Source organism: Deinococcus apachensis DSM 19763 (genome assembly GCF_000381345.1).
Lineage (GTDB): Bacteria > Deinococcota > Deinococci > Deinococcales > Deinococcaceae > Deinococcus > Deinococcus apachensis.
Genome location: NZ_KB906398.1, coordinates 699,510 through 810,274, shown reverse-complemented (window position 1 = coordinate 810,274; position 110,765 = coordinate 699,510). Strand labels below are relative to the sequence as shown.

The 110,765-nt window shown below is 70.1% G+C and carries 108 protein-coding genes and 1 tRNA gene (1 of these 109 only partly in view); 58 read left to right on the top strand and 51 right to left on the bottom strand.

What is annotated here, in order from left to right:
• Positions 1-58: 58 nt before the first annotated feature.
• The 4 genes from hemB to F784_RS0104090 all read left to right on the top strand — a co-directional run bounded on the left by hemB (position 59) and on the right by F784_RS0104090 (position 2,515).
• Positions 59-1,042 carry a porphobilinogen synthase gene (gene hemB / locus F784_RS0104105; protein ID WP_019585435.1) on the top strand — a complete coding sequence of 328 codons (984 nt, stop codon included), beginning with the start codon at positions 59-61 and terminating at the stop codon, positions 1,040-1,042.
• Positions 1,043-1,046: 4 nt separating this feature from the next.
• A complete protein-coding gene (locus tag F784_RS0104100; protein WP_019585434.1) occupies positions 1,047-1,586 on the top strand; it encodes a cyclin-dependent kinase inhibitor 3 family protein in 540 nt (179 codons plus the stop codon).
• Between the two features lie 16 nt (positions 1,587-1,602).
• On the top strand, positions 1,603-1,941 hold the full coding sequence (locus F784_RS0104095; RefSeq protein ID WP_019585433.1) for an antibiotic biosynthesis monooxygenase family protein: 339 nt from the start codon (positions 1,603-1,605) through the stop codon (positions 1,939-1,941).
• A 70-nt stretch (positions 1,942-2,011) separates the two neighbouring features.
• Positions 2,012-2,515: a hypothetical protein gene (locus F784_RS0104090; protein WP_019585432.1), complete on the top strand. Its 504-nt coding sequence runs from the start codon at positions 2,012-2,014 to the stop codon at positions 2,513-2,515.
• Positions 2,516-2,565: 50 nt separating this feature from the next.
• Here F784_RS0104090 and F784_RS0104085 read toward each other — a convergent pair whose 3' ends face one another.
• The 5 genes from F784_RS0104085 to sdhC form a co-directional block, all read right to left on the bottom strand.
• Positions 2,566-3,066 carry a DUF2243 domain-containing protein gene (locus F784_RS0104085; protein ID WP_019585431.1) on the bottom strand — a complete coding sequence of 167 codons (501 nt, stop codon included), beginning with the start codon at positions 3,064-3,066 and terminating at the stop codon, positions 2,566-2,568.
• 127 nt (positions 3,067-3,193) lie between these two features.
• On the bottom strand, positions 3,194-3,946 hold the full coding sequence (locus F784_RS0104080; RefSeq protein WP_019585430.1) for a succinate dehydrogenase iron-sulfur subunit: 753 nt from the start codon (positions 3,944-3,946) through the stop codon (positions 3,194-3,196).
• A 19-nt stretch (positions 3,947-3,965) separates the two neighbouring features.
• Positions 3,966-5,717 carry a succinate dehydrogenase flavoprotein subunit gene (gene sdhA, locus F784_RS0104075; protein WP_019585429.1) on the bottom strand — a complete coding sequence of 584 codons (1,752 nt, stop codon included), beginning with the start codon at positions 5,715-5,717 and terminating at the stop codon, positions 3,966-3,968.
• A 10-nt stretch (positions 5,718-5,727) separates the two neighbouring features.
• On the bottom strand, positions 5,728-6,105 hold the full coding sequence (locus F784_RS0104070) for a succinate dehydrogenase hydrophobic membrane anchor subunit (RefSeq protein ID WP_019585428.1): 378 nt from the start codon (positions 6,103-6,105) through the stop codon (positions 5,728-5,730).
• Entirely contained in the window at positions 6,102-6,461 is a 360-nt protein-coding gene (sdhC, locus tag F784_RS0104065) for a succinate dehydrogenase, cytochrome b556 subunit (protein ID WP_026332257.1), read from the bottom strand. The genes F784_RS0104070 and sdhC overlap by 4 nt, the downstream gene beginning before the upstream one ends.
• Positions 6,462-6,712: 251 nt before the next feature.
• On the opposite strand from sdhC, the gene F784_RS0104060 reads away from it, so the two are divergent.
• Positions 6,713-7,036: a hypothetical protein gene (locus F784_RS0104060; RefSeq protein ID WP_019585426.1), complete on the top strand. Its 324-nt coding sequence runs from the start codon at positions 6,713-6,715 to the stop codon at positions 7,034-7,036.
• 13 nt (positions 7,037-7,049) lie between these two features.
• On the opposite strand, the gene F784_RS0104055 is transcribed toward F784_RS0104060, so the two are convergent.
• The 3 genes from F784_RS0104055 to F784_RS0104045 form a co-directional block, all read right to left on the bottom strand.
• The gene (locus F784_RS0104055; RefSeq protein WP_245557749.1) at positions 7,050-7,982 is read right to left on the bottom strand and encodes a DMT family transporter; all 933 of its coding nucleotides are present in this window, start codon (positions 7,980-7,982) and stop codon (positions 7,050-7,052) included.
• A 94-nt stretch (positions 7,983-8,076) separates the two neighbouring features.
• Entirely contained in the window at positions 8,077-8,586 is a 510-nt protein-coding gene (locus F784_RS0104050) for a pyridoxamine 5'-phosphate oxidase family protein (RefSeq protein ID WP_019585424.1), read from the bottom strand.
• A 66-nt stretch (positions 8,587-8,652) separates the two neighbouring features.
• The gene (locus F784_RS0104045; protein ID WP_019585423.1) at positions 8,653-9,912 is read right to left on the bottom strand and encodes an MFS transporter; all 1,260 of its coding nucleotides are present in this window, start codon (positions 9,910-9,912) and stop codon (positions 8,653-8,655) included.
• A gap of 72 nt (positions 9,913-9,984) precedes the next feature.
• Here F784_RS0104045 and F784_RS0104040 point away from each other — a divergent pair, with 72 nt between their 5' ends.
• The gene (locus F784_RS0104040) at positions 9,985-10,287 is read left to right on the top strand and encodes a hypothetical protein (protein ID WP_019585422.1); all 303 of its coding nucleotides are present in this window, start codon (positions 9,985-9,987) and stop codon (positions 10,285-10,287) included.
• Between the two features lie 54 nt (positions 10,288-10,341).
• On the opposite strand, the gene F784_RS0104035 is transcribed toward F784_RS0104040, so the two are convergent.
• The 4 genes from F784_RS0104035 to F784_RS0104020 all read right to left on the bottom strand — a co-directional run bounded on the left by F784_RS0104035 (position 10,342) and on the right by F784_RS0104020 (position 14,321).
• A complete protein-coding gene (locus tag F784_RS0104035; RefSeq protein WP_019585421.1) occupies positions 10,342-10,626 on the bottom strand; it encodes a MarR family transcriptional regulator in 285 nt (94 codons plus the stop codon).
• Positions 10,623-12,854, bottom strand: coding sequence for a ferrous iron transport protein B (gene feoB / locus F784_RS0104030; protein ID WP_019585420.1), 2,232 nt, complete (start codon positions 12,852-12,854; stop codon positions 10,623-10,625). Before feoB ends, F784_RS0104035 begins: the two co-directional genes overlap by 4 nt.
• Positions 12,851-13,066: a FeoA family protein gene (locus F784_RS0104025; protein ID WP_019585419.1), complete on the bottom strand. Its 216-nt coding sequence runs from the start codon at positions 13,064-13,066 to the stop codon at positions 12,851-12,853. Before F784_RS0104025 ends, feoB begins: the two co-directional genes overlap by 4 nt.
• A 307-nt stretch (positions 13,067-13,373) precedes the next feature.
• Positions 13,374-14,321: a DUF4384 domain-containing protein gene (locus F784_RS0104020; protein ID WP_019585418.1), complete on the bottom strand. Its 948-nt coding sequence runs from the start codon at positions 14,319-14,321 to the stop codon at positions 13,374-13,376.
• A 121-nt stretch (positions 14,322-14,442) separates the two neighbouring features.
• On the opposite strand from F784_RS0104020, the gene F784_RS0104015 reads away from it, so the two are divergent.
• The 3 genes from F784_RS0104015 (at position 14,443) to F784_RS0104005 (ending at position 16,542) form a co-directional block, all read left to right on the top strand.
• Positions 14,443-14,679 carry a hypothetical protein gene (locus tag F784_RS0104015; protein ID WP_019585417.1) on the top strand — a complete coding sequence of 79 codons (237 nt, stop codon included), beginning with the start codon at positions 14,443-14,445 and terminating at the stop codon, positions 14,677-14,679.
• Between the two features lie 67 nt (positions 14,680-14,746).
• Positions 14,747-15,298, top strand: coding sequence for a molybdopterin-dependent oxidoreductase (locus F784_RS0104010; RefSeq protein WP_019585416.1), 552 nt, complete (start codon positions 14,747-14,749; stop codon positions 15,296-15,298).
• Positions 15,295-16,542: a sensor histidine kinase gene (locus F784_RS0104005; RefSeq protein ID WP_019585415.1), complete on the top strand. Its 1,248-nt coding sequence runs from the start codon at positions 15,295-15,297 to the stop codon at positions 16,540-16,542. Before F784_RS0104010 ends, F784_RS0104005 begins: the two co-directional genes overlap by 4 nt.
• A 7-nt stretch (positions 16,543-16,549) precedes the next feature.
• Here F784_RS0104005 and F784_RS0104000 read toward each other — a convergent pair whose 3' ends face one another.
• Positions 16,550-17,557, bottom strand: coding sequence for a CAP domain-containing protein (locus F784_RS0104000; protein WP_245557748.1), 1,008 nt, complete (start codon positions 17,555-17,557; stop codon positions 16,550-16,552).
• Positions 17,558-17,616: 59 nt separating this feature from the next.
• Entirely contained in the window at positions 17,617-18,192 is a 576-nt protein-coding gene (locus tag F784_RS0103995; protein WP_019585413.1) for an RNA polymerase sigma factor, read from the bottom strand.
• A gap of 91 nt (positions 18,193-18,283) precedes the next feature.
• Here F784_RS0103995 and F784_RS0103990 point away from each other — a divergent pair, with 91 nt between their 5' ends.
• On the top strand, positions 18,284-18,640 hold the full coding sequence (locus tag F784_RS0103990) for an FUN14 domain-containing protein (protein ID WP_019585412.1): 357 nt from the start codon (positions 18,284-18,286) through the stop codon (positions 18,638-18,640).
• Positions 18,641-19,111: 471 nt separating this feature from the next.
• On the opposite strand, the gene F784_RS0103985 is transcribed toward F784_RS0103990, so the two are convergent.
• Entirely contained in the window at positions 19,112-20,398 is a 1,287-nt protein-coding gene (locus F784_RS0103985; protein WP_019585411.1) for a sensor histidine kinase, read from the bottom strand.
• Positions 20,395-21,078 carry a response regulator gene (locus F784_RS0103980; protein ID WP_019585410.1) on the bottom strand — a complete coding sequence of 228 codons (684 nt, stop codon included), beginning with the start codon at positions 21,076-21,078 and terminating at the stop codon, positions 20,395-20,397. Before F784_RS0103980 ends, F784_RS0103985 begins: the two co-directional genes overlap by 4 nt.
• Before the next feature lie 176 nt (positions 21,079-21,254).
• On the opposite strand from F784_RS0103980, the gene F784_RS0103975 reads away from it, so the two are divergent.
• From F784_RS0103975 to F784_RS0103950, 6 genes are read left to right on the top strand one after another with little or no spacing between them, the layout of a single operon-like run.
• Positions 21,255-22,667 carry a TolC family protein gene (locus F784_RS0103975; protein ID WP_019585409.1) on the top strand — a complete coding sequence of 471 codons (1,413 nt, stop codon included), beginning with the start codon at positions 21,255-21,257 and terminating at the stop codon, positions 22,665-22,667.
• Positions 22,667-23,719 (top strand): TolC family protein, encoded by a 1,053-nt coding sequence (locus F784_RS0103970; RefSeq protein WP_019585408.1) that lies wholly within the window; start codon positions 22,667-22,669, stop codon positions 23,717-23,719. Before F784_RS0103975 ends, F784_RS0103970 begins: the two co-directional genes overlap by 1 nt.
• Positions 23,716-25,146: an efflux RND transporter periplasmic adaptor subunit gene (locus F784_RS0103965; protein ID WP_019585407.1), complete on the top strand. Its 1,431-nt coding sequence runs from the start codon at positions 23,716-23,718 to the stop codon at positions 25,144-25,146. Before F784_RS0103970 ends, F784_RS0103965 begins: the two co-directional genes overlap by 4 nt.
• Positions 25,143-25,892, top strand: a complete 750-nt coding sequence (locus F784_RS0103960) for an ABC transporter ATP-binding protein (RefSeq protein WP_019585406.1) — start codon at positions 25,143-25,145, stop codon at positions 25,890-25,892. Before F784_RS0103965 ends, F784_RS0103960 begins: the two co-directional genes overlap by 4 nt.
• Positions 25,889-27,199: an ABC transporter permease gene (locus F784_RS0103955; RefSeq protein WP_019585405.1), complete on the top strand. Its 1,311-nt coding sequence runs from the start codon at positions 25,889-25,891 to the stop codon at positions 27,197-27,199. Before F784_RS0103960 ends, F784_RS0103955 begins: the two co-directional genes overlap by 4 nt.
• A gap of 42 nt (positions 27,200-27,241) precedes the next feature.
• Positions 27,242-27,862, top strand: a complete 621-nt coding sequence (locus tag F784_RS0103950; RefSeq protein ID WP_019585404.1) for a hypothetical protein — start codon at positions 27,242-27,244, stop codon at positions 27,860-27,862.
• A gap of 108 nt (positions 27,863-27,970) precedes the next feature.
• Here F784_RS0103950 and F784_RS0103945 read toward each other — a convergent pair whose 3' ends face one another.
• The 5 genes from F784_RS0103945 to tsaB form a co-directional block, all read right to left on the bottom strand.
• The gene (locus F784_RS0103945; protein WP_019585403.1) at positions 27,971-29,104 is read right to left on the bottom strand and encodes an LLM class flavin-dependent oxidoreductase; all 1,134 of its coding nucleotides are present in this window, start codon (positions 29,102-29,104) and stop codon (positions 27,971-27,973) included.
• Between the two features lie 239 nt (positions 29,105-29,343).
• A complete protein-coding gene (locus F784_RS0103940) occupies positions 29,344-30,186 on the bottom strand; it encodes a carbohydrate ABC transporter permease (RefSeq protein WP_040382248.1) in 843 nt (280 codons plus the stop codon).
• A 1-nt stretch (position 30,187) separates the two neighbouring features.
• Positions 30,188-31,123 carry a carbohydrate ABC transporter permease gene (locus F784_RS0103935; RefSeq protein WP_019585401.1) on the bottom strand — a complete coding sequence of 312 codons (936 nt, stop codon included), beginning with the start codon at positions 31,121-31,123 and terminating at the stop codon, positions 30,188-30,190.
• Positions 31,124-31,132: 9 nt separating this feature from the next.
• Positions 31,133-32,365, bottom strand: a complete 1,233-nt coding sequence (locus F784_RS0103930; RefSeq protein WP_019585400.1) for an ABC transporter substrate-binding protein — start codon at positions 32,363-32,365, stop codon at positions 31,133-31,135.
• A gap of 176 nt (positions 32,366-32,541) precedes the next feature.
• Positions 32,542-33,117, bottom strand: coding sequence for a tRNA (adenosine(37)-N6)-threonylcarbamoyltransferase complex dimerization subunit type 1 TsaB (tsaB, locus tag F784_RS0103925; RefSeq protein ID WP_019585399.1), 576 nt, complete (start codon positions 33,115-33,117; stop codon positions 32,542-32,544).
• Positions 33,118-33,223: 106 nt separating this feature from the next.
• Between tsaB and F784_RS0103920 the strand changes: the two genes are divergently transcribed.
• Complete coding sequence (locus tag F784_RS0103920; protein WP_019585398.1) at positions 33,224-34,366, top strand: citrate/2-methylcitrate synthase; 1,143 nt, start codon at positions 33,224-33,226, stop codon at positions 34,364-34,366.
• Between the two features lie 58 nt (positions 34,367-34,424).
• Here the strand turns inward: F784_RS0103920 and F784_RS0103915 are convergent, their stop codons facing one another.
• Positions 34,425-34,850 carry a hypothetical protein gene (locus tag F784_RS0103915; RefSeq protein WP_019585397.1) on the bottom strand — a complete coding sequence of 142 codons (426 nt, stop codon included), beginning with the start codon at positions 34,848-34,850 and terminating at the stop codon, positions 34,425-34,427.
• A 176-nt stretch (positions 34,851-35,026) separates the two neighbouring features.
• On the opposite strand from F784_RS0103915, the gene F784_RS0103910 reads away from it, so the two are divergent.
• Together F784_RS0103910 and F784_RS0103905 are read left to right on the top strand one after the other, a co-directional pair.
• Entirely contained in the window at positions 35,027-35,767 is a 741-nt protein-coding gene (locus F784_RS0103910) for an ATP-binding cassette domain-containing protein (RefSeq protein ID WP_051086927.1), read from the top strand.
• Entirely contained in the window at positions 35,764-37,224 is a 1,461-nt protein-coding gene (locus tag F784_RS0103905) for an ABC-2 family transporter permease (RefSeq protein WP_157464967.1), read from the top strand. The genes F784_RS0103910 and F784_RS0103905 overlap by 4 nt, the downstream gene beginning before the upstream one ends.
• A 44-nt stretch (positions 37,225-37,268) precedes the next feature.
• Here the strand turns inward: F784_RS0103905 and F784_RS0103900 are convergent, their stop codons facing one another.
• The 4 genes from F784_RS0103900 to F784_RS26755 all read right to left on the bottom strand — a co-directional run bounded on the left by F784_RS0103900 (position 37,269) and on the right by F784_RS26755 (position 39,966).
• Positions 37,269-37,727: a hypothetical protein gene (locus F784_RS0103900; RefSeq protein ID WP_026332252.1), complete on the bottom strand. Its 459-nt coding sequence runs from the start codon at positions 37,725-37,727 to the stop codon at positions 37,269-37,271.
• Positions 37,728-37,793: 66 nt separating this feature from the next.
• Positions 37,794-38,777, bottom strand: a complete 984-nt coding sequence (locus F784_RS0103895) for an MBL fold metallo-hydrolase (RefSeq protein ID WP_019585393.1) — start codon at positions 38,775-38,777, stop codon at positions 37,794-37,796.
• Between the two features lie 34 nt (positions 38,778-38,811).
• Complete coding sequence (locus tag F784_RS0103890) at positions 38,812-39,276, bottom strand: metallophosphoesterase family protein (RefSeq protein WP_019585392.1); 465 nt, start codon at positions 39,274-39,276, stop codon at positions 38,812-38,814.
• A 69-nt stretch (positions 39,277-39,345) separates the two neighbouring features.
• On the bottom strand, positions 39,346-39,966 hold the full coding sequence (locus F784_RS26755; protein ID WP_019585391.1) for a hypothetical protein: 621 nt from the start codon (positions 39,964-39,966) through the stop codon (positions 39,346-39,348).
• Between the two features lie 87 nt (positions 39,967-40,053).
• Between F784_RS26755 and F784_RS0103880 the strand changes: the two genes are divergently transcribed.
• The gene (locus tag F784_RS0103880; protein WP_026332250.1) at positions 40,054-41,751 is read left to right on the top strand and encodes an outer membrane protein assembly factor BamB family protein; all 1,698 of its coding nucleotides are present in this window, start codon (positions 40,054-40,056) and stop codon (positions 41,749-41,751) included.
• Positions 41,752-41,799: 48 nt separating this feature from the next.
• Positions 41,800-42,624, top strand: coding sequence for an SDR family NAD(P)-dependent oxidoreductase (locus F784_RS0103875; RefSeq protein WP_019585389.1), 825 nt, complete (start codon positions 41,800-41,802; stop codon positions 42,622-42,624).
• 383 nt (positions 42,625-43,007) lie between these two features.
• On the opposite strand, the gene F784_RS0103870 is transcribed toward F784_RS0103875, so the two are convergent.
• The gene (locus F784_RS0103870; RefSeq protein WP_019585388.1) at positions 43,008-45,287 is read right to left on the bottom strand and encodes a xanthine dehydrogenase family protein molybdopterin-binding subunit; all 2,280 of its coding nucleotides are present in this window, start codon (positions 45,285-45,287) and stop codon (positions 43,008-43,010) included.
• 387 nt (positions 45,288-45,674) lie between these two features.
• Entirely contained in the window at positions 45,675-48,902 is a 3,228-nt protein-coding gene (locus F784_RS0103865; RefSeq protein ID WP_019585387.1) for a S41 family peptidase, read from the bottom strand.
• Positions 48,903-49,959: 1,057 nt separating this feature from the next.
• Between F784_RS0103865 and F784_RS0103850 the strand changes: the two genes are divergently transcribed.
• The 6 genes from F784_RS0103850 to F784_RS0103820 all read left to right on the top strand — a co-directional run bounded on the left by F784_RS0103850 (position 49,960) and on the right by F784_RS0103820 (position 56,852).
• Positions 49,960-50,436, top strand: coding sequence for a hypothetical protein (locus F784_RS0103850; protein WP_019585384.1), 477 nt, complete (start codon positions 49,960-49,962; stop codon positions 50,434-50,436).
• Positions 50,433-53,927, top strand: coding sequence for an Ig-like domain-containing protein (locus F784_RS0103845; protein WP_019585383.1), 3,495 nt, complete (start codon positions 50,433-50,435; stop codon positions 53,925-53,927). The genes F784_RS0103850 and F784_RS0103845 overlap by 4 nt, the downstream gene beginning before the upstream one ends.
• A gap of 236 nt (positions 53,928-54,163) precedes the next feature.
• Positions 54,164-54,592 (top strand): recombinase family protein, encoded by a 429-nt coding sequence (locus tag F784_RS22270; protein WP_019585381.1) that lies wholly within the window; start codon positions 54,164-54,166, stop codon positions 54,590-54,592.
• A 313-nt stretch (positions 54,593-54,905) separates the two neighbouring features.
• Positions 54,906-55,586: a hypothetical protein gene (locus F784_RS0103835; protein WP_157464966.1), complete on the top strand. Its 681-nt coding sequence runs from the start codon at positions 54,906-54,908 to the stop codon at positions 55,584-55,586.
• Between the two features lie 276 nt (positions 55,587-55,862).
• Positions 55,863-56,234: a hypothetical protein gene (locus F784_RS0103825; protein WP_019585378.1), complete on the top strand. Its 372-nt coding sequence runs from the start codon at positions 55,863-55,865 to the stop codon at positions 56,232-56,234.
• 270 nt (positions 56,235-56,504) lie between these two features.
• The gene (locus tag F784_RS0103820; RefSeq protein WP_019585377.1) at positions 56,505-56,852 is read left to right on the top strand and encodes a hypothetical protein; all 348 of its coding nucleotides are present in this window, start codon (positions 56,505-56,507) and stop codon (positions 56,850-56,852) included.
• 47 nt (positions 56,853-56,899) lie between these two features.
• Here the strand turns inward: F784_RS0103820 and F784_RS0103815 are convergent, their stop codons facing one another.
• Genes F784_RS0103815 through F784_RS25950 form a run of 3 tightly spaced genes read right to left on the bottom strand, consistent with a single transcriptional unit; the run spans position 56,900 to position 58,007 of the window.
• Positions 56,900-57,088: a hypothetical protein gene (locus F784_RS0103815; RefSeq protein ID WP_019585376.1), complete on the bottom strand. Its 189-nt coding sequence runs from the start codon at positions 57,086-57,088 to the stop codon at positions 56,900-56,902.
• A 2-nt stretch (positions 57,089-57,090) separates the two neighbouring features.
• Positions 57,091-57,669 carry a ComEC/Rec2 family competence protein gene (locus F784_RS27755; RefSeq protein WP_425387098.1) on the bottom strand — a complete coding sequence of 193 codons (579 nt, stop codon included), beginning with the start codon at positions 57,667-57,669 and terminating at the stop codon, positions 57,091-57,093.
• Positions 57,591-58,007 carry a ComEC/Rec2 family competence protein gene (locus F784_RS25950; RefSeq protein WP_051086917.1) on the bottom strand — a complete coding sequence of 139 codons (417 nt, stop codon included), beginning with the start codon at positions 58,005-58,007 and terminating at the stop codon, positions 57,591-57,593. The genes F784_RS27755 and F784_RS25950 overlap by 79 nt, the downstream gene beginning before the upstream one ends.
• Before the next feature lie 328 nt (positions 58,008-58,335).
• On the opposite strand from F784_RS25950, the gene F784_RS0103805 reads away from it, so the two are divergent.
• Both F784_RS0103805 and F784_RS0103800 read left to right on the top strand, forming a co-directional pair.
• A complete protein-coding gene (locus F784_RS0103805; protein ID WP_019585375.1) occupies positions 58,336-60,069 on the top strand; it encodes a hypothetical protein in 1,734 nt (577 codons plus the stop codon).
• Between the two features lie 79 nt (positions 60,070-60,148).
• Positions 60,149-60,397 carry a hypothetical protein gene (locus tag F784_RS0103800; protein ID WP_157464965.1) on the top strand — a complete coding sequence of 83 codons (249 nt, stop codon included), beginning with the start codon at positions 60,149-60,151 and terminating at the stop codon, positions 60,395-60,397.
• Positions 60,398-60,445: 48 nt separating this feature from the next.
• On the opposite strand, the gene F784_RS25945 is transcribed toward F784_RS0103800, so the two are convergent.
• Positions 60,446-60,604, bottom strand: a complete 159-nt coding sequence (locus F784_RS25945; RefSeq protein ID WP_019585373.1) for a hypothetical protein — start codon at positions 60,602-60,604, stop codon at positions 60,446-60,448.
• 568 nt (positions 60,605-61,172) lie between these two features.
• Here F784_RS25945 and F784_RS22260 point away from each other — a divergent pair.
• Positions 61,173-61,961, top strand: coding sequence for a site-specific integrase (locus F784_RS22260; RefSeq protein WP_083939135.1), 789 nt, complete (start codon positions 61,173-61,175; stop codon positions 61,959-61,961).
• A 302-nt stretch (positions 61,962-62,263) separates the two neighbouring features.
• On the opposite strand, the gene F784_RS0103785 is transcribed toward F784_RS22260, so the two are convergent.
• Positions 62,264-62,339: transfer RNA gene (locus F784_RS0103785), tRNA-Ala, on the bottom strand.
• Between the two features lie 134 nt (positions 62,340-62,473).
• Here F784_RS0103785 and guaB point away from each other — a divergent pair.
• From guaB to trhA, 3 genes are all read left to right on the top strand, one after another.
• Positions 62,474-63,982, top strand: coding sequence for an IMP dehydrogenase (gene guaB, locus F784_RS0103780; RefSeq protein ID WP_019585371.1), 1,509 nt, complete (start codon positions 62,474-62,476; stop codon positions 63,980-63,982).
• 70 nt (positions 63,983-64,052) lie between these two features.
• Positions 64,053-64,622, top strand: coding sequence for a dienelactone hydrolase family protein (locus tag F784_RS0103775; protein ID WP_019585370.1), 570 nt, complete (start codon positions 64,053-64,055; stop codon positions 64,620-64,622).
• Between the two features lie 71 nt (positions 64,623-64,693).
• Positions 64,694-65,335 (top strand): PAQR family membrane homeostasis protein TrhA, encoded by a 642-nt coding sequence (gene trhA / locus F784_RS0103770; RefSeq protein WP_019585369.1) that lies wholly within the window; start codon positions 64,694-64,696, stop codon positions 65,333-65,335.
• 174 nt (positions 65,336-65,509) lie between these two features.
• Here the strand turns inward: trhA and F784_RS0103765 are convergent, their stop codons facing one another.
• The 3 genes from F784_RS0103765 to F784_RS0103755 are packed head-to-tail and all read right to left on the bottom strand — an operon-like array spanning position 65,510 to position 68,577.
• The gene (locus F784_RS0103765; protein WP_019585368.1) at positions 65,510-66,118 is read right to left on the bottom strand and encodes a site-2 protease family protein; all 609 of its coding nucleotides are present in this window, start codon (positions 66,116-66,118) and stop codon (positions 65,510-65,512) included.
• A gap of 47 nt (positions 66,119-66,165) precedes the next feature.
• Positions 66,166-67,299 (bottom strand): tRNA nucleotidyltransferase/poly(A) polymerase family protein, encoded by a 1,134-nt coding sequence (locus F784_RS0103760; protein WP_026332249.1) that lies wholly within the window; start codon positions 67,297-67,299, stop codon positions 66,166-66,168.
• A 3-nt stretch (positions 67,300-67,302) separates the two neighbouring features.
• On the bottom strand, positions 67,303-68,577 hold the full coding sequence (locus F784_RS0103755; protein ID WP_026332248.1) for a S1C family serine protease: 1,275 nt from the start codon (positions 68,575-68,577) through the stop codon (positions 67,303-67,305).
• A 142-nt stretch (positions 68,578-68,719) separates the two neighbouring features.
• Here F784_RS0103755 and F784_RS0103750 point away from each other — a divergent pair, with 142 nt between their 5' ends.
• Positions 68,720-69,742, top strand: a complete 1,023-nt coding sequence (locus tag F784_RS0103750) for a nucleotidyltransferase domain-containing protein (RefSeq protein ID WP_019585365.1) — start codon at positions 68,720-68,722, stop codon at positions 69,740-69,742.
• Positions 69,743-69,798: 56 nt separating this feature from the next.
• On the opposite strand, the gene F784_RS0103745 is transcribed toward F784_RS0103750, so the two are convergent.
• Positions 69,799-70,710, bottom strand: coding sequence for an Hsp33 family molecular chaperone HslO (locus tag F784_RS0103745; RefSeq protein WP_019585364.1), 912 nt, complete (start codon positions 70,708-70,710; stop codon positions 69,799-69,801).
• Between the two features lie 354 nt (positions 70,711-71,064).
• Between F784_RS0103745 and F784_RS0103740 the strand changes: the two genes are divergently transcribed.
• The 4 genes from F784_RS0103740 (at position 71,065) to F784_RS0103725 (ending at position 78,061) form a co-directional block, all read left to right on the top strand.
• Positions 71,065-72,891, top strand: a complete 1,827-nt coding sequence (locus F784_RS0103740) for an ABC transporter substrate-binding protein (protein ID WP_019585363.1) — start codon at positions 71,065-71,067, stop codon at positions 72,889-72,891.
• 72 nt (positions 72,892-72,963) lie between these two features.
• On the top strand, positions 72,964-73,650 hold the full coding sequence (locus tag F784_RS0103735; RefSeq protein ID WP_019585362.1) for a response regulator: 687 nt from the start codon (positions 72,964-72,966) through the stop codon (positions 73,648-73,650).
• A 381-nt stretch (positions 73,651-74,031) separates the two neighbouring features.
• Positions 74,032-76,938 carry a GAF domain-containing sensor histidine kinase gene (locus F784_RS0103730; protein ID WP_019585361.1) on the top strand — a complete coding sequence of 969 codons (2,907 nt, stop codon included), beginning with the start codon at positions 74,032-74,034 and terminating at the stop codon, positions 76,936-76,938.
• Between the two features lie 223 nt (positions 76,939-77,161).
• Entirely contained in the window at positions 77,162-78,061 is a 900-nt protein-coding gene (locus F784_RS0103725; RefSeq protein WP_019585360.1) for a hypothetical protein, read from the top strand.
• A gap of 521 nt (positions 78,062-78,582) precedes the next feature.
• Here F784_RS0103725 and F784_RS25940 read toward each other — a convergent pair.
• Together F784_RS25940 and F784_RS0103715 are read right to left on the bottom strand one after the other, a co-directional pair.
• Positions 78,583-78,720, bottom strand: coding sequence for a hypothetical protein (locus tag F784_RS25940; RefSeq protein WP_019585359.1), 138 nt, complete (start codon positions 78,718-78,720; stop codon positions 78,583-78,585).
• A gap of 241 nt (positions 78,721-78,961) precedes the next feature.
• Positions 78,962-79,993, bottom strand: coding sequence for a YkoP family protein (locus F784_RS0103715; protein ID WP_026332246.1), 1,032 nt, complete (start codon positions 79,991-79,993; stop codon positions 78,962-78,964).
• Between the two features lie 171 nt (positions 79,994-80,164).
• Between F784_RS0103715 and F784_RS0103710 the strand changes: the two genes are divergently transcribed.
• Positions 80,165-81,349: a glycosyltransferase family 4 protein gene (locus tag F784_RS0103710; RefSeq protein WP_019585357.1), complete on the top strand. Its 1,185-nt coding sequence runs from the start codon at positions 80,165-80,167 to the stop codon at positions 81,347-81,349.
• Here the strand turns inward: F784_RS0103710 and F784_RS0103705 are convergent.
• Positions 81,315-81,992: a glycosyltransferase family 2 protein gene (locus F784_RS0103705; protein WP_019585356.1), complete on the bottom strand. Its 678-nt coding sequence runs from the start codon at positions 81,990-81,992 to the stop codon at positions 81,315-81,317. The genes F784_RS0103710 and F784_RS0103705 overlap by 35 nt on opposite strands.
• 35 nt (positions 81,993-82,027) lie before the next feature.
• Here F784_RS0103705 and F784_RS0103700 point away from each other — a divergent pair, with 35 nt between their 5' ends.
• Together F784_RS0103700 and F784_RS0103695 are read left to right on the top strand one after the other, a co-directional pair.
• Positions 82,028-83,239, top strand: coding sequence for an MFS transporter (locus F784_RS0103700; protein WP_019585355.1), 1,212 nt, complete (start codon positions 82,028-82,030; stop codon positions 83,237-83,239).
• Between the two features lie 2 nt (positions 83,240-83,241).
• A complete protein-coding gene (locus F784_RS0103695) occupies positions 83,242-83,952 on the top strand; it encodes a polysaccharide deacetylase family protein (RefSeq protein ID WP_019585354.1) in 711 nt (236 codons plus the stop codon).
• Here F784_RS0103695 and F784_RS0103690 read toward each other — a convergent pair.
• Positions 83,940-85,148, bottom strand: coding sequence for a lipid-A-disaccharide synthase-related protein (locus tag F784_RS0103690; RefSeq protein WP_019585353.1), 1,209 nt, complete (start codon positions 85,146-85,148; stop codon positions 83,940-83,942). The two genes, F784_RS0103695 and F784_RS0103690, sit on opposite strands and share 13 nt — an antisense overlap.
• Positions 85,149-85,186: 38 nt before the next feature.
• Between F784_RS0103690 and F784_RS0103685 the strand changes: the two genes are divergently transcribed.
• The 6 genes from F784_RS0103685 to F784_RS27485 all read left to right on the top strand — a co-directional run bounded on the left by F784_RS0103685 (position 85,187) and on the right by F784_RS27485 (position 87,953).
• Positions 85,187-85,621, top strand: a complete 435-nt coding sequence (locus tag F784_RS0103685; protein ID WP_019585352.1) for a hypothetical protein — start codon at positions 85,187-85,189, stop codon at positions 85,619-85,621.
• A 66-nt stretch (positions 85,622-85,687) separates the two neighbouring features.
• Positions 85,688-86,653 (top strand): alpha/beta fold hydrolase, encoded by a 966-nt coding sequence (locus F784_RS0103680; RefSeq protein WP_026332245.1) that lies wholly within the window; start codon positions 85,688-85,690, stop codon positions 86,651-86,653.
• A gap of 55 nt (positions 86,654-86,708) precedes the next feature.
• Positions 86,709-86,876 (top strand): hypothetical protein, encoded by a 168-nt coding sequence (locus tag F784_RS25935; protein ID WP_157464963.1) that lies wholly within the window; start codon positions 86,709-86,711, stop codon positions 86,874-86,876.
• A 102-nt stretch (positions 86,877-86,978) separates the two neighbouring features.
• Positions 86,979-87,113, top strand: coding sequence for a hypothetical protein (locus tag F784_RS27495; RefSeq protein WP_019585350.1), 135 nt, complete (start codon positions 86,979-86,981; stop codon positions 87,111-87,113).
• Positions 87,114-87,423: 310 nt separating this feature from the next.
• Positions 87,424-87,552: a hypothetical protein gene (locus F784_RS27490; RefSeq protein ID WP_019585349.1), complete on the top strand. Its 129-nt coding sequence runs from the start codon at positions 87,424-87,426 to the stop codon at positions 87,550-87,552.
• A 275-nt stretch (positions 87,553-87,827) separates the two neighbouring features.
• Complete coding sequence (locus F784_RS27485; RefSeq protein WP_019585348.1) at positions 87,828-87,953, top strand: hypothetical protein; 126 nt, start codon at positions 87,828-87,830, stop codon at positions 87,951-87,953.
• 48 nt (positions 87,954-88,001) lie between these two features.
• Here F784_RS27485 and leuS read toward each other — a convergent pair whose 3' ends face one another.
• The gene (leuS, locus tag F784_RS0103660) at positions 88,002-90,464 is read right to left on the bottom strand and encodes a leucine--tRNA ligase (RefSeq protein WP_019585347.1); all 2,463 of its coding nucleotides are present in this window, start codon (positions 90,462-90,464) and stop codon (positions 88,002-88,004) included.
• A 185-nt stretch (positions 90,465-90,649) separates the two neighbouring features.
• Here leuS and F784_RS0103655 point away from each other — a divergent pair, with 185 nt between their 5' ends.
• Complete coding sequence (locus F784_RS0103655) at positions 90,650-91,093, top strand: EamA family transporter (RefSeq protein WP_019585346.1); 444 nt, start codon at positions 90,650-90,652, stop codon at positions 91,091-91,093.
• A 2-nt stretch (positions 91,094-91,095) separates the two neighbouring features.
• On the opposite strand, the gene F784_RS0103650 is transcribed toward F784_RS0103655, so the two are convergent.
• The 3 genes from F784_RS0103650 to proS all read right to left on the bottom strand — a co-directional run bounded on the left by F784_RS0103650 (position 91,096) and on the right by proS (position 94,400).
• Positions 91,096-91,749 (bottom strand): DUF1345 domain-containing protein, encoded by a 654-nt coding sequence (locus F784_RS0103650; RefSeq protein WP_026332244.1) that lies wholly within the window; start codon positions 91,747-91,749, stop codon positions 91,096-91,098.
• 47 nt (positions 91,750-91,796) lie between these two features.
• On the bottom strand, positions 91,797-92,603 hold the full coding sequence (locus tag F784_RS0103645; RefSeq protein ID WP_019585344.1) for a class I SAM-dependent methyltransferase: 807 nt from the start codon (positions 92,601-92,603) through the stop codon (positions 91,797-91,799).
• A gap of 309 nt (positions 92,604-92,912) precedes the next feature.
• Entirely contained in the window at positions 92,913-94,400 is a 1,488-nt protein-coding gene (gene proS, locus F784_RS0103640) for a proline--tRNA ligase (protein WP_019585343.1), read from the bottom strand.
• Between the two features lie 99 nt (positions 94,401-94,499).
• Between proS and F784_RS0103635 the strand changes: the two genes are divergently transcribed.
• Positions 94,500-95,294 carry a nucleotidyltransferase domain-containing protein gene (locus tag F784_RS0103635; protein WP_019585342.1) on the top strand — a complete coding sequence of 265 codons (795 nt, stop codon included), beginning with the start codon at positions 94,500-94,502 and terminating at the stop codon, positions 95,292-95,294.
• Between the two features lie 209 nt (positions 95,295-95,503).
• Here F784_RS0103635 and F784_RS0103630 read toward each other — a convergent pair whose 3' ends face one another.
• Positions 95,504-96,079 carry a YdcF family protein gene (locus F784_RS0103630; RefSeq protein ID WP_019585341.1) on the bottom strand — a complete coding sequence of 192 codons (576 nt, stop codon included), beginning with the start codon at positions 96,077-96,079 and terminating at the stop codon, positions 95,504-95,506.
• Between the two features lie 135 nt (positions 96,080-96,214).
• Between F784_RS0103630 and topA the strand changes: the two genes are divergently transcribed.
• From topA to mqnC, 3 genes are read left to right on the top strand one after another with little or no spacing between them, the layout of a single operon-like run.
• Positions 96,215-99,175, top strand: coding sequence for a type I DNA topoisomerase (gene topA / locus F784_RS0103625; protein ID WP_019585340.1), 2,961 nt, complete (start codon positions 96,215-96,217; stop codon positions 99,173-99,175).
• Positions 99,176-99,179: 4 nt separating this feature from the next.
• Positions 99,180-99,506 carry a hypothetical protein gene (locus F784_RS0103620; RefSeq protein ID WP_019585339.1) on the top strand — a complete coding sequence of 109 codons (327 nt, stop codon included), beginning with the start codon at positions 99,180-99,182 and terminating at the stop codon, positions 99,504-99,506.
• Positions 99,507-99,558: 52 nt separating this feature from the next.
• The gene (mqnC, locus tag F784_RS0103615) at positions 99,559-100,737 is read left to right on the top strand and encodes a cyclic dehypoxanthinyl futalosine synthase (RefSeq protein WP_019585338.1); all 1,179 of its coding nucleotides are present in this window, start codon (positions 99,559-99,561) and stop codon (positions 100,735-100,737) included.
• Between the two features lie 48 nt (positions 100,738-100,785).
• Here mqnC and F784_RS0103610 read toward each other — a convergent pair whose 3' ends face one another.
• Entirely contained in the window at positions 100,786-101,025 is a 240-nt protein-coding gene (locus F784_RS0103610) for a hypothetical protein (RefSeq protein ID WP_019585337.1), read from the bottom strand.
• A gap of 347 nt (positions 101,026-101,372) precedes the next feature.
• Between F784_RS0103610 and F784_RS0103605 the strand changes: the two genes are divergently transcribed.
• The 5 genes from F784_RS0103605 (at position 101,373) to F784_RS0103585 (ending at position 105,656) form a co-directional block, all read left to right on the top strand.
• On the top strand, positions 101,373-102,629 hold the full coding sequence (locus tag F784_RS0103605) for a glucose-1-phosphate adenylyltransferase family protein (RefSeq protein WP_019585336.1): 1,257 nt from the start codon (positions 101,373-101,375) through the stop codon (positions 102,627-102,629).
• A 538-nt stretch (positions 102,630-103,167) separates the two neighbouring features.
• Positions 103,168-103,311: a 50S ribosomal protein L34 gene (gene rpmH, locus F784_RS0103600; protein WP_019585335.1), complete on the top strand. Its 144-nt coding sequence runs from the start codon at positions 103,168-103,170 to the stop codon at positions 103,309-103,311.
• A gap of 88 nt (positions 103,312-103,399) precedes the next feature.
• A complete protein-coding gene (gene rnpA, locus F784_RS0103595) occupies positions 103,400-103,831 on the top strand; it encodes a ribonuclease P protein component (RefSeq protein WP_019585334.1) in 432 nt (143 codons plus the stop codon).
• Positions 103,828-104,079, top strand: coding sequence for a membrane protein insertion efficiency factor YidD (gene yidD / locus F784_RS0103590; RefSeq protein ID WP_019585333.1), 252 nt, complete (start codon positions 103,828-103,830; stop codon positions 104,077-104,079). The genes rnpA and yidD overlap by 4 nt, the downstream gene beginning before the upstream one ends.
• The gene (locus tag F784_RS0103585; protein ID WP_019585332.1) at positions 104,076-105,656 is read left to right on the top strand and encodes a membrane protein insertase YidC; all 1,581 of its coding nucleotides are present in this window, start codon (positions 104,076-104,078) and stop codon (positions 105,654-105,656) included. Before yidD ends, F784_RS0103585 begins: the two co-directional genes overlap by 4 nt.
• Before the next feature lie 71 nt (positions 105,657-105,727).
• On the opposite strand, the gene F784_RS0103580 is transcribed toward F784_RS0103585, so the two are convergent.
• From F784_RS0103580 to pdhA, 4 genes are all read right to left on the bottom strand, one after another.
• Positions 105,728-106,681: a prenyltransferase/squalene oxidase repeat-containing protein gene (locus F784_RS0103580; protein WP_019585331.1), complete on the bottom strand. Its 954-nt coding sequence runs from the start codon at positions 106,679-106,681 to the stop codon at positions 105,728-105,730.
• A 97-nt stretch (positions 106,682-106,778) separates the two neighbouring features.
• Positions 106,779-108,014 carry a C39 family peptidase gene (locus F784_RS0103575; RefSeq protein WP_019585330.1) on the bottom strand — a complete coding sequence of 412 codons (1,236 nt, stop codon included), beginning with the start codon at positions 108,012-108,014 and terminating at the stop codon, positions 106,779-106,781.
• Between the two features lie 104 nt (positions 108,015-108,118).
• The gene (locus tag F784_RS0103570; RefSeq protein ID WP_019585329.1) at positions 108,119-109,123 is read right to left on the bottom strand and encodes an alpha-ketoacid dehydrogenase subunit beta; all 1,005 of its coding nucleotides are present in this window, start codon (positions 109,121-109,123) and stop codon (positions 108,119-108,121) included.
• Positions 109,120-110,229 carry a pyruvate dehydrogenase (acetyl-transferring) E1 component subunit alpha gene (gene pdhA / locus F784_RS0103565; RefSeq protein ID WP_019585328.1) on the bottom strand — a complete coding sequence of 370 codons (1,110 nt, stop codon included), beginning with the start codon at positions 110,227-110,229 and terminating at the stop codon, positions 109,120-109,122. Before pdhA ends, F784_RS0103570 begins: the two co-directional genes overlap by 4 nt.
• A gap of 319 nt (positions 110,230-110,548) precedes the next feature.
• Here pdhA and F784_RS0103560 point away from each other — a divergent pair, with 319 nt between their 5' ends.
• On the top strand, positions 110,549-110,765 hold the beginning of the coding sequence (locus F784_RS0103560; RefSeq protein WP_157464961.1) for a hypothetical protein. Its footprint extends 281 nt past the window's final position; 217 of the gene's 498 nt are visible here — the first part of the coding sequence; it begins with the start codon at positions 110,549-110,551; its stop codon lies beyond the right edge, outside the window.

Sequence of the window (110,765 nt, the reverse complement as noted above, 5' to 3'; positions counted from 1 at the left end):
GCCTCCACACCGCGCCCCGCTCCCAATCCCCCTTCCCCGCCTGCGCTAGCCTGCCCCCATGCTCGACCGCCCCCGCCGCCTTCGCCGCACTGCTGGCCTGCGCGCCCTGATCCGCGAGGTGACCCTGTCGCCGTCGCACTTCATCCACCCCATCTTCGTCCACGAGCAGGAGACGGAAGAGCCCATTTCCACCATGCCGGGCGTGAGCCGCCACAGTGTCGGGGGGGCCGTGGAGCAGGCGCGGACCGCGCGCGAGCTGGGCATCACCAGCGTGATCCTCTTTGGCATCCCCGACCACAAGGACCCGCAGGGCAGCCAGGCCTACGCCGAGGGCGGCGTGATCCAGCGCGCCGCGGCGGCGATCAAGGCCGCGCTGCCGGAGGTCACCGTGATCACCGACACCTGCCTGTGCGAGTACACCGACCACGGGCACTGCGGGCCGCTGTGCCAGACGGCGGACGGCGACTGGACGGTGGACAACGACGCGGCGCTGGAATTGCTGGCGCAGACGGCGGTGTCGCAGGCGCGGGCCGGGGCGGATGTGGTGGCGCCCAGCGCGATGATGGACGGTCAGGTGGGCGCCATCCGTGCGGCCCTCGACGCGGCGGGGTACGAGCACGTGCCCGTCATGGCCTACGCGGTGAAGTACGCCAGCGCCTACTACGGTCCCTTCCGCGACGCGGCGGGCAGCGCGCCCAGCGTGGGCAACCGGGCGTCCTACCAGATGGACCCGGCGGGCGGCGAGCGGGAGGCCCTGCGCGAGGCCCGCCTGGACGCCGAGCAGGGCGCCGACTACCTGATGGTCAAGCCCGCGCTGGCGTACCTCGACATGATCCGGCTGCTGCGCGACTCCTTCGACCTGCCCCTCGTCGCCTACAATGTCAGCGGCGAGTACGCGCTCGTAAAGGCCGCCGTGCAGGCGGGCTACATGGACGAGCGCCGCACGGTGCTGGAGACGCTGACGGGGATGCGCCGCGCCGGGGCGGACGCGATCATCACCTACCATGCGCTGGACGCCGCGCGCTGGCTGCGGGAGGGCTGAGCCGGTGACGAGCGAGACCCACCCCATCCGCGTGGACTGGATCGACACGGCGTTGTGGCCGGGACGGCTGGGGCTGACCTTCGCCCCCGGCAAGAAGGGGGCCAGCGTCCTTCAGGCGGGCGTGACGCACGACCGGGACCTGGCGGCGGACCTCGACCGGCTGGCCCAGGAGGGCGTGAACGTCCTCGCGCCGCTCATCGAGGCCCATGAGTTCGACCTGCTGGGCATTCCCGACTACCACACCCTGACGGGGGAGCGGGGCCTGACGGTGGTGGGCTGCCCCATCCGCGACGGCGACATTCCGGCTGACCTGCCCGCCTTTTTCGCCCTTCTCGACGAGCTGATGGAGCACCTGCTCGATGGGCGTCTGGTCGTCGTCCACTGCCGGGGCGGGCTGGGCCGGGCGGGGCTGACCGCCGCCTGCCTGCTCACCCAGGCGGGAATGCCGCCGGGGCAGGCGATAGCGCGGGTGCGCGAGGCCCGGCCCGGCGCGATAGAGAACGCGGCCCAGGAGCAGTTCGTCCACGACTTCGCCACTCGCTAGCCGGGGAGGAAGCGCCATGATCACCGTCGCCAACCGCATCTACGTCAGCCCGGAGTACCACGACCAGTTCGAGCAGAGGTTCCGCGACCGTGCCAGGCTGGTGGACGGCATGCCCGGTTTCATCGCCAATCACGTCCTGCGGCCCACGAAGGAGGGCGAGCCCTTCGTCGTCCTGACCTTCTGGGAGTCGCGGGAAGCGTTCGAGGCGTGGACGACCTCCGACGCCTTCCGCCAGGGGCACGCGCGCAGCGGCAGCCTGCCGCGCGAGGCGTTCAGCGGCCCAAACGTGCTGGAGATCCACGACGTCGTGCAGAGCAGCGGCTTTCCGGCGGGAACGCCCGCCGCGCCGCACTGAGGGCGGCCAGATGATGCGGGCTTGAGCGGATTCCCGCCAAGCCGTCAGAAAGGCCGCCTACACTGGACCCATGCCCAAAATCCCGCTGATCGCCCTGGGGTGCGCGGCGTTACTTGCCTCCTGCGCGCCCACCTACACCGCCTCTACCATCGGCCGCATCGTGAACGCCAGCACCGGGGCGGAGGGGACGGTGACCTTCCTGCCCGGCGCCCTGCGGACGAGGGCAGGGGACCCCTTCGGCGGGAACAATACCACCATCGTGATCGGCGGGCAGACCTACGCGGGCCGCACCGCGCTACTGGAGGGCGTGGCGGTGGCTCCGGCGTCTTCCAGCCTGAATTTTGGCATCGCCTTCGGGTCCGGGCAGTCGAACGGGAACACCTCCACTGGATATGGCGTCTTCCTGGGGACCCCGCCCGAACCGCGCGCCACCCTGCGCGCCGGGAACCTGATCGCCAAGACCGCTGGGGCCAATCCCCGGACGCTGAGCTGCACCCTTCAGGTCGACGAACGCGAACACGGCATCGGCGACTGCACCGGGAACGACGGGACGCGGTACGTGATGCAGTTCTGAGGGCGAGCATCGGAGAGGGGCCAACTGCGGGAGGTGTGGCCCCCTTTGCCTTACCCGTTCGCCGCCCGCGCATTCCGCATCAACCCCCAGCCCACCAACAGCATCGCTGCGCCCCAGATCAGAAAGCCGATGTCGTAGGCGAGCTGGTATGGCCCCGGGCGGACGTGGTGGATGCCCAGAATCTGGTGGTCGATCAGGCCCTCGACCACGTTGAAGAGCCCGAAGCCGAAGAGCAGCGTGCCGACGAAGGCGGAGGTCGGCCAGGCGGGATGCCTGCCCCGCAGCCCGCTCCACAGCAGGGCGGTGCCCAGCAGGGTGAAGAGGTAGGCGACCAGGTGGAAGAGCCCGTCGGCGAGCGTGTTCGCCCGCAGGTTCCCCGGTGTGTCGTGTGGATAGACGGCGCTGAGCATGTGATGCCATTGCAGCAGTTGGTGAATGACGATCCCGTCAAAAAATCCCCCGAGGCCCAGTCCCAGCAGAACGCCGCCATGCATCCAGCGCCGGTCGGCGTCCGCATGCTCCACGTCCCGCCCCAGCTCGCCCGTCGTCATGGCCCTGACAGTAAGGGAAGCCCGGGGCGAAAAGGACGGGGCCGCCTCAGCCCGGCTTGAGCGTTCCCACACGCCAAAGAGAAGAGGCGGAAGTCTGCGCTTCCGCCCCTCGTCCTTGCTGATCGCCTTACGACTGCTGGTACATCACCGCGCGCTTGACTTCCTCAATCAGCGTGGTGATCGGGATGTCGCGCGGGCAGGCCTCCGTGCAGTTGTAGGCGGTGCGGCAGCGCCACACGCCGGTGTTCTGGTTCATGATGTTCAGGCGCTGGTTGGTCGCCTGATCGCGGCTGTCGAAGATGAAGCGGTGCGCCTGCACGATAGCCGCCGGGCCGAGGTAGCTGCCATTCACCCAGAAGATCGGGCAGGAGGTCGTGCAGCTTGCGCACAGGATGCAGTTGCTGGAGTGCGCCATGCGCTCGGCCTGCTCGGGCGACTGGAGCCGCTCGGCGGCAGGTGGCGGGCTCTCGTTGATGAAGTACGGCATGATCGCCCGGTACGAGTCGAAGAAGGGCTCCATGTCGACCAGCAGGTCCTTCTCGACCTTCAGGCCGCGGATGGGCTCGACGGTCAGGGTGCCGCCGTTTTTCACCACGTCGCGCAGCAGCGTCTTGCAGGCCAGCCGGTTGCGCCCGGCGATCAGCATCGCGTCGCTGCCGCAGATGCCGTGTCCGCACGAGCGGCGGAAGGTCAGGGTGGGGTCGACATACCACTTGATGTAATTCAGGAGGTCGAGCACCCGGTCGGAGGGCTGGGCGTCCACCGGGTAGGTCTCCCAGTGGGCCTTCTTGTCCTTCTCCGGGTTGAAGCGCAGAACCTTGACGTTCACGCGCATCGCGGGCGTGGTGTAGGTGTCGATGGGGACGTGTTGTTCTGCCATGTGGGTTCCTTACTCGGCCTCAGTACACGCGCGGCTTGGGCTCGAAGGCCCGGGTGTAGCCCTTGAGGGCGACTTCCTTGTAGCCGATGAGCACGTTGCCGGGGTTGTTCAGGTCCTGGTAGGCCATGGTGTGCTTGAGCCAATTGGTGTCGTCGCGCTCGGGGTAGTCCTCGCGGTCGTGGGCGCCGCGCGACTCCCGGCGGTTCAGGGCGCTGGCGGTCGCGGCCTCCGCGCAGTCAAGCATGAAGCCCAGTTCCAGCGCCTCCATCAGCTCACTGTTGTAGCGCTGGCTGGGGTCGGTCACGCTGACGTTGCGGTAGCGGGTTTTGAGTTCCTTGACGATCTCGACCTGCTTCTCCATATCCGGCCCGTTGCGGAAGATGCCGACGTTGTTCATCATCGACTCCTGCAACTCGCGGCGGATGGTGGCGGCGTTGTCCTTGCCGCTGGCGTTCCGCAGGCGCTCGAACAGCTCGATGGAGTCGCGCTCGGGGTTCTCCGGCATCTCGGGATATCCGGCCGCGCGGGCGTACTCGGCAGCGAAGATGCCCGCCCGGCGCCCGAAGACGATCAGGTCGCCGAGGCTGTTGGTGCCCAGGCGGTTCGCCCCGTGCAGCGACACGCAGGCCTGCTCGCCCGCCGCGTACAGCCCCTCGACGCTGGTGCCCGCCCCGTCCGCCAGGCACAGCCCGTTCACGTCGGTCGGGATGCCGCCCATCGCGTAGTGCGCGGTCGGCTGCACGGCGACAAGATCCTTCACCGGGTCCTGCCCCAGGTACGTGCGTGCGAGGTCGGTGATCTCCGCGAGCTTGCCCTCGATGACCTCGCGCGGCAGGTGCGTCAGGTCGATGTGGACGGCGTCCTTGTCGTGGCCGACGCCGCGCCCCTCGCGGATCTCGGTGATGATCGAGCGCGAGACGATGTCGCGCGGGGCGAGATCCTTGATGGTCGGCGCGTACCGCTCCATGAAGCGCTCGCCCTGCGCGTTGCGCAGGATGCCGCCCTCGCCGCGAATCCCCTCGGTCACCAGGATGCCGAGTTTCGCCAGGCCCGTCGGGTGGAACTGGTAGAACTCCATGTCCTCCAGCGGCAGGCCCTTGCGGTAGTAGATGCTCATCAGGTCGCCCGTCAGCGTCAGCGCGTTCGAGGTGATCTTGTAGATGCGCCCGTACCCGCCCGCTGCCAGGATCACGGCCTTGGCGTGGAAGGTGTGAATCTCGCCGGATGCGAGGTGGTAGGCCACCACGCCGCAGCAGCGCCCGTTCTCGATGATGAGGTCGGTGACGTGGAACTCGTTGTAGAAGGTGGTCCCGGCCTTCACGTTCTGCTGGTAGAGCGTCTGCAGAATCATGTGCCCGGTGCGGTCCTTGGCGTAGCAACTGCGCTCGACCGCCGCCTTGCCGAAGTCGCGGGTATGGCCACCGAACTTGCGCTGGGCGATCTTGCCCTCCGGGGTGCGCGAGAAGGGCAGGCCCATGTGCTCGAGCTCGTACACCGCCTCGATGATGTCCTTGGAAAAGATCTCGGCCGCGTCCTGGTCGGTGAGGTAGTCCCCGCCCTTGACGGTGTCGAACATGTGCCATTCCCAGTGGTCTTCCTGCACGTTGCCGAGCGCGGCGCCGATGCCGCCCTGGGCCGCGCCGGTGTGGGACCGGGTGGGGTAGAGCTTGGAGATGCAGGCAACCGACACGTTGCCCTTGGCGGCGTAGAGGGCGGCCATGAGTCCCGCGCCGCCCGCGCCGACCACCAGTACGTCGTAACGATGGTGCATGTACGGTCCTTTAGATCGAGAAGAGGCCGATGGTGCCCAGCGTGAAGATCAGGGCACTGATCGTGTAGAAGATGGTCTTCACCCACGCGCGGTTGGGCCGCGAGCGCACGTAGTCCTCGATGGAGTACCGCGCGCCGTTCACCCCGTGCAGCATGGAGAGCGATAGGATCAGCCAGTCGTAGAACTTCCAGGCGGGCTGTTGCAGCTTGTTGACGACCGCGATGTACGTGGCGTCGGACTCGCTGACCTGGATGAAGGTCATGTAGATGTGACCCAGGATCAGGAACACCAGGACCAAGCCGCTGATCCGCATGAAGATCCACCAGTTCAGCTCGGCGTTCGAGTGCGCCTGCTGCCGGGCGTCGGTGAGGGTGCGGGCGCGGATCATGCCTCGCCCCCGATCAGTCGGCCGATCACCACGAAGGCGGTGTAGGCCGTGGCAAGCACGGTCAGGCCCAGCACCGCGTAGAACATCTGGCGCTGGTAGGCCACGCCCCGCCCGGTGAAGTCCATCATGATGATCCGCAGGCCGTTCAGGGAGTGGTACACGACTCCGGCGGTGACCGCGATCAGGCCCAGGCTGAAGATCGGCAGCTCATAGGTGGTGTGAACCGCCATGTAGGCCCGCTCGCCGAACACGAACAGGCTGATGCTGATGACATGGATCAGCAGGTAGGCCAGAATCGCCAGCCCGGACAGGCGGTGAAGCATCCAGGCCCACTGCCCCTCTCTTCCTCGGTACATTCCCTCTTCCTCCTCTTGCGCCTCTCCGTCTTTGCCCGGAGAGGACGGCGGGTTGCCGTGTGGGTGAAGCTTCACGCCACCTTTTCAGACGGCTCACAGGATAACACCCGTGTCTGGGCGTTCCGTCTTTTGTGTTCCGGTTGGCCGAATGCCTGCCTCTGCTCCTGGGGGGGGTGAAGGTGCCCTCAGACTACCTCCGTCCTGTGGGGCAGTTTGCCCCTCCTGGCCCCCATTCGCGCTAGGGTGCGGGCATGACGCGGCCAGACGTGCCCACCCCTCCCCCTACTGACGCCGAGTACGTCCGCAAACTCGCCCTGGCGATCCTCAGCACCCTTCAGAACAAGGGCCTGCTCAGCCCCGCCGAGGTCGACTCCATCCTGATCGCCGCCCGCCGCGCCGCCCAGGAGTCGGCCGCGAGGGGCGGGCGCACGCCGACCCAGGAGCAGACACCGCCCGCCGAGCCCCTGCAGCAGGTCGCGGCCCAGCCGTCCCCGGAGCAACCAAAAGAGGACGCCAAGCCTGAAGGCGACGAGGGCGAGCGGCAGCCGCCGGTGATCGACTTCAAGCTCGACTGAAGAGCAGCACGGGTTACTCAGGCCGCGCTTTTCCCCCAACCCGAGGGGCCCCCGGCCAGTTGGCGAGGGCGGCCCCGGCCAGAATGACCCCGGCGCCCAGCCACACGGCGGGCGGCAGGCGCTCGTGCAGCACGGCGGCGCTTAGCCCCAGCGCGACGGCGGGGGCCAGCGTGTTCCAGACGCTCGTGCGCGCCGCACCCAGTACCCGGGCACCGTTCGCCCAGCCCAGGTAGGCGATGACGTTCGCCCCCAGGGCGCTGAGGGCGACCCCAACCCAGGCCCAGGGCGGCGCGTCCCCCGGAAACGTCAGGTGCGGGACGGCCCACAGCACGTAGGGCACACACCCCAGCACCAGGCTGAAGGCCACGAAGGGAATGCCGCCCACCCGTTCCCCCAGCGGGCGGTTCCAGAGCGTGTACAACGCCCAGACGGTCGCCGCCGCGATGATCCACCCGAAGCCTCCCAGGGTGACCGACATGCCGGGTTGCAACGTGACGGCAAGCAGCCCCATCAGCCCCGCGAAGGCGAGCAGCACTCCGCCGACCTGTCGCCCCGAGGCCCGTTGCCCCAGCAGCAACCCGAGCGGTACGACGAGCACGGGCACCAGGCCATTCACCAGCCCGGCCACGCCTGCGGGGTTGGCACGGATGCCTGTCAGAAAGAACGCCTGAAACAGCGTATTTCCCAGCAGGCCGACCAGGGCCACCTGGGCCCAGGTCCGCCCGTTCCAGCGGGGCCAGCCGTGCGCCCGCACGCTGAGGGCCACGAGGACCAGCCCGGCGATCAGGAAGCGCCCCACGTTGATCGTCTCGGCGTTCAGGTGGCCGCGGACCAGCAGCGCCTTGAGCAGCACGACGTTCCCGCCCCACAGGGCCACCGTGAGCATGACCCCGGCCAGCGCACGTCTTGTCTGGGCCGGGGTGGAATGGGGAAGGGCGGCGGTCACAGGCCCGAGGATACGGCCTGGGGTCCGGGGAGAGGACGGAGGGAACAGGGCGGAGGCGCGGGCTGGTGCTCCCGCGCCTCCGCTCCGTTGCCCTTTAGAACTCGACCGTCTCGTTCGTCCCCAGGTCGGTGGCGGGCTTGCCCGTGATCGCCGCCCGGGCCTGCTGGAACATGTTCTTGAGCTTGCCGTCGCTGCCCCAGTACTCGCCACCCTGCGCCTCAATCTTCACAAGCTGGACCGAGGGATCGTCGATGCCGCCTGGGAAGTACGCCTTGTAAGCGTCCGTCCACAGCTCCTCCAATTTGGCGCGGTCCTCGACGAGCTGCGCGGCGCCGCTGATGCTGACGTAAGCGCCCTTGCCGTGGTCGGCGTAGCTCACATTGACCTGCGGGCGGGCGGCCATGGCCTGCACCTGCTGGGTGTCCCTGCCGCCGATGAACCACACGTCGCCGTCGAACTCGGTCTGCTGGGTGGTCATCGGGTGGGCTTGCAGGTGGCCGTCCTCGGTCATGACCGTCAACATGGCAAACTTGACGTTCTTCATGACGGCAGCCATCTCCTTGATCGTTTCCTCGCGGCTGGGGTGTTCGTGTTGTTGCTCCATAGCACGAAGCATGTCATGGCCGAGCTCACCCCCTTTGGTGAGATGGGCACCGTCTAAAGGTTGCCGTCAGGTTGCGTGAGCCCGCCCCCGCATGACTTCCGGCACGTTCCGCACAAGGACCACGCCGAGCAGGAAGAACAGCGCCGCGATGCCGAAGACGAGCGTATAGCCGAGGTTTCCCCCCTGTGCGTTGCCCCAGTCCAGAAGGGCTCCCTGCGGCGCGCTGGAAAGCTGCGGCGCCACGAAGGCCACGTGCCAGATGCCCATGTCCCGCGCGTAGCTGCTCGCGCTGGGCATGGCGTCGCTGCCCAGCGCCCAGTCCACACTCGTAAACGCCCCGAAGCCCAGCCCGAAGAACACGGCGAGGGCCAGTGCCGTCGGGTAGGACGGCGCGACGAGCAGCAGCAGCGCCGCCGCCGCCATCGCGCTCCCCGCTACGTAGATCACCGGCTTGCGGCCCACCCGGTCGCTGATCCGCCCACCGATGAGCGCAGAGGCGATGCTCCCAACAATGATGCATACGAGCATGATCGAGGTGCTGGTCGCCGGGTCGCGCTGGCGCAGCACGTCCACGTTGTAGTACTGGAGGAAGGGTTGCACGCTGTACTGCCCGAGGGCGAACAGCACCCGCGTGACGAACACCCACAGGAAAGGCTGGTACGCGAAGAGCTGCCGCCACGAGAGAGCGGGCTGGGCCGGGGTGTGGGCGGGTGGCCCTTCCCTCTCCGGCACCCCGCGCAGCGTGATCAGGGCGGGCACGAACAGCACTAGGGCGATCAGTGCGAAGGAGACGAGCACGGGGAGCTTCAGCAGGCCGACCACAAACGCCGTCACCGCCCCCAGCAGTTGCCCGACCGCCTGAAGCAGCCCCATGACGCCGCTGTAGCGCCCACGCTGCTCGGGTGGCACAAGTTGCGGGATCAGGGCGCTGTAGGGCGCCGTCGCGTAGTTATTCCCGAATTGCACGAGCAGGAAGCCAAGGACGTATACCCAGAAGCCCCCCAGACCCACCAGCGCCGTAGCGGCGAAGGCCATCACCGCCAGGCCCGCCAGGTTCACGCCCAGTCCCAGCCGGATGTACGGCAGCCGCCTCCCCGTGCGGTCACTGCGCGCCCCAATGATCGGCGGCAGCACGAGCGCCATCACGGCCCCTACGGCAGTCAGGGTGCCCAGATAAGTGCCCTTCTGCCCCTCGCCCACGAAGCGCACGACGTTGGCGGGCATCAGGATCAGGAGCAGCAGGAGCCAGTGAAACGCGGTGCCGAACCAGAACGCGGACAGCACCCACGGGCTGACGCGCGCGGCGGCGGGGGGGGGAGTCGTCATGTGCGGCCAGTATAGGCCTGGTCTTTACCGGCCCTTCACCCCGTCCCAGTGAAGGAAAGGCACACTGCCCCCATGACCGCGCGAATGAACCTGCAAGATACCCTGACCGCCTTCCAGGCCGCCTTCACCTACGACCACCCTGAGGGGCTGACGATCACCCCGCATGTGGACGACGGCACCTTCCGCGTCGAGGTGCGCCACCAGGACGTGAACGCCCTGCGCGGTTTCGACGTGATCGCCGAGCCGCTGGAGAGCGAGAAGCGCGACGCGGTGCAACTCGGCGAGGACGTGGCCCGGGTGGTCGAGCAGGAACTGATGTACGGCCAGCTCCCCGTCGTGGGCGAGGACGGCGCGTTCCGGCGCATCGTGGTGTGAATTCAGCAGTGAGGGGGCGGATTACGCATTGAGTCCGCCCCTCTGGCATTTCCCTCAGCGCACCCGCTTCAGGTAAGCCTCGCCCCGTGGGGTGAGCCTCAGCAGGTGCAAAGGGGCGGCCTCCCCACCCACGTTGCGGCACAGGCTCTTCAGGGCGCAGGGGCCACAGGCGCAGCCCTCCTGCTCCGGTACAGCCTCCTGCACGTAGCCCCCCGCTTGCAGGGTCCGCAGCATCCCTGTCAGGGCCGCCTCACTGCTCCCCAGGGTGCGGGCGAGTTCGGCGGGGGTGCGCGGCTCCCCCGACACCGCGCCGAGGATGGCGGCCAGCGGCGTGGTCACAGCAGCCTCGACGCGATCTGGTAGACGAGGAAACCCATGACCCAGGCGGTGGCGAGCTGGTAGGCGACCGTGGTCCACGCCACTCGCCGCCCGTGCTCCTGCGCCAGCGCGCCGACGGTGGCAATACAGGGCGTGTACAGCAGCACGAACACAAGGTACGCCAGCGCGCCCGCCGGGCTGAAGGCCCGCGCCAGGGCCGCCGCAAGGGGCGTCTGCGCGTCGGCAGAGGTGTCGGCGCCGAGACTGGGCAGGGCGAGAACGGTGGGCAGGGCCAAGACGCTCGCCTTGATCGCGTCCCAGGTGGCAGTCGCGGCCTGCCCCACTCCGGCGAACAGACCCAGCGGGGCCGGAGCCTCGGCCTGCTCGCCCAGGTAAATCTGCCCCAGGGTGCCCACCACGACCTCCTTGGCGACGAAGCCGGGCACGAGCGCCCCCGTCGCCTGCCAGTTCCCGAAGCCCAGCGGTGCGAAGACGGGCGAGACCGCCTGGCTGACCCGCCCGAAGAGGCTGTCCTGCGGGGGGACGGTGGCGAACTGGCCCCCCGCCACGACCGGGATGGCGAGCAGCAGCCACACGCCCGCCACGGTCGCCAGCACGGTGGTGCGCGCTCTCTTCGCAAAGCTCGCCGTGCGGCGCCAGGCGTGCTTCCACAGCACCTTCCAGGCGGGGAAGCGGTAGGGCGGCAGTTCCAGCAGCACCCCGCCCCCCTCGGCGGGCAGGGCGGTGCGGCGCAGCAGCAGGGCGAAGAGGAAGGCGACCGCCATGCCCAGCACGTACAGCGCCCAGACGAGGAGGCTTCCGTGACGCGGAAACAGCGCGGCGGCGAACACCACGTACACCGGCAGCCGCGCCGAGCAGCTCATGAACGGGAGGATCATGCTGACGAGCAGCCGGTCGCTGCGCCGCTCCAGCGTGCGGGTCGCGTACACGGCAGGCACGTTGCACCCGAACCCCAGGATCAGCGGGATGAAGGCCCGCCCATCCAGCCCCACGCCGCGCATCGCCCGGTCCATCAGGAAGGCGGCGCGGGCCATGTAGCCGCTGTCCTCCAGGAAACTCATGGCGAGGTACAGCACGAGCAGGGTGGGCAGGAAGCTCAGCACCGTGCCCACGCCGGGGATGATCGCCCCCACCACGAGGTCGCGTGCCAGGGGGAACCAGCCCAGGGCCGCTGCCGCCCAGCCGCTCACCGTCCCCTGCAGCGGTCCCCCGATCAGGTCCACGAAGGGAGAGGCCACGCTGAAGGTCAGCCGGAACACCAGCAGGACCAGCGCCAGGAAGAGGGGAATGCCCAGCCACGGGTGCAGCGCTAGGCGGTCCAGCCGCTCGCTGAGGGTGCGCCGCGCCTCCGCCTGGGGCACGGCCACCCGCGCCAGGTCCCCCGCCCGCGCATACCGCGCCTCCGCGATCTCGATGAGGGCGTCCACCCCCTCCGTCTCCAGCGCGGCGAGGTGCGCGTCCGCCGCGTCGAGCAGCGGTGCGTGGCCGGTCGCCGCCAGCCGCCCGCGCACGCTGGGGTCCCCCTCCAGCAGCGCCAGCGCCAGGTAGCGGTGCGCGTGCGGGGGCAGGGTTGGGAGTTCGGCCATGCGTCCGGTGAGGTCGGCCACGGCACTCTCAACCGCCTCTGGGTAGCGCACGCCGATGCCCAGCGTCGCCCCCGAGAGCGCCTGGTCCAGCAGCTTCCCGGTGCCCTCGCCCCGGCTCGCCACCGTCTCGACCACGGGCACGCCCAGCGCCCGCGACAGCGCCGCCGGGTCCACCGTGAGGCCCTTGTCGCGCGCCTCGTCCACCAGATTCAGCGCGACCGCCAGCGGCACCCGGAAGTCGAGGAGTTGCAGCGTGAGGTAGAGATTGCGCTCCAGGTTCCCGGCGTCCAGCACGTTGATCACCGCGTCCGGCGCCTCGTCGAGCAGGGCCGTGCGGGTGATGAGTTCCTCGGGGGTGTGGGGGCTCAGCGAGTACGCGCCCGGCAGGTCGAGCAGGTAGACGGGGCGGCCCGCGTGGTTCAAACGGGCCTCGCGCTTCTCGACCGTCACGCCCGACCAGTTGCCGACCTTGAGCCGGGTGCCCGCCACCGCGTTGATGAGTGTCGTCTTGCCGACGTTTGGGTTCCCGACCACCACGACGCGCGGCTCCCGGGCGGCGCGCAGCCGTTCCAACGTGGTCGCACAGGCGGCCTCGTCCGGCACGAGCAGATCCGGCGGGGGCGCGGGCGGCAGCGTGGTCATGCCCGCACCCGGATGCCGCGCAGGTCCTGCGCCCGCAGCGCCAGATCGGTTCCGTTCACCCGCACCTCGACCGGATCACCCATCGGTGCCCGGCGCACCACGGCCACCCGCGCCCCCCGCACGAAACCCAGTTCCAGCAGCCGCCGCCGCAGGGGGTGCCGGGGGTCCAGCGTGACCACGTGGGCCGCCTCGCCGGGGTTCAGTTCGTTCAAGCCTCGTTCTTCCATCGTACCCCCGATACCTGACTAGCCTACTCGGAATTAGGAGAAAGGCAAGGGGTCGAACGTCTGGGGAGAGGGGCGTTCCACCGAAGTCTGAACCCTTGGCCCGACGGCTTACGGCGAAGCGGCCCTGGCACAATCCCCGCTCAGGGCGCGTCACACACCAGTGGTTGAAGGCGCCGGGACAGACGCAGACCTCCGTCCTGTTTCTGCGAGCCCAGCCTCTGCCAGGCTGTGAGGGCCAGAAGCCGAAACAAAACCGCCGCCCCAACTCTGGAGCGGCGGATATGGAAAGGACTCAGCGGCGGGTGACCTTGATCTCGAAGCGGCTGCCCTTCTGCTTGACTTCCAGGGTGGCGCGACCGTCGCCCTTGCGGAACTCGCCCCGGATGTGGTTGCCGGTCTGGCGGGAACTCGTCTGGGTGTACCCCTCGGCGCGCAGGCGGGCGGCGTACTCGGTATAGACGGCGCTCAGGCTGCCCTGGCGCTCAACAGTGGTCTGCCAGTCGCGCACGTTGGGCAACGGCGCGGGCTGCGGGGTGGTCGGCTGGACCTGCACCGACAGGGCCTTGGCGGTGGGCGCGGGCTGAATGGGGTTGGGGCGTGCCGGTGCCGACGTGGCGGGGGCCGGAACCAGCAGCGGCGTGGCCGAGCCGCCCCCCGTGTTCCCAGCAGGGGAGACGACGGTGTAGTACGCGGTGTCGCTGATCCAGCTCGTCTGCTCGACGGGCTTGACGACAATGCTCAGCGCCTGGGCGAGCTGCTGCTGGCCCTTGACATTCACGGTGGCAAACGAATTCTGCTGCGACTTGAAGGAGGCGATCTGGTCGAGGTTGAGCTGCGTGCGGCTCGCCAGCGCCAGCACCTTGTTCAGGCCGTAGGGGGTGGAGACGTCGAAGGTGAAGGGGTCGCCGGGCGAGGGAAAGGCGCGGGTGGTGTTCGCCTTCAGGAAGTTGCCGCCGCCCTGGTACTTGTTGGGCAGGATCAGGTCGACGTTGCCCTGGGGGTCCACGTTGAACAGGTACACGTAGGCGTCCTGGTTCACGCTGGTGTACAGCCGGATGCGCTCGCCCGGCGTGTAGCCCGGCGCCTGGGCGCCGCTACTGTCGCGGTCGGTCCAGACCTTCACGCTGAGGTTGGTGGGCACCGGGTTCACGATGATGCTCTGCGCGCTGATGACGGGCGCGGCGCTCGCCGTGCCGACCAGCAGGGCGCAGAGGGCCTTCAGGGGAGTGAGAACCTTCATGCGCCCACTCTGCCCTCCCCGCTTGACCGCCGCCTGACGGGGCCCTCAGCTGGGGTGAGAGACCTCTCACTTGAACTTCATGCCTGATCGGCCCTCGGGCGCTGCCCGCTAAGCTGGGGACATGGAGCAGCTCAGCACCCGCATCGTCGTGGGGACCCAGACGCCCGTTCGAAACGAACTCGTCCTGATTCACGGCAGCGTGACGGACCAGGACTGGGAGGCCCTGCGCCGCGCCGCCGCCGGGGACGGCGAGGTCCTGCTGGACACCGAGTATGGCCCCTGGAGATTCCGCATCACTCCGGGGGCCAGCCCGGACGCCTTCCACCTCGTGAGCGTCGGCCAGCCCGGGGAGCACTGAGGGGTCCCCGGGGAACTTCCCGGGGTGTCATCTTGAGGGCCCGCACCTTCCCGCACTAAAGTGGGGCGTGTTCCCCAAAATCTTGGCCCTGCTGCCCGCCCTGGCTCTGGCGTCCGGCCTGGCGCTGGGGACAGGTTCCGGCGAGCGGCAGAGCGCGAAATGGCCTCCCTTTTCCTACGTCCACCCGGCCCGGCCGCTTCCCGCCGTCCGGCCCGGCGAGCGAATCATGCTGACCGTCGAGAGTCCCGGCCACTCGCTGGCCCTGACGCGGGCGCAACTGCTCGCGTTGCCCACCGTGCGGTACGCGACCGAGCATGCGCAACTCCACCGCACCTTCACCTACGAGGGCGTGCCCCTGCGTGACTTGGCGGTCATGGCGGGCTTCGCCGGGCGGGACATGCGCCTGTATGCCAGCAACGGCTTCGTGACCACCATCCGTGCCCGGGACTACATCAGGGCGCCCATCATGCTCGCGCATACGGCGAACGGGAAGCCCATCCCGGTGCTGGAGAAGGGACCGCTGACAGTCGTGCTGCCCCACGACCCCGGGCGGTTCCCGCCGAGGCTGTACGGGGCCGCCTGGGTGTGGTTCGTGGAACGCATCACCCCCGCCCCGTGACGCCCGTCCCCGGCCACTTCTTCCCGCGCCTTCCGCGTGGCCTGCGCGTGCGCGAGGTGCTGCTGGCCGCACTGCCCGCCGTGCTGACGGTCGCCCTGCTGCTTCTGGCGACCCAGCCCGCCTATCGCACCCTGATCGACAAGGGGAGCGGCTGGACCCCCTACGCCTACCAGGGCCTCGTGCAGGACGTGCAGGCCTATCAGGTCGCGCGGCTCGACCCCTCCCAGGGTCCGGAGGAGCGGCAGATGCGTTACGAGGTGGCCCTCTCCAGCGCCGTCAACCCCGCCCAGTTCACCATGCTGGACGCGGTGGAGGCCCACGGCGAGGCCCGGCTCGCGCGGGTGGCGGCCCTGCTGCGCCGGAACACCCCGGCGAGCATCGCCGCCGCCGCCCGCGAGGCGACCTCTCTAAACGCCCAGGCGGGTGACTTCGCCAACGACACCCGGGTGCAGTACGTGCGGGCGCTGGACTTCATGCGCCGGGCGCTGCTCGGCACCGCTGGCCTGACCGGGCTCCTGAGCATGCTGCTCACCGGGCGGGCGCTGCTGCTGTGGCGCTCGGAGCGCGAACGCCGCGCCCGCCGCGAGGCCCGCCAGCGCGAGGCCCTGAGCCTTGCCAGTCACGAGCTGCGCCGCCCCCTCCAGTCGCTGCTCCTCGCCAGCGACCTGCTGCGCCAGGCCGAGACGCCCGAGCAGCGTCAGCACCTGCTCGCCCTGATCGAGGACAGTGCCGCCCAGATCGCCCACCGGGCCGACCTCACCCGCCTGGACGACCTGTACCTCGACGTGACCCTGCGGGTGACGCGGCCGGACCTGCGGGTCCTGGTGGGGCGGGTCGCCGGGGGCCGGGTCCGCGCCCATCTGCCGGTGCAACCCGTCCTCTGGCCGGTGGACGTGAACCGGGTGCGGCAGATCGTCGAGAATCTGGTCGAGAACGCCCTGAAGTACACCTCCGGCCCGGTCGAGGTGACCCTCGGCACCCCGAACGGGCGGCCCGAGATCACCGTGCGCGATCACGGCCCCGGCATTCCCGCCGGGGAGCGCGAGCGGATGTTCCTCCCCCACGAGCGCGGCCCGCGCGGCCTGACGCCGGGGCAGGGCCTGGGCCTCTCGCTCGTGCGCCGCTACGCCCGCGCCCACGGCGGCGACGTGACGCTGGAGGACGCCCCGGGGGGCGGCACCCTCGCCCGGGTGGTCCTGGGCGAACCCCTGACCCTGGAGGGGGGGCTGGGGCGCCCGGCCTGAGGGCGGGTTACTCGGCGGGTGTGGCGAACACCTGCGTCCAGTAGTTGAGGTAGGGGCTGCCCACGCGGTTCACGTACGACACGCCGATGCGGGAGAAGTCGCCCATGATGTTGTGGCAGTGGCCGGGGCTGCGGAGCCAGCTCTGCACGACCTCCTCCGGCGTCCGCTGCCCTGCGGCTATGTTCTCGGCGACCGCCTGGGGCCGCAGCCCGGTCGCCTGCACCCGCCCCATGGGCGTGCTGTCGTCCACCCCACTCTTGTGGTCGAAGTACCCGTTCAGCGCCATGCCCGCCGACTGGGCGAGGGCGGCGACCTCAAGCTGGGGATCGCGCGTCAGGGGCGGCAGCGCCCGGCCACCTTCCCGCAAGGTGGTGCAGTTCCAGCCCCGGGCGCGGGCCTGGTTCGTCAGGCGCAGCACCTCGGTCTCGAAGGGGACGCTGGCGGCGAGCGGCGCGATGCGGAAGGCCACGCTGCGCTCCAGCATCCCACTCTCGCCGGGCACGCGCACGGTGGCGCGGTACTCGCCCGCCGTGATCTGGAGGGGCCCGCTTCCCACCGGGCGACCGTTCAGGGTGAAGCTCGGCGTGCCCGGGCGGTAGGCGACGCTTCCCTCGGCACTCAGGCGCACCTCGCCGCGCCCGAGCAGCACGACGGCTTCCGCGTGTTCTGGGCCGCCACTGAGAACCTGTACCGGTCCTGTCGCGGTGGCCTGGACCTGGCCGCGCGTGTCGAGCAGACGGGCGCGCAGGGTGTACGTGCCCGCGCGGTAGTAGGTGTGTGTCACTCGGGTGCCCTGGGCCACGCTCCCGTCCCCGAAGTCCCACTCCACCCGGTTCTCGGTGGGCGCCTGCGCCGTGAAGGTGACGGTCAGCGGCGCCCGCCTTTCCTCGTCCATCGAGAGGCCCACCCGGAACCCCGTGGGCTGGGCCGCCGCCGCCTCCACCAGTACCGCCCACGGCACCCCCGCCAGCCCCAGTGCCAGCAGGCCCCCCCGCATCCATATTCCCAGACTCACCCCTTCAGCCTAGCGAGTGAGCGGGTCGGGGAGCCGTGAGGGAAACCACGTGGGGTGGGTCAATGCACGTCCGCCACATCCGCCAGCAGCTCCGCCAGTTGCTCCTTGGCGCGGAAGACCCGGCTCTTGGCCGTCCCGACCGCCACACCCTGAATGCGCGCAATCTCATCGTAGGGGAAGTCTTCCACAAAGCGCAGCACGACCGCCTCGCGGTATTCCTCGGGCAGGCGCATCAGGGCGCGCTGCACCCGGTCCTGGGCGTCGGCGCTCTCGGCCGCCTGCGAGGGGGAGCGGGCCGCGCTCGTCACCTCGAAGCCCACGTCCTCGCGGGCCTCCTCCAGGCTGAAACGCTGGAGTTGCTTGCGGCGGTGCGACTCGATCTGGGTGTTGCGGGCGACCTGATACAGCCAGGGCAGCACGCGCTCGCCCTCTCGGAAGGTTTTGATAGAGCGCCAGGCGCGGTAGAAGACCTCCTGGGTGAGGTCCAGCGCGTCCTCGGCGTTGCCTTCCAGCCGGTACAGGTAGGCGTACATCCGGCCCTCGTAGGCGCTCACGAAGTCGTACCAGGCCGCCTCCTCCCCGTTTGTCAGGCGGGCGAGCAATTCGGGCGTGAGGATGTCCGGCTCGGGGGTCACGTCCCGCCCACCATACCTCCTGCCGGGGCCGGGTGCCTCCGCCTTTTGGCCGCCCGCCCTGCAAGACGCGCGCAAGACGGGCGGCGGTAGCATGATCGCGCCCTTGCCCGACGCGCTCTCCACCTCGCCCATCGCCGATGCCTTGCGGCCCTTGCTTCCCGACCTGAGCGTGGGGGCGGTGCTGGGCTTTGCCACCGGGTTCGCGCTGAAAAAGATCGGTCGGGTGGCGCTGCTGGGGCTGGGGTTGCTCTTTATCACCGTGCAGGTGCTGGCCTATTTCGACCTGGTCACGGTGAACTGGCCGCGGGTGCAGGCGCTCGCCGACCCGCTCTTGCGGCAGGGGGGAGAGGTGGGGGGAGTCTGGGTGGGGCGGGTGTTGACGGCGAATCTGCCCTTTGCTGGGGCGTTTACGGCGGGGCTGCTGGTGGGGTTGCGGGCGCGGGGGTGAGGGGGCGTTGGGGTGGGCTCGTCAAAGGGCTCGGCCATTTTGCTTGTGGTCGTCTTCCTCAACGCGCAATGTTTGATCTTGCTGTGTTCCCAATCGCTAGTCCACCGTCTCGTTGCGCGAGCAAGGCGTGTGAAGGCGGTGCGAGTGCACGCCGAGGGCAGGTAGGGGCCGTCCACAAGAGACGGTTTTTAAGAAGCAGGAGCTTTGGCGGTGTTGTTCCTTTCTCCTGGTGGGCCGAGGCTGCATGGTGGCTATCCATGTAAGAGAAAGTGGCGTGTAAGACGACTAAAAACCCCTCCCCCTTGAGGGCGGAGGTTGGGACTGGTACACCTCCGCAGGAGAGGGGTGAGCGGGCCTGGCATTTCCGGGCCAGTCGGGGTGTCCAAACCCTTCTCTTCCTGTCATGCACGCAGGACAAGCGTCAGCCCGCCCTCCAAACCCCTGCATAGCCACACCCCCAACTCCTGCTCCTCACCCCGTCTGGTGCGGCAGCGTCACCGTGAAGCGGGCGCCGCCGAGGGGGGAGGCGTCGGCGCAGGCCTGGCCGCCATGGGCTCCGGCAAGGGCACGCACAATTGCCAGTCCCAGGCCGCTGCCGCCCGTGTCGCGGGTGCGGCTTTCGTCCAGGCGGGTGAAGCGGGTGAATACTGTCTCGCGCAGGTCCTCGGGGATGCCGGGGCCGTCGTCGTCCACGTGGAGCCTCACCGCGTCGGGGGCCGTCTCCACGCGCACGGTGACCTGGCTGTGGGCGTGCCGTAGGGCGTTCTCGATCAGGTTGGCGGTGACCTGCCGCACCCGGTCACCGTCGGCGGTGAGGGGCGTGGGGTCCGCCGTCAGGGTGAGGCGCACGCCGCGCCGCCCGGCCCGGTCCCCCAGGTCCCGCACGACCTGCCCCGCCACCTCGGCGAGGTCCACCTCCTCCAGATGGAGGCCGAGCCGCCCCGCGTCGGCGAGCGTGAGGGTCCGCAGGTCGCCCACCAGGCGGGTCAGGAGCTGCGTCTGACCGCTCAACAACCCGATCTGCTCCCGGTCGAGGGGATAGACGCCGTCCTCCAGCGCGTCCAGCCGGGCCTGCATGATGGCGATGGGCGTGCGAAGCTCGTGTGCGATGTCGGCGACGGCCTGCTGGCGCTCGTGCTCCAGGGCCTGGAGACTGGCGGCCATCTCGTTGAAGGTGCGGGCGAGGTCGGCGACTTCCCGGTCCCCCCGCAGCACGGGCGCGCGGGAAGTCAGGTCGCCGTCGGCCAGCCGCGCCGCCGCCTGCGACACCGCCGAGATGGGCCGGGCCACCCGCCGCGCGAGCAGCAGGCTGAGGGAGGCCGCGACCGCCGCCGCGACCAGGCCGCCCTGGATCAGGCTGGTCTGCACGTCGCGGACGAAGGAGCGGTTGCGGGGATTGAGGACGGCGGGAAGGCCGCCGCCGCCGCGTCCCCCCTGGGAACGGTTCGAGGGGTTGGTGTCCCCGGGGTCGAGCCTGGCCGCACCCGTGCCCGGCGCGGTACTCGTCGAGGGCCGGGCCGGGGGACGAGGGGGTGGGGGAGGCTCCTCGCCCCGCCGCTCGGCCTCCTGACGCTCGCGCAGGTAGGTCTGGACTTCCGGGGGCAGTCGGGCGATCTCCCGCTTCACGGCGAGGTTAGAGAACAGGAACATGCCGCCCACCGCCAGCCCCACGACGAGCAGCATGGCGAGCAGCAGCGTCACCGCCAGGCTCGGCGTCCCCCAGCGGACGGGGCGGAACCGGGGCCAGGGCAGTCTCAAGCGCCCGCCTCCAGGCGGTAGCCCACGCCCCGCACGGTGTGCAGCAGCTCCCCGGCCCGCACCCCGTCGAGCTTGCGCCGCACGGAGGCGAGGTGCGCGTCCACCACCCGTTCCAGGGCGTCACTGTCGGGCAGTGCGGCGGCCAGCAGTTCCTCGCGGCTGAAGGCGCGGCCCGGCACCTGCGCCATGTGCGCGAGCAGGCGGAACTCGGTGGGCGTCAGCGTCAGCGGCTGCCCGTTCACCCGCGCCACGACCGCCCGGCGGTCCACCTCCAGCGGCCCCACCCGCAGCGGGCGCTCGGTGTCGTCCAGGGCGGCGCTCACCCGTCTCAGGACGGCCTTGACGCGGGCCATCACCTCGCGTGGGCGGAAGGGCTTGACCACGTAGTCGTCGGCGCCGAGTTCCAGGCCCACGATCTGGTCGGTCTCCTCGGCGCGGGCGGTGACCAGGATGACGGGGGTGGCGCCGTCGGCGCGCACGGTTTTGAGAACGTCGAGGCCGCTCCGGCCGGGCAGCATCACGTCGAGCAGGATCAGGTCGGGGTGGGCGGCGCGGTAGGCGGTCAGGGCCGCGAGGCCGTCGCCCGCCCGCTCGGTACGGTAGCCCTCCTGCCGCGCGTAGGCCTCCAGCACCTCCGCCAGTTGCGGTTCGTCCTCGACAATCAGGATCAGGGCGCTCATGCCCCCATGGTAGGCGCCCGGGGCTAAGGTTCTGCGAAGGCGTTGAGCGAGGCAAAAGGGGTGCTGCGGGCCGTGCCCACGCGTTTCGGCACGTCCTGGCGCCCTTGCGGCCATCTTCGACAAATCTTCAAAAAAGGTTCGCAGGGCATTCGCGCGGGCACGGCAACCTGGGGGCCATGACGAGCCCTCCCCCCCGCTTCCCCTTTCTCCGAACGCTGACGCTCGCGCTGCTGCTGGGGGCGGGTGACGGGCAGGCGCAGACCACACCGGCCCAGACCCAGACCACCCAGACGCAGACGGCCGCGTCCTCCACCCTGACGCTCGACTCGGCCCTGGCCCGGCTGGCGCAGGCGCCCAGCGTCACCCAGGCGCAGCTCAGCGTGCAGGTTGCGCAGGAGAACCTGAACGCGGCCCGCAGCGCCCTGGGCCTGAGCGTCAGCGTGACGGGGAGTGCCAGCTACACGGGGGGCTCCACGACTACGGCCGAGGACGGCACGGCCACTTCTACCGTGGGCAGTCTGGGGGGCAGCGCGGGCGTCCAGGCCAGCCTCGGGCTGCTCCCTTGGTCGAGCGGGCAGTCGAGCCTCCGCACCGCGCAGCGCAGCCTGACGCTGGCGCAGGCGAACCTGACGGCGGCCCAGGCCAGCGCCAGGCTGAATGTCTACCAGCAGTACCTCGCGGCGGTCGTCGCCCAGCAGGACGTGACGCTCGCCACGCAGACCCTCGCCCTACGCCAGCGGCAACTGGAGATCGCGCGGACGCAGCAGGCGCAGAACAACGCGACCCAGGAGGGCGTGCTGAGCGCCCAGGCGAACGTCCAGCTCGCCCAGGGCTCCCTGACGGAGGCGCAGAGCAGCCTGGAGAGTGCCCGCCTCAACCTCGCCGCCGTCCTGAACCAGAGCCTGACGAGCGTGACGTTCTCCACCCAGCCCGCAGGCACCTTCACCCTGCCCGACCTCAATCCCCTCGTCGCTCACGCCCGCGCGAACACGGTGGACGTGGTCCAGGCGCAGAACAACCTCGCCACCGCGCAGGACACGCTGGAGACGCAGCAGCGCGACCAGCGGTTGCCCGACCTGACGGCGAGCGTGCGCTACGGCCCGGCGGGGAGCGGCGGCCTGAGCGCCAGCCTGGATGTGAAGGAGGGGAACGCGGCCATCGGCTACAGCGTGCCCTTCGGCGCGAGCGGGGGCAACGCCAGCAACCGCGTGGTCGCCAGCATCACCGGCAGCTACGTGGTGTACTCGCCCGCCGCGCGGGCCCAGGTGTCGGCGGCGCAGGCCAACGTCACGCAGGCGCAGCTCACCGTGCAAGTCGCGCAGCAGAACGCCGAACTGGGCGTCCGCACGCTGTACGGCACAGCCCAGACCGACCTGATCGCCCTCCAGGCCAGGCAGACGCAGGTAGAGGTTGCGCAGGCGGCCCTGAACGCCGCGCAGGCCCGCCTGTCGGCCGGGACCGGCACCGCCGACGACGTGACGGCGGCCCAGATTTCGCTCGCCCAGGCGGGGCGGGATCTCGTGCAGGCCCGCGCCACCGTTCAACTCGCCCTGATTCGACTCGTGAATGCCGCCGGAGGCTCCCAGTAATGCACACCTTGACCCGCACCCCAACCCTGACCCTGGCCCTCGGACTCGCCCTGCTCGTGCCCACCGCCGCTGCCCAATCCACGGTCACCGTTACCCAGGCGGTGCAGGCCGCGCTCACGAATGGCACCGACGTGCGGACCGCACAGGCCAACCTCGAAAAGGCGACGGCCGCGAACCGGGCCGCGCAGGCCGACCCCAGCACCCTCGCGGCGGCCAAGCTCTCCGCGCAGCAGGGGCAGGCGCTCGCCACCGTGCAGCTCCGCGCGGCGCGGCTCTCCACCCTCCAGAACGCCGTGAACGCCTACACCGCCCTCTACGAGGCGCAGGAGAACGTGGAACTCCAGACCCTCCAGAACGCGGTCAACCAGAAGGCCCTCCAGGTCGCGCAGGTCAAGCAGAGCGTGGGCAACGCGACCGCCCTCGACGTGCAGAAGGCGCAGAACACCCTGGCGGGCAGCGCCCAGGACCTCGCCGACGCGCGGGCGCAGGTCAACCTCGCCTCGGCCAAGATGGCGAGCCTGACCGGGTTGGCGAGCGGGGTGCGGGCGGCGGGGCTGACCACGATTCCGACCCTGAAAACCAGCCTGGCGGGGCTCCGCTCGGGGCTGGATGAGAACCTCACCTCGGTGGTCTCGGCGCAGCAGGATGTGGCCGCCGCGCAGCTCACCGTCAAGCTCTCGGACAACGACTTCACGCCCGCCCGCACCCTGCAAGATGCCCGCACGGCGCTCGCCAACGCGCAGCGCACGCTGGACGCCGCGCAGAAGAACGCAAGTACGGCGCTGGCCTCGGCGTACCAGACCGCGCAGAACGCCGCCGAGCAGCTCAAGGTCGCCGCGAGCCGCGAGGCCGCCGCCGGGAAGAGCTACACGCAGGACGCGGCCCGTCTGAAAAGCGGCACAATCAGCGCCGTTGACCTCCAGCAGACCCAGCTCGCGTTGAAGCAGGCGCAGTACGCCCGGCTCCAGGCGCAGGACAACGTGCTTGAATCGCTCGCCGCGCTGTCGGCGGCGGCGGGGCAGAACCTCACCGGGATTGGAGGCACCCTATGACGACCCCACCCACCACGACCACGGCGGTGACCCCCCGCCCGGTGCGGCGCCGGGGGCGCTGGCCGTGGGTCCTCGCGGGCCTGCTCCTGGTCGGCGGGGTGGGGGGCGGCGTGTGGTACACCCGCACCCACTCCGCGCAGACGCAGACCGCAGCCGCCGAGACGCAGCTTCAGACCGTCCAGCCCGGCACCGTGCGCGTCAGCGTGAGCGGCCCCGGCACCCTGGAGGCTGCCGCGACCCGCACCATCGGCGTGGACCGCAACGTGACGGTGGGAACCCTGCCCGCCGTCGGGGAGCGGGTCACCAAGGGCCAGCTCCTGACCACCCTCACGAGTGACGACGTGACGGCGAACGTCACCACCGCCGAGCTGAACCTGCAAAAGGCCCGCGCAACCCTCGACGCCCTGCGCGCCACCCAGGCGTCGAGCCGGGTGCAGCAGCAGAGCAGCATCACTCAGGCGGACGCGAACGTCACCTCGGCCCAGCAGACGCTGAGTGACGCCGAGCGGGCACTGACCACCGCCCAGACGACCCTGAACGCGCAGGAACGCCTCGCCGCCATCGGGGCCGTGAGCGCCCAGGACCTCGCCAGCGCGCGGACGGCCGTGGCGGACGCGCAGGCCAAGGTCCAGAGTGCGCGTAGCAGCCTGGAGAGCGCCCGCGCGAGCGCCGCCAGCGCCCGCACCCAGCAGCAGGCGGGAACCGAGAGCGACGCCCAGGACCTCCGCAACTCCCAGATCGCCGTGCAGCAGGCGGAGGAGAATCTGGCGACCGCCCGCAAGGCCCGGGCCGACCTCAAGGTCTACGCCCCCATCAGCGGCGTGGTGAGCGCCGTCAACGCCACCGAGGGCGCAGTGATCGGCACGAGCAGCGACACGACCCTCCTCACCCTCCTTGACGACACCACCCTCAACCTCCCCGTGCAGGTGGACGAGACCGAGATCTCGGGCGTGAAGGTCGGGCAGACGGCGGAAGTGACCCTGGATGCCTACGAGAACGACACCTTTACCGGCAAGGTAGTGCGGGTGTCACCGGGGGCCACCCAGTCCAACGGTATCAGCGTCTTCACGGCGACCGTCAGCCTGCCGAACACGGACGGCAAACTGCGCCCGGGCATGACCGCCGAGGCGGAGATTATCCAGAGCGAGGCGTCCGGGCTCGTCGTGCCCACGAAGGCCATCCAGTCCGTCCGGGATCGCAGCTACGTCCTGGTGCAGGGGGTGGAGGGCACCGAACCCGAGCGCACCCGTGTCACCGTGGGCGCGACCGACGGCACGAACACGATTGTCGAGGACGGCCTGACGGCGGGGCAGCAAATCGTCGTGCCGGGCAGCACCCGGAGCAGCACCTCCACTTCCAGCTCGAACCGGCAGGGGCAGGGCGGCTTTGGCGGACCTCCCGGCGGGGGCTTCGGGGGGGCGCCATGACCGCGCCCGCCTCTCTCGTCCGTCCCCCCGCCCTCGCCGTCCCGGTGGTGAACCTGCAAGGCATCCACAAGACCTACGCGCAGGGCGACGTGGTGTTCGAGGCATTGAAGGGCGTCAGTCTCCAGATCGCGCAGGGCGAGATGGTCGCGCTGATGGGGCCTTCCGGCTCCGGCAAGACGACGTTGATGCAGATCATCGGCCTGCTCGACCGGCCCGGCGCGGGCAGCTACCATCTCGGGGGCCGCGACGTGACCACCCTCTCGGAGAACGAGCGGGCGGAGGCGCGCAACCGCGAGATCGGCTTCGTCTTCCAGGCCTTCCACCTGCTGCCCCGGCAGACGCTGCTGGAGAACGTGGAGGTGCCCCTCACCTACGCGGGCGTTCCCGCACGGGAGCGGCGTGAGCGGGCGATGGGGATGCTGACGCGGGTGGGGCTGGCGGACAAGGCCGGGAACCTCCCCAGCCAGATCAGCGGCGGGCAGAAGCAGCGCGTCGCCATTGCCCGCGCCCTCGCCGGTCGCCCCCGCCTGCTGCTGGCCGACGAGCCGACCGGGAACCTCGACACCCGGACGAGTGAGGAGGTCATGGCCCTCTTCGCCGAGCTGCACGCCGAAGGCACCACCGTCCTGATCGTCACACACGAGGCGGACATCGGCGCCTATGCCGAGCGGGTGGTCCGGGTGCGCGACGGCCTGATCGAGCGCGACGAGCGGCAGAAGCCTTACCGGCCGGGAGGAACCGCATGACCGTCAACCCTGATACCGCGGCCCTCAGCACTCCGGGACAGGAGGCTGCGGCCCCCAGGCGACAGGGCGGGCTGGGTCTGGGCGGTGCTTTCAGCATCGCCTGGCGCGCGATCATCGGCACCCCAATGCGCTCGATCCTGACCGCGCTGGGCGTGATCATCGGCGTGGCGGCAGTCGTGGCCTTGACCGCCATCGGGCAGGGGAGCACGGCGGGCGTGACGCGCAACCTCGAATCGCTGGGGACCAACCTGCTCACCGTGCAGAGCGCGCGGGGTCGGCCCGGCGGGAGCCTGGTGCGCGGCGGCCCCAACCAGACCGTGACCGTGGAGGACGCCGAGGCCCTGGCAACCGCTTTCGGAAGCCGGGTGGCGGGCGTGGCCCCGACGGCGCAGAGCAGCGTGCAGGCCAAGGTGGGGAGCAGCAACACGCAGGTCACCGTGCTGGGCACCTGGCCCGCCTACGAGACGGTGCGGAATAGCCCGGTGGAGAGCGGCAGTTACTTCACCCAGGCCGACGTGGACAGCCGCAAACGCACGGCGGTGATCGGCTCGCAGGTCGTGGCCGACCTCTTCGCGGACGGCAGCGACCCGGTGGGGCAGAGGATTCGCCTCGGCGCCGTCACCTTCACGGTCGTCGGCGTGCTGCCCGACAAGGGGAACAGCGGCTTCGGCAACGCGAACAGCCAGGTCCTGATTCCCCTCAGCACCTACATCCAGCGTTTCTCGCGCACGAACAGCGCGAGCGGCCAGCCGACCGTCAACAACGTCTACATTCAGGCCGCCGACAAGAACGACCTCGACCAGCTCCAGGCGGACATCACCGCCCTGATGAGCGAGCGGCACAAGCAGACCGACCCCAGCAACCTCGACTTCCAGGTGCAGAACCAGGCCGACGCCCTCGCCAGCCTGAACAGCGTGACAACCACCCTGACGCTGTTGGTGGGCGCCATCGCCGGGATCAGCCTGATCGTGGGCGGCATCGGGATCATGAACATCATGCTCGTCAGCGTGACCGAGCGCACCCGCGAGATCGGCGTGCGGAAGGCGCTGGGTGCCAAGCCACGCGACATCCTCACGCAATTTCTGGTGGAGGCCGCGCTGCTCTCCATCGGCGGCGGCGTGATTGGCCTCGCTCTCGGAATCGGCGCTGCCTACGCCGGAAACACCTTCGGGATCAGCCCGGTCTTCTCGGCCACGCCCATCCTCGTCGCCTTCGCCTTCAGCGCCCTCGTCGGCGTGTTCTTCGGGTACTACCCGGCGGCGCGGGCCGCGAGGCTCGACCCGGTGGACAGCCTGCGGTACGAGTAGGCCCCTCAGCGGTCAGCGATCAGCAGTCAGAAAGGACACACCATGAACAAGTACGTCAAAGTCATCCTGCCCCTCGGTTTCGTTCTCCTCCCCGTCGCGGCGGCGCAGCAATCCTCTCGGTCGGGCCAGAACGCGCCCCAACTCACCCCGGAGATGCGTGCCCGCATGGCGCAGATGCAGCCCATCATGGACCTGTCCCAGACCGTGCGCCTGCTGCCCGACCTGGAAAAGAACAAGGCGACGGCGGTGACGAAGGCGCAGGCCAGGCAACTCCTTCCCATCCTGACGGCGCTCCAGAAGGCGAAAGCCGTGCAGCCGAACGACGCCAAGAAGTACCTGACGCAGATCGAGGACAAGATTCTGACGGGCAAGCAGCTCACGGCGCTCGACGACCTGACGCTCAAGGCCGAGCAGGAGCGCGAGGCGCGGCGGGCGCAGGCGCAGCAGAGCGGGCAGGGGGGACAGGGCGGCTTCCGCATCCCCGGTGTTCCCGGCGGGCTCGGCGCACAGCGCGCCGCGGGCACGGGTCAGAACAGGGCGGGGCAGAACGGCCAGGGTCAGGGCGGCCCCGGCAACTTCCAGCCCGGCCAGTTCAACCCCTTCGCCCAGGGCCGGGGCGCCGACGCCCTGAAGCAGTACATCGCGGTGTTGCAGAAGAAGTGAGGGCTGGAGCGGTTCTGGACCGGGACCCGTCGCCCAACTGACCACAGCATCCAACCAAAAGACGGCCTGGGCACTGTTCCTCCGCCCAGGCCGTCTTTTTTCCTCCCGTCAGGCGACTGGCGCCACCGTGTCCGTGTGAATCTGGCGCGAGCCCTCGCCGCCCTGTCCCTTGAGGAGCGGCATGACGAGTTCGCCGAAGCGGCGGGCCTCCTCCAGATGCGGGTAGCCGCTGAAAATAAACGACGAAAAGCTCATCGCCTCGTACCGCCGGATCTTGGCCGCCACCTGCTCGGGGTTCCCGATCAGCGCGACGCCCACCCCGCTGCGGGCCATGCCGACGCCCGCCCAGAGGTTCGGCTCGACCAGAAGGTTGCCCTCCTCCAGACCGCGCAGCATCTCGATCTGGCGCAGTTGGCCCACGCCGTCCACGTGCTTGTAGCTCTCCACAAAGGCGCGGCGCACCTCGGGGTCCACCCGCGAGATCAGGCGCTCGGCGGCCTGCCACGCCTCCTCCTCGGTCTCGCGCACGACGACGTGAGTCCGTAGGCCATAACGCAGGGACCGGCCCGTCTCCGCCTCCAGAGCCCGCATCTGGGCCATGCGCTCTTGCAGCATGTCCTCGCGCTCGCCCCACATCAGGTACACGTCGGCGAGGTCGGCGGCGATACGCTGAGCGACGGGTGAGGCGCCCCCGAAGTAGATCGGGATGGGCTGCACGGGCGGCGGGTCCAGCACCGCGTTCTCGAAGGCGAAGAGGTCCGAGCGGTAACTGACGGGCGGCGGCTGGGTCCAGAGCTGGCGCAGGATGGTCATGAACTCGCGCGTCCGCTCGTACCGCTGGGCGTGCGGCTCGAAGTCGCCGTACATGGCGTTCTCGGCGGGGCTGCTCCCCGTCACGATGTTCACCCGCACCCGCCCGGGGAAGAGGTTTTGCAGCGTGGCGAGCATCTTCGCGTACATCGCCGGGTGGAACATGCCGGGCCGCACGGCGATCAGCAGGCCGGGGTCCGTCTGCGCAGTCCGCGCGAGGGCCGCCACCGCCGCCGTGTAGTTCTCGTGCTCGCTGTGGTAATTCGTGGCCGTCAGCAACGCCTCAAAGCCCGCCTCGCCCGCCGTCGTGATCAGGCTGGAGATGTAGGGCAGCGTGGGCTTGCGCGGCGGCTTCTCCTTGGTGCCGATGAACTCGCCGTCACGGGAGAGCTGGAGGAACCAGAGGAATTCGGATTGGGAAGGTTGGGTCATGGGAGCCTCATCAGGGAGCGGGTTTTGATTCTTTTCTCCCTACTCCCCTCGTGGGAGAGGGCCGGGGTGAGGGGGTGACGGAGCAACGCCGACGCTGGCAGGATGCCCTGCCCTTCTTTCCAGCCGCGCCGCAGGTCGTTTGCGGTCACCCCCTCTCCTGCGGAACTGTGCCAGTCCCAGCCTCCCCTCTCAAGGGGGAGGGGCAGAAATGCAAAAGCTTAAGCCGTTTTGCTTCCTCCTCACGCCTTCACCCCTCCCGCCGTCAGCCCCGCCACGAAGCGCTTCTGGAATACGGCGATCAGCACGACGATGGGCACGACCGCAATCACCACCGCCGCGCTGATGAGCGGCCACGGGAACGCGAATTCCCCCTGGTACAGAGTGACGCCGACCGAGACCGTGCGCATGTTCAGGCGCGTGTTGAAGCTCAGCGCCAGCAGGAATTCGTTCCACGAATTGACGAAGACGAGGAGCGCCGCCGTCACCACGCCCGGCAGGCTCAGCGGCAGCACGATCCGGGTCATCGCGCCGACGCGGGAGGTGCCGTCCACCATCGCCGCCGCCTCCAGATCGCGCGGGATGGCGCTGAAGAAGGCGACGAGCGTGAGGACCGCGACGGGCAGGCTCAGCGCCGCGTAGGGGAGGATCAGGGCGGGGTAGGAGTTGAGCAGGTTCGCGCTCCGCATCAGCCGGAAGAGGGGCACGAGCAGGCTCACGACGGGCAACATGGAGAAGGCGACGACGAGGGTGAGGAGCAGCCCCCGTGCCCGAATCTCCAGCCGCGCCAGCGCGTAGGCAGCAGGCACGGCGACCGCCACGCACAGCGCCGTGCTGAGCACGCTGACGATCAGCGAGTTCATGAAGAAGGTGCCGAACGGCTGCTCGGAAAACACCCGCGCGTAGTTGGCGATGTCCGGGTGCGAGGGGAGGTACTGGACCGGGAATTTCTGGAGTTCCCCCTCGTTCTTCAGGCTGGTGAGCAACATCCACACGAGCGGGAAGAAGCCACCGAAGACGAGGAGGGCGAGGCCGAGGGCGCGGATGACCCGCTCGCTCAGGTTCAATCGAGGAGCCTGTTCCATCTCAGCCCTCCCCGCCGCGCACGAAGCGCACGTAGACGAGCGTGACGGCGAGGCTCACCCCGAAGAGCGCCACGGAGAGCGCCGCCGCGTACCCGAAGTCCAGAAACTCGATGCTCGTGCGGTAGATGTAGACGCCGAGCGTCTCGAGGAGCCCCTGCGCGGGGGCCTGTTGAATGAACGTGTACGGGATATCGAACACCTGCACGGCGCTGATCGCCCGGAAGATGAAGGCCACGGCGAGACTCGGCCCCAGCAAGGGCAGGATCACCCGCCAGAAGGTCTGCACGCGCGTCGCGCCGTCCACGTCCGCCGCCTCGGTCAGCTCGCGCGGGATGCCCTGGAGGCCGCCCAGCACGATCAACGCCACGAAGGAACTCGTCTTCCAGACGATGGTGATGACCATCGCTACGACCGCGAGGCCTGGTGTGGAGAGCCAACGCAGCGGTTCCCCGACAAGCCCCCCGCGCACCAGCACGTCGTTCACCACCCCGTACTGCCCGTTGAACAGCCAGGCGAAGATCAACCCGGTAATCACGGGCGGCATCGCCCACGGCAGCAGCAGGGCCACCCTCGCCAGTCCCCGCACCCGGCTCGGCGTGTGGGCCAGCAGCGCCATCGGGATGCCGACAAGGAACGAGCCCCCCACCGTCAGCACCCCGAAGAAGAGGGTGTTTCGCAACGCGTTCAGAAAACGGGGGTCCTGCACCATCTGGGCGTACTGCTTCAGGCCCACGAACGGCGTCCCCAGCCACGGTTCGGTCAGCTTGTTCACGAACAGGCTGTCGCGGAAGGTCGTCAGCATGGGAAAGAGCAGCACGCCGCACAGCAGCAGGGCGGCGGGGGCGAGGAGCAGGGCCGCGAGGGGGCCGTCCCCCCCGATCCGGCGCCGCGTCCGGGCCCTGGGGGAGGTGCTGACTTTTCCGGCCTCACTCCGCAAGGGGAAACCTCACTTCAGCACGCCGTCCAGGTCGCGCTGCATGTCCTTCAGCGCCGCGTCCACACTCTTGCTGCCCGCGACCGCCGCCGACACGTTGTTGCGAACGATCTCCGAGACGCGCGGGTAGGCAGGGGTCACGGGCCGGGGCCGCGCGCCGGTCACGATGCGGTACAGATCCTTGAAGTGCGGGTTGGCGGCCAGCACGGCCTTGTCGTTGTACAGGCTGGCGCGCACGGGGAGGTAGGCGCCCTTGACTGCCAGCTCGCGCTGCACGTCGGTGCTCGCCATGAACTGCAAGAGCTTCGCGGCGGTGGCCTTGTTCTTGCTGTAGGCGCTGATCGCCCACTCCCAGCCGCCCGTGCAGGTCGCGCTGGCGTTCTTGCCGAAGGCGGGGAGGGGGGCCACGCCCACATCACCCTTCACCTTGGTGGGCTGCGGGCTGTTCCCCTGGAAGTGCGCCCAGGCGTAGCTCCAGTTCAGGCCGAACAGCACGTTGCCCGCCTGGAACTGCTGGCGCGAGTCGTCGGTCTTCATCTCGTAGCTGGCGGCGGGGGCGAGCTTGGTCTTCACCGCGTTCACCAGGAAGCCCAGGCCCTGGCGCCCGGCCGCGCTGTCCACCGCCTGCACGTTGCCGCCCGCGCCCCACAGCGTCTCCAGGAAGTTGCAGACCGTGCCCTCGATGGGCGCCCCCTGGAAGTTCAGGCCCTGGAGGTTGCCCCCCTCGGCCTTCTGGATGCGGGCGGCGGTGGCGGCGAGTTCGTCCCAGGTTTTCGGCACCTTGGCGCCGTACTTGGCGAGCAGATCCTTGCGGTAGTACAGGAACTGCGCGTCCGTGAAGGCGGGCATGGCGTACAGCTTGCCGTCCACCGTCGCGGCGTTGATCGGCCCCTTCAGGAAGGCCTTCAGGTACACGCTCTTGTTGGGCAGGTAGCTGTCCAGCGGCTCGGCCCACCCGGCGGCGGCGAAGGTCGCGGTTCGCACCACGTCGATCAGGAACACGTCGAGGCTGGGGTCCCGCGCGGCGAGCACGGTCGTCAGGTACTGGTTCTGCGCCTCGCTGGTGGCGCCGCCCGTCTCGATCTTGACCTGAATGTTGGGGTTCTGCTTCTCGAACCGGTCGAAGATGGGCTGGAAGATCTCGGGGCGCTGCTGGCTGCCCATAAAGACAGTCAGCGTGGTGGGCGCGGCGCTCGCGGCCCCGATCAGGGCGAGGAGGGCGGTCAGGGTCAGGCAAGTACGCATGGGGAAACCTCCGGTGGGCAGGCAGGGGCCCGGTAAAAGACGACCAACTCTATCAACTATTAGCGGGGTGGAGCGGTGGCTGTGAGCCAGGGTTGTTTGTGCCCCTCCAGAGTAGGGCTTTGTGGCCCCGCCTCCAACTCCCGCCCAGACCCGCCGGATGGGTGGGCCGTCTACAGTTAGAGGTACGCCAGCGCCCACTCCGTTTCCCCATGCGCCAGCCCTGCCCGCAGCAGCGCGAGGCCGTTCGGGGCGATGTCGCGGTGGTGGGGAAGGCCAGCGGCCAGGGCCTCGAACTCCTCCAGCGGGCGCCGGGCGGGGGGGTGGACGACCCGCGTGACCACGCCCTCCCGCACCTCGTACACCGCGCCGTAGACGTTGCCACGCCGGGCGTCGAGGGAGACGGCGACCTCGCCTTCCGGGACGGTTCCATCCGGGCCATGCACCAGGGCCTCCAGGGTCGAGACGCCGAGGACTGGGGCTCCCCACACTCGCGCCAGTCCCAGGGCGTAGCTCGCCCCGACGCGAACGCCCGTGTACGACCCCGGCCCAGTTCCAATCACGATTTGGCCCGCTCGGAAAGGAAGCCCCGCCCGCTCGAACAGCCCCTGCGCCGCGTCTGCCAGCCGCTCGGCGTGGGCGCGGCCCACCTCCTCGGAAAACGTCGCCTCTCCGCCTTCCCACGCCAAGGCCAGGGTCAGGAAGGGGGTGGCGGTGTCGAGGGCGAGGGTGACGGCAGCGGCGGGAACGGTCATCGCCGGGTCATTGTAGGGTGATCGCCGCGCGGCGCTGTCACCGCAGCGGGAACGTGACTGTGGGGAGATTCGGCATGTCACGGCCCGGTGGTATGGTGAGCCCATCATGACGAACACGGCCAACATCGCCAAGGGGCTGGAAGGCGTTCTCTTCACCGAGACGAGGCTGACCTTCATTAACGGGTCGGAAGGCATCCTGACGCACCTGGGCATCCCGATTCAGGAGTGGGCCGAGAAGAGCACCTTCGAGGAGCTGTCCCTCGCCCTGCTGGACGGCGAACTACCCACGGCGGCCGAACTCGCCCGCTTCGACGCCGACCTCAAGGCGAACCGGGCCGTGCCGCAGGGGCTTCTGGACGTGATCTCGGCGATGCCCCGGGGCGTTCACCCCATGCAGGCGCTCCGCACCGCCGTCTCCTACCTGGGCCTGCTCGACCCCCAGGCCGAGGAGACGACCGAGGAGGCCCGCCGTGCCATCGCCATCCGCATGATCGCGCAGTTTGCCACGGTCATCGCGGCGATCAACCGCGCCCAGGAGGGGCAGGAGATCGTGGCGCCGCGTATGGACCTGACCCACGCGGGCAACTTCCTGTATATGCTGACGGGTAAGGAGCCCACCGGGGAACAGGCCCGGCTCTTCGACATCGCGCTCGTGCTGCACGCCGACCATGGCATGAATGCGAGCACCTTCACCGCGATTGCCACGGCGAGCACCCTCAGCGACATGTACTCCTGCATCACCTCGGCGGTCGGGGCACTCAAGGGGCCGCTCCACGGTGGGGCGAACGAGGCCGTGATGGACATGCTCGACGAGGTGGGCGCGCCCGAGAATGCCGAGAGTTACATCACCGCCAAGCTCGACCGCAAGGAAAAGATCATGGGCGTGGGGCACCGGGTCTACAAGTACTTCGACCCGCGCTCGCGCGTGCTGCGCGACTACGCCGCCCACGTCGCCAGCAAGGAAGGCAAGAGCAACTACTACCAGATCCTCGAAACCATCGAGCGGGTCGTGGTGGAGCGGATGGGCTCGCGCGGCATCTACCCCAACGTGGATTTCTACAGCGGCACCGTCTACAGCGACCTGGGCATCCGCAAGGAGTACTTCACGCCGATCTTCGCGCTGGCCCGCATCAGTGGCTGGTGCGCCTCGGTGATCGAGTACACGCGGGACAACCGTCTGCTGCGGCCGGATGCCCTGTACACCGGGGCCCGCGACCAGCAGTACGTGCCGCTGCAAGAGCGCCAGTAGGCGCGGCGCACAAAGGGAAGGGCCGGGGCGCTGAGGCTCCGGCCCTTCGCCATAGGGCTCAGGCGTTCAGCGACTCGACCACCCAGGGGCCGTAATGGTTCACGAAGTGGGCGCGGCTCTCGCGGAAGACCTGGGCCACCTGGGCCACGCTCCCCGGGGCGCCCGAGAGGTCCACGCTCAGCACGATCTCGCCGCGGCCGAGGGCATGGGCGTACTGCTCGATGTGGGGCCGCTCGTCGGTCATGCCCTGCATCAGCCGCAGGAAACGCCCCCACAGCCCGTGGCCCTCGACGTCCAGGGCCTGCTGACCCTCGTCGCCCATGATGAGCTGCACGGCCTGGTCCCTCAGCCCGAGGTCGAGCAGCCGGGACGTACACTCCTGCACGTCCTCCAGCGAGACGAACACGCCGTACACCCGGCCCCGGCTGTTCAGGGTGAAGTGGGCGGGATTGGGGCGGCGGGCCGGACGGGAACGGGTCGGCATGGGGTCCTCCTGTTCGGGTGGATGGGGGCGGGCAAACGCGGCACCGACACGAGGAAGGGTGGCCGGAGGGTACTCCCGCCCCGGCGCGGAGTGTTAGGAACCCGCACACAACTTTTCTTTTCCGCCGACAACTTTGGTGGGATGAGGCCACAATGTGCAGCTTCTACAGTCTCGGCATGACGCTGACCCTGCCCGAGTCTCCCGATGTTCACGAGGCGGCCTTGATCCGCACCGAGGGCCTGAGCCGCCTCTACCGGGGGATCCCTGCCGTTCAGAACCTGAACCTGCGGGTGCGGGCGGGCCGGGTGTACGTCCTGCTGGGTCCGAACGGGGCGGGCAAGAGCACCACCCTGCGGATGCTGCTCGGCCTGATCCGCCCCAGCGCCGGGCGGATCTTCCTGTTCCGGGAGTCGTGGCGGCCCGCCCACCTCGCCCGCGTCGGGGCGAGCATTGACGGGCCCGCGCTCTACGATCACCTGGATGCGGCCGGGAACCTGGAGGTCCATACCCGGCTGCTGGGCCTGCCCGCCGCCCGCATCCCCGGGGTGCTGGCGCGCGTCGGCCTCGCGGACACGGGGCGCAGGCGGGCCGGGCAGTTCAGCATGGGGATGCGGGCGCGGCTGGCGCTGGGAATCGCCCTGCTCACCGAGCCCGACGTGCTGCTCCTCGACGAGCCGCAAAACGGCCTGGACCCCGAGGGTATCCGGGAGCTGCGGGCGCTGCTGCGCGCCTACGCGGCGTCCGGCCGCACCGTCCTGGTGTCCAGCCACCTCCTCGGCGAGGTCCTGCACCTGGCGGACGATGTGGGGGTGATGGCGCGCGGCACCCTGTGCTACCAGGGGCCGCTGTCCGGCCTCGCCCCGGACGGTGACCTGGAGGGGGCCTACCTGCGCCTCACCTCGGGGATGCGGGCATGAGGGCACCCGTGGCGGCCCTGCTCGGTGCCGAGGTGAGGCGGTCGCGGGGAAGCGCGGCGGCCCAGGTGCCCGTCTTCGCCCTGCTGGCGGGCGGCCTCCAGGGTGTGCTGTTCCTGCTCAGCCCGGATGCCCTGCGGACCTGGGCAGGCGTGACGGCCTGGCACAACCTCTGGGTGGTCTTCCTGGGTCCGCTGGCCCTGGCGCTCCTGGCCGCCCTGACCGCCCGCCGTGAGGCCCGGGCGCGGGGCGGGGGAACGTGGTGGCGCGCCATCCCGCCGCAGCGCCAGCACCTCGCCACCTTCGCAGTCATGGCGGGGCTGGCGCTGGCGATGCACCTCACCGCGCTGCTGGTCTGCCTGCCGTTCGGGCTGGCGGCCCACCTGCCCGGCCCGCCTCCCCTCGGGCGATTGCTGACGGCGGCGCTCGCCTTGTGGGCGTGCAGCCTGCCGCTGCTGGCCCTTCTCGACGGCCTCGCACGGCGGGCGGGTCTGCCCCTGACCCTGGCGGCGGCCTTCGTCCTGGCGATCAGCGGCACCGTCATGGCCGAGGGTCCCCGCTGGCTCTTCAACCCGGCAGCGTGGGGGGTGCGGGCCACCCTGCCGCTGATCGGAACGCACGCCAACGGTATTCCCCTGGAGGCGGGCAGCGCGTGGTGGGCGCTGCCCCTGTGGCCGCTCGTGACCCTGGCGCTGGTGGCAACCCCGCTGCTGGTGACGTGGGCGGGGCGGACCCTGCCGGGCCAGCGGCCAGCAAGGCGTTCCCGCGAGGCTGGGCGGGGGCGTGTGGACGCTGGTCGGGCCGCCCGCCCCTCGGCCCTCGGCGCCGAATTCGTGAAGTGGCGCGGCTCGCCCCTGCCCCTGCTGGCGCTCGGCGGTCCTCTCCTGGCCGCCCTGCTCGCCGCGTGGCGTCACGCCGCACTCGGCGCCCTGGAAGGCTGGACGCTCCTCGTGGTGCCCTTCGGGGCAGCCCTGGTCGCCGTCCAGACCTGGGCGTGGGAGGAAGGGGCGTGGCGGGCTCTGCGGGGGCGGGGGATTCCACCACTGCGGCTCCAGGCGGCCAAGGGGACGCTGGGCTGGCTGCTGGCGTTCGCAAGCACGCTGCTGCTCGCCCTCGCGTGCCGGGCGCTGGGGGTTCCCGCCGCGCCCATTGCCCGCCTGCTCGTCCTGAATGGGGCTCTCCTGGCCTGCCTGCTCGCCCTGCACCTGTGGCTGGCCGTGCGTTTCGGCGGGGGTCCGAGCATGGGAGTCGGGGTCATCGGCACCCTGCTTGCCGCCCTGCTGGGCGGCACGGGGCTGGGCGAGCGGCTCTGGCCCCTGGTGCCCTGGACCTGGGGCTGGGTGGCGGCCGGTCGGGGGGAGTGGCTGGGGTATGCCCTGCTCGCCGCGGTGCTGGCCGCTGTCTTCATGGCCCTCGGCGTTCGGGCCTCCGCGCGTTCGTCGGGAGGGTCAGCAGGCTGAAGGCCGGGGTGCATAGGCCCCGGCCCTCTCCCCGGCGAGTTTCCCTACGCGCTCATGCCCTTGCTGCCATGCAGGGTGCGCTCCACTGCCTCGGTCACCTCGCCCTCGAAGCGGCGCAGGTGTTCGCGCAGCCGCTCCAACTCGCCCGCCCCCAGGTCGCGCAGCCACAGCACGGCGCGGCCCAGCACCGCGAAGGTCAGGGGGGCGTCCTCCTCGGCGTCCTCGTCCTCCACGGGGTCGAGGTTCAGGGCGCCGTAGTCCAGGCCCTGGTTGAGCAGGTTCATGCCCATCAGGATGTCGGGCAGGGCGTCCTCCTCGACGTACAGGTCGAGGTCGAGGTGAAGGCGCACGATCACGCCGCCCTGGGGATCGGGGTCGGCGAAGAGCGCCACCCGGCTCTCGCCGTTCCGCACCAGGGCGCCGTCCTCCACCGCTTCGACGGTCATTCCGCTTTCCTCCAGGGCGCGCATGATGCGCTGAAGTTCCATCCGCGAGGCCGTCATGGGGGCGAGTATAGAGCGGGGACCGCGCCCAAACGGCGGCTGGGCGTCATTTGACGGGGGGAAGACTCACCCGTGATACACCCACGCCTCCCCCTGCCAGGTTCGCGCGAGCTGCCCCAGCAGGCGCAGGTGTTCGGCGTGCGCCAGCGTCTCGGCCAGGGCGAAGCGGCGCCCGGCGGTGTTGAGGTCGCGCGGGAACATGGCGAGCGACAGGGCGTAGGCGCTGCGCGGCTCGCGGCCCGCCTCCGCCCGGATGAAATCCAGCCGCTCGTGGTGGTGGCCCCGTAGTTGCCGGGCACGGGCCTGCACGCCGTCCATCACGGGACCGTGGTGCCCCACGACGGCGCGGGCGGGGTTCAGTGCCTCCAGCTTCCCGAGCGTCTGGAGATAGTCGCCCAGGGGATCGGGCCGGGTGTAGGCATACAGGCCGATGTTCGGGCTGATGCGCGGCAGGATGGCGTCCCCGGCGATCAGCAGGCTTTCCGCTTCATTCCAGAGGCCCAGGTGCCCGTCGGCGTGGCCGGGGAGCCACAGCACCTCCCACTCGCCGCCCGCCAGTGGGACGGTCTGTCCCTCGCGCAGGGGCTGGACCCGGGTGGCGGGCTGGACCCGGGCGCGGGTGCGGCGGCTCTCGCCCTCCAGCGTCTCCAGCAGCTCCAGGGGCAGGCCGTGGTCGCGCATGTGCTTGACATGGCCGGGCAGCCACTCCTCCCACATGTGCCAGTAGCGCTCGCCGCGCCCGATCTCCACGTCGAGCATCTGCACCGCCGCGCCGCTACGCTCCTCCACCACGCCCGCCAGCCCGTAGTGGTCGGGATGGTGGTGCGTGATGATGACCCGCTCCACGTCCGGCCAATGAAGGCCCAGCGCCGCGAGCCCGTCCTCGATGGCCTGCCGCGCCTCAGGGGTATCGAGCGCCGCGTCGATCAGGGTGACGGGACCGCCCATGTCGATCAGCACCGTCACGGTCTTCATGGGGTAGGGGATGGGCACCTGAAGGGCGTGCAATGTGCCGTGAACGCGGGACAGGGCGGGGGCGGGGGCGGTCATTGGGGCAGGCTAGCACTGCTCCGGGAGCCCGCCCTCAGGAGAGCAGCGTCACCGGTTCGACGCGCACCCCGCCGCCCTCCAGATACAGCCAAGCACAGGCCACCGGCAGCCGAAAGCGGCGCGGCCCCACCGAGCCGGGGTTCAGGAAAGTCACGCCTCCGCGCTGCTCCAGCCTCGGGGCGTGGGTATGTCCGCTGATGACCACCTGTATGCCTGCCTCCTCCGGTTGCAGGTCGAGGTCGTGGAGGTCATGCAGGAGGTAGACCCACACCCCCTCCAACTCGACCAGCAGGGTTTCCGGGAGTGCGGAGAGGGGCGGCGTTCGGTCCACGTTGCCCCGCACCGCGTAGGCCGGGCCGGACGTGGCCGCGCGCAGGGCACCCAGCACCTCGGGCTTGCCCACGTCGCCCGCGTGCAGCAGGGCGTCCGCCTCCGCGGCCAGCGTCAGGACCTCGGGGCGCAGCAGGCCGTGGGTGTCGGAGAGGACGAGAACGCGCATGGCCCGAGTCTAAAGGCCCACATGAGAAACGCGCCCCCGCTGAGGAGGGCGCGCCGCGGGCCGCTTTCCTTACTGAAGGCGCTTCTGGATGGCCTGCAGGCTGGCGCTGTCGGCCCAGCTCTGGCCCTTCTGCACGTAGGCGAGGGCAGCCGTACGGTCGCCGCGCTGGAGGGCGATGTAGGCGAGCTTGGCGGCGCTGAGGGAGGCGTACTGCTTCTCCTGGTCACTCAGGTCGCCTAGGCGGTTCCAGGCGTTGTAGGCGTTGATCCACCACTGGGTCTTGGTGTAGAGCTGCGCCAGGTAGGACTGGTAGTTGCGGTTGCCCGCCTCCTGCTGCGCGGCGAAGTAGGCCGAGTCCACGGCGGCCTTCCACAGCGTGCGGTCGTAGAAGGGCACGGGGTAGGCGACGTCGGCCTGCACGGCGAACTCCTGGGCGCGCGTGAAGTTGTCGGCGGCGCTCAGGGTCGAGGGGTCGGTGGTGCCCTGGGTGGCCGTGCCCGCGGTGCTGGTGTCGGTGGTCGTGGTGCTCGTGTCGGTCGTCTGCGTCGTGGTGTCGGTGCTCTGCTGGGTGGTGTCCGTGGTCTGGGTCTGCGTGGTGTCGGTCGTTTGTGTCGTGCTGGTGTCGGTGGAGGTCTGCGCGGCGGCGAGGCCAGCGAGCGCGAACGCGGTCAGCATGAGAATCTTTTTCATAACGAAATGCATCTTAGGACGCTACCCTGGCACCCGTCCATGTGCCCCCACACCCACTAAAGGGACTGTAAAGGAGCTTACCTTCACATGAGGAAAATCCTCGCTCTCTCACTTGCTCTTGTGCCCACCGCCCTTTCTGCCGCGCAGGCCCAGCCCTCCCCACAGGTCGCCTGGTTCAAGGACCTGAAGGTTCTCTCAACCGTAGCGGTCGCCGACAACGGTGATCTGTTCTTCGTGGGATCCGACACCCGGGTCCACCGGACCGACGCCCGCGGCGTCGAGAAATGGAACTACGCGACCGGCGACATCGGCCGCGCCCACCCCATCGTGACCCCACAGGGCACGGTGATCGCCGCCTCCTACGACGACAACGTGTATGCCCTGGACGCCTCGGGCAAGCTGCTCTGGAAGACCAAGCTCGATGGTGACCTGTTCGCCAGCCCCGCCCTGCGTACCGATGGCAGCGTGATCGTCGCCACGGCCGGGGGGAGCGTGTACGCGCTGGGTCCGGGGGGGCAGGTGCTGTGGACCTACAAGGTCGGCGCCCCCGTGTTCAGCAGCCCCGCCGTCGCCGCCGACGGCACGATTTATTTCGGTGCCCAGGACAACCAGTTGCACGCGCTCACACCGGACGGCAGGCAGAAGTGGGCCTTTCGCGCGGGGTCGCTGGTGTTCAGCAGCCCGGCGCTCGACCGCCAGGGCAACATCTACTTCGGCTCCAGCGACCGCCGCATCTACTCGGTCTCTCCCGACGGCAAGGGACGCTGGGTCCGCGGCACGGGCCTCTTCGTGAACGCCAGCCCCATTGTCACGAGCGGGGACCTCGTCGTGGTGGGCAGCTACGACGGCAAGGTCTACGCGATCAACACCACCGGTGAGGACGAGTGGACGTACGACGCGGGCGCCCCCGTCGCGGCGGCGGCGGCCGAACTTGCGGACGGCAGCGTGGTCGTGCCCGACCTGAGTGGCACCGTTCACGCCATCGGCCGGGCGGGGCAAAGCCTGTGGAAGATCGCCGCGGGCAAGAAGATCGACACGAACGTGACCGTGAGTGACCAGGGCGTCCTGTATTTCACCACCGAGGGGGGCGGTCTGAGCGCCGTTCAGAAGCAGCCGCCCCTGGCCGACGGCCCCTGGACCACCTTCCGGGGCGTGCCCAGCGGCTGGGGTCACACGCTGACGGCGCAGGAGGCCCAGGCCCGGGCAGCGGCGAGGAAGGCCGCGGCGACCGCCGTCCTCGCGGGGCGTCCGGCCACGCCTCCCTCCAGGCCCGCGCCGACCACGCCCGCCCCGGCCCCTTCCCGACCCCCGGTGGCTCAGACTCCAGCAACGCAGACTCCGGCGCCACAGCCACCTACAACGACCACCCCGGTCACCCCGACCGCTCCCACCCGCACGCCCGAGCAATACGCGCAGGCGGCCGGGCAGGGGGCGCGGACCCTCGACGGCCGGGTCTACCTGCCGCTCCGGGAGGCCGCCGGGGCGCTGGGCACGCCCATCCGGCTCCTCACGCCCCGCACGGCGACCCTGGCGCTTCCGGGGCAGGCTGCCGCGGCCCCTGTTCGCCCGGTCCCGGTGCGCTATGTGGGCCGCATCCCGTTCGTGCCGCTGGCCGCGCTCACCGGCCTGCCCGGCGTGAAGGCGGCGGCCCACCGCGCCCCTACCGGAGTCATCCTGACCCTCGCGGGGCGGACCCTCACCTTCCCGCTGAATTTCCCCGCCCTCACCCCGCTGCGGTCCCAGCCCGAGTACCCGGCAGTGTTGAGGAGGCCGGGAGGTGTGTAACCCCGCGAACCACACGCCTCCGGTGAAGTGGCCCGCAGGGAGGGCGATATGAGCGAACCTGACACGGGCTCCGGCCATTCAAACCTGCGCGGCCGGGTGACGATCGTCACGGGGGCGGCCACCGGCATCGGGCGCTCCATCGCGCGGCTCGCGGGGGCGGAGGGCGCCCGCCTCGTCCTGGCGGATGTCAACACCGGGGAGGGCGAGGGAACGGCGCGGGATGTGATCGCCCGGGGCGGGGAGGCGCTGTTCGTGCCCTGCGACGTCTCGGATCCCGAACAGGTCCGTCACCTGATGGACGAGGCCGTGCGGCACTTCGGCCGCCTCGACGTGCTGGTGAACAATGCGGGGATCGCGGGGAGTGCCGTCCCCGCCCACGACCTCGATGTCGAGGACTGGGACCGGGTGATCGCGGTGAATCTGCGCGGCCCCTTCCTCTGCGCGAAATACGCGCTGCCGCACCTGCTGGCGAATGGGGCGGGCGTGATCGTGAACGTCGCCTCGACGTACGGCCTGATCGGCGCGCCCCTCGCCCCCGCGTACTGCGCCTCCAAGGGAGGGGTGGTGAACCTCACCCGCCAGCTCGCCGTCGATTACGGCGGGCGGGGCGTGCGGGTGAACGCCGTCTGCCCCGGGTACGTGGACACCGACATGGGGGGCCGCCGCGCCAGCCTTCCCCCGGCCCAGCGGGAGGCGGCCCAGGCGCGGCGCGAGGCGAACGCCGCGTTGCAGCCCCTCGGGCGCCAGGCCCACGCGGACGAGATCGCCCGCGCCGTCCTGTTCCTTGCGTCAGACGCCAGCTCCTTCATGACGGGCTCCATTGTCACGGTCGACGGGGGCTGCACGGCCACGTTCAACCACGGCGCAGGGTGAGGCCCGGGTCCGCCACACCCAAACGCAAAAAACCCGCACCGAAGTGCGGGCTTTTTTTGGTGGAGTCGAGGGGGATCGAACCCCTGACCTCGTCATTGCGAATAAAGCCGTCTGCTGTGACTGCCCTTTTCTGTGCCCCGGCAGAATCGGCCTCCAATACGTCTCAGCGCGGTTCGCCGGTCCATCGGCAAGATAAGAAGTGGAATCGTGCGGCAGCGTCTCGAACCGTTTTGCACCCGCTACTGCACCAAGGGGTATAAGGGCAGCAGCGGTTCACCTTATGCTCGGTCGTTGATGACGGCCTATGCCCGGTGGCCTGTGCTCCGTCAGTAGCCGAGGTGCGGATGGTGACAGGGCGACTTTGTCTCGGCCCTGGCAGCTGATCAGAGGTGCCCTTCACTCAGGCCCGTCTTCTGGACCTGCATGAGCCGCCACAGGGCTTCGGACGTAATCGGCGACGCGGTCACCCGCACGCCGACCGCGTCGCGAATCGCGTTCGCAACGGCGGCCGCTCCCGCCGTGATCGGGGGCTCCCCGACGATGCGTGCCCCAAACGGGCCGTGCTTGGAGGCGCGCTCGACGAGGACTGCCTCGATGGGTGGCAGATCGGTGGCGCGGGGAAAGGCGTATTCGAGGAAGTTCGCGCTGACGAGGGTGCCGCTCGAGTAATGCAGGCCCTCGTACAGGCCCATGCTCAGGCCCTGCGCAGTGCCACCCTGCACTTGGCCCTCGACGAGCAGGGGGTTGAGCGCGAAGCCGACGTCCTGAATCGTGACGACCTCGAGCGGCGTGACGAGGCCGGTGTCCGGGTCGACCTGTACGCGCACGAGCTGCGCCGTGAAGCCCGGCGCGCCCCCCTTGATGGCGGCGCGGCCCTCGGCCACGACCGGGCCGGGACCTCCGGGAAGGCGTTGACCCAGCTGCGCGAGCTGCCCGAGCGTGATTGACTGTCCCGGCACGCCCCTGACGCGGGCCTGACCTTCGGCAAGTTCGACATCCTCTCGGTGTGACTCGAAGTGCGCGGCGGCCAGATCGAGCAGCTGGTCGCGCACCTGCGTGCTCGCCTCCAGCACCGCCCCCGAGAGGCTGATCGTGACCTGCGATCCGCCCGAGGCAGGTGCGTACGGCCCGCTGTCGGTCGTGCCCTGCACGATTTCGACCGTGTCCGGGTCCACGCCGAGCGTCTCGGCGGCGATCAGGACCATCGAGCTGTGCACGCCGCTGATATCCACGCTGCCGACATGCAGGCGCACCGTGCCGTCCGGGTCCACCCGGCAGATCGCGCCCGCTGGCGAGAAGCCGCCCGGCCACCCGCCCACCGCCAGACCCACGCCCTCGTGGGGGCGCTGACCGCGGGACTGCCAGATCGGGTGCTCGCGTGCCCGCTCCAGGCAGGCCTTGAGGCCGATGTCCGGCCAGGGGCGGCCGGTGCCGGTCGGGTCACCGTCCTCGGCGGCGTTGAGGAGGCGCAGTTCGAGTGGGTCCTGCCCGAGGGCGCACGCCAGTTCGTCGATGTTCGATTCGAGCGCGAAGAGCGCCTGCGGCACGCCGGGCGCGCGGTACGCCCCGACCGGGGCGCGGTTCAGCAGCACCTCCAGCGTCTCGATGCGGACGTTCTCGCAGCGGTACATGCCGCCGATGACGGTGGCGATGATCCCGGCGTGTCCGTAGGGGAAGACGCCGTTCTCGATCACGGCATGTACGTCGAGTCCGACGATCCGGCCGCTGGCATCGGCGCCTAGGCGTACACGGATAGTCATGGCGGGCGCAGGTGTGGTAGTGAGCATGTCCTCGGAGCGCGAGAGCACCATGCGGACGGGGCGCCGCACATGCAGCGCGACGGCCGCCACGAGCGCGTCGAGGATGCCGTACTTCGCGCCGAAGCCGCCGCCGACCGTCATGGGCTCGACATGGACGTCGCGCTCACGCAGCCCGAGGGCGCCCGCCACCTCGCTGCGGACGACGTACTGACCCTGGGTGCTTGTGTAGACCGTGACCTCGCCCGGCCGCGCGCCGGGTCGCGCCACCACCGCGTGCGGTTCGAGGTACGCCTGATGCACCCCGGCGTTCGTGTAGCTGTGGTCGATCACGACGTGGGCGCCTTCCAGGGCGGCGCGGGCGTCGCCCCGCTCGAAGACCCGGCGCTCGTTGACGTTGGAGGGGTCCTCGCTCCCCTGTTCCCCGGCCTCCCCGCCGTGGAGGCTCACCTGGCTCGTCTCAGCGCCGGGGACCCCCTGCGGCCACACCAGCAGTTCGTCCTGCAGGGCCTGCGCCGCGTCCTCGACGCTCTCCAGCTCCTCGTAGTCGATCTCGAGGAGCCCAGCGCCGTCCTGCGCCCTGGCCTCACTCATGGCGACCACGACCGCGACAGGCTGTCCGGCAAAGACGGCCTCGTCCAGCGCGAGGACCAGGCTCGGGCGCGAGTGGGCGACGCGCCCCCCGTTGAGGTCATGCCCGGTCAGCACGGCGATCACGCCGGGCAGGGCGAGGGCGGCACTCGCGTCGATTGCGCGTACACGCGCGTGCGGGTAGGGCGAGAGGACCGGACGGGCGTGTACCATGCCCGGAAGGGCGAGGTCGGCCGTGTAGCGGGCATTTCCCGTAACCTTCTCAAGGCCGTCGATGATCTTGCGCCGTTTGCCGAGGTGGGTCGTCTGCTGCACGTGAGCCTCCGGGAATGTCTGGTTGGGGTCTATGAGCACGTACGCTCTGGGATCTCGGCCGCGGCCACCACACCTGCTCGCGTTGGGGAAAACAACGGCCTGCACTCTGGGAAGCTTGCTGCGGCCACACGCCAAGCGTCACCTTGCGAAGCCCTTTTGCAGCGTTCTTTCTGTCCGGCTCAGGCAGACTTCGGCCGGGCTCCCGTATAAGGCACGTTTTGCGTCCAGCCGGTTCGGTTGGGCTTCTTCCTGTCACCCGCTCGGTGAGGTCCAGGCCCTCCCCTTGTGAGCCGGGCCCCGCAAGTATCGGGCCCACAGGGCCATGGAACATGTAAACGTGCCCGCCTATGCGCGGGAGCAGGTCTTCTCCAGCTCGCCGGACGAAGGTCACACGCTCTGCGTCCGCTCCTTCCGGGCCGCGCTCTCCTGGACAGCCCGCGGGTCGGGCGCGGGGCGCGGCACCACCCGCGGCGGGTTCACCTCCAGTTCCGCCAGGACCAGTTCCACCGCGCGCTCCAGCTGGGGGTCGCGTCCCTCCACCGCGAGCTTCGTCGTGAGGTCGACCTCGACATCGGGCGCGACCCCCACGTTCTCGACCTCCCACTCACCTTCCGAGCTGAAGATGGCGAGACGCGGCGAGGTGAACGTCCCGCCGTCGATCAGGGGTGGGTAGTCGTAGATGCCGATCAGTCCGCCCCAGGTACGCTTCCCGACGATGGTGCCCAGCCCACGCCGACGGAAGAAGTGCGGCAGGGCGTCCCCGCCGGAGCCCGCGAGTTCATTGATGACCATGGCCTTTGGTCCGAAGATCGAGGCATTGGGCGAGGCAAAGGTGCCCCCCTCGCGCGTCGCCCAGTAGCTCAGCAGGGGACGGTCGAGCAGGTCCACCACGTAGTCCGCGACCGAGCCTCCGCCGTTGAAGCGTTCGTCAAGCACCACCCCTTGCCGGTCAAGCTGCGAGAAGTAGTAGCGGTTGAACGCCTCGTACCCGGCGCGGGCGGTGTCGGCCAGGTAGACGTACGCGACGCGCCCGCCGGAGAGCTCGTCCACGCGGCGGCGGTTCGCCTCGATCCAGGCGCGCAGCCGCAGCCGGCGCTCGTCGTCGATGGGCCGCACGGTGACGGTACGGGCGTCGGCGTCGTCCGGGGTCGGGCTCACCCGCAGCTCGGTCACGCGGTCGGCGGTCTGCTCGAAGAGGGCGTAGATGTTGTCGGGCGCGCGCAGCGGCCGCCCGTTCACGGCGAGGAGGTACTCGCCCTCACGAACGTTGACGCCGGGCTCCGTAAGGGGCGCGCGCAGGTCCGGGTTCCAGTTCAGGCCGCTGAGGATGCGCCGGAAGCGGTAGCGGCCGCCTTCGACCTCGTAGTCGGCGCCGAGCAGGCCGACCCGCCGGTTCTCCCCGCGCGGCACGTCGCCACCCGCGACGTAGGCGTGGCCCACGACGAGTTCGCCCGACAGCTCCGCGAGCAGGAAGTTGAGGTCCTCGCGGTGCGCGACGTGTGGCAGGAACGCGCGGTAACGTTCGGCCACCGCCGCCCAGTCGAGGCCGTGCATCTCCGGGTCGTAGAAGAAGTCGCGGTGGATGCGCACGGCCTCTGCGAAGATCTGCGCCCACTCCGCGCGCGGCTCGACGCGCACTTCGGCACGGTCGAGGTCAAGGCGGCCGTCCTCGGGCTTCGGCGGTTCGGCCACGTCCACGACGGCGTAGGTGGCGGGCGGCCCGCTGGCATACAGCAGCTTTTTCCCGTCGGCGCTGACGCGGTAGTCGCTCACCTTCGGCATGAACTCGCGCACCTCGCGCTTCGTGGTGTCCCAGGCGCGCAGGACGTGCAGCTCGGTTTCCTGCTCCGGGTTCACCAGGGCCGTGGGGTCGCGCTCCAGGTAGAACAGGCGGTCCTCGGCCGTCTCCAGGCGCGAGTACTCGCCGGGCGGGACGGGCAGGGCGACGATGCGCTGTCCGAGCCCGTCGAGGTCGATGCGGACGGACTCGAGCGGACGGGTCTCGTTGGAGGTGGCTTCCGGCTGCCGGGTCTCGGGTTCCTCGTCACTCCGCGGCGCGAGGGGCGAGGGGTCATCGCGCCGCAGCACGGCGACGTACAGGCTACGCGTGACGGGCCGCTCGTAGGAGGACATGTCGAGCCAGCCGGTGTTGAGCCCGTAGTTGACGCTCGCCGCGAAATACAGCAGGCGCCCGTCACGGCTGAAACGGGCACTGATGGCGTCACTCATGCCGTCGGTGACCTGCCACGACTCGCCACGCGAGACTTCGTGGACAAACACGGCCCTCAGGTGGTTCGGCAGCCGCTTGGTGTACGTGAGCCACTGCCCGTCCGGCGACCAGGCCGGGTCTAGGCTGCGCAGCGGGTGGTCGTAGGTGTCGGTGTCCACCCGCACGACCTCGCCCGTCTCCAGGACGAGATACGAGAGGTTCAGGGCCTTGTCCGTGTAGGCGACACGCGTCCCGTCCGGTGACCAGAGCGGGCTGTAGTAGAACGACGGCGAGTCGCCGAGCGTGTAGGTGCGGCGCACGTCGCCCTTCTGGTCGGCGACGACGAGCCGGTACTCGCCGCTCGCGTCGGAGAGGTAGGCGACCGATTGCCCGTCCGGCGACCACGCGGGATCACGCTCGCAGGCGCCGGGCGTGTTCGTGAGGTTGCGCGGGTCGCCCTTCCCGCTGGGCACGGTCACGATCTCGCCGCGGGCGGCGAACACGGCCCGGGCGCCGGTGGGCGACAGGTTGAACGCGGTGACGTGCGGCGCAACCTTCACATAGCGCGGGCGGGTGTTCGGGAGGTCAGCGGAGACCGTGATCCTCAGCGCCTCGGGGGCCTCGCCGGGGGTGAGGAGATGCACGCGCCCGCCCTGCTCGTAGGCGAGGCGACCCGCGCCGGAGGTGAGCGAGCGCACGTCGAAGTCGTCGTGGAAGGTGACCTGCTGGGCATCGCCAGTCCCAGGCACGTGCCGCCAGACGTTCACGGTGCCGCGGCGGTCCGAGAGGAAGTACAGGGCGTCCCCCAACCAGCAAGGGAAAGTGTCGGTGGCATTCTCGTGCGGCACCTCGACCTCGTCGAGGGTGGCCAGGTCGAGCAGGCGGACCGGCACGGTCATGCCGCCCCGGTACCTTTTCCAGGACCAGAAGGGTTCGCCGAACGGCGTGTAGGCGAGGCGGCGCCCGTCAGGCGAGAAGGCACCTCGCTCCGCCATCGGCATGGGCAGGGCCGTGGGATGCCCGCCCTCCAGGGGGAGGGTGTAGAGGCGGCGCACGCGGGCGGCGATGGTCTCACGGGCGGAGGCGAACAGGACCTGGCCGTCCGGCGTCCACCCGCGTATGAGGTCGTCACCCGGGTGGAACGTGAGGCGCCGGGGCGTGCCGCCCTCGACCGGCACGATGTAGACGCTGGCCGAACCATCGTCGTGGCCACTGAAGGCCAGGAAGCGCCCATCCGGCGAGAAGTGCGGGGTCTGCTTGTGGCCGGGTGTGGCGGTGAGGCGGCGGATGTTTCCACCATCATGGTCCGTGATCCAGAGATCCCCGGCATACACGAACGCGAGGTGGTCGGCACTCAGGGCAGGCTGGCGGAGCAGGAGGGTCTCGGCGAGGGGCAGGGACGTCATAGGTCACTCCTCATGGATTGGATTCGTGGGGCGTGAGGTGAGCTTAGCCCGCTGTGCGCTTGGAGGGTGCATATGGCAGGCAAGACCAGCAGACCCCTCATGAACAGGCATGGCGGGACGGTCCATCCACTGTTCAAGCCGCGGGTTGACCCTGGCGAACCCACCCGCGTGGCTCGCCCTGTACAGGCCACGCATCATGTTCACCGCGCCTGCTGGTGCCCCCCGGCCCACGAGCCCGGCGCTGAAGTCGTCGGAGATCACCCGCTGCTCTATAGGACAGCCCAAGACTTCTGAGGCAACGCCCGTGAAGTCCGCAAAGGTAAGGCTCAACTGAAACAGGGGCAGGAGCAGAGGGCTAGGAATGCCAGTCCCGGCCTGCTGCTCCTGCTTCACGTGTCTCATCTCTGATGTCCACTTCGGGTACACCCCAGCCGGACGCCCGCGCCCGGCCCATTTCATGTCCATCTGGGGTCGTTCTCGCCTTTCCTGGACACCTGTCCGGCCAGGTCCAGGTCTTACCCTGACACCCTGGCGGGCAAGACGGGCGGCGCGGGGGCAGCGGGTGGGGTACGTGCGGGTGAGCAGCGCCGGGCAGAACCCCGCACGGCAGCTCGAGGGTGTGCCGGTGGACCGGGTGTTCGAGGACCACGCCAGCGGAAAGGGCGCGCAGTCCCGGCATCATCCTGTGCGGAAAGTCTTTCCGCTTTAGTGAGGCGGAGTGGAGCTGCGTGAGGCCTGCGGGTGCTGGAGGAGACCAGAACGGTCATCGGCGACCCAGCGCCCTGAGAAGCGCCATCAGGCGAAGAAAGAGCAAGGGTGCCCGCGGGACTCGCCTATGCCAGAGAAAGTGACCTGGAAGGGGGAGGGGCCGCTCGCAGGGCAAGGCGAGGAGTCGCAGTGGGAAAAAGACCGTTCTCACGGGCCATCTGCTCATGACGCAGAGCTAACGACCATCGGTGAAAGAAAACAGTCAAGGGGGGAATCCTACGCTGCCCTTGAGCAAACCTTTGGCAAAGGCGCGCCGTCACTTTCCTGCCACTGGGCACAAGAGAAATCCATGCGCTATTCCCTTCCCCTCGCTCTGCTTACTGCTCTCACCGCCAGCGCTCACGCTGCCCCCGTGACCCTGGGCGTGCAGGCCCACCCGGCCGCGGCCGGTGTGCGGCCCGTCCCCCTCACTGTCACGGTGCCGTTCGAGGAACTCACCCCAGCGCTGAACCTCAGCGCCCGCTTCGACGTCACGTTGCCTGTGGGCGGTGGTGGTCTGGTGCCGGTGCCGTCCACCACCCTGCTGCTGAGCCCCAGCCAACCCCTGAACCTGGCTGGGGTGGGGCTGACCCCCTACGCCGGGGCGGGCCTCGGCGGCCTCGCCTACCAGAACGGCGGCCTGGACCTCACCTGGCTCGCCCGCGCGGGCGTGACCCTCAACCTGCCCGGCCAGCCGATCGGCGTCACCTTTGAGGGCCAGGCCACTCGCGCTGGCCTCGGCTGGAGCACCGGTCTCACCTTCACCCTTCCGGAGGCCACCCGATGAAGCGCGCGCCCCTCCTGCTCACCCTCACCGCGGGCCTGCTGCTCTCCGCCTGCGGCCAGGTCGCTCCCGGCAGCGGTGCCCTCGGCCCCGGCGGCGCCACCCCGCCCACTGCCGCCGTCACCCACATCGACGTCAGCGCGCCCGCGGGCGGCACCCCTACCGTCACCCTCACCGCTGAGGACGGGAAGACCTACACCGTCCCCAGCACAGGCGCGGACCTCACCCTGCCCCCCGGCACCTACACCGTCACCGCCCCGCCGTACGAGAGCGGCCCCTACACCTACGCCGCGCCGGACAGCACCCTCACCGTGAAAGCGGGCGAAACCCCGAAGCTGAACGTCACGTACGTGCCCATCACCGGCGCGCTCACCATCACGGTGACGAATGACGACCTCGCCTCGCCCGAGGGGGCTCTCCAGGCGCAGGCGCTCACTGCGACCGTCGTCACCGGCCCCGGCGGGTACACGAAAACGATTACCGAGAGCGGCACCTACACCCTCACGAACCTCCAGCCGGGCGAGTACACCGTCACCGGGCCCAGCGGGCAGACCAGCACCTTCACCGTCGTCGCCGGGCAGACCGCGCTGGGCGGCACCGTCACCCTCAGCGGCGTCGCGCAACTGGCCTTCGCGGGGCTCCCCGACGGAGTGCGCCCTACCCTGCGCCTCGTCAACGCCCGCGGTGGCGGCTACCGCATTCCCAGTGATCTCATCGTGCGTGACCTGGTGCCCGGCACGTACACCCTCAAGGCGGCAGATGTCTCGGCCGGGGGGTTCACGTACCACGCCGCGGACGTCCCCTTCACGGTGGAAGTGGGCATCACCAGCACGCCCAAACTCACCTTCGCCGCGATCGACGCGCGCGCCACCGTCAGTGTCCTCAGCGAACCCGGCGTGACGCCCGACGTGACCCTCAGCGGCCCCGGCGGCTTCACCCGCGCCTTCACCGCCACCGGCGACGTCACCCTCGACCACCTCGCGCCCGGCGAGTACACCCTCACCGCGAACACCGTCACGGTGGACGGCTTCGACTACGCACCGAGCACCACGCCCGTCACCCTCACGGTCGCCGCCGGACAGACGGTTCCCTTTACCGCCGCCTACGGGGTGCGCACCGCGCAGCTCGACGTGGGAACGACCGGCCTGCCCAGCGGGAGCAGCGCGGCCCTCACCCTGCGTGACGCCGCGGGCGCGACCCTCCCCGTGCCCGAAGGCGGGCACCTGAGCGGCCTGAAGCCCGGCGAGTACACCCTGCTCGGCGCGGATGTGGACGCGGGCGGCTTCACCTACCAGGCGCTGAACGTGCCCGTCACCCTCACCGCCGGGCAGACCGCTCACGCGACCAGAGCCTACGCCGCCGTGGACGGGCAACTGAACGCCACCGTCACCACCCCCCAGGGCGTGACGCCAGCCGTGACGCTCAGCGCCCCGGATGGCTCAGGCCTGCCCTTCACGAGTGGCGTCCCCCTGCCACACCTGAAGCCCGGCAACTACACCCTTGCCGCCGCGCCCGTCACCGCCGGGGACTACGACTACGCGGCCACAGTGCCCGCCCCGCTGAGGGTCACTGCCGGTCAGGTGGCCCGCGCGGACGTCAGCTATCAGGCGACCACCGGCGCGCTCGACCTCGATCTGCAGGGGCTGCCGCAGGGGGCCACGCTGAACCTGGAGGCTCCGGACGGCACCCTCATCCCGGTGAGCAGCGGCACGCACCTCGGGCACCTGAAGCCCGGGCGCTACACCCTGGCGGGCACCCTGACCCAGGGCGGCTTTGCCTACACGGCGAGCACGCCGCTGAGCAGCACGGTGGGTGCCGGGCAGGCGGTCACCCTGAGCGTCACCTACACCGCACAGGACGTCGCGGCGCCCACCGGCGTGACGCTCACCCAGCTGGACTCGGCGCTGGTCGCGCCGGGGCGCATGACCTTCACCGCGAACGCCCGCGACAACGGCGTCGTGCGCTCCTTCCAGCTGCTGCGCGGCGAGGACGTGGTCGACACCCGCGCGGGCACCTTCGACTCGGACGGCAGTTTCGGCGCGACGTTCACCCTCACGGACCTGCCCGCCGGGGCGTACACCTACCGCGTGCGGGCGGTGGACGCCGCGGGGAACACCGCGACCAGCGCCGAGTCCACCTTCACCGTCGCCGTGCCCAACCATGCGCCGGTTGTCACGAATCACCCCGGGGACCCCGCGCCCGAGGCGGGCTCGGCCGCCCTGACCTACGACGCGGCCGACTTCCTTCAGGACCCCGACGGGGACGCCCTGACCTTCACGGTGACCAGCAGCGACCCCAGCGTCGCGAGCGTGACGATGGTCCCCTCGGCGGGCGCGGGCGTCTTCGAGCTGCGTCCCCTGAAGGCGGGCACGGCGACCATCACCGCCACGGCCAATGACGGCCAGGCGACGAGCGAGCCCATGACCTTCCCGGTCACCGTCGCTACCGCCAATCACGCGCCGGTGGTGGCGAACACTCCGGCGGACCTGACCCTCACCACCGGGCAGTCCAGGGACGTCGACCTCGCGGCGATCTTCACGGACGCCGACGGGGACGCCCTCACCCTCACCGCCGTGAGCAGCGACCCCGGCGCCGTCTCCATCCGCCAGAACGGTTCCGTGCTCACCGTCGACGCGCCCCTTGCCGGAAGCGCCACCGTGACGCTCACCGCCGCCGACGGGCAGGGCGGCACCGCCACGGCGAAGTTCAAGGTGACGGTCAGCGCGCCCAACACCCCGCCCACCATCGCCCCCCTGACGGACGTGAAGTTCGAGCTCGGGCGCGGCGGGGCGGTCGTTCTCGCCTCCGCATTCGCCGACGCGGACGGTGACGCGCTGACGATCACGGCGACGAGCGACAACCCGGGCGCGGTGAGCACCAGCGTGTCCGGCGGCGTCGTGAGCGCCCAGGCGGTGGGCCGCGGCGCGGCGACCGTCACCGTCAAGGCCGACGATGGCCGCGGCGGCGTGGTGAGCCGCACCCTGCGCGTGGCCTCAGACCTGCGCCAGGCGTTTATCAGCGACTACGTCGACGGCTCGGACGGCCGCGCGGCGATTCAGGTGTACTACCCGGATGACGGGATGAGCGGCATGCAGACCGGGTACGAGCTGTTTTTCCACCAGTACGTCAAGGCCACCGGCCAGGTGCGGGTGTTCAGCCTGCCGTTCCTGCCCTTCTACCCGGGCCAGCCGTACATCATCCTGAACTCGAACTTCTACGACTTCTTCGACATCACCAACGCGTATTACTACAACGAGGAGGCGTACTTCAGCCTCGACGGGTACGTGCTGAACGCGCTGGTGCTCAAGAAGGACGGCGTGGTCGTCGACGTGCTGGGGGACCCGAACGCGACGGTGGCCAAGCCGATCCTGCCAGCGGGCGGCACCCTGGTGCGCAAGAGCGGCACGCCCTTCGGGTCGCCGAGCTTCAGCGTCACCGAGTGGAACAGCTATCCCAAGGACACCTTCATGTTCCTGGGCCGCCACCAACCCTGAGGCCCCTCCCCCCACAGCACCGGCCCCCTCATGGTGGGGCCGGTATTGGCTTTCTCCGAGCCCTATCCGGCCAGATCCAGGCCTTACCCTGCCACCCTGGCGGGCAAGACGGGCGGCGAAGGGGCAGCGGGTGGGGTACGTGCGGGTGAGCAGCGCCGGGCAGAACACCGCGCGGCAGCTCGAAGGTGTGCCGGTGGACCGGGTGTTCGAGGACCACGCCAGCGGAAAAGGCGCGGTTGGCGCTCGGTGAACTGCGCCGCTACGTGCGTGAGGGCGACGTGGTGGTCGTGCACGCCATGGACCGCCTGGCCCGCGACCTTGACGACCTGCGTGCCCTGGTCGACGAGTTCACCGGCCGCGGCGTGCAGGTCGAGTTCGTCCGGGAGGGGTTGCTCTTTTCTGGCGACGCTACGCCCATGGCGCGGCGGCTGCTGAGTGTCATGGGCGCGGTGGTGGAGTTCGAGCGGACGCTGATCCGCGAGCGGCAGCGCGAGGGCATCGAGGTGGCCCGGGCGCGCGGCGCGTACCGGGGCCGCAGGCGGGCGGTGTCGCCCGCCCAGGTGGAGCAGGTGCGCGCGCGGGTGGCGGCAGGGGAGAGCAAAGCGGCGCTCGCCCGCGAGCTCGGCGTCGCGCGGGAAACGCTCTACCAGGCGCTGCGCGGCTGAGCTCAGGGCTTTCCGCAGGTCGGCGCTGGCGGGGCAGAGTTGCGCTGCTCGATTTGGACAAGCTGTTTCGCGCCGCGAGGTCCCCTTCTGCCTCACTGCGTGCTGCACAGCATTGCTGCCCCGCGTGGGTTGAGAGCGGCGCGATGCCCTCGCGGGCGGAGCAAAACGTCTTGTCCCCGGCAGGAGAATGAAGAAAGCTCACTAGGACGCGGTTTTCTTAGAGGAGGCCTGTCGTCCTGCCTCCCGCTTGACATTTGCCGCGGCATGTGGATCAGGCCAAAGGCGAAAAAGAGTGCCGTGCCAGGCTCCAGGCATGAAGTTCTCCATGCCCGCCCACAACCCCCGCCTCGCGCACCTGACGCACGCCCTGGCCGCCGCGCACCGGGCGACCAACACCACCGCTCGGCGCCGGGCCTTCGCACTGGCCAGCCGCCACGCGCGCGGTCAGGACGTTTACCTCGCCCCCGGTGAGGAGCGTTGCCCCTACACCGGCCAGCCTCGCACCCCCACCGCTGAGGGTGAAACCATCCGCGCGCTGATTGACGCCCTGCGCGCCAGCGGCACCCGGATCACCATTCCGCTGCTCGAGGAGTGTCACCAGGCGCGGGTGGACCTCCGGGTGCGGCGCGCGGCTGGCCGGCCCAGCTGGGTCCCTCCCCTGGACATGCGGCTGCACGATCACCTGGTGCGGCGAACGCGGGAGGCCGTCGAGGAACGCGGCCTGCCCACGCCGACCGAGTGGGAGTGGCCCCTGGCGCAGGTGGTGGACTACGACCCTGCTCGCCGCCTGTGGCTGGTGCGCGCGGAGTACCGCTACGAGGACAGCCAGCGCGCTGGCCCCGGGTGGCACGGCAAGGCGTACGTCTCGGGCGTGAAGGACGACCGGGTGTGGGTCGAGCGGGTGGACCGGCCCACCAACAGCGTGGAGGTGGCGCTGGCGGCCCTCACGCCCGCGGCGGAGCACCGCGCCCGCGAGGAGGGCCGCCGGGTGTAGTGCCCAGGTGACGTGGAACTGGTTGAGCGGCGGCGGGGAGGCGACAACCTCGGCCTCCTGCCCCCTCGCACCGGTTCGACCCGGAACGCCGAGTGCTGCGGCACCGCCCGCACGGCGAACCCCACGTGCCGTTCCTGGCGCGGGTCTACCTCACCCTCAGCGTGGTGGGCCTCACCTGCGACTGACCGCTGAGTCTTCCGCCCTCTTTCACCCGCGCTGGCGGGCATTCCCCGCCGCGCTCAGGAGACACCATGACGAACATCGTGACCGGAACCGATGGCGGCGGCCGCCGCTACTACCTGGACGGCAAGCCCCTCTGCTGCGGCGCCCGGGTCGAACTTCCTGCTGGAGGACGGCTGGCTGCCCGCGGCCTTTGGCATGGGCCTGCATCAGGAGGCGAAGTTGCACGTCGCCCTGGGCGGCAGCTGGCGCAGCGCCGACCTGATCCTGTGCGAGGGCGCCTACCTGCGCTGGCCGCAGGAGAGCCAGGACGAACGGAGTCAGGTGGATGACCTGCGGGCCGCGCTCGCCAGCCTGCTCGAACTCGTGAATGCCGATCCCTTCCGCTTCAGCGAGGCGGAACGGAGCCGCGTGCTGCGTGAGGCCCGGTGGGTGCTGGAGGACACCGCGCCGATCACCGGCGGCTGAGCCTCTTGGAGAGTGGTCACTTTTCAAGAAGGTAGCCATGCCGGCTGGGTAGAAGTGGGGATCGGGTGGCGACCAGATCCCCACTTTTGCAGATGTCCCGGCGGGGAAAGCGGGCCAACCGCGGGTGGGGCGCTGAAGGCCCAGGGCTCACCTGCCAGGCCACCAGGCGGCGCAGACTGAACCGGCGTCCGGGCGCAGAGGTGCCGTGCGCGCCGGCACCTTCCGCCCCGCGGGGTGCCGGGTTCCCCCGCGCGGCGTTCGGAGGACGGCATGCCCCCACGCGCCCGTCAGGCCCTGCTCCTCGCCGCCCTGCTCGCCATTCCCGCCAGCCTCACCACCCCGGCGGCGCGCGCGCAACCGAGCTTCTCCAACTCGCCGAATTGCCAGACCCTCCTCACGCAGATTGGCAGCGTCCGCAACTTCGCCCTGCAAAGCCGCTCCAGGATCATCGACAGTCTGAGCGTCCTGGACCAACGCCCGCTCAACAACGATCGGCAGGCCCAGGCGCAGGCGAAGTCCACCCTCCTGGCCGCCCTGTACACCGGCGACGCCGCCCACTTCGACGCCCTCGTTCGGCTGTATCTGGGGGTGTGCGTCATCCCGGCCGCGCCGCGGTAAAGCCTGTGCGGCAGGGCCGGAGGCCGACTCCAGGGGCGCCCATCTGGTCAGTGGAGCGGGCGCAGCGGTTCCAGCGTCAGCGGCCGCAGCACCCCCAGCCGCTGGCGCTGCCGCTTAAAGGTCCGGCCATCCAGGGGACCCAGGACCTGCTCCTGGCGCACCCTGACGATAAAATAACCCTCCCGCGCCCGCGCCAGAATGAAGTTCTGGTCGTGGGCAAGGTGGGTCACGTTCATGACTAGGAGCCGCCATCCTCCCCGGCTCCGGGTGCCCACGGCATAGGCGTTGAGATCCTCGTCGTCCGTGACCAGCGCGTACCGGCCCGCCAGTGGCTCGTCCCAGGACCCACCGACGTGCAGCCCACGAGCAGCAACGTCAAGGCCAGGAACGGCTTCAGCGCTCGCAGGCGACGCCGTCCCCGTCCCGGTCGAGCTTCGGCGCGTAGCCCGGCTCGCCGCGGCCGATATTGGTGTACCCCGCCGCGCGCCTGGGTGCAGGTGGCGAAGGACACGTCCGCGCGCGGCGCGGGAGTCGGAGCCGGGGCGGGCGCCACCGGCCGGGTCGACCGCCCCGTGCCCAGGCCCTTCTCCGCCGTGATGGTGTAGCGGCCGTCAGACTTCACAGTGACGGTGACCGTGCCGTTCAGGTCGGTGCGGAACACGTTCGCGTTCGCCTTCGCGTACAGCGCCAGCGCCTCGCTCGTCGGGTGCCCGTAGTTGTTGGGGCCCACCCCAACGATCACATTCTTCGGCCGCACCGCCGCGAGCCAGGCGGCGTGGTCGCCGTTGCGCGCCCCGTGGTGAATGCTCTTGTACACGTCGATCGGCCCCAGCGTGGTCGCGGGGTACTTTTCAGCCAGCCCTGCGTCTCCGCGGTCTCGCTGTCCCCGGTCAGGGGCGAGCGAAACCCCCCGTATTCGATGAGCAGGCCCACCGAGTTGAGGTTCTGGTCGGTCTTCGGCATGCTGGGCGGCGGGGGAATCACCCGCAGCCGCACGCTCCCCAGGTTGATCGTCCGCTCCGAGGCCACGAGGCCCTGGGTGCCCGCGGCTTTCAGGGCCGTGATCAGCTTCGAGAAGGTCGCCGTGATGCCCGCGATGCCGTTGTTCAGGTAAAACCGCGGCTTCAGCGGCGCGGCGGCGAGCAGGCCGGTCATGTGGTCGGCGTCAGCATGGGTGGCGTAAACTTTTCACATCGAGATACGATGTTCGAAAGAACTTCGATCTACACGTGATTTCCTTAGTTCACCTGCGCTTGCGCTCCTGCCCTCAAAGTCCTTGAACGCAGGAGCGCGAGCACTTCAGGTGCAAAGAGTCGGTTCGCTGTGCAACCGCCGCACCGATCCCGCACGCGAGCAGGACCCCGGCGCCAAGACCACCGCGTCCCGGCCCGTTTCTGAGCTCGCCCTGAAGCTAAAGGCCAGCTGAGTATGCTGGCCGCCTGCGGGTGGGGAGCGTCAGGTCCAAGCGGCCATACTGCCGGGCGTGACGTTCGCCCGCAGACTGAGACTGCCCCTGTCGCTCGCCTTGATCAGCCTGCTGACCGCCCTCCCCGCCGCCGCCAGCCCGCTGGTGATCTCCCCCAGCGGGCAAAGTCCCCTGCAACGCCCCGCCGTGCGCGCCGGGGACTCCTGGATGCTGCCGCTGCGCGAGGTCGCCGCGCGTCTCGGGGTGGCGGTGTACAGCGGCGACAACCAGCTGGTGGCCGGGAGGCTCGCGGTGTTCCTGGAGGCGCGCAGCTTGCTGGTCGACGGGGTGCCGTATGCCGGTGGGGTGAGCTTCGACGCCAACGGTGAGCCGCTGATCGAGGCCCGGTTGCTGGCCTACGCCCTGGGGGCGCAGGCCAGCACGGGACCCAGCGGCGAGCTGATCCTCACCCCAGGCCAGGCCCCGGCACCGACCAGCCCAATTCCCGCCAGTCCACTGCCCGCCAGCCCACTGCCCACCACTGCGGCACCGGCGGCCGAGAGCACCAGCGCGAATGCCCCGCAAGCTCGATTCCTGACCAACAAGAGCACCTACGCGCCGGGGGAGGCCGTGCAGTACACCGACTACTCCTTCGACCCCGAGGGGCTGAACCTCACCCGGCAGTGGTCCGGCGCGCAGCCGGTGTTCTTCCAGCCAGGCGAGTACCCGGTGACCTTGACGGTCACCAACAGCCAAGGCGCGCGCAGCACGCCGCTGACCCGGGTCATCCGGGTCCAGGGGCCGACGGTGGACACGCCGCTGAGCTACGCGCTGCGCTCCACGCCGGTGGGTCAGACGTTTAACGACCCCGGCGTGATGGGCTACCCCGCGCTCACTCCCACCCGGGTCCCGGTGGAGCCCGCCACGCTGGTGTTCAGCGACTCCCCGGAGTCGCCCATCCAGCCGGGCGTGCTGTACCGCGACCAGGTGTCCGGCCGCGTGCGGGTGATGGCCTACCACCTCAACCGCACGCCCCGGCCCGCGCGGCTGTACGTGCTTGCCCGCGCACGTACAGCCGCGGTGGGCAGCGTCACGGTGCGTCGGGACGGCAGCGCCGCGCCGACGCGGCTCGAGAGCGTGCTGGGGCAGGTGTCGGTGCTGGAGTTCCTGGCCAGCAGCACGAGCACGCGCCACAACCTGGGGGCGGACGAACCGACGGTCCTCTACGCCAGCCCCACCCTGCAGCCGGGCCAGGGCGCCAAGGTGCTGCAGGACCTGGAGTTCAGCGGCTCCGCCGAGCTCACCACCGTGCTGCTCGAGGAGGGTACCCCGGCGAGCGCCGCCACCCTCGCGGGATTGCCCGTCCTGCCCCCCGACCCGAATCACCAGCGGGGCACCTTTCCCGAGGCGGTGCGGAGCCTGCAGGTCACCCTGGGGGCCTTACCCGTACGGCTGATGTTGGGCGACGGGGTGCAGGACCCCCCGCTCTCCGGTGTGGACGCGACGACAGGTGCTCCGCAGCGTCTGCTGGGCAACTACGGCCTGCAGTACGACCTGACGGTGCAGGCCACCTCTCCAGCCATGGCGGCCTTCGTGCCGCGGGGTGGACCTTACCGGGGTGCGGCCGTGACTGAGCAGGCCGGGGATCGGCAGTTCCTAAAGATCCCCTCCTCGGGCATGCTGCTGGACCCCAATACGCCGCTGCTGCTGCAGCGCCTCTCCCCCGGGCGCAGCACGTTCTCCTTCATTCCTGCGGGCGGCTCGGCGCTGCCGGTCGTCATCGTGTTCTACCCACAACCCCCGCCGCGCTGAAGGCTGGTCAAGTCAGACGCAGCGACACCTGGGTGCCTCTCCACATCCCAGGTCCAGCCTCCCGCGTCACACTGCGCACATGTGGCGTGTGATGAAGGATCTCGCTGTCGTGGGGCGCGAACTGTTCTACGGCCTCATCGGCCAGCCCAGCCGCTCTGGCCCCACCCACGAGGAGGCTGAGGGGAATCGGGCCCAGGGCGAGCAGCTTCAGGAGAACCTGCGCCGACCTGCCTCCCCCCGCGAGGCTGCGGGGCGGGTCGCCCGGGAAGTCGGCAAGGCCGCGATCCTGCAGCCGACGGACCGGGCGAGGCGGCGACCGCGCCGGTGACCATCACCACCCACCTTGTCAGGAGCACGGCGGCGGCTTGGGAGGGTGTCACTGCTCTGTGGCAGGAGGGATGCCCAGCCAGTCCCGCCACGTGTCCATCTGCCCCCGCAATTCCACGTTCTCGCGCCAGGCTTCCAGAACCCGGGCGTGCCAGGCCTGACGCACCTCATCGGGCAGAAGCCAGATGGTGCCCTCACCGCTGGGCATGGCCTCCAGGTAGTCGTTGACTCCCTGCAGGAACCCGGCGGTGCTGTCGCTGAGCCGCCTGGGAACCCAGGCAGGGTGGTGCGCTTCCCCTGCCCAGAGGCCTGAAGCGCCACGAGCTGGACCCCATCGTCCCTAGGAGCGCAGGTGTCGACCACCAGCGGGAACTCGCCCTCCCCACCGATGACCAGCCAGTGCGGGGACCAGCCCGGGCCGCCGTAGCCTTCCTGCGCGCCAGCGAGTTCCGCGGCCCCATACAGCGCCTGGTCGTTGCCGGCGGCGAGGAGGGCGAGCCCTTGCGGGGAGAACACACAGTAGACCTCGGCCCACACCCGCGGCAGGGCCAGGTCGCGCTCAGCCCGCAGAAGGTCCTCCGGGGAGGCCGGGCCGCCGGTGGGGGCGAGGCCGTGACCCAGGACGAGCTCACCCAGTCGGCGGGCCACGGCGGGAAGGGCGGACAGGTCCATGGCCCGAGGGGAAGAAGAAACAGGATGGGACGTGGCAGTACTCGTCCGAGACCATCCGCACCGTTCGCGCGACGTTGAGCTCGGCCCTGAGCCACGCGCACAGAATGGGCCGTATCCCCCGGATGCTGGTGGTGGAGTTCGTACCCCGGCGCGACGCACAGGCCGAGCGGGAGAGGGTGAAGCTGGGGCTGCCCAAACCGATGAAGGGGCGGGGGCCTGCCTTCGATTCGAGGAAGGCGTGGACACCGGAGGAGTTGCGCGCCTTTCACGCGGTGGCGCAGCACGACCGCTGGGGCATCATGCTGCTGTTCCTGGTCTACACCGGGATGCGGCGCAGTGAGGCGTGCGGTCTGCACTGGGACGAGGTGGACCTGCACGAGGGCACCGTCGACATCGTCGAGGGGCTGGTGAAGGTGTCAGGGGGCAAGACGACCTTTGAAACCCCTAAATCTGAGGCCAGCGCCCGCGCGTTGCCCTTGTCGCAGGAGGCGTTGGAGTGCCTGCGGGAGCGTCGCCGCCAGCAGGCTCTGGACCGGGCGCGGCGCGGGGACGCCTGGGTCGACAGCGGGCTGGTGTTCACCTACAGCAAGGGCACCAAGGTGCACCCCGACAACCTGAAGCGGGAGATGGCGCGGCTGTGCGAGAAGGCTGGGGTCCGGCGCATCGCGATTCACACCCTGCGCGACACGTTTGCCACGCTGCTTGCTCAGCAGAAAGATGTGTCGCTGGAGGTCATCAGCGGCTACCTGGGGCACGTGGACCCCGCGGTGACGCTCCACCGATACCGGCAGGTGCAGCAGGAGGAGATGCGCAAGATCGCGCTCCGCAAGCTGCGCCAGGGGACCGCGAGCCTGACCGGGACGCCGGAGGATGAGGGCCGGGCAACCGACTGACTTCGGCGGGAAGAAAGGGGGGAGGATCCGCGGATCCTCCCCCCTTTCCTTTGCTGCGCGCTGCGCCCTTCCTGTCGGCCGTTTGCCTGACCTCACTGTCGTCTTCCCCTTGGGGAGAAAGGCGGCGGAATCACAGCCGGTGCTGGCCCTGAGGAAAGCGTCTGCCCGGCCAGCGCGCAGCCGTTCTCCAGCGGCGGAAAGGCACTCGTGGGAGCCCCCTGGCTACTGCACCGCTGCTGCACCGAAGCCGCCCCTAAAAAACACCCAGAAAAAGAGAAAGCCCGCCATAGACGGGCTTTTCCTGGTGGAGTCGAGGGGGATCGAACCCCTGACCTCGTCATTGCGAACGACGCGCTCTCCCAGCTGAGCTACGACCCCACGGCATGTTCAGGCCCTTCCCAGGGCGAGGGAGAATCTAGCACGCGTTTTCGGGGGCGCGCAAGGGGGCGCGCCGACCGGGTCCGGGAGACAGGCCCCAGTATCCGGGGGCGGGCGCGGGTAGACTCCGGTGCATGAGTGCTCCCGTCACGCCTGCCCGCCCGTCCCCGACGGAGCAAGAGGACCGCTTCACCTACAAGTTCGGCCAGGAGGGCATCACCTTCGACGACGTGCTGTTGCTGCCCCGCCACTCCACGGTGCTGCCCCATGAGGTCAGTGTCGAGACGCAGCTCACACGACGGGTGCGGCTGAACATTCCCTTCGTGTCGGCGGCGATGGATACGGTCACGGAGACGGGGATGGCCGTGGCGATGGCGCGGGAGGGCGGCATCGGCGTCATCCACAAGAACATGGCCGTGGACGCGCAGGCCGAGATGGTCCGCAAGGTCAAGCGAAGTGAGAGCGGCATGATCGTGGACCCCATCACCCTGCCGCCGACCGCCACGGTGGGCGACGCGGACCGCCTGATGGCCGAGTACAAGATCAGTGGTGTGCCGGTCACCGACCCCTCGGGCAGGCTGCTGGGAATCATTACCAACCGCGACATGCGCTTTATCGACGACCTCGCCACGCCGGTCGCGGACGTGATGACCCGCGAGGACCTGGTGACCGTCCCGGTGGGCACCACGCTGGGGGAGGCGCAGGCGATCTTCAAGCGCACCCGCATCGAGAAGCTCCTCGTGACCGACGAGGCGGGCTTCCTGAAGGGCCTCATTACCATCAAGGACCTTGCGAAGCGGGTGAAGTATCCCCGCGCTGCGAAGGACGATCTGGGGCGCCTGCGGGTCGCCGCCGCCATCGGCGTGGGAGCCGACCTGATGGACCGGGCCGGGGCGCTCGTCGCGGCGGGGGCGGACGTGCTCGTGCTCGACAGCGCGCACGGCCACAGCCAGGGCATCCTGAACGCGCTGACGCGGGTAAAGGAGAATTTCGATGTGGACGTGATTGCGGGGAACGTCGCCACGAGGGGTGGAGCGCGGGACCTGATCGCGGCGGGGGCGGACGCGGTAAAGGTTGGCATAGGCCCCGGGAGCATCTGCACCACCCGCGTCGTCACCGGCGTGGGCGTCCCGCAGATCACGGCCATCTTCGAGGCCTCGGAGGTCGCGCTGGAGGCCGGAGTCCCCGTCATTGCCGACGGCGGCATCAAGCAGACGGGGGACGTGCCCAAGGCCATCGCGGCCGGGGCGAGCGCGGTCATGATGGGCTCCATGCTCGCGGGCACCGACGAGGCCCCTGGCGAGGTCGTGCTGCGTGATGGGCGCCGCTACAAGAGCTACCGGGGCATGGGCAGCCTGGGCGCAATGGACCAAGGCTCCAGCGACCGCTACTTTCAAACCGGCAGCCGCAAGTTCGTCCCTGAGGGCATCGAGGGCATCATCGCCTACCGGGGGACGGCGGGCGAGGTGTTGTACCAGTTCGCTGGCGGCCTGCGGAGCGCCATGGGCTACTGCGGCGCCCCCGACCTGGCGACCCTGCGTGACACCGCCCAGTTCGTCCGCATCACGGGCGCGAGCCTGATCGAGAGTCACCCGCACGGGGTCACGATCACGAAGGAGGCGCCGAACTACGGGGGGAAGTAGGCGTCCTGCGGCTATGAGATACCCATTTCATACGTCAAGGGCTGACGCCAATCCCTTCTAGACTCCGCATATGGCCGAAATCTTGTTCTTCCACCACGCGCAGGGTCAAACCCCAGGATTCCTCGCCCTCGCCGAGGAGTGGCGGCGGGCCGGACACGTGGTTCACACGCCCGACCTCTACGACGGCCGGAGCTTTGACACCCTGGAAGCAGGAGTCGCACATGCCCGGGAACTCGGGTTCGGCAACCTCCTCGAATCTGGCGTGCGCGCGGCGGACAACCTGTCTCCCGAGCTGATCTACGCTGGGGTTTCGCTGGGGGTGATGCCCGCGCAAAAGCTGGCCCAGACCCGCCCTGGGGCGCGGGGGGCTCTGCTGCTCCACGCCTGTCTCCCCGTTTCGGAGTTCGGCGACCGGTGGCCCGCGGACGTTCCCGTCCAGATCCACGCGATGGAAGCCGACCCCTTCTTCGAGGAAGACGGGGAGGCTGCCCGGGCGCTCGCAGGCTCAACGAGTCGGGCGGAATTGTTCCTGTACCCTGGGAATCAACACCTGTTCACAGATCGTAGCCTGCCTGACTACGACGCGGGGGCTACGGGACTCCTCCTGCAACGTGTGGGAGACTTTCTCAGAGAGGGCTGAGGGCCCACGGCCCTCCGCGTACTGCGTCCCAACTCCCACACCTCACCCTCCACATCCCCTACCCTGGGGATGTGAAGCGTCTGCTGACCGCCCCGCGTGAACCGGTGAACGCCCTGACCCACTGGGGTGGGGCGCTCGCGGCGCTGATCGTACTGGGGCCGCTGCTGTACTGGGCGCACACGCGGGGGCTGCACCTGTGGCCCTTCCTGGTGTTCGGCCTGAGCATGGTGGGGCTCTACGCCGCCTCGGCGAGTTACCACTCGTTCCGGCCCGGTGAGCGCGGGCTCCTGTGGCTGCGAAAGCTCGACCACGCGGGCATCTTCCTGCTGATCGCGGGGAGCTACACGCCGATCGCGTACTACGGGTTGACAGGGGTGTGGCGCGACGCCGTGCTGTGGGTGATCTGGGGCATCGCGCTGACGGGTATCGTCCTCAAGCTGGTGACGATGCGGCTGCCGCGTTGGATCAGCACGCTGCTGTACCTGGGGATGGGCTGGGTGGCCGTGGTCCTCTTGCCGCAACTCGCGCGCAACCTGCCCCCCGCCGCGCTCTTCTGGATGGCGGCGGGCGGTGTGCTGTATTCCATCGGGGCCGTCATCTACGGGACGCGGCGGTGGAATCCCCGCCCGGGCTTCGGCTTCCACGAGATCTGGCACCTGTTCGTGTTGGGCGGCACGGGCGCCCATGTGGCGATGATGTTCTGCCTGCGCTGAGGAACAGCGGGCAAAGACCCCCGGATCAGTCCCGGGGGTTCTTGTTCTTGGCCGACTCGCGTAGGGCCACTCTCCGAAAGATTGTCACCCCGAGTGAAACGAAGGGGCCCGACATCCAGCTTGGTCCGCAAAGGCCTCGTTGCCGCTCAGCGTGACGACCCCCCACGCCCCGCCCTAGATTCCCACGACGCCCAGCACCCAGCGCTGCACGCTGCCGATGATGTTGCCGATGGGCCGCTGCGCGATGAAGATGAACAGCATCACGATCACGAAGCTGAAGGGCTGGGCCTCGAACTGCGCGAGGCTGCGACCCAGCGAGGGTACGAGCGCGCCCAGGATGCGGCTGCCGTCAAGCAGTGGGATGGGAATTAGGTTGAAGACGGCGAGCACGATGTTGACGCTGAGGATGGTGAGCAGCACTGCGGCCGTGAAGTCGCTGTAGGGCAGGAAGCGCAGCAGCAGCCCCGCCAGAAGGGCGATGAGCAGGTTGCTGATCGGCCCCGCCGCCGAGACCCATAGCGTGCCCCAGCGCCCCAGGTTGTTCGGGTTGATGGGCACCGGGCGCGCGAAGCCGAAGCCCGCAATAAGGAGCAGCAGGGTGCCGAAGGGGTCGAGGTGCCGGACCGGGTTGAGGGTCACGCGTCCGAAGCGCCGGGGTGTGGGGTCCCCCAGCCGGTCGGCCGTCCAGGCATGGGCGAACTCGTGGACGGTGAGGGACAGCACGAGCGCCGCCGCGACGACCACGAACGCGAGAGGACTCGTACTCAGGAGGCTAAGCAGCATATGGGGAGCAGTCTACGGGCTGGCGCAGCGAGACACCGGATGACCCCTCACCGAGAGAGGGGAGGGGAGTCCCACAGATACGCCTCCAGCGCCGCCCGTTCCTGCTCCCGCGAGCGCACCCGCCCAGTCCGGCGCAGGGTTGCCAGATGGGCCAGGGCCGCGCCCACCGCCGGGCCGGGGGGCACCCCCAGCGCCACCACATCGCGCCCGGTCAGCGGGGGGTAGGCGTCCGGGCGCAGCAGGGCGCGCAGAATGGCCTCGGAACTGCCCGGGGAGGCGGGGGCGTCCGACAGGGCGCGGACCAGGAGGGCGCCTGGTTTCTCGCCCAATCCCAGGCGGGCGGCCAGGGCCGGGGGGTCGGGGGCGGTGGAGAGCAGGGCGGCGGCGTAAGCCTGCTCGGGGACCGATTGGCCCGAGTCCTGTCCCGCGTCCAGAGCTTCCAGGCGCTCCACGGCACCTCCCGGCAGGAGGGACCCCGCCCCCCACGCCTCCAGCATCCGGGCGGCCCTCCCCGGTCTGGGCTCGCCCAGCAGCAGGCGCAGTTCGGCGTGCAGCCGGGGGGTGCACCCGGCCATCTCCAGGGCGTCCGGCACCTGCCGCAGCAGCTCGGGGTGCGCGCCCAGGCTCAGCCGTCCGGCCAGCCGTGCCCCGCGCACCAGGCGGCTCGCGTCCTCGTGGAAGGAGTGGGGATGCAGGGGCCGCAGGGTCCGGGTCTGCAAATCCTCCAACCCGCCCACTTCATCAAGCAGGGTCACGTCACCGTCCGGCCTGACCACCAGCGCCAGCGCGTTCAGCCCGAAGTCGCGCCGCCGCAGGTCGTCCGCCAGGGTTCCGAAGACCGGGACGGGATTGGCGCCGGGGACCGGGTAGCTCTCCCGCCGCGCCCGCACCAGGTCGGCGCGCCTCTCGTCCGGCAGGGTCACCGTGGCATTGCCGAAGGCAGGGTGGACCAGGAAGGGGAGGCCTGTAGCGGCGGCCAGCGCCCCCGCGTCCGTCCCTTCCACCACCACGTCAAGGTCAAGGGGCGCGCTTCCAAGCAGGGCGTCCCGGACGGCGCCGCCGACGAGGGCCACCCGTGCCCCCGGTCCCGCCCCCCGGGCGAGCCCCACCAGCCAGTCCCGGTCCCGGGGCTGAAGTCGGGCCCAGGCCTGCCGCGACCGTGTTTGCGTCGAGCTGTCCACCGATTACTGGAAGGAGCTGGCGTCCAGGGTCACCTTCACGGTGCGGGTCTGGCCGCCGCGCGCCACGCGTAGGTTCACGCTGTCGCCCTGCTTCTTGTCGATCAGGACGGCCTGGAGGTCTTCGAGCGCATCCACCGGCTCGCCGTCCGCGGACACGATCACGTCGCCGCCCACCGCGACGCGGCCTCCCTGGAAGGCCTGCACCGTCCCGCCGCGCAGTCCCGCGTCGGCGGCCGGTGAGCCCGGCTGCACGCTGCCCACCACCAGCCCCGTCGCGGGAAGACCCAGTTGCTGCTTGCCCTCGCTGGACAGGGCGCTCAGGCCCACCGGGATGGCCCGGTCGGGTCCCTGCACGATCAACCCCGCCGTGATGCCCAGCCGGGGGGGGCCGACCACCCCGCCGTTCGCCTGCTGGAGCCGGGGGAGCAGGCTCCTCGCGGAGTTGATGGGGATGGCAAAGCCCACGCCCGCGCTCTGGCCGACGCCCGTGGCCGCCCCTGCCGGGGAGAGGATCTGCGTGTTGATGCCGATGACCCGTCCGCCCGAGTCGAGCAGTGGCCCGCCCGAGTTGCCGGGGTTGATCGCCGCGTCGGTCTGGATCGCCTTCTGGGTGATGCCCTCGCCGCTCGCCGAGAAGCCGATGGGAATCTGCCGGGCGGTGCTGCTCACGATCCCCTCGGTCACGCTGAAGTCCAGCCCGAAGGGGGCGCCCATCGCCACGGCCTTCTGCCCCACCCTGAGGCTGTCACTGTCCCCCAGCGGGATGGGCTTGATCAGGCTCTGGTCCAGCCCCTGGGGGCGGATCAGCGCCAGGTCGTATTGCGGGGCGAGGCCGATGATGCGCGCCGGGACGCTCTGCTCGCGGTTCATCACCCGGATGCTGATGCGGGTGGCGGAGCCCTGGCCGCCCTCGCCCGCGACGACGTGGTAGTTCGTCAGGATGTCGCCCTGCTCGTTCACGAAAAAGCCGCTGCCCACGCCCTGCTGCACCTGGGTCTGGCCCCCCTGGCCGTACAGATACCCCAGCGGGTTCTGGCTCACCACCTCCTGCTCGGTGCTGATGTACACCAGCCCCGGCTCGTAACGCCGCACGATGTCGATGGTGTTCAGCTCGTTTTGCAGCCGCGCCCCCGCCTCGCCGGGTGGGGTGGTGCTCGGCTGCGTCTGGGTCGTCTGCCCCGTCTGGGCCCCGGAAAAAGGCACCTGATCCCGCAGCAGGGTCGCCCCCAGCCCCAGTCCCACCAGCACCAGCGTCACGGCGAGAAGCGGTCGTCTCATGGGGACATTATCCGCAGGCGGGTGGAGCCGCGGCAGCGTGCCGGATGACACGGCCTACCGAGTTCGTTCATTTGGAAAGCCGGGGCGCCCAGGCCACCCGGCGGATGACGGCGGGCCGGGAGGTGTGCTGTGCTGAGTCCCCATGCCCGACCTGTCTGCCGCTGCCCGGAACCTGACCCGCACCCTCGGCTCCTATCTGGAGCGTGGCCGCGAGGACGGCGTGTTCCACCTCGCGGGCGGCGGCCCCGGCAGCGTTCCTGTCCTCGCCGATCTCGACGTACCGGAACTGCACCTCGACCTGCTGCCGGAGGTGCCGACGAAGGAGCAGCGGGCGGCCCTGACCGGGTTGGGGTACGAGCCGGGCGAGGCGGGGCGCTGGACCCATCCGGGCGGCTGGCGGCTCGTCCTGTCCGATCACGGGAGTGGCTGGCGGGCCGAGCAGGTTGCGCTGCGGGCAGTGCTGCTGGAGGACACGGGGGCGGCCGAGCGCTACAGGCGGGTTTTTCTGAAGGCGGGTCGGGAGGCGGCGGATCAGGCTTTGTGGGAGGACGCCCTGGCGCACCATGCTCGCACCGTCGGCTTTGCCCCCGCCCGCTTCGTCGCCGAAACCTTGAACTCCCTGGGCCTGCCGTGGATGTTCGCGGGCGGCGTGGCCCTCGACCTGCATCTGGGCCGGGTTACCCGTCCCCACGACGACCTCGACGTGGTGCTGCCCCTCGCGAGTCAGTTCGAGGTCCGGGACGCGCTCGCGCGGCAGGGCTGGCGGTTGGACGCCTGCCTGGAGGGGACCTACCAGGCCTGGACCGCGCCCATCGAGCCCCCCTCCTTCCAGGTCCACGCCCGCCACCCCGATCTGCCGAACGTGCTGATGCTCGACCTGATGTTCACCGACCTGGAAGGGGACCTGTGGCGCTACCGCCGCGACCCCCGCGTCACGCTGCCGCTCTCGCAGGCCCGGCGCGTCGGCCCGGACGGCCTGCCCTTCCTCGTGCCAGAGGCGGTGCTGCTGTTCAAGAGCCGGACGGGGGGACGGGACCCCAGGGGAAAGGATCAGGGCGACTTCGGGCGGGTCCTGCCCACGCTCACGGCGGACGCACGAGCCGGGCTGACAGGAGCCCTGCGGCTCATCCAGCCCGGGCATCCCTGGCTAGAGGTCCTGGACTGAAAGAGAAGGGGAGGAAGGCCCGCAACCTGGGCTTTCCCCCCTCGCCCGACCCGCACTCAGGCCTGGGCGCGTTCGCGCTGGGCGTCCAGGCCCGCGATCTCGGCGGGCGTGATCTGGTAGTGCTCGCCGCACCAGTGGCAGATGATCTCCTGGCCGCCCTCGTCCATCATCTCCTGGCGCTCAGTTCCCGTGAAAAAGCGCAGGCTGTCGAGCGCCTTTCGCCGCGAGCAGCGGCACTGGAAGTGCGCGGGCTGCGCCTCGGGCGCGAGGACGAGGTCGAGTCCGGCGGCGGCCTCCTGCAGGGTCTCCAGCAGGCTGCCGCGGCGCAGGTGGTCGGTGATTTGGCCCAGCCCGCGGATGTTCGCCTCCAGCCGGGCGAGGGTCGCGTCCGTCACGCCGGGCATCGCCTGCACGAGGAGTCCCCCAGCACGGTGGACCCGGCCGCCCTCCTCGTACACGCCCAGCAGCACGGCGTTGGGAATCTGCTCGGACACACCCAGGTAGGTGCTCACGTCCTCGGCGATCTCGCCGCTCACGAGCTCGACGCTGCCGGTGTACGGCTCGCCGTTGTCGAGCAGCCGGGTCACGGCCAGCTCGCCGTCGAGCCCCACGATGCCGCGCACGTCGAGCTTGCCGTCCGTCTCGCGCAGGGGCAGGTCAGCGCCGGGGTTCCGCACGTAGCCGCGCACCAGGCCGTCGGCGCTCCCCTCGGCGACGATCCAGCCCACGGGTCCCCCGCCCTCGATGCGGAGGTTCACGCGGCTGTCCGTCTTCTTGCCCAGCACGACGGCGAGCAGGGCGGAGGCGGCCAGCGCCCGGCCCAGCGCGGCAGTCGCGGTCTTGCTCAGGCCGTGGCGGAGGCGGGCGTCCTCGACGATGCGTGTGGCATCGATGCCGACAAAACGAAGGGTCCCACCCGCCGCCGTGCCGCGCAGCAGGAAGGAGTTCGGGTGGGCGTGTGAAGTCATTAGGAAACCTTACAGGACCGCACTCAAGGCGGGTGTGGGGGGTCTCTCATTCCCCCTGCCGCTGGGGTGGGGGCTCGCGCGCCCGGCAGGCAGATGATATAAGGGACCGCTTGGAGAGGGAGGAGTCTGACGGGTTTCTGCCCCCCCGCCTCATCCTTCTTGACTGGACCCCCAGGCATCCCTCATGGGGGTGCCCTACCCTGACCCCGTTTCCCCATTCGGGGAGGAGGGAGGCTGGCCGCCAGTCTCCGCGAGCCAGAGCCCGTCTGACCCTCTGGCCGTCGGTCCACCGGCATCATCAGCCTGCATCCTGGACGCCCTTCTTGCGACGGGCGTCTCCACAAGGAGCCTTTCATGACCATCCACACGTCCCGCACCCGCCCGCTGGGTTTGATCGCCCTGACCACCCTGGCCCTGACCCTCGCGGCCTGCGATAAGCCGAACGCGAACAAGGACACCGGTTCTTCCGGCACCACCGCCTCCACCTCCACCGACAGCACTGGCAGCACGAGCACGTCGTCCGGCGCCAACTCGGTCCTCGTCGTGCAGGAGAGCGCCGACATCCCAACCCTCGACCCCGGCACGAGCTACGACACCGCCAGCGGCCAGGCCGTCGAGAACCTGTACGAGACGCTGGTGACGTACAAGGGAAGCAGCCTGACCGAGCTTCAGCCCCTGCTCGCGACCAAGTGGGACATCTCGAACGATGGCAAGACGTACCGCTTCACCCTGCGCGACGGCGTGAAGTTCCATAGCGGCAACGACTTCAAGTGTGCGGATGCCGAGTACACCTTCCGCCGCAACCTCGTGACGAACACCAGCAGCAGCGGCAACTGGTTCCTGTCCGAAAGCCTGCTGGGCACCCCCAGCAACGCGAACGACGACCAGTCGGTCACCTGGGCCAAGATCAGCACTGCCGTGAAGTGCGACGGCGAGACGCTGGTGTTCAGCCTGCCGAAGGCCGACCCCGCCTTCCTCGCCAAGCTGGCGTACATCGGCCAGGGCATCGTGGATTCCCAGCACGCCAAGGAGATCGGCGAGTGGGACGGCACCGAGGCCACCTGGAAGGCCGCTGTGGGCAAGGACCTGACCGGCAGCCCGCTCTCGCAGGACCCCAGCGGCACGGGCGCCTACCGCTTCGTGAGCAAGGACGCGACCGCCTTCCGCGCCGAAGCCTTTGACGGCTACTGGGGCGACAAGGCCAAGATCAAGAACGTGGTGATTCAGATCGTGCCCGAGGCCGCCGCGCGCATCCAGGCGTTCCTGAAGGGCGACGCCGACCTGATCGAGGCCGGGACACGCCCCGTGGTCGAGGAGCAGCTCAAGGGCAAGCCCGGTGTGGCGGTCGTCGACAACTTGCCCGATACCGGCGCCTGGGGCATCTTCATGAACGAGGCCATCAAGGGCACCGACCGGCTGGGCAGCGGCAAGCTCGACGGGCAGGGCATCCCCGCCAACTTCTTCAGCGACCTCAACGTCCGCAAGGGCTTCGTGGCCGCCTTCGACGTGCCCACCTACATCAAGGAGGTGCAGGGCGGCAAGGGCGAGCCCCGCAACTTCCTGCTCCCCGAGACCTTCCCCGGCTACGACTCGGACCTCGCAGCGCCCAAGTTCGACCTCGACGCCGCCAAGGCCGCCTTCCAGCAGGCGTGGGGCGGGCAGGTCTGGGAGAACGGCTTCACCATCAACGCCACCTACCGGGCGGGCAGCGTCTCCATGCAGACCGCGATGGAGCTGCTGAAGAAGAACATCGAGGCCATCAACCCGAAGTTCAAGGTCAACTTGGTGAGCAAGCAGTGGAGCGAGATCATCCAGGACGGCGACGCGGGCAAGGAAATCCTGATCATGACCGGCTGGGCGCCCGACTACGCCGACCCGGACAACTTCGTCCACACCATGTACTCCTCGGAGGGGTTCTACCACCCCCGTGCGGGCTTCACCGACCCGCAGCTTGATGGGTGGGTGCAGGAGGCCCGCTCGACGAGCGATACCGAGAAGCGCAACGAGCTGTACACGAAGATCGCCGAGCGCGCCCAGGAGCAGGCCTACTACATCCTGCTCCCCAGCAACCCCGGCATCCTGGCCTACCGCGACAACCTGAGGGGCATCAGCGAGGACACCTTCAACCCCATGCTCGCCTTCCGCACCGGCACGCTGTGGAAGGACCTCAGCAAGTCCTGAAGCCCCCGCTTCCCGGGGCCGCCTCTCCACGTGGGGGCGGCCCTTCTGCATTCCGGCGGGTATCCTGCCCCTATGCATCATCCCACTGACACGTCTCCCGAGGGCACCCGGCCCATCACGCTGCTCCTGGTGGACGACCACCCCGTCGTTCGCAAGGGCACCCGCGAGCTGCTGGAGAACGAGCCCGATCTGCATGTCATCGGCGAGGCCGACAGCGGCGAGGAGGCCATCCGCCAGGCCCGGGCGCTGAACCCCGACGTGATCCTGATGGACGTCTCCATGCCCGGCATGAACGGCATTGAGGCCACGCGGGCGATCAAGGGCTTCATGCCCGGTGTCGGCGTCCTCGTCCTCACGAGCTACGACGACGACGCCTACGTCTTCGCCCTGCTGGAGGCGGGGGCGGCGGGCTACCTGCTGAAGAACACCTCGGAGGACGACCTGCTGGGGGCGGTGCGGGCAGTCGCGGCGGGGGAGAGTGCGCTGCACCCTTCCGTCGCCCGCAAGGTGCTGGAGCGGTTCAGCACGCAGCAGACGCCCACGCCGCCGGAGGACGCGCTCAGCCCCCGGGAGCTGGAGGTGCTGCGGGTGGCGGCGACGGGCCGGACGAACAAGGAGATCGCGCGGGACTTGGACATCAGCCCGCGGACGGTGCAGGTTCACCTGGCGAACATCTTTTCCAAGCTGGGGGTGGGGAGCCGGACGGAGGCGGTGCTGTACGGGATCAAGCGGGGGTGGATTGATCCGAAGACGTTGTGAGGGAGGGGGTTTGGGGGCAGGGTGTCTTGCCTCAGTTTGCCCCCACCCCCCCTGCCCCCAGTGGAGGGTAGGGGGGAGTGGCACTGCGTTCGGCAAGGGGCTCGCCCGTCGCGCCCGTGGTCGCCTTCCTCTGCCCGTAAGGTCTGATCTTGCCGATATCCGAGTCGCATGCCCACCGTCTCGCTGCGCGAGCAAGGCGGGGTGAAGGCCGTGCGAGAGCGAACCGAGGGGTGGGATTGGCCGTCCACAAGAGACGGTTTTAAGAGGGCTAAAGCTTGAGCGGTGTTGCGGGGGAGGTCGGGAGGGGGGTGGCAGGCCCCAGCCTGCCCTCCAAAGCTCTAGCATCTGACTAACCCCGTTATGACTTCTGAAGTCTCCCCCATGACCCTGCCCCCCTTTCCGCCCGACCTCAGCGCGGCGCCCACTGTGCGGGCGTTTGGGGCGGCGCTGGCCGCGTTCGCCTGCCGGACGGTGCGGGCACATGGCGTTCAGGTCTGGGCCGTGCAGGGCGGCTCGCTCTCGGTGGTGGGCGAGGAGGGGCGGGGGCTGGGCCTGAGTGACGGGACGCTGGCGGCGCGCGCGCTGGCGGAGGGGCGGCCCGTCTCGGAGGGGATGCTGGCCTGCCTGCCCTTCGGCGGGGGGGTGCTGGAGTTCGTGGGGGCGGACCCCGAGGGAGTGGAGGCGCTGGCGGGGCTCACGCCGCTGCTCACGCTGGCGCTGGAGGGTGTGCAGGCGCGCGAGGTGCGGCGCGGGCGGGGCCGGGTGGCCGAGACGGTCGAGCAGCTCGTGCGGCGGCTGGGGGGGAGCCTGAACCTGCCGGAGGTGCTGACCGCGACTGCCGAGAGTGCGGCCATCGCGCTGGGCTTCGGGCGGGCCTTTGTGGGCCTCTTCAGCGAGGTGGGCGAGGATGGGGCGCAGACCGGGGAGGTGTTCACGTACGGCTTCGACGAAGCCTTTGGGGGCGGGATCGCCGTGGGGCCGGTGTCGTTCAGCCGCCTGATCGGGCGTGGCGAGGTGATCCTGTACGAGCGGGCGCGGGACTCGGCGTCGCCGCTGGGAGCGGGGCTCTCGGAACTCGCCCCGGAGGTGGCCCTGATTGCGCCGCTCAGCGCGCGGGGCAAGCCGCTGGGCGTCCTGTACGTGGACAGCCGCTCGCCGGGCGCGCGGGCGAGCGAGGACGACACTTGGCTGGTGCTGGCCCTGGCCGAGCAGGCCAGCCTCGCCATCGACAACGCGCGGCTGTACGGGGCTGAGACCCGCAAGCGCGAGGCCGCCGAGGCGCTGCGCGAGGCGGGGGCGGCGCTGGCGGGGAGCCTGCACCTCAGCGACACGCTCTCTCGGGTGCTGGAGCGGGCCACCGCGCTCTTCGGGGCGGACGCGGCGGGGGTGTACGAGCTGCAACCTGACGGGCGGACGCTCACCATCCGCAACGCGGTCGGGTTGCCCAGCGAGTACGTCCTGCGGGTGCGCGCGAAGGTGGGGGCGGGCGTGACTGGGCGCGCGGTCGAGCGCCGGGAACTCGTGGCCGCCCGCGACCTCACGACCGCGCACCTGGGCGGGGGGAGCCGCTACACCCGGCAACTGCTCGCGCAGGGCCGCTACCCCTATCGCGGCGTGATCGGCCTCCCGCTGGGCACCCGCGCCTCGGTGTTCGGGGCGCTGACCCTGTACTGGAAAGAACCGCTGCCGCTCGACGCCGACGACCTCGCCCTCACCGAGGTGTTCGCCGCGCAGGCCTCCCTCGCCATCGAGAACGCCCGGCTGTACGAGGAGGAACTGCGCCGCGAGCGCGAGGCCGCCGTGCTGCTCAACGTCGGAAGGCTGCTGGGCGAGGACCAGAGTGACCGGACGCTGGCGGAGGTTGCCCGGCTCGCCACCCTGGCCCTGAATGCCGGGCGCGGCCTGATCGCCCTGACGGGGGAGGGCGGCGAGGTGACGCGCTGCGCGACCTTCAACCTGCACTCGCCCCCCGCGGCCGAACTCGCCTCGCTGCTGGGGCAACTCGGGCGGGGGCCGCGGCCGCTCACCCGGCGCCACGCCCTGCCGGTCGCGGGCAGCGCCCTGATCGTCCCCCTGCGCGGCGACCCGGGTGGGGACGGGCCCGACCACCTCCTGGGCTTCCTGTACGCCGACGACCCCGGCACCGAGCCGCCGAGCGACCGGGTGCTGGGCCTGGCCCGCAGCGTGGCCGACCAGCTCGCGCTGACGCTGACCCGCGAGCGGCTGCTCTCGGCCCTGGCGCGCGAGGAGGCCCGTTACCGCCAGCTCGCCGAGGGGGCGCACGACCTGATCCTGAGCGCCGACCCGGCCGGGACGGTCACCTATGCCAACCCCGCCGCGACCCGGCTGCTCGCCCCGCTGACCGGGCCGCTGGTCGGGTCGAACCTGCTCACCCTGCCCACGCCCGCCACCCGGGGCGCCCTGCACGCCGCCTGGGACGCCGCCCGCGTCCGCCCCGCCGGGGGCCGCGCGGAGATCGAGGTGGGGCCGCACCGCCTGGAGGTGCGCCTGAGCGCCGTGCGGCAGGCCGGGGCGTCCCCTTCCGGCACAGTTCAGAGTGTCCTGACCGTCGCCCGCGACCTCTCCGAACTCCAGACGCTCGCCGCCGAGATCCAGCGGCGCGGCCAGGCGCTGGAGGCCGCGACCAGCCGCCAGACTGAGCTGCGGACGTACCTCACCCTCTTTACCCAGGCGCAGGAGGAGGAGCGGCGCCGCATCAGCCGCGAGCTGCACGACGACACCGCGCAGGTGTTGATCGCCACCTCGCGCCGGGTCGCCCGCCTGGCCCGGGACCTGGACGGGCCGCAGCGCGAGCGGGCCGACGACATCCTGGGCGACCTGAACGCCGCCATCGAGAGCGTGCGCCGCTTCGCCCGCAACCTGCGGCCCAGCGTGCTGGACGACCTGGGCCTCCTGCCCGCGCTCGAATGGCTCGCGGGGCAGGCGCAGACCGACACCCGGCTGGAGGTCAGCGGGGCCGAGCGCCGCCTGGCGCCCGCGCTGGAACTCACCGTGTTCCGGCTGGCGCAAGAAGCCCTGACGAACGTGGACAAGCACGCCCACGCCCGCTCCGCCGCCATCCGGGTGGCCTTCGAGCAGGGCGGAGTGCGGGTGGCCGTCACCGACGACGGCCAGGGCTTCACGGCGGGGCAGGCGCAGGCGCAGGCGCAGGCGGGGCACCTGGGCCTGCTCGGGCTGCGCGAGCGGGTGGCCCTCGCGGGTGGTGAGCTGGAGGTCGAGAGCGATCCCGGGCGGGGCACCACGCTGACGTTCAACCTGCCGGGGTAAGGCGCTTCGGGGAGCCAGGGCTTGACTCCGGCCTTGCCCGCTCCCGGGTCCCGTGCCTTCCAGGGGCATGAGCCGAGCCGGAAGGTTGGGTCAAAGCTTCCGGCTCGAAAAGGAGGAGAACATGTGGGCGCCCGTCAGCCGGGCGTCATCCTGGCCCGGTAGATCACGGTGACACGGCGGTCAGGAACAGGTGTGTTCCCCTGACCCGCCCCAAAGGAGCCCCATGACTGCACTGTCCCTGACCCGTCCCGCCCTCGCGCTGCTCGCGCTCGGCACCCTGACCCCGCTCTCCGCCCCCGCTGCCGCTCAGGTGAAGGCGCAGAGCCTGATCGTGAATCCCACCGGGCCCAGCATCAGCGGCGTCACGCTGATCAACGCGGACACCAACCAGCCGGTGCCCGGCTACGACCCGATCCCACCCGCCGCCACGCTCGATCTCTCCAGGTTGCCCCGCAACCTCAGCCTGCGGGCGAACACGGTGGGCACGGTGGGCAGCGTGCGCTTCGGGCTCGACGGCAACGCGAACTATCACCAGGAGAACACCGCCCCCTTCGCCCTGTGTGGCGACCGTGGCACCGGCAACGACTACACCGCCTGCCCGGCGGGCGTTTTCACCCCCGGCACCCGCCAGATCACCGTGACGCCCTACACGGCGGCGGACGGCAAGGGGACGGCGGGCACGGGCCTGCTGCTGAACTTCACGGTTGTGCGTCCGGCGGCGCAGACGCCTGCTCCCGCCAAGGGACCGGCCGTCACCAGCCTGACCCTGATCGACGCCGACACCGACAAGCCCGTGCCCGGTTACGATCCCATCCCGGCGGGCGCCCGCCTGCGGCTCTCGGCCCTGCCCCGCCACCTGAACGTGCGCGCCAACGTCGCCTCCGGGGTGGGCAGCGTACGCTTCAACCTGGGGAACGGCAAGACCGTGCTGGAGAACGAGGCCCCCTTCGCCCTGTGCGTGGACGGCCGCTTCAGCAACGGCAAGAAGGGCAACTACTACGCCTGCGACGCCAGCGTGTTCTCGCCCGGCGACCACCGCGTGACCGCCACGCCCTTTTCCCAGATGTTCGCCAAGGGCCAGTCGGGTACTGCACTGGTCTGGAATTACACCGTCGAGCGCTGAGCGGGACAGGCCAGAAGACCTTCGGCTGGGTGGCTGCCTGAGCGGCGGCCTGGCCGGAGGTTTTCTTCCGTCTCCTTTCGCTCCCCCCGGGTGCCGCCGTGCGGACAGACGCTTCAACGGCGGTCCGCCGCGGCCCCTCGTCGTCGGGGACCCACCAGCCGACCTTTCGCCCGATGAAGTAGATCCGCTCGGCCTCATCCGCGTCCCCGCGCAGGGGCGAGTAGTCGGCCCGGTAGAGTTGCCCTCCGGAGGAGAACAGCACGGGGATCAGCACGTCCGGTGGCTGGGTGGGCATGGTCAGGGCCAGCGCTCCGACCCGAATCTCGGGATGTTCCGGGGAGGTGACCAGGCCCAGGCCCGCTGATGGCCGAGGTACAGGACCTGGACACGAACCAGTTCGGAGGGCCGCACGTCTGCATCCTGAGGTCAGCCGCTCGCGCGGTCACAGTGCCCCGACCCGCCGCACGGTGGGGAGAAGCGGGGCGGCGGTCAGGGCGAGGAGTCCTGGTGGCGTTCCCTCTCTAGGCGCGCTCGTGCCTCACGGCCTCGAAGGTCAGGGTCTGAAGTTCACGCCCGCGCTGCTCCAGCCGCCGCGACTGAGGGCGCAGCAGGTCGGGGTGCTGTTCGGGGTTCTCGTCCTCGGGCCCCGGTTCTGCCACATGCCCCGGGATGAGCCGCAGGCAGCACGAGGGCGGGCCCGCAACATGTATACGCATTCATCCAAAGGTGGGTCTTTCTACAGGTTGGCTCCAGCGGGCTTAACTTGCCCCGTTCTTACTGCCTCGGCGACCCGAATAAGGTGGGTCATCCCCACAAGAAGCCGACCGGGTGAAGTCGGTGGGTTGCCCCTGGCTTCTCCGAGTCGGGGGCTTTGACCGGTGTCCCTGGGGCTGGGGCCTCTCACCCGTGGCGGCTTAAAAATGCCTCCCGCTCCATCCAGGCGAGCCGGGGCTCGGTCTCGGAGGGGGCGACGTTTGTGCCGTACGCCAGGCGCATCAGGCGGAAGCCCAGGCCGTACACCCGTGCGGTGAAGGGGGGCAGGTTCACGAGCGTGAAACCGTTCTTCTCCAGCGGGCCGTGAAGGAGGGTGACGGCGAAGACGACCCGGGCGTCCGCGAACTCGGGCCGCTCGCGCAGGGCGCGGGCCACGTCGCGCAGGGAACGCTGGTAGGCGCGGTAGGCGGCCAGGGCGCTGCGGGCGGTCAGACCGACCAGGCGCGGGCTGTGGATGTGCAGCTCGGCGGCGGGAGTGCCCGGGGGGAAGGGCAGCCCCCCGGGCACGGACTGCCGGGCCACCCGCATGACGGCGTCCGCCCGCTGGGTCAGGGGCACGACGCCGTGGGCGCGGGCGAAGCGGTCGTCGACCACGCGGCGATACAGGTGGATGAGCAGGTCGCGCCGCGAGGCGGGCCGCAGCCCGGGCAGGTCGCGGACGGGCACCGGGCGGTAGCCAAGCGCTTGGAGCCGGGGCAGTTCAGTGGTCAGGTCGTTGGGTGCCACCCGCAAGGTCAACCCGGGTTCTGGCGTGGGGGAGGGTAGGGGGAGGGGCCGCACCCCCCGCCCCGCCAGGAAGGCGAGGGGTGCCCGGGTGAGGTCCGCCTCCTCCAGCGCCCAGGCCGTGACGGGCTGACCCGCCGCGACCTCCAGCCCGGAGATGTTCAGGGGCGTTCCCCACCCGGCGACCTCGTGCCCTGCCGCCGTGGCGGTTCGGAGGGCGTCGGGTTCCTCCCGGGCGAGCGGGGGCGGCACGAGCAGGGTGGCCCGCAGCCTGGTCTGGGCGAGGGCATCCAGGGCCTCCCGCACCTCGGCGGGCGTACAGACGGGAACGGTCAGGCCCAAGTGCGGGTCGCCGGGGTGACCGCCGTGCAGGGTGCCGTATGCTCCCGCGCGGGTCAAGGCGGGCCAGGGGGAGGGGAGGCGGGGGGCGGGCATGAGCGGACTGTACAGGCCATAGATGAAGGAGGCGAGAGCAAAGTCCCGCAGGCACAGCTTTTTCCCCGCTCCCTCCCCCTGACCCGGCGCACCCCTCATGTCCGGCGTCGTATGCTCCTGTCTAGTGATGCTGCCACCCTCCTTTCATGACGCGCCGCACGGACGGACCAGATGAAGCCCCTGAGAATTGGGCTCTTCACCGACACGTTCCTGCCGGACCAGAACGGGATCGTGACGAGCGTGGGCCTCCTGAGCGACGAGTTGCGGGCGCGGGGGCATCACGTGGACGTGGTTGCCCCCTTCTTCCCCGAGCAGCAGGACATCCGCCCGGACGTGCGGCGTGCCCCCAGCGTCCGCTACGTGTTCCTGCCGACCTACCGCCTGGCCTGGCCCACCCGCAAGGATTTCGAGCAGAAGTACGACCTGATCCATACCCACACGCCGCTGACCCTGGGGCTGGCGGGGGCGCGGCTGGCGCGCAAGTGGGGGGTGCCGCACGTCGCCACGTACCACACCCACATCGAGGCGTACACCCACTATGTGCCGGGCCTGACGGCGGTGCAGCGCCGCACCCGCGTCGTGACCCGCCTGATGGGCCTGTACTACCGCCGGGCGGACGCGGTGATCAGCCCCACCGCCGCCATGCTCGACGTGACCCGCGAGATGGGGGTGCGGAACACGGTGGTTATTCCCACGAGTGTCGAGCCGGGGGTGCTGCGCTCGGCCCCGCCGATTCAGAACCCCTGGCCCGCCGGGACGCGCCGCCTGCTCACGGTGGGCCGCCTGGCGCGTGAGAAGCGCTTCGACCTCGTCCTCGACACGCTTGCGAAGTTGCCGGATGCCCACCTCGTCGTGCTGGGGGAGGGGCCGGAGCGCGAGCACCTGCTGGCCCACGCCGAGCGGCTGGGCGTCGCGGGGCGGGTGACCTTCCTGGGCGTGAAGCCCTGGACGGAGATTGGCGCGTACTACCGCCTGGCCGAACTGTTCCTGTTTGCCAGCGACACCGAGACGCAGGGGTTGGTGCTTCAGGAGGCGCAACTGATGGGCGTGCCTGTCGTGGCCGTCGGGGCGCGCGGCACCCTGAGCGGGGTGGCGCAGGGTGAGAGCGGCTACCTCGTCGCGCCGGGCGACGTGGCGGCCCTGACCCGGCACGCGCGGGAGATCCTGGCGGACGGGGAACTGTGGACCCGGCTCTCGCGGGGCGCCCGCCGCTTCGGGACGGCCTGGACACCGGGCAGCGTGGCCGAGCGGGTGCTCGACGTGTACGCCTCGGTGCTGGGTGTGCCGCGCGAGGTGGCCTTTCCCGCTGAGGGTGGGGCCGCTAGTCCCCGAAATACCCTCGCGTATGACCGCTGAGGTTCTGCACGTGTCGCCACAAGAAGGGCAGCCAGCCCCCCTCCAGCCGCCGCGCGCTCGTCTCGACCAGCGCGCCGGGCACGTAGGCCACCTCGCCCAGCCGCGCCAGGGCCTGACCGAGCAGCACGTCCTCGTAGGCCTCGACCTCAGGGTAGCCGCCCGCCAGGGTCGCCGCGTGGCGGGAAAAGGCCATGTTGGCTCCAGCCAGGTTGGGCTTGCCCACCACCCGGCAGGCGTGCAGGAAGGTGCTGTAGCCCAGTTCCGAGAGCTTCACCAGGGGCCGCGAGACGCCGCAGAAGCGCATCGGGCCGTAGAGGGCAACCCGGCCCGGGTGCCCGCAGGCCGCGTGGGCGAAGCGTTCCAGCCACTCGGGCGCGGGGAGCGAGTCGGCGTCGGTGGAGGCAACCCACTCGGTGCGGGCGGAGTCCAGGCCTGCCTGCCGGGCGTGGGCAATGCCGCGCACCCGGCACTCCACCACCTGGGCACCCCAGGCCCGTGCCAGGGTGGCCGTCCCGTCGTGGCTGGCGTTGTCCACCACGATCACTGCCGCGGGAGGATGCGTCTGGCGTTCGAGGGCGCGCAGGGTGAGGGGCAGGTACGCCGCCTCGTTGCGCGCGGGAATCACGACCGTGAAGTCCGGCACCGCGCCAGGGTAGCAGGCGAAGTGGGGGGACGCACGTGAGGGGCCGCCTCCCCCCCCTGCCGCTGCGCCCCGGCACCGGGCTGGGGGTGGCCGCCGCCGCCCTGACCCTGGCCTGCGCCGAGTTCGTCCGCAGCGGCCTGTACGGGGCGTATCTGCCCCAGGCGAGCACGAACCTCCTGGGCATTCCCAAGGGGGAGGCGGTGGCGGTGGCGGCCACGGCCTTCTCGGCCCATTTCCTGACCGACACGCTGACCCGCGGCCCGGCAGGCGCCCTGATCGCCCGGTACGGGGCGCGGCGCGTGCTCCTCGCCGGGTCGGCGCTGAGCCTCGGGGCGCTCGCGCTGCTGCCCGGCACCCACCACGCCTGGGGGCTGATCCTGATCGCCGTCCTGCACGCCCTGGGATTCTCGGCGCTGTGGCCGGGGGTGATGAACCTGACCGCCGACGCGGCCCGCCCCGGCTATCAGGGCCGGGCACTCACCCTGGTCTCCATGGGCGTGATGCCGATGATCGGGGCCGGGGTGTTGCTGCTGGGCGGACTGGCGCCGGGGGGCTCGGTGCTCGTGCCCGCGCTCGTGCTGGGAGTGCAGGCGCTGGGCCTGGTCGCGGCGCTGGGGGTGCCGGGGCGCGGTCCGAAACCCGCAGCCACCCGCACGGCGCCCCGCAGCCGAGTCCACGTCGCCGCCCGGGCGCTCGCGCCGCTGCTGCCCGCTGCCCTGATGCAGACGCTCACCCTCACGCTGCTGGGGCCGCTGCTGTTCACCCTCTTTCCCGAGCTGGGCCTGACATACGGGGGAATGGTCGGGGTGCTCGTCGTGGGAGGCGCCGCCGCCTTCGCCTCCATGCCGCTCACCGGGCGAGTAGCTGACCGGGGCCGTGCCCGGCTGGCCCTGGTGGTGGGGTACGGCCTGATCGGGCTGGCCCTGGGGACCATCGCCAGCACGCCGCCCGTCTGGGCGCTGTACGGGCTCGCCGCCGTGGCGGGGCTGGGCTACGCCTTCGTCGCGCCGGGCTGGGCCGCCCTGGTCGCGGGCACGCTGCCCGAGGCCGAGCGGCCTGCCGCCTGGGGCGCCGTGATGACGGTCGAGAATGCCGGGACTGCCCTGGGTCCGCTCGTCGGCGCGTTCGCCTACCGGCACCTGGGGACGCCCGGCCCCTTCCTGGTCGGCGCGGTCCTGGCGCTGCTCACCGCCGGGGGCTACACCGTGTTCCGCCGCGCCTTCCGCCGGGACGCCCAGCCCGTCTGACCGTGCGGCGGAGGTGGCTCCTGCTCCCCGGCGCGGCGCTCCTCGCCGCCGGGCTCGCCGACCTGCTGGGCCGCGCGGCGGGGTGGGGCGCCCTGGGACCGGGGGACCGCACCTCGCCCCGGGTGGCCCTCACCTTCGACGACGGGCCGGGCGAGCGGACGGGGGACCTGCTCGCCGTCCTCGCGCGGCATGGGGCGAGGGCCACCTTCTTCGTGACGGCCCCGGCCTGCGTGGCCCACCCGGACCTCCTGCGGGCCATCCGGGACGCGGGCCACGAGGTTGAGGCTCACGGGCGCTGGCACACCCACGCCCTGCTCCTGCCCGCCTGGTGCGAGTGGGCGCAGGTGAGCTGGCATCCCCGCGCGGCGGAGCCCGGCCTGCACCTATACCGCCCCCCCTACGGCGGGCACGCCCCCCTCACCCGGCTCCTGGCCCGCCTCGCCCGACGCGGGGTCGCCCTGTGGGACGTGGAGGGCCGTGACTGGACCTCTGCCCCCGCCGCCAACCTCGCCGAGGGGGCACTCGCCCGCACCCGCCCCGGCAGCGTGATCCTGCTCCACGACGGCCCCCCCGTCACGCCCGAGCTGCTCGACCGGCTCCTGGTGGGATTGAATGAGCGCGGGCTGACCCCGGTCCTCCTGCGCGATCTGCCCCCACGCCGCATCGGGTGGCGGGAGGGGCTGCGGCGGGTGCGGGCGAGTTATGGGCGCTGAGGGGAGGAGTTCGCCAGCAGGGCCCGAAGCTCTGCGGCAATGACCGGGAGCGCCCCCGCCGGGCCGACCCGGGAGAGCCCGGCCAGGGAGGCCCGTGTCCGCCGCCCGCCGTCCGTCAGCAGGGCCTTGACCTCCTCCGCCACCGCCTCCGGGTCAGCCCCCACCACGCTCAGCGCCTCGCCCAGCAGCCTCCCCTGACGGCGGGCGAAGCCGGGCGTGTACTGCGGCCCGTGGGTGGGAAAGGCGACAACCGGCACGCCCAGGCCCGCGAGCTGCTCGTTCGCGGTGCCCGCCGTGCCGACCGCCACGTCCGCCGCCCGCGCCACCGCCCCGAACGCGCCGCGCAGCAGGGCGACCCGGGTGCCCTCACCCTGGGCGAAGGCGGTGTCCCCTTCCGCGTCCAGCGTCCAGCCCCCGGGAAGGGTCACCTCGTCCCACCCGTGCGGCCAGGCGACGAGGGCGGCCACGCTGGAGAGGCGCGCCGCCGCCCGCAGCATCAGGGGCAGGCTCTCCCGGTGATCCCCCCGCGAGCCGGGCAGCAGGGCCAGCACGGGCCGCCCGCCCGTGAGTGGGGAGAGGTCCCGCTCGATTGGCGGCAGCACGTCCATGGCGAAGCTCCCCGCCCAGCGGGCCCGCACGCCCCGCTCCCGGTAGTACCGGGCGGTTGCCGCGTCCCGCACGAAGACGGCGTGCGCCCCCCGCGCCAGCCGCAACTCGTAGGGCATGGGCAGGTTCGCCCCCAGGGCGTTGGCCTCGCGCAGCGCCCCGCGCAGGTCCAGCCCCTCCAGGTAGTGTGCGCTCAGGAGCGGCTGCACGTGGATGAGGGGCAGCCCGGCCTCCCGCGCCGCCAGCGTCCCCACCATCAGGGCGTAGGCGTCCCCCACCACCACGACGGCGCCCGCCACCCGCGCCGCCCGCCGCGCCGCCCGCCACTGCCCCAGCGAGGCACCCACCAGCCCCGCCCGCAGGTCGGCCCGCAGGTTCCCCAGGCTGCCGAAGGGAAACCCGCCGCTGGGGAGGTCGAGGGCCGAGCCGAGCCGGGTCACTCCCGGCAGCCCCGCGTACGCCCGCCCCGCTCCCACGAGCGGCAGCACCCGCGCCTCCCCGTCCAACTGGGCCAGCAGCCGCGCCCCGATCAGGTCCTCGGCGGTGCCATTCGAGAGGAGCAGGGCGGGGCGGGCGAGGGGGAGGGTCACGCGAAGGAGGATACCGGGTGGGCCCCAGCGTGGTAGGAATGGGGGCGGTGAGTGATTTCGACGCGTTACAAGCTGTGATCCGCCGCCTGGCGACGGAGCGCCAGGCTGAGCAGCGGGCCTGCGAGGCCTTCCTGAACGCCCTGTACCACGCCCTACGAACGGCGAGCGGCCCCGGCCTGCCGCTGAACAACGTGATCCTCGACTTCACCCCCGACCCGGCCGAGCGGCTGCGCCCCCCGCCCCCCCGCAGTTGGCATGCCGCCTGGCTGCGGCTGGGCCTCTGCGAGGTGCTCGTGCGGGTGCGGCGCGAGGAGGGGGCCTTCGTGGGCGAGTACGGGGAGGGGGGCACCTTCCACCTGACCGGGGTGACCGAGGACGACCTGATCCTGCTCGCCCGGCGCCTCCTGCGCGATGTGGCCGCGGCGTACGGGGGTGGGGGGCTCACGGACCGTTCGGGCCTGCCCCTGAACTGAGGGACCGGGGGAGCAAACGTGTCCCAGCTGACATCCCGCCACACCGGAAGGGTGAACGATCCCCCCATGAAGACTTCCCGGGCCGCCCGATTGCTCGTTCTCGCCCTGCTGGTCGTCGGGGGGGTGGCGCTGGCACGGGCCGCCGTCTCCGCCCCGCCCGTCTCCTCTGACCTGCGACCCGCCCTGAGCGGTGAGCGGCGTTTTCTGACGTTGCCGGGCTTCGGGCGGGTGGCCTACTACGCGGACTCCCGGGGCGAGGGGCGCCCGCTGGTGCTGACCCACTCGGTGAACGCCGCCGCGAGCGCCTACGAGATGAAGCCACTGTGGGACACGTACGCCGGAACCCGGCCCGTCTACGCCCTGGAATGGCCCGGCTTCGGGAGCAGCGACCGCCCCGACATGCGCTACACCCCGGGATTGATGACGGAAGCGCTCACCGCGCTTGTGGATCAGTTGGGCACCGATGTGGACGTGGTGGCCCTCAGCCTGGGAAGCGAATTCGTCGCCCGCGCCGCTTTGCGTGACCCCCACATCCGCACCCTCGCCCTGATCAGCCCCAGCGGTCTCGGCCAGCCACGCGGCGGCACCCAGCGGGCGAGCGCCGAGGACGGCGGGGAGCGGCTCTACCGCACGCTCAATGCAGTCGGCACGCCCCTCTACGCCCTGCTGCGGACCCGGCCCAGCATCGAATACTTCCTGGGGCGCTCCTTCCGAGGGCCGGTGGACCGGGGCCTGGTCGAGTACAGCCTGGAGACGAGCCGCCAGCCCGGTGCCAAGTACGCCCCGCTGTACTTCATCAGCGGTCAGCTCTTTACCCCGGACGCCTACGGCGACCTCTACAGCAAGCTGCGCGTCCCCACGACGGTCCTGTACGACCGCGACGCCTTCGTGAGCTTCGACCGCCTGCCCCTGTTCGCGGCGCAGCCGGGCGTGAGCGCCGTGCGTATCGAGGGCACCGACGGCCTGCCGCAGTTCGAGAGGCTGCCGCAGGTGAAGGCTGTCCTCGACGCTTTCTGGGCCACGAACCGCTGAGGGAATGCGGCAAATGAGGCAGCGTTGCGCACCCGCACGTGTCACCATGCCTCTCATGACCGAGGACGCCCACGCTCAGGCCAATGCCGAACAGGTTCGTGTATTGAGGGAGGCGCTGGTGGGGGCGGAGCAGGTGGCGGCCGAACTGAAGGCCCGGCCCGGCGTCCAGACCCTTCCCCCTGCTCATGGTGACGATTCACCCTGCTGCTGCTCTGAAAACTGACGCCCCCTTCCCACCACGACTCTCCAGATTTCCCCAATCTCCCGTCCGGGTTTCGTAAAGCCACCGTCATCACCGGGGGCGCGGCGTTTTGCACACTGAGGTATGGAAATCGTCCTCGTGATGGCCGCTTCCACCATCCTGCTGATGGTGCTCGCGTTCCTCTCGCTCACCAGAGAGGACCGTGAACTGGCGAAGGAAGACTTGCAGCGGGTCCCGGAGGGGCACCGCGCGGCTTGACGCCTTCCGGTTGTATCCGGAAGGCCCCACTCCAGGATTCATTCCGGGTGGGTGCGAGAAGGAGGCCAGGTGGGGCCCACGTTACGGGCGTACACCCCGACCCTCTTCGGGGTCACCTGTCCCCCTGGAAGGCGTGAGAGCAAAACACGGCTCCACTTCGGGGGATTGCCTTTTCCCCAGGTCACGGTGAAATTTATAACTCAGGATTAAGAATCTTGGTATAATATTCACCTAGTTCATGATATTCTCTCGCCCCCTTCCTCGACTCACTTCTTTTTGGATACAAGATGGTCTGCTCCATGTCTGCCCCATGCCCGATGGGGTCTATCTCTCGGTGGAGCGGTATGGCACGGGTTCACAGGAACTGACCCTGTCACGCGATCAGGCCCTGGACCTGTTGCGGCTGCTTCAGGAGAAGTTCGCCGGAGAGAACGACTGATTTTCTGGCCCGAGCCGCGCCAGTTTCACACCCCCTGACGCGCTGCTGGTGCCCCGTACACCCCAGGTTCAGTGCTTGGCTGGACGCCCAGGCTGTAACTCACGCTCATCCGGGAGGACAAACCCGGGAGCGCCGGGTGAGGTGTGGGAGCAGGGAGGCGGGCTGATCAACCGGCTAGCTCACCTACCGGGAGCTGACCTTTCGAACAGCTTGAGGCAGTGGGGGGGCTGTGGGGTCTGAAGCCAGACCAGCGGCGTTCGGTTTTAGAGTGCGGTATGTCGCCCCCGCCCTCCCGACCCGGGCTGTGGACCCTGGCCGTCGTGACCCTTATCGTCGCGGCCCTGCTGCTCGGGTTCACCTGGCCTGCCTTGGCCGCGCTGCTGCATGCTCTGGCAACCTGAAGGGGGCGCCCCACCTGCCGGGGTGACGGGCGCTCCCCATTGTGGGTCTTAACGGACCACGATATTGATGATTCGCCCCGGCACGTAGATCTCCTTCACCGTCGTCTTGCCCTCGATGAAGCGGGCCACGTCGGGGTTCGCGCGGGCCGCCGCCAGCGCCTCCTCCTGGGAAGCCGTCTTGCTGATCTGTACCTCGCCGCGCACCTTGCCGCTCACCTGCACGCCGACGGTCACCGTGTCGCGGGTGGCAGCGGTCTCGTCCACCCCGGGCCAGGACTGGACGTGAACACTCTCGGTGCCGCCCCGTTCCATCCAGATTTCCTCGGCGATGTGGGGCACGACCGGGGCCAGCATCCGGTTGAAGATGTCCAGCGCCTCCTCCCAGGCGGGGGTGCCGAACGCCGGGGAGCGCTTGGCCTTCACCAGCGTGTTGGTCAGTTCCATCAGGGAAGCGATGATCGTGTTGAAGCTCAGGCGGTCGAAGTCGCCCGAGACCTTTTTCAGGGTGGAGTGGACGGCGTAGCGCAGCTCGGCCTCGGTGACCTTCTCCTCGGGTCCCACAGCCTTCTCGTCGAAGTACAGGGCCCAGACGCGGGACAGCCACTTGGAGGGGCCGTTGATTCCGCTGGGGTCCCAGGGGCCGCCCAGTTCCCAGGGGGCGATGAACATCAGGTAGGCGCGCACGGTGTCCACGCCGTACTCGCGCACCAGGTCGTCGGGGTCCACCACGTTGCCCCGGCTCTTGCTCATCTTCTCGTTGTCCGGGCCCAGGATGATCCCCTGGTTCCGCAGCCACCGGAAGGGCTCGTTCTGGGTGGTCAGGCCCATGTCGCGCATCACCTTCGTCCAGAAGCGGGAGTACAGCAGGTGCAGGATTGCGTGCTCGATGCCTCCCGTGTACAGGTCCACCGGCAGCAGGTCGGCTTTCGCGGGATCGAAGGGGTGCCTGTCGTCGTGCGGGGACAGGAAACGGTACATGTACCAGCTCGAATCGACGAAGGTGTCCATCGTGTCCGTGTCCCGCTCGGCGGGGCCGCCGCAGACCGGGCAGGCGGTCGTCATCCACTCACGGTCCAGTTTCAGGGGGCTCTGGCCGGTGGGAGTGAACTCCACGTTCTCGGGCAGGCGGACGGGCAACTGATCCTCGGGAACGGGCTGCGCCCCGTGCTCCGCGCAGTACACGATGGGGATGGGCGTGCCCCAGTACCGCTGGCGGGAGACCAGCCAGTCGCGCAGGCGGTAGGTGGTCTTGGCCCGCGCCACGCCCTTCTCCTCCAACCGCTGGGTGATGTGGACGATGCTGGCCTTGCCGCCGCTCAATCCGTCGAACTCGCCAGAGTTCACGATGACGCCCTCACCGACGTAGGCGGCCTCGGGCGACTCACCCATGCCCTCGCCACCTTCCGGGCGGATCACTTCCCTGACCTCCAGCCCGAACTTGCGGGCGAAGGCGAAGTCACGCTCGTCGTGGGCGGGCACCGCCATGATCGAGCCCGTGCCGTAGGTCACCAGCACGTAGTCGGCGACCCAGATGGGAATCTGGTGCCCGGAGACGGGGTGCGTGGCGTAGGAGCCGGTGAACACGCCCGTCTTCTCGCCGCTGTCCTGCTGGCGCTCCACATCGGTCTTGCGACCCGCCGCCTCGACGTAGGCGCGCACCGACTCGGCCTGCTCCTCCGTTGTCAGCGCCGCCACCTTGGGGTGCTCGGGGGCCAGCACCAGGAAGGTCGCGCCCATCAGGGTGTCCGGGCGGGTCGTGAAGACCGTCTCCGGCCCGGCGGGCGTGTCGAAGGTGATCTCGGCGCCCACTGACTTGCCGATCCAGTTCGTCTGCATCAGCCGCACGCGCTCGGGCATGTCAGTGTCGGAGAAGTCCAGCAGCTCGTCGGCGTAGTCGGTGATCTTCAGATACCACTGGCTTAGGTTGCGCCGCTCGACGGCCGTGCCGCAGCGCTCGCAGTGGCCGTCCACGACCTGCTCGTTCGCCAGCACGGTCTGGTCTTTCGGGCACCAGTTCACCAGGCCGTCCTTCTTGTAGGCCAACCCCCGCTTGAAGAACTCGGTGAAGAACCACTGGTTCCAGCGGTAATACTCGGGGTCGCAGGTGGCGAATTTGCGGGACCAGTCGATCATAGTGCCCATGCGCCCAAACTGCCCCATCATGTGCTCGATGTTCGAGTACGTCCACTTCGCCGGGTCCAGGTTGTTCCTGATGGCCGCGTTCTCGGCGGGCAGCCCGAAGGCGTCGAAGCCCATCGGGAAAAAGACGTTGTAGCCGCGCATCCGCATCCAGCGCGCCCGCGCATCCGGCGCCACGTTCGCGTACCAGTGGCCGATGTGCAGGTTGCCGCTGGGATACGGGAACATCGTCAGCGCGTAGAATTTCGTCTTGCTGGGGTCCTCGTGGAAGGTGTACAGGCCTTCCTGCTCCCACCGCTCCTGCCACTTGGGCTCGATGGCGTGCGGGTTGTAGCGCTCGGCGCGCGGTTCCTGAATCTCAATTCTGGTCATCTCGGACACTCCTTGGACAAGAAAACGCCCCGGCTTGAACACAGCCGGGGACGCACGATCAAGCTCTCAGGCTAGTCGCGTCGTCCCCGGCTGGTAAGCGCAGAGCGGATCATGAAGGACATTGTAAAGCAGTTGGGGGTGAGGAGGAAGGGCCGAATGGCGGAGCGTCGGCGCATCATGCCCTCATGAATCCCCTGGGATGGGTCGCCCTCGGCCTGCTCGCGGCCATGGGTGGGGCGGGCGTCACGATTTTCGGCAAGCTGGGGCTGGAGGGCGTGAACCCGACCCTCGCGACGGCCCTGCGCGCGGTGATCATGGCGCTCGTCATGGTCGCGGTGGCCTTGGGCACCGGGCAACTGGGGGCGCTCGTGGGCGGGAAAACGCACCTCAGCGGGCGGGCCTGGCTCTTCATCGTCCTGGCGGGAATGAGCGGCGCGGGCTCGTGGCTGGCGTACTTCGCCGCGCTCCGGGTGGGGCCGACGGCAGGCGTGGCGGCCCTCGACCGCCTGAGCCTCGCCTTCATCTTCCTGTTCAGCGCGCTGGCCTTTCGGGAACCGTACGGGTGGAGGGGGTGGGTGGGGGTGCTCGTGCTCCTCGCCGGGGTGTACCTGATGGCGAGCGACCGTTAACCTCAACCCAGCAGGCTCGCCAGGGCGCCCACCGTCAGGGCGATGACCACCGTGCCGAACAGGTAGGAGAGGACGGCGTGCTGAAGCAGCAGCCCGCGCATCGGGCGCGAGTTGATGTTCGTGTCGCTGACCTGGTACGTCATGCCGATGGTCAGGCCCAGGTACAGGAAGTCCCGGTAGTCGGGGTCCTTCAGGGTCCCGTCGCCGTCCGGAAACAGCACCCCGCCGCCGTCGTGGTAGTAGCGCCGCGCGTAGTGCAGCGTGTACTCGGTGTGCAGCAGCAGCCACGACAGCACCGTGGTCAGGGCCGCGAGGATGGTCAGGCCCACGGTCTGTCCCGGGTCCCGGCGCGCGAGGTCCAGGGCGAACCCCACCCCCAGCAGGCTGACGAGCGCCGCCGAGACGGTCAGCAGCAGGGCCGCCGCCCGCGTGTCGTCCTCGCGCAGGGCGAGCTCCTGCGTCTGCCCGGGCGTGGAGCGCAGCAGCCTCGGCCACACGCTGCCCAGCACGAACGCGCACAGGGTACTCCAACCCATCAGCAGATGCGCGACGACGGGCCATTCCCAGGGCGTCAGCAGCCCCACCAGCAGGCCCAACCCTGCCCCCACCATGAGCCTCGCCGCGGCGGGTGGCGGGAGGGGGCGGGAAGCGGCCACTGGCCCAGGATAGAACGGGCAACTGGGCGGTCTTTTCAGGATCGCCTTTACCTTTTGACAGCCCGGATCAAGGCCACCCGTTTGGACACCCGCCACTCCCCGGCACGGAAGCGGGGAGCCAGTGCGCGTCCCAGGGCGACACGGACGCGCGTTCGGTCCTCCCCAGTAAGGCGCTGAAGCGCGGTCATCGATGCCAGGTAGGCCAGCACGGGCTCAGGGGAAGGAAACACCAAGGCACTGTTCAGAAAGTTCACCTGAACGTTGCCGAAGGACTCCCGCACCAACCCTTCTCCGTTCTGCTTTGAGAAGACCGCCGATCCCGCCCGGCTCCCCAGGAGTCCGGCGAGTTCAGGCTCGTCCGGCACCACTTCCGCCACCACATCCCACAGCTCGGACATGTACCCGGCGGCATTCGTCACGGCCAGAAAACGCCCACCTGAGCGCAGAACCCGTGCGAACTCGGTCAGAGCGGCGGGAACGTCCGGGACGTGGTAGAGCATGTGCCGCGCCGTGAGGACATCGAAGGACGCCACTGGAAAGGGGAGAGTGTCGGCGCTCGCTCCCACGAACTCGACCTCGGGGTACGTCTCGCGGGCACGTTCGACCATCCCCGGCGAGAGATCCACGCCGACGAGGCGGCCCCGGTGCCCCTGGGCGTGCAGCCGTCCGGGAAAATTGCCGGGCCCCGTGCCCACGTCCAAAAGCGCCTCGTCGCCCCTAAGCGCGAGCAATTCATCCACCCTCGGTTCCAGCCCCGGCCCGACGCCGTACCGCTCGTGTGTCTCCATTCGGACGCGCAGGTTCTGGTCGGTGGCGTACTGGGTAGCAACCTCGGCGGGGGAGTCGGCAGTCATGCGCCCACCCTACCGGGGGCAGAACGAGTGGCGGGCAGCACCTCGCCGCCCGCCACAGGGCCATCGCCAAGTCGCAAGGTGGCACAGCCTGGTTCTACCCCTCGGCAAGTAGCTCTGCGAGTTCGGCTCCGCGGGCGACCTCCCAGGAGGGACGGCAACCGCCCCAGGTTCCCGGGGGGCCAAGAGCGTACCTGGCTCCCCTCTCAGGGGAGCTGTCGGCGAAAGCTGACTGAGGGGTTGACTGGGGCAGGCCCTTCCAGAACTGGACTTTGCCGTTGCCTGCCACCCACCACCGTCAGGACGCAGGTTTCAGTACTGCCGCCCGAAGATCACCCGCTTGCCGTATGCGGCGGGCCGCCCGGTATGAACGCACACCCCGCCTTCCTCGCGCTCGGCGAAGAACTCCGCGTCGTCGAGGGGAATATTGCGAATGGTCGCCTTGGTGTCCTCCTTGATCTGGCGCTCGCTCTCGGGGTCGCCGCAGTGGAAGGCCAGCACCCACTTCCCGGCCTCGATGGCGGCCTTGAACTCCTCGTAGGTGTCCACCTTGACCGTGTTCTCAAGCATGAAGTCGGTTGCGCGCTTCAGCAGCCAAGTCTGGATGCCGCCCAGCCGCTGCTGCATTCCGTCCATCGCCTCGGCGCGGCTCAACGTTTCCTTCTCCTCGGCATTGCGGTTCTTGACGACGACCACGCCCTGCTCCAGGTCGCGCGGGCCGAGTTCAATGCGGACAGGCACGCCCTTGAGTTCCCAGTCGTTGTACTTGAAGCCGTTCGTCACCCCGTCGCGCTTGTCGACCTTCACGCGGATGCCCTGCGTGCGCAGTTCGGCGGCCAGACGCTCGCCCTCCGCCACCATCTCGTCAAAGTTGTCCTTGCGGCCCACCGGAATCACGACGACCTGGATGGGCGCGATGTTCGGCGGCATGATCAGCCCGAAGTCGTCCCCGTGCGTCATGATGATGGCCCCGATGATGCGGCTGGAAATCGCCCAACTGGTCGTGTAGGCGTACTCCTCGCGCTGCTCGCGGGTCTGGAACTTCACGTCGAAGGCCTTGCTGAAGTTCTGCCCCAGGTAGTGCGAGGTGCCCGATTGCAGCGCCTTGCCGTCGCGCATCATGCCCTCGATGGAGTAGGTGGCGACCGCCCCGGCAAAGCGCTCCGAGGCCGTCTTCTCGCCCCGCACGACGGGCAGGGCGAGCACGTCCCGGCAGAACTCGTGGTAGAGGTCGAGCTGCTGGCGGACCTCCCCGCGGGCCTCCTCCTCGCTCGCGTGCGCCGTGTGGCCCTCGTGCCAGTAGAACTCGCTCGTCCGCAGGAACGCCTTCGTCCGCAATTCCGCGCGGAACACGCTGCCCCACTGGTAGTGCAGGAAGGGGAGGTCGCGGTAGGAGTTCAGCCACCCGCTCCACATGTAGCCGATGATCGTCTCGGAGGTGGGGCGCAGCACGTACGGCTCGGCGAGTTCCTCGGTGCCGATCTTCGTCACCGTGAAGAGTTCGGGCGCAAAGCCCTCGACGTGGTCGGCCTCGCGGGTGATGAAGTTCATTGGGATCAGGGTGGGGAAGATCAGCGACTCATGCCCGGTCGCCTTGAAGCGGTCGTCGAGCCAGCGCTCGATGTTCTCCCACAGCGCCGCGCCGTAGGGTTTGACGACCATCGCGCCCGCCACCGGGCTGTTGTCGGCCAGATCAGCCTTTTTGACGACCTCGTTGTACCAGTCGTTGAAATCCACGCTCTGGGGCGTCACCCCGTACTGCTGCGCCTTCTTGTCGCCCGCCTTCGTCATAAAGGCCATGATAGCGGGGTGGGGAGGGGGGCTGAATCCGCCCGCCTGGGCGTTCCAGTAGGCCGGGTGGCAGAGCAGCGCTGCGGGGCACGGCCAGTACAGTCAGGTATGCTTTTCGTTCCCGCCCTCGCCCGGAGCATCGCCGACCGCGCCGCCGAAGTCCCCGGTGTGGTCGCCGTCGCTCTCGGCGGCTCTCATGCCCGCGGCACCGCCCGCCCCGACTCCGACCTCGACCTCTGCCTCGCCTATGAGGCTGAGTATCCCTTCGACCTGACGGCGCTGAACGCCCTGTGCCGCGATCTCGACGACTCGGGGACGGCGGAAGCCACTCCGCCCGGCGGCTGGGGTCCCTGGGTGGACGGCGGCGCGTGGCTGACGGTGAGCGGGCAACGGGTGGACTTCATCTACCGGGAGCTGGGTCGGGTGGAAAAAAGCGTGGAGGACGCGCTGGCCGGACGAGTCACCTTGCACGCGCAGCCGGGGCACCCCCACGGTATCCACGGGCACCACTACGCGGCGGAACTGGCGTCGTGTGTCATCCTGCATGATCCACAGGGCAGATTGGAGCGGCTGCGCGCCCAGCTCGGGGACTATCCGGCGGCCCTCGCGCAGGCCCTCGAACGGCATTACGGTTGGTCGCCCGGCTTCTGGCTGGACGGGGCCGCCAAGGGCCTGAAGCGCGGGGACGTGCATTACGCGCAGGGGTGCATGTACCAGGCGGTGATGGCCCTGGTGCAGACCCTCTGCGCGCGGGAACGGGCCTGGCTGCTGAACGAGAAGGGGGCGGTCGCGCTCGCCGGGGCGTTGCCGGGGGCTCCCCGGGACTTTGAGGCGCGGGTGAACGTCGCCCTCACGGCCCTGGACCTGTCGGCTCTCCGGGAACTGGCCGGGGAGGTGGGTTGAGGAGAGCCCACGCCGACGCGCAGGACCATGTGAGTCAGGCGGAGTTCCGATGTGTTGCCTGCGGGTATCGGAAGAATGCCGACCCGAATGCCCGCGAAACCTTCAGGCGTCAATGTGGCATGCAGCGCAAGCGTTGCCCGAGAACTCCTCGTGTTCGTGTGGCTATTGGTTTCGACCCCCGCCCCCACGACGGGAGCCGGAGAGGTCAGTCAACGCAACCCGACCCCCAACAACGCGTACGCTACCAGCGCCAGCTTCTCCCGCAGCAGGTAGCGGCGGTCGGGGTGGGGGCTCAGGGGGCTGGCGCTCGCATTCGCATCCAGACCCAGGGCGCGGGCCAGGGCCAGGGCACGGGGGGCGTGGGCCTCGTCGGTCACGAGGGTGACCGGGGTGCTGGGCAGCAGGTAGACCCGGGCATTCCGCAGGTTCTCCAGGGTGGTGCGGCTGCGCGTTTCGGCGATGAGGACCGTGGCTGGAACACCGCGGCGGCCCAGGTAGCCCACGCCGACCTCACCCTCGCTGTGGGGATCGCCGGGTCGCCGTCCGCCGGTCACGACGATGGTCCGCACGCCGCCCGCCCGGTACAGCGCCAGCGCGTGGTCCAGTCTCCGCTGGAAGGCGGGGCTGGGCCGCCCGGCATACTGCGCCGCCCCCAGCACGATCAGGGCGGGATGGGGGCGCTCGGTGCGGGGGGCGCGGGCTGCGGGCAGCAGCAGGAATCCCAGAGCCAGCGCCGCCACCACGACCAGCGGCAGCAGCGTGACAGTCGAGCCCCGGGCGCGCATTGTGCCGAGGGTAGCATGAAGGAAATGCGGCCTCCCGGGGCAAGATGGGCGGCTACGCTGGTAAGGAGCCTTCCCTTGCCCCCCGGGAGGGCCGTGCTACCCTCACCGTCAATTCCCGCCGGGAGTGACCCAACTATGCCCAGAACCCTCGTGATCGTCGAGTCGCCCGCCAAGGCCAAAACCATCGAGAAGTACCTCGGAAAGGGGTACGCGGTGGAGTCGTCCATCGGGCACATCCGCGACCTCCCCAGGAGCGCCGCCGACATCCCCGAGAAGTACAAGGGTCAGGCCTGGGCCAGACTCGGGCTGGATGTGGAGCATGATTTTCAGCCCCTGTACGTGGTCTCGCCCGAGAAAAGGCAGCAGGTCGCCCGGCTGAAAAAGCTCGCGCAGGAGGCCGACGAGATCATCCTGGCGACCGACGACGACCGCGAGGGTGAGAGCATCGCCTGGCACCTGTATCAGGAGTTGAAACCCAAGGTCCCGGTCAAGCGGATGGTCTTCCACGAGATCACCAAGGAGGCCATCGACCAGGCGATCAAACACCCGCGCCAGATCGATACCAACCTCGTCGAGGCGCAGGAGGCCCGCCGGGCGCTGGACCGCCTCTACGGCTACGAGGTCAGCCCGGTGCTGTGGAAGAAGGTCGCGCCCAAGCTCAGCGCGGGCCGGGTGCAGTCGGTGGCGACCCGGATGCTCGTCGAGCGCGAGCGCGAGCGGATGCGCTTTGTCAGCGGGACGTGGTGGGACCTCCTCGTGACCGCGCTGACGGAGGACTCGGCCCGCTTCCCCGCCCGGCTCACCGACGTGGATGGCGTGCGGCTGGCGACGGGCAAGGACTTCGACCCCCTCACCGGCCAGCTGAAGAAGGGGACGGAGGTGCGGCTGCTCGACGAGGCGGCGGCACGTTCACTCGCAGACGGGCTGACCGGGCAGGCGCTCACCGTCACCTCCGCCGAGGAGAAGCCCTTCACCCAGCGGCCCTACGCGCCCTTCATCACCTCCACGCTCCAGCAGGAGGGGAGCCGCAAGCTGGGCTTCGCCGCTACCCGCACCATGCGCGCGGCGCAGCGGCTGTACGAGCAGGGCTACATCACCTACATGCGAACGGACTCGACCAACCTCTCGCAGGAGGCGATCACGGCGGCCCGCACGCAGGTGAAGGCGATGTACGGCCCGGAGTACCTCAGCCCCCAGCCCCGCGTCTACGCCAAGAAGGCCAAGAATGCCCAGGAGGCGCACGAGGCGATTCGCCCCGCCGGGTCGAGCTTCCGCACACCGGACAGCCTGCGCGGCGAACTCTCGGGCGACGAGTGGCGCCTCTACGACCTGATCTGGAAACGCACGGTTGCCTGCCAGATGGCCGACGCCCGGGGCCGCAGCCTGCGGGTGCGTCTGGCCGGAAAGGCGAGGACCGGGGAGGAGGTGGGCCTGAGCGCCACGGGCCGCACCATCGACTTCCCCGGCTTCCTGCGCGCCTACGTCGAGGGCCGCGACGACCCCGCCGCCGCGCTGGAGGACCGTGAGACCCCGCTGCCGCCGCTGAGGGAGGGCGAGCGCGTTACTGCCGAGGGCGTCAAACCCGAGGGCCACGAGACCCAGCCCCCCGCCCGCTACACCGAGGCTTCCCTGGTGCAGGCGTTGGAGGGCGCGGGCATCGGCCGTCCCTCCACCTACGCGAGCATCCTGGGCACCATTCAGGACCGGGGTTACGCGACCAAGAAGGGGCAGGCGCTGGTGCCCTCGTGGACCGCCTTTGCCACCTCCGCGCTGCTGGAGCACCATTTCGGCAACCTGGTGGACTACGACTTCACCGCCCGGATGGAGGAGGACCTCGACGACATCGCGGGGGGGCGGGCGCGGCGGGTACCGTACCTGCGCCGCTTCTACCTGGGCGAGGGCGGCGAGGGGATGGCCCTGCGGCCCCTGATCGACTCCAAGATGGGCGAGATCGACGCGCGCGGCATCGCCACCATCGTCGTGCCGAAGCTGGAGGGCACAGGCATTGAGGTCCGGGTCGGCCGCTACGGGCCGTACCTGCAACGCGGCGAGGAGAAGGCGAACCTCCCCGAAGACCTCGCGCCCGACGAGTTGACGCCCGAAAAGGCCGCCGAGCTGCTGGGCCGCCCGACCGGAGACCGGGTGATCGGCACGGACGAGGCGACCGGGCATCCCGTCGTGGCCCGTGCCGGAAGGTATGGGCCATACGTCACGCTGGGAGACGGCAATCCGCCCGTGCGCTCGGCGAGCCTCTTCCCGGGCGACGACCTGAACACGATCACCTTGGAACGCGCCCTGCGGCTCCTCAGCCTGCCGCGCCTGGTGGGCGTCTCGGAGGGTGAGGAAATCTGGGCGCAGAACGGCAAGTTCGGGCCGTATCTGAAACGCGGGAACGACTCGCGCAGCCTCGCCACCCACGAGCAACTGTTCACGGTGTCGCTGCCCGAGGCCGAGGCGCTGTTCATGCAGCCGCGCTTCCGGGCGAGGGGGGCGGCGGCCGCACCCCTGCGGACCTTCGAGTACGAGGGCCGTTCTCCCATCACGCTCAAGTCGGGCCGTTACGGGCCGTACCTCACCGACGGCGAGCGCAACGCCACCCTGCGCAAGGGCGAGGACGAGGGGACTCTGACGCCCGAGCGCGCCCTGGAAATCCTGGAGGAGCGCGGCAAGGAGCCCAAGGGCAAGGCGGGGAAGGGCGCGCGTAAGGCGGCGGGCACGAAAGCGGGGGGAACGAAGGCGGGCGCTGCGCGGGCTGGCACGACCCGCAAGAGTACGGGGACACGAACGGCAGCCAAAGCTCCAACCAGAAAGGCGCCCGCTAGCCGGACGGCGGCAAGGAAGCCTGCCGCCAAAGCCACCTCGACCCGGACCAAGACGGCCACCAAAGCTCCCGCCAAAGCCGCCCTCACCTGGGCCGACCTCAAGCCGCACCTGGGCGTGCTGAGCGAGCAGGAACGCGCGCTGGTCACCGCCACCCGCGACCAGGGCCGCAAGGTGGAGGAGGTCGCCCCCACCCTCGGCCTGGACGTGAAAAAGGCCAAAGGGATGGCCCTCCAGGCGAGCAAGAAGCTGAACCAGGCGGCGCGCGGGGAGTAGCCGGGTGCGGCCCCGCCCTCCCCGGCCCGAGCCGCCCCAGGCGCTGCACCTCGCCCGGCTGGCGGCAAGTACCCCGGGCGAGTGGGTGGCGCTGCCCGGCGGCCTGCTGCGCGTTCTGGCGCTGAAGGGCAAGGTCGGCGGCCCAAGTGTCTCCGGCTGGCTCACCTGCCTGGCGGGTGAGGCCATCCTGGACCTGCCCCAGCGCGAGTTCGTGCGGCTGCGGGCTGCCGAGGGCTACCGGGTGACTCCGGGCGAGCCCTGGGAAGCCCTGCCGGTCCGCGCCGGAACGGTACTGCTGCTCGTGCCCGACGGGGTGGAGGACCGGCGCTGAGGTTCGCCTGCGCCGGGACGCTTGCCGCCCCCGTGAGTGCTAGCGTGCGGTCATGACTGCCCGTGTGGATGGAGTCGGTGCCGCCATTCTCGAAAAAGCCGCGTCGGGCGAGCGCCTGAACGCCGCCGAGATCGAGGCGCTGTACAGGTTGCCGCTGCCGGACGTGGCGGCGGTCGCCCACGAGCTGCGCCTCTCGCGGACGAACCCCGACGTGGTCACGTTCCTGATCGACCGCAACATCAACTACACCAACATCTGCAACGTGGGCTGCAACTTTTGCGCCTTCTACCGCACCCGCAGGCAGAAGGACAGCTACACCCTCGACTATGAAGCTATCAGCGCCAAGATCACCGAGCTGGAGGCGGTCGGCGGCACCCGCATCCTGATGCAGGGCGGCGTGAACCCTGACCTCGGCCTGGACTACTACACCGGCCTGCTGCGCCATATCAAGGCGCACCACCCGAGTATCCGCATCGACGCCTTCTCGCCCGAGGAGGTGCTGTTCATGGAGAAGACGTTCGGCCTGAGCCTGGATGAGCTGCTCGACACGCTGATTGAGGCGGGGCTGGACGGCCTGCCCGGCGCGGGTGGGGAAATTCTGGAGGACGAGGTGCGGAAGAAGGCGGCCCCCGCCCGCATCCGCTCCGCCGACTGGTTCCGCATCCTCGACGCGGCGCAGCGCAAGGGGCTGTATACGATTTCGACGATGGTGATCGGCTTCGGCGAGACGTACGCCCAGCGCACCCGGCACCTCCTGCAAATCCGCGAGCAGCAGGATCGGGCTCAGCGCCTGTACGGGGGCAACGGCTTTTCCGGCTTCGCCATGTGGACCCTCCAGACCGAGCACACCCGCCTGCACGGCAAGGCGCCCGGCGCGACCGCCCACGAGTACCTCCAGCAGCTCGCCGTTGCCCGCATCGCGCTCGATAACGTCCCCAACCTCCAGGCCTCGTGGCCGGGGCAGGGGTTCAAGGTTGCGCAGGCCTCGCTGTACTACGGGGCGAACGACCTGGGTTCCACCATGATGGAGGAGAACGTGGTCTCGGCGGCGGGCGGGCACGGGCGGCACCGCACCACCGTGCGCGAACTCATCCGCAGCGCGGTGGACGCGGGCTTTACCCCCGCCATCCGTAACAGCCGTTTCCAGATCATCGAGTGGCCCGATGTGGGCGCGTACCTGGGCCGGACCGAGGCCAACCCCGAGGCGGAGCGGGCGGTGGGGGCGGGATAAAGCAGAGGCCGGAGCGTGCTGCCCCGGCCTCTCTTCCCCCACTTCCAGCTACGCGGCTCCGCCCAACTGGGTCTGCCGTTCCAGGTCGTCCAGTGCCTGCTCGTACAACGACTGGGGCAGCCGGGGCACCACCGCGAGGAAGGTCGCGGCGTCCTTGAGGGTGGCGTGGAGGCTGTCGTGCTGCCAGCCCGGCCCCTCCGCCACCAGCCGCACGCGCCCGCCGCCGGTCAGGAACCGGACCCGGCCCTCCCCGGTGCGGGTGTCGCTGAGGTGACGGGTCACGTTCATGTCCCCAGCGTAGGGGAAAGGGATGAGGCAGGCATCGGCCAAAATGATGAGGGCTTTGGGAAGGCGGCCGCGCGGCCCAGGACAGGCTGGGAACGTCGGACGGGAGAACCTCACACCGGAGTTCCCCGCCTCTGGCCGGAACTCCCCGGACATCAAACTGGGGTGGGGGCCTGTCTCACCGCGAACACCAGCATCACCGCCAGCGCGGGCGCGACGAGAACAAACATCAGACCATACCGGGCCTCCTGCGTCCCCGCCTGAGGTGACACTCGTGGCCGGGCCGGTCATGAAGCGCGGTCCAGTCCGGGCTCACACGTCTGTCCCGGAAACCCGCCACACTCACAGACGTGGCTTCGCGGATCGCCGGTCAGAAGGTGCTTGCCATCGTGCTCGCAGGGGGCAAGGGCAGTCGCCTGGCGCCCCTCACCACCGAGCGCGCCAAACCTGCCGTGCCGTTCCTGGGCACCTACCGCCTGATCGACTTCACCCTGTCGAACCTGGTGAACAGCGGCCTTGAGGACGTGTGGGTGATCGAGCAGTACCTCCCGCACGGCCTGAACGACCACCTCTCGGGCGGGCGGCCCTGGGACCTCGACCGCACGCGCGGGGGCCTGGTGGTCATGCCGCCCTTTTCCAGCCCTGGGCGGGAGGACGGCGAGTTCGCCCAGGGCAACGCCCACGCCCTCGCGCAGCACACGGGGCTGATGGGCGAGTTCGGCCCCGACGTGGTCCTCGTCCTGAGCGCCGACCACATCTACCGCTTCGACTACGCTGGCCTGATCCGCGAGCATGTGCGGCGCGGCGCCAGCGTCACGATGGTGACCACCGAGGTCGAGGAGGCGCAGGCCACCCGCTTCGGCAATGTCCGCGTCGGTGAGGACGGCCGGGTCCGCGAGTTCGCCTACAAGCCGGGTGAGCCGCTGGGAAAGACCGTGACCGCCGAAATTTTCGCCTACGACGCGGGCGTGCTGTTGGACACCCTCGCGGAGTTAGAGAAGCAGGGTGAACTGGGCGACTACGGCGAGCAGTTGCTCCCGGCCCTCGTGGCGCGGGGGGACGCCTACGCCCACCCGCTGGAGGGCTATTGGATGGACGTGGGCACCCTGGAGGCCTATCTCGGCGCCCACCGCGACTTCCTGGATGGCCGGGGCTTCCCGCTCGATACGGAGGACTGGCCCTTCATCACCAGCTCGATCTCCCGCCCACCCGCCCGCATCGAGGGCAGCGCCCGCCTCGACCAGGCCTTCGTCTGCGGCGGGGCCATCATCGCCGGGGAGGTCGTCCGCAGCGTGATCGGCCCCAACGCCGTGGTGGAGGAGGGCGCCGTGGTGGTGGACAGCATCGTGCAGCCCGGCGCCGCGGTGAGGGCGGGGGCCGCCGTCCGCCGCACCATCGTGGACCAGCACGCGACGGTCGAGGCGGACGCCCAGATTGGAGGCCCGGACGCGGACAGCCCACCCTCGGTGGTCGGTGCCCACGCCACCGTGGGGGCCGGGGCAAGGGTCGGTCCCGGCCTGCACGTCCCCCCCCGCCAGACCGTTCGCGCGGGTGAGGAGGAGAGGGTGGTGGAGAAGCCCGAGGGGGAGGGCCGGGCGGGGAAGTAGGGGGAGTGGCGCCTTTCTAGTGGGAAGAGGTGAAAAGCTTTCCGCGGCCAGGTGACGCATCCTCCCTGAATGCGCCGAGATGACGTCCATGACGGCAGTTATGCCCCTCCCCTTGAGGGGGAGGCTGGGTGGCGGTGAATGGGCACGCCCCGCAGCGCGGTGAGTAGATGAGGCAGGCCATCTTGCAGTCATTGAAGCTGGTCACACGCCCCCTCTCCCACGAGGGGAGAGGGGGAAGACCGCGTTCCCACCGTGCCTTTTCTACATCGGTGGCATACGCCCACCACAAAGCCGTTGAGGAAGAAGAACGAGTGCCCCTGCCTTTCCAGCTTCGGCTGAACACGTCCATCCCCGAGCGGGGACTGCGGAAAGGCCTGCCACGCCAACCCGCTCTTCCCGCGCGGCCTGCCCACGTGATACACTTCCAGAGTTTGCCCTCCCAGGGGGGCGAGTTTCGCGCACAGGCACGGCAGGCCGCAGGGTTCCAGGCAACTCAGGAGTCAGGGCCGCCCGCCGCGAGAAGAAGGAGAGCAGAGTCATGAAGCGTACCTACCAGCCGAACGTCCGCAAGCGGGCCAAGACCCACGGCTTCCGCGCCCGCATGAAGACCAAAGCGGGCCGCAACATCCTCGCGCGCCGCCGCGCGAAGGGTCGTCACCAGCTTACCGTCAGCGACGAGTAATTTTCGCCTTTAGGAGCGGGTTATCTCGAACCCCGACCAGCCCAGCGCCACGCAGGCACGGCCCCGCCGTCCGGTGGCGCTGGAGTCGTTGAGGGGCGACCGCGAGTTCCGGCGGGTGCGGCAGCAGGGAGTGGCCTTGCGCGACCCCCTCTTCACGCTGCGGGTGATCGATTATCGCCCAAGGTACGGTGAGGTGTGGCGTCCAGGCGCCATCATCGGGATCGTGGTAGCCAAGAAGACCCTGCGCCGCGCGGTGGACCGCAACCGCGCCCGCCGCCGCGTGCGCGAGGCGCTCCGCACGCTGCCTGGTGGCCTGCCCCCCTGCCGCGCGGTCCTGATGCCCAATCCCGGCGTGCTGACTGCGCCCTTCCCGGAGCTGCAAGCGGCGCTCGCGCGGGTGCTCGCGCAGGTGCCCGGCCGCGTCAAGCGCAAGGGGGGCGGACAGGGTGGGAACCGGCGTTCCGCTTCCCCCGTACCCGCCAGCGTGACGTCCAACAAGCGCCCCGGGGGGGAGACATGAGCGCCGCCTCGCGGAGCCTGGTGCGGATCGTGCGGGCCTACCAGCGGCACCTCTCACCGCGCAAGCCCGCGCCGACCTGCCGCTTCACGCCCACCTGCTCTCAGTATGCTGTGGAGGCCATCGAGCGGCACGGCGCATTGAAGGGCGGCTGGCTCGCCGCGTGGCGCGTGATGCGCTGCAACCCCCTGGTGCCGGGTGGCTTCGATCCCGTGCCTCAGCACTTCCCCTCCAGAAAGACCCCTGCATGAAGATCAAGACCCTGATTCCCCTGACGGCCCTCGGCGCCCTGCTCCTGACGGGCTGCGGCACCACCGGCCCCCTTCCCACCTTCGGCAAGGCGATCACGCCCGAGTGGATTCGTGCCGACTTCGACGGCCGCCCCGGCGACGAGCTGATCGCCACCAGCAACCTTCAGGACGTGGTGTTCAACCGGCGCGGCGAGGTGATCGGCTGGTACGTGAAGGGCTACGCGGGCACGCCGTACATCAAGCGTCAGGCTGACGGCACCTACGACTTCAGCGCCCTGAAAAATCAGCGCGGCATCGTCAACATGGTGGGGAACCGCCGGGCGCTCGCGGTCTCGGCCGGGAACGTCCTCGGTCCCACCCAGCCTGCCCAGGTGACGGTGCCGACGACCTCCCTGGACCTCGCCCAGAACCGCCAGGAAGCCGTGTTCCGCTACACCCAGAACGGCGCCACCGTCACCAAGACCGTCACCCTGCACCCGCGCAACTTCAAGGTGGACGTGCGGACGAGCATCGAGGGTGGCCCGCAGAACTACACCATGCTGTTCCCCGGCTTGGGCAAGGCGGACAACCCCCGTGTGCAGGCCGTCCCGGTCGGCGGTCAGCCCGCCGCCGTGCAGGGCAACGGCACCCTGAGCGTGCAGAACATCCAGTACGCGGCTCTCCAGGAAAACCCCAGCCAGATCGCGCACGCACTGATCGTGCGGCCCCAGGGGGGCACGACGGCCAACGCGACCCTGACGGGCGGTGCCCAGGGGCTGATTTCCGTGGCCCTTCAGGGGAACAGCAATCTGGAGGTCTACGGCGGCAAGAACGAGCTGATTCACCTGTACCAGAGCGGCTACAGCAACCTGCCTGGCCTGTTCAAGCCCAACTTCTTCGGGAGCATCAGCCTCTACATCGTGAAGCTGATGGAGGGGCTGTACAAGTTCGTGGGCAACTGGGGCCTGGTGATCGTGCTGCTCACCATCCTGCTGCGGCTGATCATGTGGCCGCTGATGCAGGCGCAGGGCCGCACGACCGCCCGCATGCAGGTCATGCAGCCCAAGATCAAGGAGATCCAGGAGAAGTACAAGGAACGCAAGGATGTGGACTCGCAGCGGGCCATGCAGCAGGAGATGCAGCAGCTCTACCGCGACTACAACTTCAACCCGGCGGGGTGCTTCTCCACCTTCCTGCCCTTCCCGGTATTGATCGCGCTGTGGTCTACCATCCGCAACTTCGAGTTCGACTCGGGCTTCCTGTGGCTGCCGGACCTCGCCATCCCCGACCCCTTCTACATCCTGGCGCTGATCTACCTGTGCGTGAACATCGGGCAGCTCTACGTCATGACGCGCAAGAACCCGGACATGTTCCGGCAGCAGGCCTTTATCTACATCATCTTCCTGTACTTCGCGCTGACCTTCCCGGCGGGCGTGACGATCTACATCATCCTCTCGACCCTGATCGGCATCGGCCAGCAGATTCTGATCAACCGCCAGGTCGAGCGCGAAACGGCGAGCATCGGGCAGACGGTGCAGAAGGCCCCGGTGCGAGCGACCGCCAAGCCTGCCAAGACTATCGAGGCGCCCAAGAAGTAAGTGGGCCGGTTCTGACCGCCCTGCCGGAAGGTGGGGCGGTTTTTTTGGGATGTGGTGTGGCAGGATTTTTCCTACAACCCCTCCAGCCTGCCCCACGCCCGCAGGGTAAGCAGCGCTTCCAGCGTCCGCACGCTGCGCCACTCGCGCTCGGCCCGGGGCCAGACGTCGGGGAACTGCCCACCCCAGGACCAGTTGGGTGCCCACGAGCCGTCCTCCGCCTGCGAGGTGAGGAGGTGGGTCAGGGCCGCTGCGAGGGGTTCCTCCAGCGGGCGGGCCAGGGGCGAGGCGGGGGTGGGCGCCGCCGAGAGGGGATTGATCCCGTAGGCGGCGAAGTCCTGCGGGGTACGCGAGACCCGGCTGGGCAGCACGTCGTCGAGGTAGTCCAGCACGGGCTCCCGGTGCAGGCCCGGGACCTCGGCGGTCTGGGCGAACATGGCCGCGACGTGGTGGCCGTTCACGTCCCCAGGGTCGAGACCCTCCAGCACGGCGTCGCGCGTCTCTACGGTGAGGAGGGACAGGAGCCCCTCCGGCAGCAGGTCCGGCCAGCGCCACAGCAGGGCCACGATCTCGGCGCGGGGATTGACCCGGAAGCCGCCGAACGTCCGCGCCAGCTCCCCGGGTTCCGCTTGGTTCCACCAGGGGGCGTGGGGGTGCGCCTCGGCCTCGGGGGGGAGGAAGGGCCAGACGCTGCCCTCCTCCTCCACCTGGAGGTGTGAGCGCAGCCAGGCCACCGCGTCCGCCAGCAACGGCTCGGTGGCCGGAACGTCGAGGTCATGCAGCACCCGCAGCGCCTGCGAGGTCGCCAGCGTGCTGCTCTGCGGGGCGCGGTGGTCCGGCTCCAGTGCCCGACCGAAGCCGCCGTCCGGGTTCTGGTAAGCCTTCAGCGTGTCCAGCACATCCCCGGCTGGCCCATCCTCAAAGGCGTGGCGGAAGCGCGCGGCCTCCAGTGGTCGCCCCCGCTCCAGCAGGAAGGCGCGGGCACGGGCGTAGGCCTCCGGCGACAGGCGGGCGGCAGGCAGGGTCATGCGACGAGGGTAACACTGCGGGCGGGAAGCTCGACAACAGACGCATCAGCGCGTCAGTGAGAGCGTCCCCTTCGCGGAGAAAAGGCGGTTCTGTCCCTCAGAGCCCGTCCAGCGCTGCCCGTGCCGAGGCGTAGCTGGGCCGCAACCTCAACGCCTCGCGGTAGGCGCTCTTCGCTTCTGCTGCCCGTCCGAGCCCGGCCAACGCGCGGCCCCGCCAGTAGAGGGCCTCCTCGTGGGCGGGGGCGTCGCGCAGGACGGCGCGCGTCAGGCGCAGCACGTCCGCGTAGCGCCCGGTGCGGATGTACGCCTCCAGCGGTCCGAAGGAATACCACAGCGTCCGCCACGGCAGGCCGCCCACCACCCGTGCCGGGCGGGTCGGGTCGAGCGTGAGGTCGGGTTGGGCGGCGAACGCCTGATCGAAGGCCCGCGCCGCGCCCTTTGCGTCCCCCAGGGCGAGTTTCGCGTTCCCCACATTCAGCCAGCCCACCGCGTCATTCCTTCGCTCCGCCTCGGCCAGCGCGACCCGCAGCGCCTCACGTTGCCCGGTCGCCTTATCGGCGCGGGAGCCCAGCAACTCCCGCACCTCCTCCTGCCGCTCGGGGGGCAAGACGACCAGGAACGTCCGCCCGAACGAGCGCCACAGCTCGTCGAACTGACCGTAGGGCATCTTCAGCGGTCCCATGTACGAGTCCAGCGCCCGGAAATCCTGCGCCGCGTCGTCGTAGCCCGTCAGCAATCGGTAGTGACCCATCCCGCCGCTGTCATGGGTGATGAACCACGTCTCCACGATCACCGGGAATCCCGCCGCGAGCAGCCGCTTGAGCATCGGGCGGTCGCCGTTCGTGGCGAGGTGGACGTTCATCCCCTGCGAGCGGGCGAAGGAGGCCAGCTCCTCCGGCGACACGTTCACGTCCCCCCGGTTGGCCTTGAGCCGGGGCGCGATGTCGTACTGGTCGAGCTTGCCGCCCCAGCGACTCAGCGCCATGCCCACCGTCACCGGCCCGCAGTTGTTCAGCCGCTGGTACTCGTGCCGGATGCCCGTGATGCTGGCCGAGGCGGGCAGGATGGGGGCCGGAGCGGGGGGGGCTGGGGTCGGTGCCTGGGGTTCGGGGCTGGGCACGGGGGAAGGCGCGGGCGTCTCCTCCGCAGGGGTCGCGGCGGATTCGGGGGCGGGCGCCACCGCCGGGATGAAGGGCGTTTCCGGCTGAGCTGGCGCGGCGGCTGCCGGAGCCGCCTCCTGCCCCCGCAGTTCCGGCTTCTGGAGGCGGGCCACACCGAGCACAGCCGTCCCGGCGAGCAGGGCAGAGGTCAGAAGCAGGGCAGGCAGACGCATCGCCTCCCATCCTCACCGGCCTTCATGATTCGGCGCTGAGGTGAAAAAGTGCGCTGGAACGCAGTTGGGAAGGCGGAAGGGACGACCCAATCCGCCCCACCTCCTCAGTACGCCATGACCTGCCGGATCGCCCTCGCCACCCGCACTGGATTGGGGCGGTACACGTCCTCGATGGAGGTGAAGGGCGGGTACGGTGCGTCGAAGCCCGTCACCCGGACGATGGGCGAGCGCAGGAACTCGATGGCCTCCTCGGCGACCGTCGCGCTGATCTCCGAGTGGAAGCCGCCCGTGCGCGGCGCCTCGGTCACGATGACGACCCGGCCCGTCTTCTGGACCGAGGCGAGGATGGTGTCGGTGTCCAGCGGCACGAGCGTCCGCAGGTCAATGACCTCCACGCCGATCCCGTGCGCCCTGGCGGCCTCGGCGGCCTTCTGCGCGACCTCGACCATGCCGCCGTAGCAGATCACGGTCACGTCGTCGCCCTCGGTCACCACACGGGCTTTCCCGAGCGGCACCGTGTAGTACCCCTCCGGCACCTCCTCCTTCACCGACCGGTAGAGCTTGATCGCCTCGAAGAAGAAGACCGGGTCGGGGTCCTCGATGGCGGCCAGGAGCAGGCCCTTGGCGTCGGCGGGGGTGCTGGGAATCACGACCTTGACGCCGGGAGTGTGCGCCAGGATCGCCTCGGGGGAGTCGGCGTGCTGCTCTGGAGTATGGACGCCGCCGCCGTAGGGCGCGCGGACCACCATGGGCAGGTGGTAGCGGCTGCGGGTGCGGTGACGGTAGCGGCCCAGGTGCGAGAGGATCTGGTCGAGCGCCGGGTACAGGAAGCCCGCGAACTGGATCTCCGCGACCGGCTTCAGGCCCGCCAGCCCCATGCCGACGCCCATGCCCACGATCCCGGCCTCGGCGAGCGGGGTGTCGAACACGCGCTCGGCGCCGAAACGGGTTTGGAGACCGTCGGTCGCGCGGAACACGCCGCCCATTACGCCCACGTCCTCCCCGAAGATGTGGACGGCGGGGTCCCGCTCCAGCGCGAGCGCGAGCGCGTCGTTGATGGCGGCCACCATCGTCATGGTCTTCGTCTTGCTGGGGGCAGTGGCGGTCATGCTTGTTCCTCGGCCAGGAGTTGCGCGCGCTGGCGCCTCAGTTGCGGGGTGGGCTCGGCGAACACGTGGTCCACGATCTCGGCGGGGGTGGGCTCGGGGAAGGCGTCGGCGACCGCGAGGGCCGCCTCGAACTCAGCCTCGATCTCGCGGGTGAGGGCCGTGTCCTCCTCCTCGGTCAGGTGCCCCTCCGCGAGCAGGTGGGCGCGCAGGCGGGTCACCGGGTCCTTGGCGTCCCAGCCCAGGTTGTCGGCGTCCGTGCGGTAACGGCTGGGGTCGTCGGCCAGGGTGTGGGGCTTGATGCGGTAGGTCACCGTCTCGATGAGCGTAGGACCTTCCCCCGCCCGGGCGCGGCGCACCGCCTCGGCCGTCACGTGGTAGGTCGCCAGCACATCATTGCCATCCACCCGAACGCCGGGGATGCCGTAACCGTCCGCCCGGCGCGAGAGGTTCGTCGCCCGCGTCTGGGTGCGGGTCGGCACGCTGATCGCCCAGCCGTTGTTCTGGAGGATGAACACGCAGGGGGCGTCCAGCGCGCCCGCGAAGTTCAGCGCCTCGTGGAAGTCGCCCTCACTGCTGCCCCCGTCGCCGATGTAGGCCATCGCCACGTTGGCCGTCCCCCGGCGCCGCTCGGCCAGGGCCGCCCCGACCGCGTGCGGGTACTGAGTGGCGATGGGGATGTAGAAGGGCAGGATCTTGAGGTCCTGCGGCATTGCCCAGCCGTGCGGGCTGGTGCGCCAGTACGCCAGCGTCTGCGGGATGGGCAGGCCGTACGCCAACGCGGCGCCCGTGTCGCGGTAGGTCGGGAACAGCCAGTCGTCGTGGGTCAGCGCGGCAGCGGTGCCGACCTGGCTCGCCTCCATCCCGCCGTAGGGGGGAAACACACCCATGCGGCCGGTGCGGTACAGCACCCACGCGCGCTCGTCAAAGTGGCGGACGCGGCGCATCTGGCGGTACAGGTGCAGGCGGGTGGGCACGTCGGGCAGGGCCTCGGGCCGGATCACGCTGCCGTCGGGTGCGAGGGTCTGGAACATCTCGCCCTGCGCGTCCTCGTAGGCGGCGGCCCCGGCGGTCAGGGGATCGGGTGGGGTGGTCTGGGGCTGGGACATTCGGGGAGCCTCCACGGGCAGGGGAGAGGACAGGGCGGGGCAGGAAAAGGGGCGGAGGTCGCGCGAAAAGAAACCTTCGCTGGCCTCCGTTCAGGCTGCCGTTACGGCGCGCGGCGCTGGTTGAGCAGCCGGGCTGACCCGGTCCCGCGGGGGGGAACCGGAGCAGGGGGGACGCGGGAGGGCATCGGCATACGGGGGCGCGGAGAGGGTGGCCCGGCCAGGCGGTCGGCGGCCACCCGGGAGGGAGGATGCGCCCAGCGTAGCAGGCCAGGCGCAACTTTGGGTGCCCGCCCCAGCCCCGGCGGGTACACTGCCTGCCATGAGACGCGCGTTGCTCACGCTCACGGCCCTGATGATCCTGCCCGGCACGGCCCTCGCCGAACACCAGCAGGGCAATCTCCGCACCCTCACGGCCACTGACCTGTGCCCGCCCATCTCGTACGTGTACGTTGACGACGAGGAGCAGGAGGACCTGGCCGTCGAGGTCGACGAGCAGCTCGCCCGCTACGCCACCCTCTATGCCATTCCCTACGGCG

What these genes read in the sequence shown, in the direction of transcription:
- F784_RS0103980 (WP_019585410.1), bottom strand. Translation starts at nt 21,078, where the DNA reads ATGAGCGCCCTGATCCTGATTGTCGAGGACGAACCGCAACTGGCGGAG.
- F784_RS0103645 (WP_019585344.1), bottom strand. Translation starts at nt 92,603, where the DNA reads ATGACTGCCGACTCCCCCGCCGAGGTTGCTACCCAGTACGCCACCGAC.
- F784_RS0104070 (WP_019585428.1), bottom strand. Translation starts at nt 6,105, where the DNA reads ATGATCCGCGCCCGCACCCTCACCGACGCCCGGCAGCAGGCGCACTCG.
- F784_RS0103800 (WP_157464965.1), top strand. Translation starts at nt 60,149, where the DNA reads ATGTGGCGTGTGATGAAGGATCTCGCTGTCGTGGGGCGCGAACTGTTC.
- F784_RS0103960 (WP_019585406.1), top strand. Translation starts at nt 25,143, where the DNA reads ATGACCGCGCCCGCCTCTCTCGTCCGTCCCCCCGCCCTCGCCGTCCCG.
- guaB (WP_019585371.1), top strand. Translation starts at nt 62,474, where the DNA reads ATGAGTGCTCCCGTCACGCCTGCCCGCCCGTCCCCGACGGAGCAAGAG.
- F784_RS0103585 (WP_019585332.1), top strand. Translation starts at nt 104,076, where the DNA reads ATGAAGATCAAGACCCTGATTCCCCTGACGGCCCTCGGCGCCCTGCTC.
- yidD (WP_019585333.1), top strand. Translation starts at nt 103,828, where the DNA reads ATGAGCGCCGCCTCGCGGAGCCTGGTGCGGATCGTGCGGGCCTACCAG.
- F784_RS0103930 (WP_019585400.1), bottom strand. Translation starts at nt 32,365, where the DNA reads ATGCGTACTTGCCTGACCCTGACCGCCCTCCTCGCCCTGATCGGGGCC.
- F784_RS0103990 (WP_019585412.1), top strand. Translation starts at nt 18,284, where the DNA reads ATGATCGCGCCCTTGCCCGACGCGCTCTCCACCTCGCCCATCGCCGAT.
- F784_RS0104045 (WP_019585423.1), bottom strand. Translation starts at nt 9,912, where the DNA reads ATGACGACTCCCCCCCCCGCCGCCGCGCGCGTCAGCCCGTGGGTGCTG.
- F784_RS0103755 (WP_026332248.1), bottom strand. Translation starts at nt 68,577, where the DNA reads ATGAGACGACCGCTTCTCGCCGTGACGCTGGTGCTGGTGGGACTGGGG.
- F784_RS26755 (WP_019585391.1), bottom strand. Translation starts at nt 39,966, where the DNA reads ATGAAAAAGATTCTCATGCTGACCGCGTTCGCGCTCGCTGGCCTCGCC.
- F784_RS0103910 (WP_051086927.1), top strand. Translation starts at nt 35,027, where the DNA reads ATGACGCTGACCCTGCCCGAGTCTCCCGATGTTCACGAGGCGGCCTTG.
- F784_RS0104095 (WP_019585433.1), top strand. Translation starts at nt 1,603, where the DNA reads ATGATCACCGTCGCCAACCGCATCTACGTCAGCCCGGAGTACCACGAC.
- F784_RS0103945 (WP_019585403.1), bottom strand. Translation starts at nt 29,104, where the DNA reads ATGACCCAACCTTCCCAATCCGAATTCCTCTGGTTCCTCCAGCTCTCC.
- F784_RS0103685 (WP_019585352.1), top strand. Translation starts at nt 85,187, where the DNA reads ATGGGGGCGGTGAGTGATTTCGACGCGTTACAAGCTGTGATCCGCCGC.
- F784_RS0103825 (WP_019585378.1), top strand. Translation starts at nt 55,863, where the DNA reads ATGGCGGCGGCCGCCGCTACTACCTGGACGGCAAGCCCCTCTGCTGCG.
- F784_RS0103900 (WP_026332252.1), bottom strand. Translation starts at nt 37,727, where the DNA reads ATGACGGCCTCGCGGATGGAACTTCAGCGCATCATGCGCGCCCTGGAG.
- F784_RS0103890 (WP_019585392.1), bottom strand. Translation starts at nt 39,276, where the DNA reads ATGCGCGTTCTCGTCCTCTCCGACACCCACGGCCTGCTGCGCCCCGAG.
- F784_RS0104085 (WP_019585431.1), bottom strand. Translation starts at nt 3,066, where the DNA reads ATGACGACGGGCGAGCTGGGGCGGGACGTGGAGCATGCGGACGCCGAC.
- F784_RS0103940 (WP_040382248.1), bottom strand. Translation starts at nt 30,186, where the DNA reads ATGGAACAGGCTCCTCGATTGAACCTGAGCGAGCGGGTCATCCGCGCC.
- F784_RS0103735 (WP_019585362.1), top strand. Translation starts at nt 72,964, where the DNA reads ATGCATCATCCCACTGACACGTCTCCCGAGGGCACCCGGCCCATCACG.
- sdhA (WP_019585429.1), bottom strand. Translation starts at nt 5,717, where the DNA reads ATGCACCATCGTTACGACGTACTGGTGGTCGGCGCGGGCGGCGCGGGA.
- F784_RS0104020 (WP_019585418.1), bottom strand. Translation starts at nt 14,321, where the DNA reads ATGAAGGTTCTCACTCCCCTGAAGGCCCTCTGCGCCCTGCTGGTCGGC.
- F784_RS0103975 (WP_019585409.1), top strand. Translation starts at nt 21,255, where the DNA reads ATGACGAGCCCTCCCCCCCGCTTCCCCTTTCTCCGAACGCTGACGCTC.
- tsaB (WP_019585399.1), bottom strand. Translation starts at nt 33,117, where the DNA reads ATGACCGTTCCCGCCGCTGCCGTCACCCTCGCCCTCGACACCGCCACC.
- F784_RS0103915 (WP_019585397.1), bottom strand. Translation starts at nt 34,850, where the DNA reads ATGCCGACCCGTTCCCGTCCGGCCCGCCGCCCCAATCCCGCCCACTTC.
- feoB (WP_019585420.1), bottom strand. Translation starts at nt 12,854, where the DNA reads ATGACCACGCTGCCGCCCGCGCCCCCGCCGGATCTGCTCGTGCCGGAC.
- mqnC (WP_019585338.1), top strand. Translation starts at nt 99,559, where the DNA reads ATGACTGCCCGTGTGGATGGAGTCGGTGCCGCCATTCTCGAAAAAGCC.
- sdhC (WP_026332257.1), bottom strand. Translation starts at nt 6,461, where the DNA reads ATGTACCGAGGAAGAGAGGGGCAGTGGGCCTGGATGCTTCACCGCCTG.
- F784_RS0103965 (WP_019585407.1), top strand. Translation starts at nt 23,716, where the DNA reads ATGACGACCCCACCCACCACGACCACGGCGGTGACCCCCCGCCCGGTG.
- F784_RS0103680 (WP_026332245.1), top strand. Translation starts at nt 85,688, where the DNA reads ATGAAGACTTCCCGGGCCGCCCGATTGCTCGTTCTCGCCCTGCTGGTC.
- F784_RS25945 (WP_019585373.1), bottom strand. Translation starts at nt 60,604, where the DNA reads ATGCCCAGCGGTGAGGGCACCATCTGGCTTCTGCCCGATGAGGTGCGT.
- F784_RS0103715 (WP_026332246.1), bottom strand. Translation starts at nt 79,993, where the DNA reads ATGCCCGCCCCCCGCCTCCCCTCCCCCTGGCCCGCCTTGACCCGCGCG.
- F784_RS27485 (WP_019585348.1), top strand. Translation starts at nt 87,828, where the DNA reads ATGTCGCCCCCGCCCTCCCGACCCGGGCTGTGGACCCTGGCCGTCGTG.
- F784_RS0103920 (WP_019585398.1), top strand. Translation starts at nt 33,224, where the DNA reads ATGACGAACACGGCCAACATCGCCAAGGGGCTGGAAGGCGTTCTCTTC.
- topA (WP_019585340.1), top strand. Translation starts at nt 96,215, where the DNA reads ATGCCCAGAACCCTCGTGATCGTCGAGTCGCCCGCCAAGGCCAAAACC.
- F784_RS0103835 (WP_157464966.1), top strand. Translation starts at nt 54,906, where the DNA reads ATGAAGTTCTCCATGCCCGCCCACAACCCCCGCCTCGCGCACCTGACG.
- F784_RS27490 (WP_019585349.1), top strand. Translation starts at nt 87,424, where the DNA reads ATGCCCGATGGGGTCTATCTCTCGGTGGAGCGGTATGGCACGGGTTCA.
- F784_RS0103820 (WP_019585377.1), top strand. Translation starts at nt 56,505, where the DNA reads ATGCCCCCACGCGCCCGTCAGGCCCTGCTCCTCGCCGCCCTGCTCGCC.
- F784_RS0103880 (WP_026332250.1), top strand. Translation starts at nt 40,054, where the DNA reads ATGAGGAAAATCCTCGCTCTCTCACTTGCTCTTGTGCCCACCGCCCTT.
- F784_RS0103635 (WP_019585342.1), top strand. Translation starts at nt 94,500, where the DNA reads ATGCTTTTCGTTCCCGCCCTCGCCCGGAGCATCGCCGACCGCGCCGCC.
- F784_RS22260 (WP_083939135.1), top strand. Translation starts at nt 61,173, where the DNA reads ATGGGCCGTATCCCCCGGATGCTGGTGGTGGAGTTCGTACCCCGGCGC.
- F784_RS0103570 (WP_019585329.1), bottom strand. Translation starts at nt 109,123, where the DNA reads ATGACCGCCACTGCCCCCAGCAAGACGAAGACCATGACGATGGTGGCC.
- leuS (WP_019585347.1), bottom strand. Translation starts at nt 90,464, where the DNA reads ATGACCAGAATTGAGATTCAGGAACCGCGCGCCGAGCGCTACAACCCG.
- F784_RS0103655 (WP_019585346.1), top strand. Translation starts at nt 90,650, where the DNA reads ATGAATCCCCTGGGATGGGTCGCCCTCGGCCTGCTCGCGGCCATGGGT.
- F784_RS0103630 (WP_019585341.1), bottom strand. Translation starts at nt 96,079, where the DNA reads ATGCGCGCCCGGGGCTCGACTGTCACGCTGCTGCCGCTGGTCGTGGTG.
- F784_RS0104080 (WP_019585430.1), bottom strand. Translation starts at nt 3,946, where the DNA reads ATGGCAGAACAACACGTCCCCATCGACACCTACACCACGCCCGCGATG.
- F784_RS0103905 (WP_157464967.1), top strand. Translation starts at nt 35,764, where the DNA reads ATGAGGGCACCCGTGGCGGCCCTGCTCGGTGCCGAGGTGAGGCGGTCG.
- F784_RS0103725 (WP_019585360.1), top strand. Translation starts at nt 77,162, where the DNA reads ATGACTGCACTGTCCCTGACCCGTCCCGCCCTCGCGCTGCTCGCGCTC.
- F784_RS25950 (WP_051086917.1), bottom strand. Translation starts at nt 58,007, where the DNA reads ATGACCGGCCTGCTCGCCGCCGCGCCGCTGAAGCCGCGGTTTTACCTG.
- F784_RS0103845 (WP_019585383.1), top strand. Translation starts at nt 50,433, where the DNA reads ATGAAGCGCGCGCCCCTCCTGCTCACCCTCACCGCGGGCCTGCTGCTC.
- F784_RS25935 (WP_157464963.1), top strand. Translation starts at nt 86,709, where the DNA reads ATGACCGAGGACGCCCACGCTCAGGCCAATGCCGAACAGGTTCGTGTA.
- F784_RS0103895 (WP_019585393.1), bottom strand. Translation starts at nt 38,777, where the DNA reads ATGACCGCCCCCGCCCCCGCCCTGTCCCGCGTTCACGGCACATTGCAC.
- F784_RS0103815 (WP_019585376.1), bottom strand. Translation starts at nt 57,088, where the DNA reads ATGAACGTGACCCACCTTGCCCACGACCAGAACTTCATTCTGGCGCGG.
- F784_RS0104015 (WP_019585417.1), top strand. Translation starts at nt 14,443, where the DNA reads ATGGAGCAGCTCAGCACCCGCATCGTCGTGGGGACCCAGACGCCCGTT.
- F784_RS0103875 (WP_019585389.1), top strand. Translation starts at nt 41,800, where the DNA reads ATGAGCGAACCTGACACGGGCTCCGGCCATTCAAACCTGCGCGGCCGG.
- F784_RS0103955 (WP_019585405.1), top strand. Translation starts at nt 25,889, where the DNA reads ATGACCGTCAACCCTGATACCGCGGCCCTCAGCACTCCGGGACAGGAG.
- proS (WP_019585343.1), bottom strand. Translation starts at nt 94,400, where the DNA reads ATGGCCTTTATGACGAAGGCGGGCGACAAGAAGGCGCAGCAGTACGGG.
- F784_RS0103575 (WP_019585330.1), bottom strand. Translation starts at nt 108,014, where the DNA reads ATGCGTCTGCCTGCCCTGCTTCTGACCTCTGCCCTGCTCGCCGGGACG.
- F784_RS0103850 (WP_019585384.1), top strand. Translation starts at nt 49,960, where the DNA reads ATGCGCTATTCCCTTCCCCTCGCTCTGCTTACTGCTCTCACCGCCAGC.
- hemB (WP_019585435.1), top strand. Translation starts at nt 59, where the DNA reads ATGCTCGACCGCCCCCGCCGCCTTCGCCGCACTGCTGGCCTGCGCGCC.
- F784_RS0103750 (WP_019585365.1), top strand. Translation starts at nt 68,720, where the DNA reads ATGCCCGACCTGTCTGCCGCTGCCCGGAACCTGACCCGCACCCTCGGC.
- F784_RS0103610 (WP_019585337.1), bottom strand. Translation starts at nt 101,025, where the DNA reads ATGAACGTGACCCGTCACCTCAGCGACACCCGCACCGGGGAGGGCCGG.
- F784_RS0104040 (WP_019585422.1), top strand. Translation starts at nt 9,985, where the DNA reads ATGACCGCGCGAATGAACCTGCAAGATACCCTGACCGCCTTCCAGGCC.
- F784_RS0103775 (WP_019585370.1), top strand. Translation starts at nt 64,053, where the DNA reads ATGGCCGAAATCTTGTTCTTCCACCACGCGCAGGGTCAAACCCCAGGA.
- F784_RS0103580 (WP_019585331.1), bottom strand. Translation starts at nt 106,681, where the DNA reads ATGACCCTGCCTGCCGCCCGCCTGTCGCCGGAGGCCTACGCCCGTGCC.
- F784_RS27495 (WP_019585350.1), top strand. Translation starts at nt 86,979, where the DNA reads ATGGAAATCGTCCTCGTGATGGCCGCTTCCACCATCCTGCTGATGGTG.
- F784_RS0103950 (WP_019585404.1), top strand. Translation starts at nt 27,242, where the DNA reads ATGAACAAGTACGTCAAAGTCATCCTGCCCCTCGGTTTCGTTCTCCTC.
- F784_RS0103710 (WP_019585357.1), top strand. Translation starts at nt 80,165, where the DNA reads ATGAAGCCCCTGAGAATTGGGCTCTTCACCGACACGTTCCTGCCGGAC.
- F784_RS0103730 (WP_019585361.1), top strand. Translation starts at nt 74,032, where the DNA reads ATGACCCTGCCCCCCTTTCCGCCCGACCTCAGCGCGGCGCCCACTGTG.
- F784_RS0104060 (WP_019585426.1), top strand. Translation starts at nt 6,713, where the DNA reads ATGACGCGGCCAGACGTGCCCACCCCTCCCCCTACTGACGCCGAGTAC.
- F784_RS0103740 (WP_019585363.1), top strand. Translation starts at nt 71,065, where the DNA reads ATGACCATCCACACGTCCCGCACCCGCCCGCTGGGTTTGATCGCCCTG.
- F784_RS0104090 (WP_019585432.1), top strand. Translation starts at nt 2,012, where the DNA reads ATGCCCAAAATCCCGCTGATCGCCCTGGGGTGCGCGGCGTTACTTGCC.
- F784_RS0103745 (WP_019585364.1), bottom strand. Translation starts at nt 70,710, where the DNA reads ATGACTTCACACGCCCACCCGAACTCCTTCCTGCTGCGCGGCACGGCG.
- rpmH (WP_019585335.1), top strand. Translation starts at nt 103,168, where the DNA reads ATGAAGCGTACCTACCAGCCGAACGTCCGCAAGCGGGCCAAGACCCAC.
- F784_RS0103970 (WP_019585408.1), top strand. Translation starts at nt 22,667, where the DNA reads ATGCACACCTTGACCCGCACCCCAACCCTGACCCTGGCCCTCGGACTC.
- F784_RS0103765 (WP_019585368.1), bottom strand. Translation starts at nt 66,118, where the DNA reads ATGCTGCTTAGCCTCCTGAGTACGAGTCCTCTCGCGTTCGTGGTCGTC.
- F784_RS0103865 (WP_019585387.1), bottom strand. Translation starts at nt 48,902, where the DNA reads ATGACGTCCCTGCCCCTCGCCGAGACCCTCCTGCTCCGCCAGCCTGCC.
- F784_RS0104050 (WP_019585424.1), bottom strand. Translation starts at nt 8,586, where the DNA reads ATGGAGCAACAACACGAACACCCCAGCCGCGAGGAAACGATCAAGGAG.
- pdhA (WP_019585328.1), bottom strand. Translation starts at nt 110,229, where the DNA reads ATGTCCCAGCCCCAGACCACCCCACCCGATCCCCTGACCGCCGGGGCC.